Annotated in this window: 109 protein-coding genes, 1 other RNA gene and 1 riboswitch (1 of these 111 cut by a window edge); of the genes, 26 read left to right on the top strand and 84 right to left on the bottom strand. The window is 36.3% G+C overall.

The features are described 5' to 3' along the window. The first annotated feature begins 72 nt into the window (after positions 1 to 72). The 3 genes from AC6UD4_RS03190 to AC6UD4_RS03180 all read left to right on the top strand — a co-directional run bounded on the left by AC6UD4_RS03190 (position 73) and on the right by AC6UD4_RS03180 (position 4,188). On the top strand, positions 73 to 2,886 hold the full coding sequence (locus AC6UD4_RS03190) for a helicase C-terminal domain-containing protein (RefSeq protein WP_500693734.1): 2,814 nt from the start codon (positions 73 to 75) through the stop codon (positions 2,884 to 2,886). A gap of 67 nt (positions 2,887 to 2,953) precedes the next feature. After that, positions 2,954 to 3,457: a cell wall elongation regulator TseB-like domain-containing protein gene (locus AC6UD4_RS03185; protein WP_500693735.1), complete on the top strand. Its 504-nt coding sequence runs from the start codon at positions 2,954 to 2,956 to the stop codon at positions 3,455 to 3,457. A gap of 26 nt (positions 3,458 to 3,483) precedes the next feature. After that, positions 3,484 to 4,188 (top strand): DnaD domain-containing protein, encoded by a 705-nt coding sequence (locus AC6UD4_RS03180; protein ID WP_500693736.1) that lies wholly within the window; start codon positions 3,484 to 3,486, stop codon positions 4,186 to 4,188. Positions 4,189 to 4,329: 141 nt separating this feature from the next. Here the strand turns inward: AC6UD4_RS03180 and AC6UD4_RS03175 are convergent, their stop codons facing one another. Together AC6UD4_RS03175 and recU are read right to left on the bottom strand one after the other, a co-directional pair. Beyond that, positions 4,330 to 6,663, bottom strand: coding sequence for a PBP1A family penicillin-binding protein (locus tag AC6UD4_RS03175; RefSeq protein ID WP_500693737.1), 2,334 nt, complete (start codon positions 6,661 to 6,663; stop codon positions 4,330 to 4,332). A 12-nt stretch (positions 6,664 to 6,675) separates the two neighbouring features. After that, complete coding sequence (gene recU, locus AC6UD4_RS03170; RefSeq protein WP_500693738.1) at positions 6,676 to 7,302, bottom strand: Holliday junction resolvase RecU; 627 nt, start codon at positions 7,300 to 7,302, stop codon at positions 6,676 to 6,678. 107 nt (positions 7,303 to 7,409) lie between these two features. On the opposite strand from recU, the gene AC6UD4_RS03165 reads away from it, so the two are divergent. The 5 genes from AC6UD4_RS03165 to AC6UD4_RS03145 all read left to right on the top strand — a co-directional run bounded on the left by AC6UD4_RS03165 (position 7,410) and on the right by AC6UD4_RS03145 (position 11,187). Then, positions 7,410 to 7,973, top strand: a complete 564-nt coding sequence (locus AC6UD4_RS03165; RefSeq protein WP_500693739.1) for an SLOG family protein — start codon at positions 7,410 to 7,412, stop codon at positions 7,971 to 7,973. A 54-nt stretch (positions 7,974 to 8,027) separates the two neighbouring features. Continuing rightward, positions 8,028 to 8,468: a cell division regulator GpsB gene (gpsB, locus tag AC6UD4_RS03160; RefSeq protein WP_500693740.1), complete on the top strand. Its 441-nt coding sequence runs from the start codon at positions 8,028 to 8,030 to the stop codon at positions 8,466 to 8,468. Positions 8,469 to 8,480: 12 nt separating this feature from the next. Further along, positions 8,481 to 8,857: RNase P RNA component class B (gene rnpB / locus AC6UD4_RS03155), an RNA gene on the top strand. 68 nt (positions 8,858 to 8,925) lie between these two features. Further along, entirely contained in the window at positions 8,926 to 10,074 is a 1,149-nt protein-coding gene (locus AC6UD4_RS03150) for a THUMP domain-containing class I SAM-dependent RNA methyltransferase (RefSeq protein ID WP_500693741.1), read from the top strand. Continuing rightward, a complete protein-coding gene (locus tag AC6UD4_RS03145) occupies positions 10,075 to 11,187 on the top strand; it encodes an NAD(P)/FAD-dependent oxidoreductase (RefSeq protein WP_500693742.1) in 1,113 nt (370 codons plus the stop codon). On the opposite strand, the gene AC6UD4_RS03140 is transcribed toward AC6UD4_RS03145, so the two are convergent. After that, the gene (locus AC6UD4_RS03140; RefSeq protein ID WP_500693743.1) at positions 11,184 to 11,588 is read right to left on the bottom strand and encodes a reverse transcriptase-like protein; all 405 of its coding nucleotides are present in this window, start codon (positions 11,586 to 11,588) and stop codon (positions 11,184 to 11,186) included. The two genes, AC6UD4_RS03145 and AC6UD4_RS03140, sit on opposite strands and share 4 nt — an antisense overlap. 40 nt (positions 11,589 to 11,628) lie before the next feature. Here AC6UD4_RS03140 and AC6UD4_RS03135 point away from each other — a divergent pair, with 40 nt between their 5' ends. From AC6UD4_RS03135 to AC6UD4_RS03105, 7 genes are read left to right on the top strand one after another with little or no spacing between them, the layout of a single operon-like run. Beyond that, a complete protein-coding gene (locus tag AC6UD4_RS03135) occupies positions 11,629 to 12,024 on the top strand; it encodes an EbsA family protein (RefSeq protein WP_500693744.1) in 396 nt (131 codons plus the stop codon). An 11-nt stretch (positions 12,025 to 12,035) separates the two neighbouring features. Continuing rightward, complete coding sequence (locus AC6UD4_RS03130) at positions 12,036 to 13,694, top strand: formate--tetrahydrofolate ligase (RefSeq protein ID WP_500693745.1); 1,659 nt, start codon at positions 12,036 to 12,038, stop codon at positions 13,692 to 13,694. After that, positions 13,669 to 14,172, top strand: coding sequence for a signal peptidase II (lspA, locus tag AC6UD4_RS03125; RefSeq protein ID WP_500693746.1), 504 nt, complete (start codon positions 13,669 to 13,671; stop codon positions 14,170 to 14,172). The genes AC6UD4_RS03130 and lspA overlap by 26 nt, the downstream gene beginning before the upstream one ends. After that, entirely contained in the window at positions 14,162 to 15,079 is a 918-nt protein-coding gene (locus AC6UD4_RS03120) for an RluA family pseudouridine synthase (protein ID WP_500693747.1), read from the top strand. Before lspA ends, AC6UD4_RS03120 begins: the two co-directional genes overlap by 11 nt. A gap of 12 nt (positions 15,080 to 15,091) precedes the next feature. After that, positions 15,092 to 15,628 (top strand): bifunctional pyr operon transcriptional regulator/uracil phosphoribosyltransferase PyrR, encoded by a 537-nt coding sequence (gene pyrR, locus AC6UD4_RS03115; RefSeq protein WP_500693748.1) that lies wholly within the window; start codon positions 15,092 to 15,094, stop codon positions 15,626 to 15,628. Between the two features lie 12 nt (positions 15,629 to 15,640). Then, entirely contained in the window at positions 15,641 to 16,714 is a 1,074-nt protein-coding gene (locus AC6UD4_RS03110) for a carbamoyl phosphate synthase small subunit (protein WP_500693749.1), read from the top strand. 4 nt (positions 16,715 to 16,718) lie between these two features. Then, a complete protein-coding gene (locus AC6UD4_RS03105; RefSeq protein ID WP_500693750.1) occupies positions 16,719 to 19,238 on the top strand; it encodes a carbamoyl phosphate synthase preATP-grasp domain-containing protein in 2,520 nt (839 codons plus the stop codon). Positions 19,239 to 19,250: 12 nt separating this feature from the next. Here AC6UD4_RS03105 and AC6UD4_RS03100 read toward each other — a convergent pair whose 3' ends face one another. After that, positions 19,251 to 20,987, bottom strand: a complete 1,737-nt coding sequence (locus AC6UD4_RS03100; protein ID WP_500693751.1) for an Rqc2 family fibronectin-binding protein — start codon at positions 20,985 to 20,987, stop codon at positions 19,251 to 19,253. A 125-nt stretch (positions 20,988 to 21,112) separates the two neighbouring features. Here AC6UD4_RS03100 and AC6UD4_RS03095 point away from each other — a divergent pair, with 125 nt between their 5' ends. Both AC6UD4_RS03095 and AC6UD4_RS03090 read left to right on the top strand, forming a co-directional pair. Continuing rightward, positions 21,113 to 21,532, top strand: a complete 420-nt coding sequence (locus AC6UD4_RS03095; RefSeq protein ID WP_500693752.1) for a MarR family winged helix-turn-helix transcriptional regulator — start codon at positions 21,113 to 21,115, stop codon at positions 21,530 to 21,532. A 14-nt stretch (positions 21,533 to 21,546) separates the two neighbouring features. Continuing rightward, positions 21,547 to 22,410: a DegV family protein gene (locus tag AC6UD4_RS03090; protein WP_500693753.1), complete on the top strand. Its 864-nt coding sequence runs from the start codon at positions 21,547 to 21,549 to the stop codon at positions 22,408 to 22,410. 309 nt (positions 22,411 to 22,719) lie between these two features. Here the strand turns inward: AC6UD4_RS03090 and AC6UD4_RS03085 are convergent, their stop codons facing one another. The 9 genes from AC6UD4_RS03085 to parE all read right to left on the bottom strand — a co-directional run bounded on the left by AC6UD4_RS03085 (position 22,720) and on the right by parE (position 33,614). After that, positions 22,720 to 23,034 (bottom strand): hypothetical protein, encoded by a 315-nt coding sequence (locus AC6UD4_RS03085; protein WP_500693754.1) that lies wholly within the window; start codon positions 23,032 to 23,034, stop codon positions 22,720 to 22,722. 376 nt (positions 23,035 to 23,410) lie between these two features. Beyond that, positions 23,411 to 24,544: an N-methyl-L-tryptophan oxidase gene (gene solA / locus AC6UD4_RS03080; protein WP_500693755.1), complete on the bottom strand. Its 1,134-nt coding sequence runs from the start codon at positions 24,542 to 24,544 to the stop codon at positions 23,411 to 23,413. Between the two features lie 403 nt (positions 24,545 to 24,947). Beyond that, positions 24,948 to 25,901, bottom strand: a complete 954-nt coding sequence (locus AC6UD4_RS03075) for a Dyp-type peroxidase (protein WP_500693756.1) — start codon at positions 25,899 to 25,901, stop codon at positions 24,948 to 24,950. Positions 25,902 to 26,042: 141 nt separating this feature from the next. Continuing rightward, a complete protein-coding gene (gene msrA / locus AC6UD4_RS03070) occupies positions 26,043 to 26,570 on the bottom strand; it encodes a peptide-methionine (S)-S-oxide reductase MsrA (protein ID WP_500693757.1) in 528 nt (175 codons plus the stop codon). Between the two features lie 30 nt (positions 26,571 to 26,600). Next, complete coding sequence (msrB, locus tag AC6UD4_RS03065; protein ID WP_500693758.1) at positions 26,601 to 27,038, bottom strand: peptide-methionine (R)-S-oxide reductase MsrB; 438 nt, start codon at positions 27,036 to 27,038, stop codon at positions 26,601 to 26,603. A gap of 108 nt (positions 27,039 to 27,146) precedes the next feature. Continuing rightward, positions 27,147 to 28,085 carry a manganese-dependent inorganic pyrophosphatase gene (locus tag AC6UD4_RS03060; protein ID WP_500693759.1) on the bottom strand — a complete coding sequence of 313 codons (939 nt, stop codon included), beginning with the start codon at positions 28,083 to 28,085 and terminating at the stop codon, positions 27,147 to 27,149. Beyond that, positions 28,078 to 29,109 (bottom strand): LysR family transcriptional regulator, encoded by a 1,032-nt coding sequence (locus AC6UD4_RS03055; RefSeq protein ID WP_500693760.1) that lies wholly within the window; start codon positions 29,107 to 29,109, stop codon positions 28,078 to 28,080. The genes AC6UD4_RS03060 and AC6UD4_RS03055 overlap by 8 nt, the downstream gene beginning before the upstream one ends. 65 nt (positions 29,110 to 29,174) lie before the next feature. Continuing rightward, positions 29,175 to 31,637 carry a DNA topoisomerase IV subunit A gene (parC, locus tag AC6UD4_RS03050; RefSeq protein ID WP_500693761.1) on the bottom strand — a complete coding sequence of 821 codons (2,463 nt, stop codon included), beginning with the start codon at positions 31,635 to 31,637 and terminating at the stop codon, positions 29,175 to 29,177. Between the two features lie 15 nt (positions 31,638 to 31,652). Further along, on the bottom strand, positions 31,653 to 33,614 hold the full coding sequence (gene parE, locus AC6UD4_RS03045; protein ID WP_500693762.1) for a DNA topoisomerase IV subunit B: 1,962 nt from the start codon (positions 33,612 to 33,614) through the stop codon (positions 31,653 to 31,655). 172 nt (positions 33,615 to 33,786) lie between these two features. On the opposite strand from parE, the gene plsY reads away from it, so the two are divergent. After that, on the top strand, positions 33,787 to 34,434 hold the full coding sequence (plsY, locus tag AC6UD4_RS03040; protein ID WP_500693763.1) for a glycerol-3-phosphate 1-O-acyltransferase PlsY: 648 nt from the start codon (positions 33,787 to 33,789) through the stop codon (positions 34,432 to 34,434). Between the two features lie 41 nt (positions 34,435 to 34,475). On the opposite strand, the gene AC6UD4_RS03035 is transcribed toward plsY, so the two are convergent. The 13 genes from AC6UD4_RS03035 to AC6UD4_RS02975 all read right to left on the bottom strand — a co-directional run bounded on the left by AC6UD4_RS03035 (position 34,476) and on the right by AC6UD4_RS02975 (position 48,087). After that, positions 34,476 to 35,360, bottom strand: coding sequence for an aldose 1-epimerase family protein (locus AC6UD4_RS03035; RefSeq protein ID WP_500693764.1), 885 nt, complete (start codon positions 35,358 to 35,360; stop codon positions 34,476 to 34,478). Between the two features lie 46 nt (positions 35,361 to 35,406). Beyond that, on the bottom strand, positions 35,407 to 36,861 hold the full coding sequence (hslU, locus tag AC6UD4_RS03030) for an ATP-dependent protease ATPase subunit HslU (RefSeq protein WP_500693765.1): 1,455 nt from the start codon (positions 36,859 to 36,861) through the stop codon (positions 35,407 to 35,409). A gap of 16 nt (positions 36,862 to 36,877) precedes the next feature. Continuing rightward, complete coding sequence (gene hslV, locus AC6UD4_RS03025; RefSeq protein ID WP_500695638.1) at positions 36,878 to 37,420, bottom strand: HslVU peptidase proteolytic subunit; 543 nt, start codon at positions 37,418 to 37,420, stop codon at positions 36,878 to 36,880. Positions 37,421 to 37,440: 20 nt separating this feature from the next. Beyond that, complete coding sequence (xerC, locus tag AC6UD4_RS03020; RefSeq protein ID WP_500693767.1) at positions 37,441 to 38,367, bottom strand: tyrosine recombinase XerC; 927 nt, start codon at positions 38,365 to 38,367, stop codon at positions 37,441 to 37,443. 76 nt (positions 38,368 to 38,443) lie between these two features. Continuing rightward, entirely contained in the window at positions 38,444 to 40,573 is a 2,130-nt protein-coding gene (gene topA / locus AC6UD4_RS03015) for a type I DNA topoisomerase (protein ID WP_500693768.1), read from the bottom strand. An 89-nt stretch (positions 40,574 to 40,662) separates the two neighbouring features. Beyond that, positions 40,663 to 41,535, bottom strand: a complete 873-nt coding sequence (gene dprA, locus AC6UD4_RS03010; protein WP_500693769.1) for a DNA-processing protein DprA — start codon at positions 41,533 to 41,535, stop codon at positions 40,663 to 40,665. 38 nt (positions 41,536 to 41,573) lie between these two features. Continuing rightward, positions 41,574 to 42,338: a ribonuclease HII gene (gene rnhB, locus AC6UD4_RS03005; protein ID WP_500693770.1), complete on the bottom strand. Its 765-nt coding sequence runs from the start codon at positions 42,336 to 42,338 to the stop codon at positions 41,574 to 41,576. Further along, a complete protein-coding gene (gene ylqF / locus AC6UD4_RS03000; protein ID WP_500693771.1) occupies positions 42,328 to 43,203 on the bottom strand; it encodes a ribosome biogenesis GTPase YlqF in 876 nt (291 codons plus the stop codon). The genes rnhB and ylqF overlap by 11 nt, the downstream gene beginning before the upstream one ends. Before the next feature lie 17 nt (positions 43,204 to 43,220). Beyond that, positions 43,221 to 43,442, bottom strand: a complete 222-nt coding sequence (locus AC6UD4_RS02995; protein WP_500693772.1) for a YozE family protein — start codon at positions 43,440 to 43,442, stop codon at positions 43,221 to 43,223. Positions 43,443 to 43,453: 11 nt separating this feature from the next. Further along, a complete protein-coding gene (locus AC6UD4_RS02990) occupies positions 43,454 to 43,948 on the bottom strand; it encodes a dihydrofolate reductase (protein WP_500693773.1) in 495 nt (164 codons plus the stop codon). Positions 43,949 to 43,957: 9 nt separating this feature from the next. Continuing rightward, entirely contained in the window at positions 43,958 to 44,908 is a 951-nt protein-coding gene (locus AC6UD4_RS02985) for a thymidylate synthase (protein ID WP_500693774.1), read from the bottom strand. A 30-nt stretch (positions 44,909 to 44,938) separates the two neighbouring features. Then, positions 44,939 to 46,858 (bottom strand): ABC-F family ATP-binding cassette domain-containing protein, encoded by a 1,920-nt coding sequence (locus AC6UD4_RS02980; protein WP_500693775.1) that lies wholly within the window; start codon positions 46,856 to 46,858, stop codon positions 44,939 to 44,941. A 20-nt stretch (positions 46,859 to 46,878) separates the two neighbouring features. Continuing rightward, a complete protein-coding gene (locus tag AC6UD4_RS02975) occupies positions 46,879 to 48,087 on the bottom strand; it encodes a CCA tRNA nucleotidyltransferase (RefSeq protein WP_500693776.1) in 1,209 nt (402 codons plus the stop codon). 114 nt (positions 48,088 to 48,201) lie between these two features. Between AC6UD4_RS02975 and AC6UD4_RS02970 the strand changes: the two genes are divergently transcribed. Continuing rightward, complete coding sequence (locus AC6UD4_RS02970) at positions 48,202 to 49,020, top strand: site-specific integrase (protein ID WP_500693777.1); 819 nt, start codon at positions 48,202 to 48,204, stop codon at positions 49,018 to 49,020. Positions 49,021 to 49,058: 38 nt separating this feature from the next. Here AC6UD4_RS02970 and AC6UD4_RS02965 read toward each other — a convergent pair whose 3' ends face one another. The 17 genes from AC6UD4_RS02965 to dnaE all read right to left on the bottom strand — a co-directional run bounded on the left by AC6UD4_RS02965 (position 49,059) and on the right by dnaE (position 67,724). After that, complete coding sequence (locus AC6UD4_RS02965; RefSeq protein WP_500693778.1) at positions 49,059 to 50,324, bottom strand: tetratricopeptide repeat protein; 1,266 nt, start codon at positions 50,322 to 50,324, stop codon at positions 49,059 to 49,061. A 68-nt stretch (positions 50,325 to 50,392) separates the two neighbouring features. Beyond that, the gene (gene hbs, locus AC6UD4_RS02960; protein WP_010021419.1) at positions 50,393 to 50,668 is read right to left on the bottom strand and encodes a non-specific DNA-binding protein Hbs; all 276 of its coding nucleotides are present in this window, start codon (positions 50,666 to 50,668) and stop codon (positions 50,393 to 50,395) included. Positions 50,669 to 50,877: 209 nt separating this feature from the next. Then, positions 50,878 to 52,185 (bottom strand): ribosome biogenesis GTPase Der, encoded by a 1,308-nt coding sequence (der, locus tag AC6UD4_RS02955; protein WP_500693779.1) that lies wholly within the window; start codon positions 52,183 to 52,185, stop codon positions 50,878 to 50,880. A gap of 66 nt (positions 52,186 to 52,251) precedes the next feature. Beyond that, entirely contained in the window at positions 52,252 to 53,472 is a 1,221-nt protein-coding gene (gene rpsA / locus AC6UD4_RS02950; protein ID WP_500693780.1) for a 30S ribosomal protein S1, read from the bottom strand. Positions 53,473 to 53,536: 64 nt separating this feature from the next. Then, on the bottom strand, positions 53,537 to 54,238 hold the full coding sequence (cmk, locus tag AC6UD4_RS02945; RefSeq protein ID WP_500693781.1) for a (d)CMP kinase: 702 nt from the start codon (positions 54,236 to 54,238) through the stop codon (positions 53,537 to 53,539). Between the two features lie 30 nt (positions 54,239 to 54,268). Then, complete coding sequence (locus tag AC6UD4_RS02940) at positions 54,269 to 54,931, bottom strand: LysM peptidoglycan-binding domain-containing protein (RefSeq protein ID WP_500693782.1); 663 nt, start codon at positions 54,929 to 54,931, stop codon at positions 54,269 to 54,271. Positions 54,932 to 54,989: 58 nt separating this feature from the next. Next, on the bottom strand, positions 54,990 to 56,417 hold the full coding sequence (locus tag AC6UD4_RS02935) for a RecQ family ATP-dependent DNA helicase (RefSeq protein WP_500693783.1): 1,428 nt from the start codon (positions 56,415 to 56,417) through the stop codon (positions 54,990 to 54,992). After that, positions 56,395 to 57,477: a helix-turn-helix domain-containing protein gene (locus AC6UD4_RS02930; RefSeq protein WP_500693784.1), complete on the bottom strand. Its 1,083-nt coding sequence runs from the start codon at positions 57,475 to 57,477 to the stop codon at positions 56,395 to 56,397. Before AC6UD4_RS02930 ends, AC6UD4_RS02935 begins: the two co-directional genes overlap by 23 nt. Further along, on the bottom strand, positions 57,474 to 58,106 hold the full coding sequence (locus AC6UD4_RS02925) for an ECF transporter S component (protein ID WP_500693785.1): 633 nt from the start codon (positions 58,104 to 58,106) through the stop codon (positions 57,474 to 57,476). The genes AC6UD4_RS02930 and AC6UD4_RS02925 overlap by 4 nt, the downstream gene beginning before the upstream one ends. A gap of 6 nt (positions 58,107 to 58,112) precedes the next feature. Continuing rightward, a riboswitch (FMN riboswitch) is annotated at positions 58,113 to 58,233 on the bottom strand. A 6-nt stretch (positions 58,234 to 58,239) separates the two neighbouring features. Next, complete coding sequence (locus tag AC6UD4_RS02920; protein ID WP_500693786.1) at positions 58,240 to 58,965, bottom strand: pseudouridine synthase; 726 nt, start codon at positions 58,963 to 58,965, stop codon at positions 58,240 to 58,242. Further along, positions 58,958 to 59,530: an SMC-Scp complex subunit ScpB gene (scpB, locus tag AC6UD4_RS02915; protein ID WP_500709628.1), complete on the bottom strand. Its 573-nt coding sequence runs from the start codon at positions 59,528 to 59,530 to the stop codon at positions 58,958 to 58,960. The genes AC6UD4_RS02920 and scpB overlap by 8 nt, the downstream gene beginning before the upstream one ends. Next, positions 59,530 to 60,252 (bottom strand): segregation and condensation protein A, encoded by a 723-nt coding sequence (locus tag AC6UD4_RS02910; RefSeq protein ID WP_500693788.1) that lies wholly within the window; start codon positions 60,250 to 60,252, stop codon positions 59,530 to 59,532. Before AC6UD4_RS02910 ends, scpB begins: the two co-directional genes overlap by 1 nt. Further along, positions 60,221 to 60,601, bottom strand: coding sequence for a riboflavin biosynthesis protein RibT (locus tag AC6UD4_RS02905; RefSeq protein WP_500693789.1), 381 nt, complete (start codon positions 60,599 to 60,601; stop codon positions 60,221 to 60,223). Before AC6UD4_RS02905 ends, AC6UD4_RS02910 begins: the two co-directional genes overlap by 32 nt. A 42-nt stretch (positions 60,602 to 60,643) precedes the next feature. Continuing rightward, positions 60,644 to 61,531: a site-specific tyrosine recombinase XerD gene (gene xerD / locus AC6UD4_RS02900; RefSeq protein ID WP_500693790.1), complete on the bottom strand. Its 888-nt coding sequence runs from the start codon at positions 61,529 to 61,531 to the stop codon at positions 60,644 to 60,646. A gap of 6 nt (positions 61,532 to 61,537) precedes the next feature. After that, complete coding sequence (locus tag AC6UD4_RS02895; RefSeq protein WP_500693791.1) at positions 61,538 to 62,407, bottom strand: CvfB family protein; 870 nt, start codon at positions 62,405 to 62,407, stop codon at positions 61,538 to 61,540. Positions 62,408 to 62,497: 90 nt separating this feature from the next. Continuing rightward, on the bottom strand, positions 62,498 to 64,258 hold the full coding sequence (gene pyk, locus AC6UD4_RS02890; RefSeq protein WP_500693792.1) for a pyruvate kinase: 1,761 nt from the start codon (positions 64,256 to 64,258) through the stop codon (positions 62,498 to 62,500). Positions 64,259 to 64,373: 115 nt separating this feature from the next. Next, the gene (gene dnaE / locus AC6UD4_RS02885) at positions 64,374 to 67,724 is read right to left on the bottom strand and encodes a DNA polymerase III subunit alpha (protein WP_500693793.1); all 3,351 of its coding nucleotides are present in this window, start codon (positions 67,722 to 67,724) and stop codon (positions 64,374 to 64,376) included. A gap of 125 nt (positions 67,725 to 67,849) precedes the next feature. Between dnaE and AC6UD4_RS02880 the strand changes: the two genes are divergently transcribed. Then, on the top strand, positions 67,850 to 68,026 hold the full coding sequence (locus AC6UD4_RS02880; RefSeq protein ID WP_500693794.1) for a YjzD family protein: 177 nt from the start codon (positions 67,850 to 67,852) through the stop codon (positions 68,024 to 68,026). A 45-nt stretch (positions 68,027 to 68,071) separates the two neighbouring features. Here the strand turns inward: AC6UD4_RS02880 and pepT are convergent, their stop codons facing one another. The 14 genes from pepT to rpsU all read right to left on the bottom strand — a co-directional run bounded on the left by pepT (position 68,072) and on the right by rpsU (position 81,720). Next, the gene (gene pepT, locus AC6UD4_RS02875) at positions 68,072 to 69,310 is read right to left on the bottom strand and encodes a peptidase T (protein ID WP_500693795.1); all 1,239 of its coding nucleotides are present in this window, start codon (positions 69,308 to 69,310) and stop codon (positions 68,072 to 68,074) included. Positions 69,311 to 69,321: 11 nt separating this feature from the next. Beyond that, on the bottom strand, positions 69,322 to 70,134 hold the full coding sequence (locus AC6UD4_RS02870; RefSeq protein ID WP_500693796.1) for a Nif3-like dinuclear metal center hexameric protein: 813 nt from the start codon (positions 70,132 to 70,134) through the stop codon (positions 69,322 to 69,324). After that, positions 70,121 to 70,825, bottom strand: coding sequence for a tRNA (adenine(22)-N(1))-methyltransferase (locus AC6UD4_RS02865; RefSeq protein WP_500693797.1), 705 nt, complete (start codon positions 70,823 to 70,825; stop codon positions 70,121 to 70,123). Before AC6UD4_RS02865 ends, AC6UD4_RS02870 begins: the two co-directional genes overlap by 14 nt. Before the next feature lie 57 nt (positions 70,826 to 70,882). After that, positions 70,883 to 72,148 carry an RNA polymerase sigma factor RpoD gene (gene rpoD / locus AC6UD4_RS02860; protein ID WP_500693798.1) on the bottom strand — a complete coding sequence of 422 codons (1,266 nt, stop codon included), beginning with the start codon at positions 72,146 to 72,148 and terminating at the stop codon, positions 70,883 to 70,885. Positions 72,149 to 72,174: 26 nt separating this feature from the next. Then, positions 72,175 to 73,995, bottom strand: coding sequence for a DNA primase (gene dnaG / locus AC6UD4_RS02855; protein ID WP_500693799.1), 1,821 nt, complete (start codon positions 73,993 to 73,995; stop codon positions 72,175 to 72,177). A 45-nt stretch (positions 73,996 to 74,040) separates the two neighbouring features. Beyond that, on the bottom strand, positions 74,041 to 76,119 hold the full coding sequence (glyS, locus tag AC6UD4_RS02850) for a glycine--tRNA ligase subunit beta (RefSeq protein WP_500709627.1): 2,079 nt from the start codon (positions 76,117 to 76,119) through the stop codon (positions 74,041 to 74,043). Beyond that, on the bottom strand, positions 76,120 to 77,088 hold the full coding sequence (gene glyQ / locus AC6UD4_RS02845; protein WP_500693801.1) for a glycine--tRNA ligase subunit alpha: 969 nt from the start codon (positions 77,086 to 77,088) through the stop codon (positions 76,120 to 76,122). Between the two features lie 280 nt (positions 77,089 to 77,368). Then, complete coding sequence (gene recO, locus AC6UD4_RS02840; RefSeq protein ID WP_500693802.1) at positions 77,369 to 78,142, bottom strand: DNA repair protein RecO; 774 nt, start codon at positions 78,140 to 78,142, stop codon at positions 77,369 to 77,371. A gap of 8 nt (positions 78,143 to 78,150) precedes the next feature. After that, positions 78,151 to 79,059, bottom strand: a complete 909-nt coding sequence (gene era / locus AC6UD4_RS02835; RefSeq protein WP_500693803.1) for a GTPase Era — start codon at positions 79,057 to 79,059, stop codon at positions 78,151 to 78,153. A gap of 10 nt (positions 79,060 to 79,069) precedes the next feature. Next, positions 79,070 to 79,465, bottom strand: coding sequence for a diacylglycerol kinase family protein (locus tag AC6UD4_RS02830; RefSeq protein ID WP_500693804.1), 396 nt, complete (start codon positions 79,463 to 79,465; stop codon positions 79,070 to 79,072). After that, positions 79,449 to 79,931: an rRNA maturation RNase YbeY gene (gene ybeY / locus AC6UD4_RS02825; RefSeq protein ID WP_500693805.1), complete on the bottom strand. Its 483-nt coding sequence runs from the start codon at positions 79,929 to 79,931 to the stop codon at positions 79,449 to 79,451. The genes AC6UD4_RS02830 and ybeY overlap by 17 nt, the downstream gene beginning before the upstream one ends. Before the next feature lie 2 nt (positions 79,932 to 79,933). Beyond that, positions 79,934 to 80,908 carry a PhoH family protein gene (locus AC6UD4_RS02820; RefSeq protein ID WP_500693806.1) on the bottom strand — a complete coding sequence of 325 codons (975 nt, stop codon included), beginning with the start codon at positions 80,906 to 80,908 and terminating at the stop codon, positions 79,934 to 79,936. Between the two features lie 116 nt (positions 80,909 to 81,024). Next, entirely contained in the window at positions 81,025 to 81,468 is a 444-nt protein-coding gene (locus AC6UD4_RS02815) for a GatB/YqeY domain-containing protein (protein ID WP_500693807.1), read from the bottom strand. A 54-nt stretch (positions 81,469 to 81,522) separates the two neighbouring features. Continuing rightward, complete coding sequence (gene rpsU / locus AC6UD4_RS02810) at positions 81,523 to 81,720, bottom strand: 30S ribosomal protein S21 (RefSeq protein ID WP_039142968.1); 198 nt, start codon at positions 81,718 to 81,720, stop codon at positions 81,523 to 81,525. A gap of 142 nt (positions 81,721 to 81,862) precedes the next feature. On the opposite strand from rpsU, the gene AC6UD4_RS02805 reads away from it, so the two are divergent. Then, on the top strand, positions 81,863 to 82,681 hold the full coding sequence (locus AC6UD4_RS02805) for a pyruvate, water dikinase regulatory protein (RefSeq protein WP_500693808.1): 819 nt from the start codon (positions 81,863 to 81,865) through the stop codon (positions 82,679 to 82,681). Here the strand turns inward: AC6UD4_RS02805 and AC6UD4_RS02800 are convergent. From AC6UD4_RS02800 to aspS, 6 genes are all read right to left on the bottom strand, one after another. Further along, the gene (locus AC6UD4_RS02800) at positions 82,662 to 83,597 is read right to left on the bottom strand and encodes a deoxyribonuclease IV (protein ID WP_500693809.1); all 936 of its coding nucleotides are present in this window, start codon (positions 83,595 to 83,597) and stop codon (positions 82,662 to 82,664) included. The genes AC6UD4_RS02805 and AC6UD4_RS02800 overlap by 20 nt on opposite strands. After that, the gene (locus AC6UD4_RS02795) at positions 83,590 to 84,813 is read right to left on the bottom strand and encodes a CDP-glycerol glycerophosphotransferase family protein (protein ID WP_500693810.1); all 1,224 of its coding nucleotides are present in this window, start codon (positions 84,811 to 84,813) and stop codon (positions 83,590 to 83,592) included. The genes AC6UD4_RS02800 and AC6UD4_RS02795 overlap by 8 nt, the downstream gene beginning before the upstream one ends. An 11-nt stretch (positions 84,814 to 84,824) precedes the next feature. Further along, positions 84,825 to 85,634: an ABC transporter permease gene (locus AC6UD4_RS02790; RefSeq protein WP_500693811.1), complete on the bottom strand. Its 810-nt coding sequence runs from the start codon at positions 85,632 to 85,634 to the stop codon at positions 84,825 to 84,827. 27 nt (positions 85,635 to 85,661) lie between these two features. Next, positions 85,662 to 86,729, bottom strand: a complete 1,068-nt coding sequence (locus AC6UD4_RS02785) for a CDP-glycerol glycerophosphotransferase family protein (RefSeq protein ID WP_500693812.1) — start codon at positions 86,727 to 86,729, stop codon at positions 85,662 to 85,664. 157 nt (positions 86,730 to 86,886) lie between these two features. Then, on the bottom strand, positions 86,887 to 87,765 hold the full coding sequence (locus tag AC6UD4_RS02780; RefSeq protein WP_500693813.1) for a YitT family protein: 879 nt from the start codon (positions 87,763 to 87,765) through the stop codon (positions 86,887 to 86,889). Positions 87,766 to 87,866: 101 nt separating this feature from the next. Next, positions 87,867 to 89,645: an aspartate--tRNA ligase gene (gene aspS / locus AC6UD4_RS02775; RefSeq protein ID WP_500693814.1), complete on the bottom strand. Its 1,779-nt coding sequence runs from the start codon at positions 89,643 to 89,645 to the stop codon at positions 87,867 to 87,869. A 348-nt stretch (positions 89,646 to 89,993) separates the two neighbouring features. On the opposite strand from aspS, the gene AC6UD4_RS02770 reads away from it, so the two are divergent. Both AC6UD4_RS02770 and AC6UD4_RS02765 read left to right on the top strand, forming a co-directional pair. Further along, the gene (locus tag AC6UD4_RS02770) at positions 89,994 to 90,845 is read left to right on the top strand and encodes an N-acetylmuramoyl-L-alanine amidase family protein (protein WP_500693815.1); all 852 of its coding nucleotides are present in this window, start codon (positions 89,994 to 89,996) and stop codon (positions 90,843 to 90,845) included. A 13-nt stretch (positions 90,846 to 90,858) separates the two neighbouring features. Continuing rightward, a complete protein-coding gene (locus AC6UD4_RS02765; RefSeq protein WP_500693816.1) occupies positions 90,859 to 91,707 on the top strand; it encodes a fructosamine kinase family protein in 849 nt (282 codons plus the stop codon). Here the strand turns inward: AC6UD4_RS02765 and AC6UD4_RS02760 are convergent. The 10 genes from AC6UD4_RS02760 to AC6UD4_RS02715 form a co-directional block, all read right to left on the bottom strand. After that, on the bottom strand, positions 91,696 to 92,328 hold the full coding sequence (locus tag AC6UD4_RS02760; RefSeq protein ID WP_500693817.1) for an HAD-IA family hydrolase: 633 nt from the start codon (positions 92,326 to 92,328) through the stop codon (positions 91,696 to 91,698). The two genes, AC6UD4_RS02765 and AC6UD4_RS02760, sit on opposite strands and share 12 nt — an antisense overlap. A 1-nt stretch (position 92,329) precedes the next feature. After that, positions 92,330 to 92,785 carry a D-aminoacyl-tRNA deacylase gene (gene dtd / locus AC6UD4_RS02755; protein WP_500693818.1) on the bottom strand — a complete coding sequence of 152 codons (456 nt, stop codon included), beginning with the start codon at positions 92,783 to 92,785 and terminating at the stop codon, positions 92,330 to 92,332. Positions 92,786 to 92,791: 6 nt separating this feature from the next. Further along, the gene (locus tag AC6UD4_RS02750; RefSeq protein WP_500693819.1) at positions 92,792 to 95,017 is read right to left on the bottom strand and encodes a RelA/SpoT family protein; all 2,226 of its coding nucleotides are present in this window, start codon (positions 95,015 to 95,017) and stop codon (positions 92,792 to 92,794) included. Between the two features lie 6 nt (positions 95,018 to 95,023). Continuing rightward, positions 95,024 to 95,767: an RsmE family RNA methyltransferase gene (locus tag AC6UD4_RS02745; RefSeq protein WP_500693820.1), complete on the bottom strand. Its 744-nt coding sequence runs from the start codon at positions 95,765 to 95,767 to the stop codon at positions 95,024 to 95,026. Next, positions 95,768 to 96,724 (bottom strand): 50S ribosomal protein L11 methyltransferase, encoded by a 957-nt coding sequence (gene prmA / locus AC6UD4_RS02740; RefSeq protein WP_500693821.1) that lies wholly within the window; start codon positions 96,722 to 96,724, stop codon positions 95,768 to 95,770. 36 nt (positions 96,725 to 96,760) lie between these two features. After that, complete coding sequence (locus tag AC6UD4_RS02735; RefSeq protein ID WP_500693822.1) at positions 96,761 to 97,084, bottom strand: hypothetical protein; 324 nt, start codon at positions 97,082 to 97,084, stop codon at positions 96,761 to 96,763. 152 nt (positions 97,085 to 97,236) lie between these two features. Beyond that, a complete protein-coding gene (locus AC6UD4_RS02730; RefSeq protein ID WP_500693823.1) occupies positions 97,237 to 97,623 on the bottom strand; it encodes a VOC family protein in 387 nt (128 codons plus the stop codon). Positions 97,624 to 97,720: 97 nt separating this feature from the next. Then, complete coding sequence (locus AC6UD4_RS02725) at positions 97,721 to 98,083, bottom strand: hypothetical protein (RefSeq protein WP_500693824.1); 363 nt, start codon at positions 98,081 to 98,083, stop codon at positions 97,721 to 97,723. 20 nt (positions 98,084 to 98,103) lie between these two features. Next, on the bottom strand, positions 98,104 to 98,418 hold the full coding sequence (locus AC6UD4_RS02720) for an acetyl-CoA carboxylase (protein WP_500693825.1): 315 nt from the start codon (positions 98,416 to 98,418) through the stop codon (positions 98,104 to 98,106). After that, positions 98,411 to 99,709 (bottom strand): Y-family DNA polymerase, encoded by a 1,299-nt coding sequence (locus AC6UD4_RS02715; RefSeq protein ID WP_500693826.1) that lies wholly within the window; start codon positions 99,707 to 99,709, stop codon positions 98,411 to 98,413. The genes AC6UD4_RS02720 and AC6UD4_RS02715 overlap by 8 nt, the downstream gene beginning before the upstream one ends. 129 nt (positions 99,710 to 99,838) lie before the next feature. Here AC6UD4_RS02715 and AC6UD4_RS02710 point away from each other — a divergent pair, with 129 nt between their 5' ends. Together AC6UD4_RS02710 and AC6UD4_RS02705 are read left to right on the top strand one after the other, a co-directional pair. Then, on the top strand, positions 99,839 to 100,288 hold the full coding sequence (locus AC6UD4_RS02710) for a sunset domain-containing protein (protein WP_500693827.1): 450 nt from the start codon (positions 99,839 to 99,841) through the stop codon (positions 100,286 to 100,288). After that, positions 100,285 to 101,067, top strand: a complete 783-nt coding sequence (locus AC6UD4_RS02705) for a DNA/RNA non-specific endonuclease (protein ID WP_500693828.1) — start codon at positions 100,285 to 100,287, stop codon at positions 101,065 to 101,067. The genes AC6UD4_RS02710 and AC6UD4_RS02705 overlap by 4 nt, the downstream gene beginning before the upstream one ends. 45 nt (positions 101,068 to 101,112) lie before the next feature. Here AC6UD4_RS02705 and pnuC read toward each other — a convergent pair whose 3' ends face one another. Continuing rightward, positions 101,113 to 101,877, bottom strand: a complete 765-nt coding sequence (pnuC, locus tag AC6UD4_RS02700; RefSeq protein WP_500693829.1) for a nicotinamide riboside transporter PnuC — start codon at positions 101,875 to 101,877, stop codon at positions 101,113 to 101,115. Between the two features lie 294 nt (positions 101,878 to 102,171). Here pnuC and AC6UD4_RS02695 point away from each other — a divergent pair, with 294 nt between their 5' ends. After that, positions 102,172 to 102,441, top strand: coding sequence for a hypothetical protein (locus tag AC6UD4_RS02695; RefSeq protein ID WP_500693830.1), 270 nt, complete (start codon positions 102,172 to 102,174; stop codon positions 102,439 to 102,441). An 812-nt stretch (positions 102,442 to 103,253) separates the two neighbouring features. Here AC6UD4_RS02695 and AC6UD4_RS02690 read toward each other — a convergent pair. From AC6UD4_RS02690 to infB, 10 genes are all read right to left on the bottom strand, one after another. Further along, positions 103,254 to 103,697, bottom strand: coding sequence for a GNAT family N-acetyltransferase (locus tag AC6UD4_RS02690; protein ID WP_500709626.1), 444 nt, complete (start codon positions 103,695 to 103,697; stop codon positions 103,254 to 103,256). A 71-nt stretch (positions 103,698 to 103,768) separates the two neighbouring features. Further along, the gene (gene lepA, locus AC6UD4_RS02685) at positions 103,769 to 105,607 is read right to left on the bottom strand and encodes a translation elongation factor 4 (protein WP_500693832.1); all 1,839 of its coding nucleotides are present in this window, start codon (positions 105,605 to 105,607) and stop codon (positions 103,769 to 103,771) included. A 115-nt stretch (positions 105,608 to 105,722) separates the two neighbouring features. Continuing rightward, on the bottom strand, positions 105,723 to 106,868 hold the full coding sequence (dnaJ, locus tag AC6UD4_RS02680) for a molecular chaperone DnaJ (RefSeq protein ID WP_500693833.1): 1,146 nt from the start codon (positions 106,866 to 106,868) through the stop codon (positions 105,723 to 105,725). A 97-nt stretch (positions 106,869 to 106,965) separates the two neighbouring features. Beyond that, on the bottom strand, positions 106,966 to 108,825 hold the full coding sequence (dnaK, locus tag AC6UD4_RS02675; protein ID WP_500693834.1) for a molecular chaperone DnaK: 1,860 nt from the start codon (positions 108,823 to 108,825) through the stop codon (positions 106,966 to 106,968). A 39-nt stretch (positions 108,826 to 108,864) separates the two neighbouring features. Next, the gene (gene grpE, locus AC6UD4_RS02670; protein ID WP_500693961.1) at positions 108,865 to 109,446 is read right to left on the bottom strand and encodes a nucleotide exchange factor GrpE; all 582 of its coding nucleotides are present in this window, start codon (positions 109,444 to 109,446) and stop codon (positions 108,865 to 108,867) included. Continuing rightward, positions 109,443 to 110,486, bottom strand: coding sequence for a heat-inducible transcriptional repressor HrcA (gene hrcA / locus AC6UD4_RS02665; RefSeq protein WP_500693835.1), 1,044 nt, complete (start codon positions 110,484 to 110,486; stop codon positions 109,443 to 109,445). The genes grpE and hrcA overlap by 4 nt, the downstream gene beginning before the upstream one ends. Positions 110,487 to 110,576: 90 nt before the next feature. Next, on the bottom strand, positions 110,577 to 111,527 hold the full coding sequence (ribF, locus tag AC6UD4_RS02660) for a riboflavin biosynthesis protein RibF (RefSeq protein ID WP_500693836.1): 951 nt from the start codon (positions 111,525 to 111,527) through the stop codon (positions 110,577 to 110,579). 8 nt (positions 111,528 to 111,535) lie between these two features. Then, a complete protein-coding gene (truB, locus tag AC6UD4_RS02655) occupies positions 111,536 to 112,447 on the bottom strand; it encodes a tRNA pseudouridine(55) synthase TruB (RefSeq protein WP_500693837.1) in 912 nt (303 codons plus the stop codon). A 62-nt stretch (positions 112,448 to 112,509) separates the two neighbouring features. Next, positions 112,510 to 112,863: a 30S ribosome-binding factor RbfA gene (gene rbfA / locus AC6UD4_RS02650; RefSeq protein ID WP_500693838.1), complete on the bottom strand. Its 354-nt coding sequence runs from the start codon at positions 112,861 to 112,863 to the stop codon at positions 112,510 to 112,512. 21 nt (positions 112,864 to 112,884) lie between these two features. Continuing rightward, positions 112,885 to 115,343: the 3' portion of a translation initiation factor IF-2 gene (gene infB, locus AC6UD4_RS02645; RefSeq protein ID WP_500693839.1), read on the bottom strand. 55 nt of this gene lie beyond the right edge of the window; the window shows 2,459 of its 2,514 coding nt (coding positions 56-2,514); its start codon lies off the right edge, out of view; its stop codon occupies positions 112,885 to 112,887.

Genomic DNA, 115,343 nt, shown 5'->3' with positions numbered 1-115,343 from the left:
TTGGTTTATATAAATATTAAGATAAATGTAGTAATATTGTAGTGGAATTAGTTTTAAAGGTAGGTGAGACAGGTGCCCAAGAATACAAAATATGCAGTCGTTGACATGGAGACAACTGGAACGGATGTCTCTAATGGTGACCAAATTATTCAATTTAGTTGTACTTTTGTTCAAGGTGGTCAAGTGGTCGATTCCTACTCAACATATGTTAATAATGGTGAAGCGATTCCTAAAGATATCACCCACTTAACTGGCATTAACGCCCAGACAATTAAAGGAGCACCAACGTTTGATCAGGTTGCTCCCCATATTTATAAGATACTGAGTGGTACTGTCTTCGTTGCCCATAACGTTAATTTTGACTTTCCGTTTTTAAATGCGGAATTAGAAAGAGTGGGTTATCCTGAGTTAGATATTAAAGCCATTGATACGGTCACGTTGAGTCAAATCTTTTTTCCGGAATTAACGGGATATCGATTAAAGGACTTAAGTCATCATTTTGGGATTTCACACACCCATCCGCATTCCTCTAAAAGTGATGCTGACGCAACTGCTCATTTACTGTTAACAATCATGAAGAAGATTGAAAAATTACCCTTAGTGACAATTCAGTCTATTCTTAAGGTTCATCCGGATCTCCCTAGAGATACGGTTCAATTTATTGAAGATCGTGAAGAGATTAAGCGGGAACATTTAAAGAATTTGAATTCGCAATATGTGGTTGTAAATGGGATTGCGCTAAAAAACCAAGTACCATCCTATTCAATCTCAGAGCACAATTTGATAAAGTATCCTAGGACTAAGAAGCAGAAAGAACGCCAATTTATGGGTAAGTTAAATTGGCGAAGTTCACAAAGTAAAATGATGAACTTAATTTATAATAATTATCATGATAAAGAAAAACCCACCTATAATTTATTAATTGAAGCACCAACCGGGAGTGGGAAAACCCTGGGATACCTGGTTCCAATGGCTTATTTGGTTAATGAAGGTGAACAGCTGGTGGTCAGTACTTCTACCAATGGACTTCAGGAACAGTTGTATTCTACAATTAAGAGTCAACTAGAACCGTTACTTAATACTAGTTTTGATGTTGCCATGTTAAAGGGTGTCAATCATTATATTAATCTAGAACGGTTTAGCAAAACACTTCAATTTCACGATAAATCTAAACAGTCACAATTCATGAAAGCACGAATCTTGGTCTGGCTAACTGAGACAAGCACGGGTGATCTTGACGAATTAAATCTTCCCAATGAAGTTCCATTTATTGATCAAATTAATTATCAAAATTCTCATGTGGAGACGGATAAGAAGAACTCTTTTCTAGATGTTGACTTCTTACTCGCTCAATTGAAGAGGGTGGAACGTGCTGATATTGTTATCGTTAACCATAATTATCTTTTTGAGAATAGTCGTCAATTAAGTAATTACATGACTTCAAAGCCATACTTAGTGGTTGACGAAGCTCATAAGCTTGCTGACGTTGCGTTTTCATCGCAAGAAAAAGTCATTAAATTCAATACTTTAAAGAAAAATATTGGAAGGGTTAAGAATGATTTATTTCAAACCCACGGATTAAATTTAAATGAAATCTTTTCTGACGATATTGATGAGTTAAATCGACTTAATGGGTTAGATTCCCAGCTAGATGCTATTTTTGATACAAATCAGTTGATTTTACAGGATTTTAGGGTAAAATTCATGAAACCTGTTACTACTAGGCGTTCTGAGTCTTCGATTAGTGCAAAAGAACTACTTCAATTTGTGAAAGACCATCAGGATCAAATAAACCATTTGACTCATATTAACGTAAAATTAGAAGAATTTATAAATACTTTCAAAAAGTTAGTTAAGAAGGAAAAGAACCGTTGGACGATTTCTGATCGAGCTTTGATTGAGAAGTTTGAACGTCATTTACTTACAATTACTGATTACATTGATAGTGTTAACGTGGACCAAGTTAGGCAAAGGGTTAGTGAGCGATCCTCTTTTTACTGGATCTATTATACAGAGGATCTAGATCCTAATCATGTCATCCTCATGACTGGCGATTTTGCTTCCAAAAATAAGTTAAAAGAAAATATCTATCACTATTTTAAGCCAGCAATTTTTACCGGTTCGACGTTGTTTACATCAAAAAAGTCACAGTATATTTTTGATCAGCTTGATTTAAGTCGGAGTGATACGAGAATGAAACGGCTAAAATCTTCTTTTGATTATTCCAAGCAAGCTGAAATGATGATTTCTGAAACGACACCGATGCCACCTAGTGTAGATAATGATGAATATATCTCTTATCTGGCTAACTCAATTTGGAAGCTTATCAACGCTAATGCAGTACCAACGCTAGTACTGTTTAACTCATTGGATATTTTGAAAAAAGTGTACGAAAAATTAGATCAGAACAATAACGATAATTTTATGATTCAAGCCGCCGGTGTTTCTGGGAGTCAAGAAAAAATGATCAAAAGATTTGAGTCAACCAAGGATGCAGTTCCAGTAATACTTGGAGCTAATGGTTATTTTGAGGGTGTTGATTTTTCGGATAATTTACTCAAGCAACTCATTATTACCCGGATACCGTTTGAATCTCCCAATAATCCGGTTGTTTCAAGTCGGGCTAAGTTTTTAAAGGAACAAAACAAGAATCCATTTTATAATTTTGACTTACCAGAAGCTATTATCAAAACTAAACAAGGGGTGGGAAGATTGATTAGAAGCTCAACTGATTATGGTATCATTAACTTTTTGGACAGTCGTTTGATTGACAAACGGTATGGTAAGCAAATCATCGATGCGCTTCCCTCTGATTTACCAATTAAAACGGGGTCGATCGCTAAGATTGTTAAAGATGGTCAAGATTTCTTTAATAAGAGGGATTAATTAATTATTAAACAAGGAAAGTTTGCTATAATGATGCATGTAAAAGCTAAATAAAAGAGGAATTTTCATGTACAGAGAACAATTAAAACGAAAAAGGACTCATCGGATTCGATGGATAACTGTTGCGGTGATCGTTCTAATCATTCTGGGTGTTATTATTTTCTTTCATGTTGCTAAAGCACCCCAATTACGAGCTCGTTCTCATGTCACTACGGTAGCAGAAAATAGTGCTGGATTTCATGATATTAATCATTTCTACTCGTCTAATTTAAATAAGACATACTATTCAGTTGGTGGTTATAATAAACAGAATCAGTATGCGTATGCCATCTTACCTAAGAACGGGAAAAGTATGCAGGTAGTTACCCAAAAGAGTGGGATTACACAACAGGAAGCAGAAAAGACGGCTCAAAAAATTGGGAAAGCCTCTAAGATTATTAACACCGGGCTTGGGATTTATCAGGATCAGCCAGCCTGGGTGGTTTCCTATTTAAATCAGAACAATCGAATGAACTACGTCACGGTAAATTATAAGACGGGCAAGATTGTGCAAACTATTAAGAATTTGTAATGATGAATTATTGAAGGAGGAATAAAATGAGTGAAAATTTAAAGCGCTATTTAGAAAGTGGTTCAATTAGCGTTTCTGGTTTTTTATTGCAGCATTTCTCTGAGTTGGGGATGAGCCCAACTGAATTAGTGGTCTTCTTGGAGTTAGTACTAGCTCGTTCTAAAGGGGATTTGTTTCCAAGTGCTACTGAGTTGTCGAAAGCAACTGGTTTAAAAGAAGACGATATTTATAATTTATTACATCAATTAGTTACTAAAAAGATTATCAACATTTCTAGTACGAAGTCTGGGAAGGACGAATATAAGTTTGATCTTTTAAATCATAAAATGGACAAGTTGCTTGATTCTACATCGTTAGTAAACACTAATAATCATGCTCAAAAAGAGCGTAACAAGCAAAGTAATGATATTAAGGAACGAAAAGGATTATTTAAAAAAATTCAAGAAGAATTTGGGCGACCATTATCTTCAATTGAGTTGGAAACGATCAATCAATGGCTTGAACAAGATCATTACTCACCAAAGATTATTGAGTTAGCACTTAAAGAGGCGGTCCTAAGTCAAGTTTATAGTTTGAAGTATATGGATCGAATTCTTTTGAATTGGCAGCATCGCAACATTAAAACCGCTGCACAAGTTCAGGAAGCCAATGAACAGCGACAGAGAAATTTAAACAGTGATCAACCAAGAAAACCAAAACAAAATATTCCGATTTTTAAAATTAATCAATAGTGCGTAGATAAAAAATATCTACGCATTTTTTTGACTAGGGTGATAAAATTTAAATAAAAAGTTAAAAGTTACTTTAACTTAATCAAAAAACAAAAAAGACCCAAACAACAAAAACGGATAGGTCTTAAATGAATATTTAATTTATTGATTTGGAGTAGAAGTACTTGAAGCTTGGCTATTATTAGGAGATGGGGCGCTCTGACTATTATTGTTATTATCGACATGACTTTCAATATTTTGTTTAGCATTGTCAATAACACTACTGGTCTTTTGATTTGCAGAATCATCGTTAGGCTCTTCAACCTTAGAACTAGACCCCGATGACGTCTGACTTGAACTAGAATTATCGTCAGATGATGATGAACTGTTGGATTCTTTTGAACTTGATGAATTTGAGACAACTGAACGATTCTTGGATGCTTGTCCAGATTGACTAGCATTATTAGCTGAAACCGCGGTTCCCATGTGGCCTTCGATATAGTATTCGTTTACGCCATCTCGTTTGGTTTCAATCACATTATCCGGCTTCTGCCAATCAATATTAGGTTTATTAGCAGATGCCTGTGACATTACTTCTTTGTAGTAGGTTTGAGCAATTCGTGTTTGTGGCTCGGAAATATAGTTTCCAGGTTTGAACTGGTGGTCATATCCGGTCCAAATAGAAAGTGAGAAATTCTTCGTGTACCCACTAAACCATGAATCCATTGATGATTGGTCAGGCACTTTCTTAATCCAATCGTCTGGATATTGGGTAGTACCAGTTTTACCGGCTTGATAAAGTCCAGGGATCTTAGCAGCAGTTCCAGAACCATTAGGGGAAGTCATGACGCCTTTGAGCATGTCATTTATCATAAAGGCAGTATCTGGTGACATGGCTCGATGCCCCTTAGGACTGTATTGCTTTTCAGCTCCGTTGACATTAACTACTTTATTGATTAAATATGGTTTGTAATACGTCCCACCATTTGCAAATGCAGCATACGCAGCTGCTTCCTGCTCTGATGAGATATAGGCACCAATTCCGTTTTGTAGTTCAAGTGGTTTATTAAATGTCATTCCTAATCCAGCCAAAAAGTCTTGTGATCGTTGGATTCCAACCTGTTGAAGGGTCCTGATTGCAGGAATATTACGTGATTCAACAAGTGCTTTTCGCATCGTGATGGTACCTTCATGCTTATTGTCAAAGTCTTGAAGTTCTTTATTTGTTCCGGGATACGTGAAGGGCGTGTCTTGAACGGCTTGATAAGTTGGCCATTTTAAGTATTCAATTGCTGGTCCATAGTCCATTAGTGGTTTCATAGTTGATCCACTTGAACGATCGGTTTGAATTGCACGATTTAATCCAAAGGCAATTTTTTGTTTTCTTGATCCAAGCATCGAAACCACTTTACCGTTATTGGAATTTACCATCGTGGCACCAATTTGGAAGTTATTGTTAGGAAATTGAATGGGTGAGTTGGGATCGTTGGCCAGTTTATACATTTGTTTTTGAGTGTCCATATTCAAATTTGTATAAACCTTATTTCCAGCATTTAATTTGTATCCCTTTTTGTCTAGTTCTTGAACAACTTGTTGGATATAGGCATCGGCATACTTCTCATTTTTTGCGTATGGAGACGAATTTGAATTGTGTTGTTTAACCAGACCATCTTGAATACTGGTCTTTTCAGCTTCACTAGCTTGCTCCTTAGAAATCACTTTATTGTTAGCCATTGCTTCTAGAACTTGATTTCTTCGTTCAGTTGCTAACTTAGGATTTGTATAAGGATTATATTGAACAGGAGCTTGAGGTAAACCAGCCAAAAAAGCCGTTTGTGGGAGGTTAATCTTCTTTAATGGTTTATTGAAATAATAATCGGAAGCAGTTTGCATTCCGTAAGCATTATTACCCATGTAAACCTTGTTGATATAAAACTCTAAAATTTGTTGTTTACTATAATCATGGTCGACTTTGACCGCTAACCAGGCTTCTTGAGCCTTGCGTTTTAGCGTTTGGTCCGAGGCCTTAGTCGAAAAGACTGATAATTTGACTAATTGTTGGGTAAGGGTACTGCCACCTTGTAAACCACCTTGGCCACGAAGATTTGAAAAGGCTGCTTCAACAATTCTGGCAGGATCAACCCCATGATCCTTATAAAAATGACGATCTTCAATTGAAATAATCGCATTTTTTAGGTTATCAGGAATCTGATCTTGTTTCACGTAGTCCCGATTTTGGGCACCTAAACGTGAAATTATCTTACCACTTGAATCATATATCGTCGTTGAATTATCACTAGAGAGGGTATTATAAGATATCTTTGGAGCACTAGCTGCATAGTAAGTAAAAAGCCCTGCTCCACAAATAAATATGGCAACGATTACTGCTAAAATCCATAAAATGATTTTTTTCCAAAGTTTCATCTTTTTCCTTCTTGGTCGCTGATGATGCTTAAACCTTTGTACCCTAGAAATATTTTCATCTGAATCAGCCATTAGACTTCTCCTTTACATATTGTTCTTATTATCGATAATTTGATCAACCGCTCTGAGGTATGGAATCAAGGGTTGAAGATGGTACTTAATTTGGTACGCATTCTCCTGAAGCTCTATTTTTGAAATTGACTTTCTTCCGCCCTGATTTTGTCGGTCCCAATAATAGAATAGATTCGGTCCTTCAAGCACAAAAAGTTCATTACTTTTAACAAATTTTATCATTGCAAAGGTGATCCCACCTAATTTGGTGCATTTTTTCATGTGTTCAATTTGATGTTTATGAAAGTTACTAAGAGGAAAAGAAGTGGTACTAGTAGTTTCTTTAGCATCGAAATCAATATATTTGCCCCGATAAATACCATTATAGTCAGTTGTAGAAGCATGCTGGAAATATGCTTCCTTAATAACGGCTGCACTACGTTTGGGGTAATCAACATTTACAATTTGAACTGGAGTAGGTTTTTTATGAACCACTGCAATATCCCTTTCCAAATAATATTTGTTGCTTTCATTTAATTCAGCTTCAAGGGACATCCCCCGATCACCGTACTTAATGGTAGATTTATTTTTTTTAATGATAAGTTTACTTGATTTACTGGTACTTCGATAGGAATTACCGTTAGGATAATGGAAATTCATTGTATAACCTCAATTCATTTATTAAAAATGATCATGTTATCATATACGTAGTATATTATAGCAATTGTAGGTAACTTGGAGAAATAATTATTGAAAGGTGGATAGAAATGAGCCGCGTTTGGGTATCAGGGTACCGGAGTTATGAATTAGGAATCTTTCAAAATGATGATCCTAAGTTAAAAATTATTAAGCAAGCTTTGTTTGATCAACTTTCACAGTTAATTGAAAATGGATGTGACTGGATTATCACCGGCGGACAGCTCGGGATTGAACAATGGACAGCCGATGTTTCTAAGAAACTTCAAAAAAAGTATCCACATGAATTTCAATTAGCAGTAATGTTACCATTTAAAAAATTTGGGTCAAACTGGAATGAAGATAATCAAGCAAAATTAAATCAAGCAGTTTCTAAAGCTGATTTTTCAAATTCAGTAAGTGATCATCCGTATGATTCACCTAAACAACTAAAAAATTATCAACGATTTATGCTCACGCATACAGACCAGTCATTATTAGTGTATGATCCAGAAAATGAAGGTAAAACTAAGTATGACTATCAAGCTATTCACCAGTTTCAAAAAAATCATGCATATCCGATGCAATTGATCGATTTTGATCAGTTACAAGATCTTGCTGATGATTATCAAAGACAGTTAAATGATGACTTTTAGTTTTATTTCTGATAGAATAGAACTATGCGGAAATGATTGGTGAGGTGTGCATTAATGGAAAATATTAATTTTACTCCAAAACAAATTCTACAAAAGGAATTTAAGCAAAAAATGCGGGGTTACGATCCTGCTGAAGTTGATACTTTCTTGGATAGTATCATTAAGGACTATGAGACTTTTCAACGTGAGATTGATCAGTTAGATCAGGAAAATCAAGATCTAAAGTTAAAAGTTGACGAATTATCTCGTCAAGTATCAATGGGATCGAGCACACAAAGTACTCAACGTCCTATCGAACGTTCAAGTGCTCCTCAACGGGCACCAGAAGAAACAACTGCTGAGCCAACTAAACCTGCTGAGGAAGCATCAAAGAATACTGCTTCAAGTCAGCCGGCTCAAGGTCAGAATCCTACTGACATGGATATCTTAAAACGGTTATCCAGCTTAGAGCGTCGTGTATATGGCGAGGATTCAGATAAATCTAATAGGTTTTAAAGACTTGGTGCAGGTCCTGAGTAATCGCGGTCAACAATTGTTGGCTGAGGAAAGTCCACTCTCGCACAAGCTGAGATGCTTGTAGTGTTCGTGCTCGGTGAAAAAATAAGCCGAGGGATCATTGATTTGATTACGGCGAAAGAAAGAACTAAGGCAATTGCTATGCTCTAGTATTTCATAAAGTGCCACAGAAACGACTAATTTGAGAAATCAAATTATTGGAACGCAGTAAACCCCGCGAGCGGGAAACCCAAACTTTGGTAGGGGAGCTTCACACACGGAAATTGAACCAAGTGTGGGGGAAGAACAATTTGTTCTTGAGATAGATGATTACTACTTAACCACTTTTTCCTGAAATTGTGGTTAAGCACAAAACATGGCTTATAGGGGCCTGCACCATTTTTCAGGTTGAGTGGGATCTTCCCACTCTTTTTTTATATAAAAGGGAATGAATAAAATGAAAAAATTTAATTTAATGGCAACTTGTTCTGCTGGTTTAGAAGGCTTAGTAAGAGATGAGTTGCGGGAATTGGGATACGATCCAGAAGTTAAGAACGGAATGGTTCTTTTTACTGGAACGATTACTGACATTATTAAGGCTAATTTATGGTTAAGAACTGCAGACCGAATTAAAATTATTGTGGGTCGTTTTAAAGCGACAACTTTCGACGAGTTGTTTGAGAATACTAAGAGGTTGGATTGGGAAGACCTGATCCCGATGGATGGAAAGTTTCCAGTCGAGGGACGTTCACAAAAATCAGTTCTTCATAGTGTTCCGGACATTCAAGCCATTACTAAAAAAGCAATCGTTGAAAAGATAAGTAAATTTTATCATCGCCGCACCAGATTACCTGAATCAGGGGCACTATATCCACTTGAAGTTCGGGTTAATAAAGACGAAGTTATGGATACACTAGACACTACTGGCTCTAGTTTGTTTAAACGTGGATACCGAGTTGCAAAGGGTGAAGCCCCATTAAAAGAAAATATGGCCGCAGCTCTAATTCTTTTAACAAATTGGCATCCCAAACAAATGCCATTTCTGGATCCAATGTGTGGGTCGGGGACCATCCCAATTGAAGCGGCTTTAATTGCTAGAAATATTGCACCAGGTTATAATCGTGAGTTCGTATTTGAACACTGGGATTGGGTGGATCCAGAACTTGTAAAGAAAGTGCGTGCCGATGCAGATTCAAAAGCTGATTATGACACTGAGTTTGATATCATGGCCTCTGATGTTAATGAACAAATGATTAATTATGCCAAAGTGAACGCTGAGGAAGCTGGTTTACTTCATGACATTCAGTTTAAACAAGTGGCCGTCCAAGACTTTCATACCGATAAACAAGATGGGGTTTTAGTTACTAATCCGCCATATGGTCAAAGAATGGGTAATACTAAAGAAACAGCTCAGCTTTATCATGACATGGGAAAGGTGTTTATTCCTATGAAAACTTGGTCTAAGTATTACTTAACCAGTGATTTAAATTTTGAAAAAGAATATGGCAAAAAAGCCACTAAACGACGTAAATTGTACAATGGACGAATCAGAACGGATTATTTCCAATACTGGGCTGAGCAAACTTTTAACAAGAAGGACAAGTAATTGAAAAGAAAAATTGCGATTATTGGTGGTGGAATAGTTGGTTCCACCATTGCATATTACCTAAGTCAACTTCCAAATGCTGATGAACGAGAGGTAACGATGTTTGACGATAGTTATGGGCAAGCAACCAAAGCAGCTTCAGGAATCATATCACCATGGTTGTCGAAACGTAGAAATAAACAATGGTATAACTTAGCAAAGGCTGGAGCTAAGTTGATTCCTAAAATTGCTGATCAAACTCAAATGAATTCAGCAACTTTTAATAGTAGTGGGACCATCATTACAAGACAAGATAATAACGATTTAGATGACCTCTATGCTTTAGCTAAAAGAAGGGTTCAAACAACTCCTGAGATGGGAAACATAATGAGGTTAGACAAAAAAGAAGTGCAAAATAAAATTCCCATTCTTACGATTACTCACCCAGGAATTTTTGTTTCCGGAGGAAGTCGGATTAATGGGAATCTCTTCTGCAAGTATTTAGTTGCAATCGCCCAAAAACGAAATTTGACTCTTTATAAGGGCAGAGTGATACTTACTAGTGACCATACCATTAGTTTTAAAGATCAACTATTAAGTTTCGATCAAATTGTCATAGCTACCGGTGCTTGGGTAAAAGAAACACTTGCTCCTCTTAACATTAAAGTAAAAGTCAGACCTCAAAAGGGACAACTGGTAGAATTAAAAGTATCTGATATTCCAGCCCATGAGAACATGCCGGTGATGATGCCAGAAGGAGAATATGACTTTATTCCGCTTGGACACGGAAAATTGATTATTGGAGCTACTCACGACGATGAAAAGGGCTTTGATTTAAAAGAGGAACCAAAGGTTAATGATGAATTACTTAATTCAGCCAAAAAATTAATTCCTACCTTGGATTATTCTGATATTATTGGTAGTAGAGTGGGAACGAGAGCTTATACAGATGACTTTGCTCCCTTCTTTGGTTCAGTCCCCAATTACAAAAAATTGTTGATCGGTAGTGGTCTTGGATCGTCGGGTCTAACTACTGGACCAATGATTGGAAAATTATTATCGGATTATATCGTTTTTGGCACTACTAAAGACTGGGATATGTACGAAAAACCAACCTCTAACTACGTTAATTAATTAGAATGAAGAGCTTGAAAAGCTAATTCGTGAGCACCTAGATTTTGAGTGTCTGGAATCCATTTAGTTAACACCATTGCGAAATGATTTTGTAATTTAATGATTTCATCAACGTATTTTTGATAATGTTTAGCGTATTGTTTATTAAGACTGTCGCTTAAAATGGAACTGTCAGTGTAGTACAGGACAGTAATATCACTTGGATGCTTGTTAATACTATTTAAATGATCACAAAGCTCTCTTAGGGCAGTGAGGCATGCTTTGAATTCACCAATATGATTATTCTTTGCTTTACATTGCTTTTTAATTTGAATTTGTTGTTTCTGATGAAGAATTAAAATTCCAATTCCACATTGATTACTTTTAGGTTTAATAGCTGCATCAGAATATAATTTATACATTAATAAATTACTCCATTCGTTTAATAAAGAGGTTTAGACTATGATAACTCAAAAGAGAAAATTTTTGTATCAACCAAATATCACTACTAGTATTATCTGCTGGAGTTGGACGTTTATTATTTTGCTAATTGGGGTGATCATTTGGTTAGAAATAACTCACTTTCAAGAAATTACATTAGGTTTTTTTATTGTTTTTATCCTACTATCATGGATTCAAATTCATTTTAGAAAGTTAATCTTATCAAATAAGACATTAACAGTGCGGAGCGTGTTTCATCCCAAGGGGATTCAAATGAATATTAAGGACATTATTGATATTCATTCCAAAAAATTTCAATTATCTTTCAACTATAAGAATAAAAACTATAATTTTATACTTCCCAACAATTCTATCATCGAATTAAAAGAAGCTTTTAGCACTGAAGTAAAAAAATAGAGGGTGTATGAATGAAAACTGACATTGAAATATCACAGGAAAGTCAATTGGATCCGATTCAAGATATCGCAAGTAAACTTTCGATTCCCAAAAACGAAGTTGATCCATATGGAAAGTACATGGCAAAAATATCAGGTAATACTCGTGATCGACATACTAAAAAGAAACTGATTTTAGTAACTGCTATTAATCCCACTCCGGCTGGAGAAGGGAAATCCACTGTATTAATTGGTCTTGGCGATGCGTTAAATCAACTAAATAAAAAAGTTGCCATTGCTTTGCGGGAACCTTCTATGGGTCCTGTGATGGGAATGAAAGGTGGAGCAGCCGGAGGCGGATTTGCTCAAGTTGAACCAATGGTGAACATTAATCTTAATTTTACGGGAGATATTCATGCTTTAACTTCGGCTAATAATACTTTAGCAGCACTGATCGACAATTCGATTCAACAGGGAAATCCTTTACATTTAGATCCACGTAAAATTCAGTGGCACCGAGCGATGGATGTTAACGATCGTGAACTAAGAAATATGGTGATTGGACTAGGTGGATCTAAGTCCGGCGTTCCTAGAGAAGAGCATTTCGAAATCACAGCTGCAAGTGAATTAATGGCCATTTTGTGTCTATCAACTGATTTAAATGATTTAAAAGAACGTATTAAGAATATTTTAATTGGATACACTTATGATAATGAACCAGTTTTTGTTTCAAATCTGGGGGTTGAAAGTGCTTTAACAATTATTTTAAAAGATGCGATTAATCCTAATCTAGTTCAGACATTAGAACATACCCCAGCGTTTGTTCATGGGGGGCCGTTTGCTAATTTAGCTATGGGGTGTAACAGTGTTCAAGCTACTAATGTGGCTCTTAAAGTTGCTGATTATACGTTAACTGAAGCAGGATTTGGTTCTGATCTAGGTGGTGAGAAATTCATGGATTTGGTATCACCACACTTAAATGCAGATCCGAGTGCAGTCGTTATGGTTGCATCAATTCGTGCTCTAAAATTTAACGGTGGGATTAGTAAAGAAAACTTAGCTATACCAAACGTTAAAGCATTAAAATCTGGAGTAAAAAATCTTGATCATCATATTAAGGCAATGAAATCCTTTAACAAACCAATTATCGTCGCCATTAATCAGTTTACTGATGATTCCCCTGAAGAAATTAAGTGGTTAAGTGATCATTTAAAGAAACAAGATGTTGAATTTGGTATTAGTAAGTCATTTCTTGAGGGTGGTAAGGGTTCAATTGACCTTGCTCGAAAATTAATCAAACTTGTTGATAATAATGCATCCATTAATCGAGTTTACAATGACGAGGATTCCTTGATTGATAAAATTAATAAAGTCGCTAAAAAGATTTATGGAGCAAAGGACGTCATACTTTCTGGGAAAGCCATGAAACAATTAAAGGACATTGAAAGAAATGGATGGGATAAACTACCAATCTGTATTTCTAAAACTCAATATTCTTTATCAGATGACCCCAAAAAATTAGGTGATCCAAGTGGGTTCACTTTGCATATTACTGAATTATTACCGAAATTAGGAGCAGGATACATTGTGGCGATGGCTGGAAAAGTAATCACTATGCCGGGATTGCCTAAGCATCCAGCTGCAGCAGAAATGGATATTGATAAAAATGAAAAAATCACCGGATTATTCTAAAAAACAAATCTTGGCATGGATATGTTTTGCACTAATGTTTTTTATTCTCCTGATTTTTGATCAAATTTCGAAATGGTGGATTCGGATTAACATTCCACTTGGAAAAGAAATTCCATTCGTTCCTGGAGTTATATCATTGACTAATATTAATAACACAGGTGCTGCTTGGAGTTTTCTTGCTGGGAAATCTTTCATTTTTGAATTCATCGCCACTGGAGCTGTTTTGGTTTTTATGATATTTATTTACATCGAAAGATATCATATCGGATACTTGTTTGGTTTAACGTTGATGTTGGTTGGAACGATTGGTAATTTGTTAGATCGGCTGTTTTTAGGAGCAGTTACCGATATGATTCAATTAGATTTTATAAACTTTCCAATTTTTAACGTAGCTGATTCGTGTGTAACGATTGGTGTGATTGTCCTGTTCTTAGTTATTTTATTAGCAAAGCCTGAGAGTGAGAAAAATGCAAAATAGAGAATTTAGAGCTGACAATGAAAACGAGCGACTTGATAAATTGGTTTCGGATCACTATGAAGATTTAAGTCGTAGTCGTGCAAATGAATTGATCAAGGATCATTTAATTTTAGTTAATGGTGATACTAAAAAGCCAAAATACAAATCCCAAAATAATGACCTCATTCAAATTTCTATCCCTGAACCTAAACAAATGAATTTAGTACCAGAAAACATTAAGCTGGATATTATTTATGAAGATGATCAGGTAATTGTGGTCAACAAACCACAAGGTATGGTAGTCCATCCAGCTCCCGGTCATCCTGATCATACGTTAGTTAACGCGCTGTTATATCATACAAAATTATCTTCTATTAATGGAACAGTCAGACCAGGAATTGTTCATCGCATCGATAAGGATACTTCTGGATTGTTGATGGTAGCTAAGACCGATATTGCTCATAGATCATTGTCCAAACAACTAAGGGAGAAAACTAATCGCAGAAAGTATTTAGCGTTGGTTCATGGTAATATTAATGAAGAACGCGGTACCATTGATGCTCCGATTGGTAGATCTTTTAAAGACCGCAAGAAACAGGCAGTAATTCCTGGCGGAAGGAATGCCATCACTCATTTCCACGTTCTTGAACGGTTTGGTGGGAAATATACTTTAGTGGAATGTCAGTTAGAAACCGGAAGAACTCATCAAATTAGAGTCCATATGAAGTATATTGGTCATCCACTCGTTGGCGATCCACTTTATGGACCTAAAAATACTATTAAAGGGAAAGGACAGTTTTTACATGCTGCTGAACTGGGATTTAAACATCCAGTTACACATGAAGAACTCAATTTTAAAGTTCCAGCACCACCAATTTTTCAAAAAACAATCGATCAATTAAGAAAACAGTATTCTGATATCAGTTAAGGAGTGACATTTATGGCAAAAGAGAAAGTTGTAGTTGATGGCATGGCCATGCAACGTGCTTTGACACGAATCACTTATGAAATTATTGAGAAAAATAAAGGTATCAACGACTTAGTTTTAGTTGGTATTAAGACTCGGGGAGTTTATTTGGCAAGAAGAATTGCTAAACGCTTGGAAAAACTTGAAAATGCTAAAATTCCGGTTGTGGAACTAGATGTAACCAAATATCGTGATGACTTAAAGAACCGAAAAACAAAGCCTAATCCAACTAATAATGATGGGGTAGACATTAATAATAAAAATGTAATCCTAGTTGATGATGTGTTATACACTGGTCGGACTGTCCGGGCAGCATTAGGAGCAATCAATGAAATGGGAAGACCGAAGAGAATTGGTTTAGCTGTATTAGTTGATCGTGGTCATCGTGAACTACCAATTCGGGCTGATTTTGTTGGGAAAAATATTCCTAGTTCAAAGGACGAAAAAGTTAATGTCTTGGTTTCAGAAATTGATGATCGTGATTCTGTCGAAATCGTTTCTAACAAGTAAGGGACCTTCATTATGACTAAAAGATATTTAATCCTAAATGATGGCACTTCATTTGTGGGAAAATCGATGGGGGCTGAATCAACCGTAACGGGCGAGATTGTTATGAATACGAATCTTAATGGCTACCAGGAATCAATCACAGATCCAATTTATCACAATCAAATCGTGGCATTCACACAGCCTTCAGTTGGAAATATCGGAATCAATCGAAAAAACTATGAGTCTATTTTGACATCAGCTAAGGGTGTGGTTGTTCATCATAGTGAGGATATTTCAACTAGTTACTTAAAAAATATATCTTTAGATACATTTCTTAAGCAACGTAATATTCCGGGGATAACTGCAATTGATACTCGTTATCTTTTGAAATACATTATGGCACATGATATTTCAAAAGCGAGTCTCGTTGATGTTAATGATGAACATGCATTTGATCAGTTAAATGCAGCCGTTTTAAGTAATCAGCAGATTCAACAGGTTGCCACACCCAAACCTTATTTGGTCCCTGGGAACGGCAAAACCGTTGCGGTACTTGATTTTGGCTTAAAAGAAGGGATTATTCGTCAATTATCTCAAAGGAATTGCAATGTAATTGTGCTTCCCTTTGACACTTCATACCAAGAAATCATTGATCTTGACCCAGAAGGAATTATTTTATCAACAGGTCCTGGATCTCCGCACGAAATTGATGAAAGTGTTTTAAAGACGATTGCTAAATTAGAACAGGCACTTCCAGTTTTTGGTATGGGATTAGGGCATGAATTGTTAGCTATGGCTAATGGAGCCAGTGTTTATCGAATGAGACTTGGACACCATGGAAGCAATCATCCCATTCAAAAAATTATTACTAATCAAATTATTTATGCTAATCAAGCTCAGGATTATGCCGTAGATCCAAATTCTATCGACACATCAAAACTAATTGTGACATACATAGACTTAATCAATGGAACAGTTCAGGGAATTAGGCACCGTGACTATCCAAGTTTCTCAGTTCAATTTTCTCCGGATGGGTCTAGTGGTCCAACTGACAGTATTGACTTATTTGATGAATTTCTAGAAAGTATCACAGCTCATGGGAGATAGCCTAATGAAAGACGATATCAAAAAAATACTAATAATCGGAGCAGGACCGTCTGGAATTGGTCAAGAATGTGAGCTTGATTCCGCTGCATTTCAAGCACTAAAGGTTTGGAAGAAACTTGGGATTACTACTTTTCTTTTGGATAATAATCCATACTCAGTAATATTACAGGAAATGAATCCTGATAATATTTCCATTAAACCTGTTAATACTGAAAATGCTAAACATGTTATTGAAACAGAGAACATTGATGCAGTTACCTCAGTTTTCGGCGGAGTTAATGCACTAAAGGTTATTCAACGCTTAAATAAAAATGGAATATTAAAAGAAAATAATGTAAAAATTATTGGTTTAAATGATGATAATATTGATCTGTTTAACAATGAAAATCGATTGAATCAAAGATTAAAAGAATATGGGATTCCCACCCCTGATTATTATATTGTTGATAATTTTGATGATTTAAGGAATGTAATTGATAAAATTTCATTTCCAATTTCTGTTAGACCGTTAGATCCTAAAGTTCGACAACAACGGTTGATTTTTCAAAACATGGAACAAATAACTAACGATGCTGATACCATCTTTGAGGAGTCAAAGTCTAGTAAATGCCTAATTGAACGGGAAATTGTCGGCTACAAAGAAGTTGGAACGGTTTCACTGCGTGATACAATGGGGACAAAATTGATGGTATCTTCTTTAGAAGATATGAATCCAGTCGGAGTGAACTCAAATGATTCGGTCGTTTATACCCCGGCACAAACTTTAAGTGATACCCAGATTCAAATGATGCGATCAATTTCATTTCAGGTCATGGACGTTTTGGGAATCAAGGGCGTTTGTCATGTACAATTTGCTCTGAATACTGAAACAAATGATTGTTTTGTTCTAAAGGTAAATCCTAGTTTTAACATGAGTACTACCTTAGCAGCGAGATCAACGGGATATCCAATTGCCTTAGTTACCTCACAATTATTATTAAATTATCCAATTACTAAAATTAAGTTACCAGCACGTTTTCATAAATTTACGACGGTGCTTCAACCAATCAGTGATCATATCACGGTAAAAATCCCCATCTGGCCGTTTGAGCAATTACCTGATGCTGATTCACGGCTTGGAACTAAAACCAAATCCATTGGATCAGTAATTGGGGTAGGTCGTAGTTGCGAAGCCGCTTTGTTAAAGGCCATTAGAAGTTCGCAATCGAGTCCAAAAGATGTTTTGCCAAGTTATTCTGAACTTTCCGAAGATGAACTAATTTCACAATTAATTCACCCAACCGATATCCAACTCCCAATTCTATTTGAAGCCCTCTCACGTCATTATAGTATTGAAGATTTACAAGAATTGACCAAAATTGATCAATTTTTCTTTGTGATCATGGCAAATATTGATAAGAGTCGATCGTATATTTTTAAACACCAAAATGACGCTAAAGCTTTCAGGTTAGCTCATGAAATGGGATTTGGTGATGGAATGTTGTCATCCATTTGGCATACAGATATCAATCAACTTCGTCAAAAGGATTCTTATAAAACCTATAAAATGATCGAACCAACGGCTGGAGAATTTCCCGAAAAAATTAATTCCTTTTATGCTAGTTATGAAATTGACAACGAATCTAATCAAATCGGGAATAACACCGCACTAGTAATTGGAAAGGGTAGAAATAAAATTGGCCCCAATATTGCTTCTGATTTCTATACTAGTGAAATATTAATTCAACTTAAAAAGATTGGATTTGACACTGTAATTTTAAATAATAATCCTAATTCTGCTTCCTTAGCGCCAATGATGAGTGACAAGCAGTACATTGAACCAATTCAACTGGGAGAAATTTTAGACGTCATTCAAACTGAGAAACCCCAATACGTCTTTCTGCCGGGTAATCGTCACTTCCTAATTCGTGAACTTAGCAAGTATCATGATTTCAAGTTGGTGGTTTTACCACCAAATCAAAAAGATGCAGTTTGGTATGGATCTCATGTTGATTTTGCGTTTGATTTATTAGTAACGGAGAACAAAATAGTTCCAATTTCAACCGTGGGGTTTAAATCCGGTGATGGAAACGATGACGATATCAGTCTTCAAACAGATTATTATGTTCCTTATGGTAAAGATGTTTTGAATGTGGAAGGGCTAGTTGAACGAGCTAAGGTAGCGGTGAAAAATCAAAGTCTTCATGGACTAGTTCAGGTTCTTTTTTACAGGGATCAAGACAAGATTAAAATTACTGGTGTGAGACCACTTCGAATTACCGAGACCGTTCTTTTAAATATGTCCACTGGAATTAACTGGATTGGGGTGCTGGTCAGGATGGCAACCGGACATTTAAATATTGATAAAATTGTAAATACCGTTCCCAAAATTGATTCTTCAACACACTTTACGGTGATGCAGGCTTCTTTCCCATTTAAGCAACTTGGAGTGTACGATTATCAAAAAGACCGATCACTCGAGTCAGGGGCTAAATTATCAATAGGTCATACTATTAACGAAGCAACCAACAAGTTATTGAAGTAAAAAAACAAGATACTAATTAGTATCTTGTTTTTTACTATTCTCTCTTAAATGTTTAACAATTGCTTCCGTTGGCGTTACGTAAATCGTATTTTGCCCCCGATAGGTAACAAAACCGGGTTTCCCTCCATTGGGCTTTTTTACAGCTTTTACTTTAACGTAATCAACTGGCACGTTAGCAGATGCTCGTGCTTTGGAAAAATAAGCAGCCAGTTCAGCAGCTTGAAGAATTGTCTGTTCAGTTGGATTGAAAGATCTAATTATTACATGAGATCCGTGGATATTTTGGACATGAAGCCAAGTATCACGTTTATCTGCTGTCCGAAGGGTAAGTTGATCATTTTGTAAATTATTTTTACCAACCAAAATTATCTCACCATCATCTGAGACAAACTTTTCAGGTTTGCTAACTTTAGTTTTATGATGTTTACTGTTACCTTTTTTTGGCTTCCTAATGTATCCACCATTTTTTAATTCTGTCTTAATGTCATCTAAATCACGTGGATCCGCGATTTCAATTTGGGATTCAATACTCTCAAAATAATCAATTTCATCCTGACATTCCTGGATTTGCTTAACTACATATTCCTTTGCATTTCGCTTTTTATCGTATTTTTTAAAGTATTTTTGAGCATTTTCAGAAGCTGAAAGGGAAGGATCTAGTGAGATAATGATCTCCTTATTATTATTGTAAAAATTGGGTAGTTTAATCTCTTTAGATCCAACTTTAACTTGATTTAAATAAGTCATTAAAATCTCACCTTTAACCCGTAGGTCATCTGCATGCTCAGATTCTTCTAAGGTCTTTTGTAATTTTTTAAGCTTTTTCCGATTCTTTTTTAATTCATTTTTGGTGATTCGAATTAATTGTGACCCTTGTTCTCGAACTCGCTCACGTTGAACCTTAGTTTGGTAATATTCATCTAACATTTCGCTTAAAGTTTTAAATCTTTTATCCGGCTGAATGCCGTTATACTGAAATGCTGAAAATTGTAATTTTCCCTTCATATCATCTCCAATAATAGGTTCTGGATTTTCGAAATGATTAAAAAATTTCCAATATTTTTGTTTTAAAGTTGATCCAGATACATGAAGGGCACTTGCGAGCGCATAGGACGTATCAGTCCCAAGTCCTTGAAGATATTTACGTAATTGAGTAGCAAATACATCTACATTTGGAAACTCACGATTGATTTTTTCAATTTGTGTAAATTCTTTTTCGTTAACTTGAAATGGATCAATCAGATCTTGTTTTGGGGGTTGAATATATTTAGATCCTGGAAGAATGGTTCGGTATCGATTTTGAGCAGATGAAATTCTTCTAACTGAATCAATTATTGATGAATCTTTAGCTTGAACTAAAATGATGTTACTATGACGTGCCATTACTTCAATGACAAGGACTAATTCCTCAATATCACCTAATTCATTCCTTGTATTAAAATGAATGTGAATAATCCGATCATTGTTTACTTGATGAATTTTGCTAATAAAACTTCCACTTAAATGTTTTCTTAACGTCATTGCAAAGTTAGTTGGAACTTTCGGATTTGTAAAAGGGACGTTTGTAATTTGTACTCGAGCGTATGAGGGATTCGCTGATAATAATAACTGATAATTATTATGATTAGAACGAATAGTTAAAATAATTTCATTAGGGTAGGGCTCGTTTATTTTTGAAACACGTCCGTTTAGTAATTTGTTATTTAATTCATGACTCATTGCATGTGTAAATGATCCGTCAAATGACATATATAACACTCCTTTTTGCTTCATTGTCCAGTATAACTTATATTGTTGAGTGGTAGCACATAAATATTAAATCCGTAATCTTGTATTAGGCAATTAATGGTATAATATTTTACGGAGGAATATCAATGAAAAATAGTTTAACTGCTCTTAGAGTTGTTGGGAAAATGCATCAACAACAGCTCCAAGCTCTTACCAAAAAATCAAATCTTACTATTTCAGAATGGCAATTGTTAATTGCCATTGATGATGGCTATACGACCCAAGAATCGCTTTCTAAGTCAATGAAATTAGATACATCAACTTTATCGCGACAATTGAAACGATTAGTTGTAAAAGAAATGATTCAAAAGAAAGCCATTGGGCAGGATAAACGCCAGTTAATATACAGTATTACTGATAAGGGTAAGAAGGCATGTCATCAAATTAGTAATGACTACGAAGATCTTTCCACACAAATTTTTAATCAGTGGACTGATGAAGAAAAGAATCTTTTAAAGATTCTCCTCAATCGATTAGAAACAAGTATGAAGAAAATCCGTAAATAGGTTAGGTGAAAGAAATGAAGACAGCGATTGTTACTGATAGTACATCGTATTTATCTAAGGAAGATATCAAAAAATATAATGTTCATATTATTCCAATCTCCGTAATCTTCAACGGTAAAAGTTACCGCGAAGGAATTGACATTACAAATAAGGAATTCTACCAAAAGCTTAAAGAGTCACCCAAATTACCGACGACTTCACAGCCGCCAATTGGAGCACTAATTGAAGAATATAATAAATTAGCTGACGATGGTTATGATGCAGTGATTAGTATTCATTTAGCTTCAACCATTTCTGGCATGTATCAAGCAGTTTGTAATGTAGCCAAAATGATGGATAACATCAAAATTTATCCTTTTAATTCTGGAATTACTGTTGATCCAATGGCTGCTTTAGTGAAATATGCAGCTAATTTAGCACAAAATAATGTTCCTCCAGAAGAAATTATTCAAAAACTTAAACTTCTTCGGTCAACCATTGATGAGTTAATTGTTGTCGATGATTTAGATAACCTAGTGAAGGGTGGGCGTTTATCAAATGCAACAGCGTTTGTAGGTGGACTATTAAACATAAAGCCCATTTTAACTTTTGATAACCAAACTGATGAGATCGTAGCATTTGATAAGGTTCGTTCTAAGAAAAAGGCACTTAAACGTGTTGAAGATTTATTTTCTCAAGCAGTATCAAAAGCCAATTATCCAATTGAAGTTGCTGTAATTGATGCCAATAACCCCAAAGAAGCTGATGTTTGGCAGAAATCCATTCAAGAAAAATATCCAAATATGAAAGTTACCCGCGGATATTTTGGTCCTGCAATTGGAACCCATTTAGGTAGCGGAGCTCTTGCATTAGGATGGATCAAAGATATTAATAGATAAAATAAGTTGGAAATTAAAGAACACCAAAAATGGTGTTCTTTTTAATATATATTTATAGAGGGGAAGCACTTAATTATTTATTCTTTTTCTAGTTTACATAATATATATTATACGAAGTAGACTTAATTTTAAGAAAAGACCAATTCATACTCATTTTAGATTATCATCATTTGTATAACTTTGAATTGATTTTGCAACTTCATCATTTGGATTCACAATAATTTGATCTGACTGTAGATTCATCTACTTTTAAAAGTTTTCGCGAGTAATTCTTGATCGTTACTATCGTTTCCAAACGCAATCTAGTTTCTAATAGTTTCTATCGGTTATAATTCTTAATGTACTGAATTTGTTAATATTTTGAGCTGTCAGATCAATATTCTTTTCGCCAAAATGACGTATTTTGTTTAATGAATACTGTATTTTATCAATTAAGTCACTATTTATGTCCAATAAAATGATTTTAACGGCTTTTTTGATTGATGAGATAGCTACATTTTCAGCTAATTGATTTGAGTCTAGTTGCTTAAATATTGGATTTAAAGCGCTTACTTTATCACTGTAATTCCAATTATCATCAATTATGTAATTTAAATCGTATTTTTTAATGATATTTTTAGTCAATTGTATATCACAATTACTAATGGGTTTTATTGAATAAGTATGACCATTTCTTGATACAAGCGCCCCGTTTGCACCTACTAATGTCTTATTTTTAAATGTTGGTACGCTTGAAATTAGATATCTGATTGGCCTGGTTTAATCAAAGATAATTTCATTACGTTTTGCTAGTTGTTTAATTGCATTTACAATTTCTGAATTTATTTCAACACCATTAAAGCTCAACGTTCGGTCAACATCAAAGTCTTATTTAAATAGTTTCTATACTCAATGATACGCTAATAATGAGTGCTTTTAAATAACCTTCATTATTGGCTTGCTTTCAAAAAAATAACAACAGCATTTGTTGTTATTTCATCGATTAAATTTTTGATTATTTTCAGTGGTTAAAACGGTCTAATCTAAATGGTTCTAAGTTATAAGGATTTGATTTTCCAAGAGCTTGATCACTTAATAGTTTACCAAGTACACTGGAAAATTTGAATCCGTGTCCACTTAATCCAGTTACAATTTGAATCTTATTCATGGATGGAATCCGGTCAATAATAAAATCACCGTCAGGAGAAAGATCATACGAACATGTACCACCATGGTCAATACCATCAGTCCCTGTCAAATGATGCTTTAGTAATGGATCGATTTCATCTAAATCTTCAGAATAATCGCCAAAATTGCCCCTTTCTTTTCTATTTTTAATCTTTTGACCACCCTGGTGACGTCCAATTTTAATGGTGCCATTACTTCCTGGGAAACCGTAATACTGAATAGCATTTGCAAGTTCTACCGTAAAAGCTGGGAACCCTTCATTTTCATTTAAACCGTTATCGGCGACGTTAAACCATGCAAATACCTTTCTTGTTGGCGTGATTGGTAAATTTGGCAATAGTTGTTTGACCCAGGTTCCTGCTGATAAAATGACATTTTTGGCATAAAAAGTATGATCTTGTGTTTTAATCTCAACAATTCCATTGTCTTGCTGATCAATCTTTCTAACAAAACTATCAAAGCTTTGGGTAACGCCATTATTTTTAGCACCTTCGATATATGTTTTAATAATTTCCTCTGATTCTAAATACCCTGCACCTGGCTCTAAAATCCCTTCGTATTGATCGTTAAAATTCCAGTTATGCCATTGATCGTGAATTTCAGTTGAAGTATAAGGAACAATATCAATATCGTAGTCATTGGCAGACGCTTTGATATTATTTAAAAATGCTGAATCTTTTGGCCCAACGGTCAGAACGCCAGTTTTATGGAAAAGACGTTTGCCCGTCTGTTTCTGGAGTTTATCCCATAATCTTTGAGCTTCTAGTAGTAGCTGGATATACTTCTCTCCCTCACCATAGGCATGCCGGATAATTCTAGTCTGCCCGTGATGTGATCCTAGTGTATGTGGGGGTTTAGCAATATCCAGCTCTAAAATATTGCTATTATTTTGACTGGCGTAATATCCTGCCGCCGAACCAACTGATCCTGTTCCAATGATTGCTAAATCAAAAATATTATCAGACATATTATGCCTCCGTTGTTTTATTATATTAAAAGAAAATACAAAAAAGCCCTTGAAACTTTTGTTTCAAGAGCTTGGACGAATAAACGCGGTACCACCGAGCCTTGATTGTCAGTTTTCTGCCAATCCTCAGTAACATTGCTAATTATATCTAGAATAAATTAAGCAGTGTATAGCGCTCTAATGGACGCCATCCAAATATGACTTGTAAATAACTTGTCTATATATGCTCCAAGACCATTTTCCTAAATGCCAATATGCAAACATCTCAGCGTCGCTTGCTTTCTGTATCATGGTTGGTTCAGTACTCATCTTTTCTTAGCATTTTCTTTAGACAGTACATTATGCTTAACCAACGTTTTTGTCAATGATAATTAATCAATAATTTTTAAAAATTTACTGATGACTAATTCAAATCCCCATCAGCAATTTTTTCAAGCATTGGTCTTGAAGGGATGAAAAAAGTTTGACCAGTTAATAAGGTTGAGAACGTTAACAAGAAATCATCTTCATCAACCATCTGTTGAAGCATGCCCTTAATAACGTGCCAGTATCGTGAATACGCAATAAAGTAAGTTCCTGTATCATTGTTAGCAGGATCAGAATAAGGAACATTCATCCTGACAATTTTTTGTTCAACTCCGTCAACGGATGTGTTTGAAGTTACATTATGGGCATTTTTAAATTTTTCTTCATCCGGTAATTCTAAGTCAGAAAATTTCTCTCTTCCAATGGCTTTATCTTGAGTAGTAGTATCTAGGTGATTCCAATAGTCCATGTTATGATGCCATTTTTGTGCAAAAGCATATGAACCATTGATAAATTCAGGATCTTCATCACCAATAAGCGCGTATGGAGCAACATCTTCAACTTGTGGAACTTCAGTCCCATCAATGAAACCGATAATAGCTCTTCCCTCTAAATATCTAAAACCATGAGTTTCGTTCACTACTTTAGTAAAATCTCTTAAAAAGAGCATGAATTGAGTAGTAACTTCGTATACAACGGCTTCAGTATTAGCACGAATATGAAGAAAGATGTCTCCTTCAGACGATGGCATCGAATAGTTTGGACCTCTAACACCAGTAAAATCTTCTAATTCTTTAGGTTTATTAGCCTTCGGAAACAAGTAGTCCCAAGCTTTGCTACTAAAGCCAATGGCAACTCTAAGGTTTGCTTCAGGTTCTCTAATTCTCATTGATCTAATAATGGATTGTGAACGATCAGCAAAATCTTGGATTCCTTCTTGAGCCGCTTTTTGATCTTTTCTAGTTAATTCTAAAGTAGCAAATTCAACGTTTTCACCAGTATCTTTCCAAACGTCTTGCGATTTATTTGGTCTTATCTTTTCTTCAGCCATTGTAATACCTCCCAGAATATACTCAGTATTAATATGAGATTAGAATTACTTTATTACTAATCTCATACCTCCTTTTATTTTACTACATATAACTAGTCATGAAAAAAGAATGTCAGATTGGCATTCTTTTTGTTGACTTATTTACTTCTTCCAATGATCATCAATGAACTTTTTCCGTCCACCACTCTCTTCCATTGCATAACGAAGTGGATTCTTCTTATAAAAGTCCTGATGGTAATCCTCAGCCGGATAAAATGGTTGAGCATCTTCAATTTTGGTTACGATTGGTTCATCAAATTCACCGCTATTTTCCAGTTCTTTCTTAGATTCTTCAGCAATTTTGCGTTGTTCAGGACTATTAACGTAAATAACGGGACGATAAGAATCACCACGATCTTGGAATTGTCCCATTGCGTCGGTTGGATCAGTTTGATGCCAATAGATTTCAACTAATTTTTTATATGAAATGATGCTCGGATCAAAAGTAATTTTAACTGCTTCTGTGTGACCGGTAGTACCTGAAGCAACTTGCTCATAAGTTGGATTTGGGACATGACCACCTGTGTATCCAGATACAACGGAAATAATTCCTGGCATCTGATCAAATGGTTGGACCATGCACCAGAAACAACCACCGGCAAAAATTGCTGTTTCTTTTTTATCACTCATTAATAAAGACCTCTATTTCAGTTATTTGTATTATTCAACAAACTTTTTGTATTTGCCATACCCTTCTTCGTCCATCTTATCATAAGGGATGAACTTAAGAGCGGCAGAGTTAATACAGTAACGTAAACCACCCTTGTCTTGCGGTCCATCTGGAAAGACGTGTCCTAGATGGGACTTAGAGTCTGCACCACGAACTTCTTGTCTAATCATACCAAAAGAAGTATCAGTATCATTCTTTAATTCGTCTTCACTAATTGGTTTAGTAAATGATGGCCAGCCACAACCAGCGTCATACTTATCAGCAGAACTAAATAATGGCTTACCATTTACAACATCAACATAGATTCCTTTTTTATAAAAATCATCATATTTGCCAGTAAATGCAGGTTCAGTTCCAGCATTTTGAGTTACGTTGTATTGCTCAGGTGTTAAGCGGTTTCTCAAATCATCTTTATTATTTTCAGCCATAATATAAACCTCCTATTTGTTTCTATATTTAATTTATATCTTATCCAATTAAATAGCAAACAATTTGTTTTAAACCAAAAAATCCACAATTAAGTGGATTTTTTATAACTATTCTTTTTCTAATGCATCAGTTAATGGGGGAACAACTTGCTTTTTTCTAGAAACGACTCCAGGCAAATTCATAATGTCATCATCATTGAATTTGTTATCAAAAGCTTGTTCGACCACGCTCTTTGGTTTCCCAACTACAATTAGTTCTGAATTACTATCAAGAATATTGGTTACAAGCACTAAGAATAAATCATAGCCCTTATCCTTAGATTCGGCCTTCATAGCTTTCTTAATATCATCAGCACGTTTGGTAATATCGTCTAAATCGACAACGTTAATTTGGTCGATCCTGACATTCTTACCACCTAACGTAAATGACTTAGCATCTCCGTCAATAAGCTGTTGATCAGTTTTTGCGTCAACGTTAGTCCCGGCCTTAAGCATTTTAACGCCATAATCTTCGTAATCATCGATTCCGGCAATGTCCGCTAAAGCTTTGAGTGCATCGCGATCAAAATCAGTAGTAGTCGGTGATTTTAACAATAAAGTGTCAGAGATAATAGCTGACAACATTAAACCGGCTAATTTCTTGGGAATTTTAATACCCTCTTCTGAAAACATCTTAGTAATAATTGTACTGCAGCATCCATAAGGTGCAGCACGATAATACAAAGGTGCAGCAGTGTTAAATCCATTAATTCGGTGATGATCAACAACATCAGTTACGGTTAATTGATCAATATCACTTACACTTTGTTGAGGTTCGTTGTGGTCGACTAGCATTACTTTATCAACTTCAGGTTTTGCACGTTCAATCACACGTGGTGCCTTAGTATCAAAGTAATCAAGCACATACTTAGTTTCAGCATTGGGATTGCCTAAAGCGACTGCTTCTACATCATACCCGTCTTGTTTCTTCAAATATGCGAGTGCCATTGCAGCCACAATTGCATCCGTATCCGGTACTTTATGTCCAAAAACTAGTTCTTTACTCATGATTCTCTCTCCTCTTTTTCCATATTTCCAAGAGTCTCTGACGATCTCTAACTTCTATATTAATACTACTTAAGTATACATCTTTAGCCTGCTCATATTCTCCTACAAAACCACTAAATTCGTCAAATAATTTATTTAACCGCGGAATACCATCTTTAGTATCACGATAGACGGCAACGGCTTGAAGAGAAAAATCAGGAATAATATCAGTATAATAAGTATTCTTTCGAGCCATTTTAGTTCGATCACGTGTCATCATAAAGGTCTTCGGTAGAATGGTATTTAACCCAGATGATAAAGCAAATTCTATGATTTGCACTGGTCTTGTAAAACATACTTCCATTTTTGGCATTTCATAGCGCTTGGCGCTGTAAATATTCTTTAAAAATTGATTAAAGTAATAACCATTGGGAAAGCCTACCATTGGCCCAACAACTTTTTTAAGATTGATTTTACTTCCAATTTTACTTTTATCATGATGAACATAGCACAAAGTATCGTGAGTAATCGGTTTAATGGCCATTCCCTTCCAATTATGCAATTTCTCGTTTGGTAGGTACATAATGGCTAAATCAATTCTTCCACTTTCAAGATCAGAGATTAATGTTTGTTGAGTCAACATGTACATTTCAATTCGCAAATCTGGATTCTTTTCATAGAAATATAGGGCAAAATTTTCAAATATTTCATCTTCAATTGCAGAAAGAATTCCAACCTTAATTGTTCCACGGATTGAGCTTGAATATGATTCAATTTCATCAGTAGCATTATCAAGGATTCCATATACTTCCTCGGTAGCATTTTTTAAAGTATAACCCGCATCAGTTAAATGAATTTGTTTACCAACAGAATAAAATAAGTTAGCATGGAGCTTATTTTCTAATTTTTTAATTTGTTGGGATAGTGCAGGCTGTGTAATTCCTAAAATACCCGCAGCTTTTGTATAGTTCAGCGATTCAGATAATTGTAAGAAATATACCAAAGCCTTGGATGAAAATAATGATTCCCTCTTAGATTCTCTCAAAACTAATACCTCGCACTAACATTTATTATTATATTGTGTATATTATCACGAAATCACTATATTTACTATAGCAAATTATCAACTTGAGATTGTTTTAAAGTGTCATGAGCAATCAAAATTGGAGTTCCAATCATCTTCGTATTCATTACGGACGATCCGTTTGACAAACGACCAGATGTTCCGTAGTCACCCAAGACCACTTCGTGTGAAGTTGTGTGATCAGTATAAATTTTAAGCGTTTCATCACTAGAATCAATTTTGATAAAATCAGCTAACAGATTACTTTTGGTTTTAAATTCCTTTAAGACTTTAATTCCTTTTCGTGCGCGGCTAGTCACTGGAATGTCGCTTACTCTCATCTTTTTAAAGTTCCCACTTTGGAAAACAACTCCAATTTCAGACTCATCATTTACAAATTGCATGTCAATGACGTGATCATCATCAGCCAAACTAATTGCCTTCACTCCTGTAGTCCTCGGACCATTCAATGAAACTTCCTGTAAGTCGTATCTAAGTGCCATTCCTTTTTCTGTCATCAATAAGACACTACCAGGATCTTCAACCCGATTGTATGAGACATTGACTACTTTTGATAGCGGTTCCTTCAATTTTTCATACATTGCAGCGCGACTTTTATAGGTACGACTGGGAAGTAATTTACTAAATTCAGTGCGCTTAATATGGCCAGCACTAGTTGTAATTACAAATTCACCATCTTGTTTACTTAGATCAGAGAAGTCATAAACCGCAATGATTTTTTCATTGGCATCAAGCCCATTCATTCTTGAGATATGTTCTCCCGTGTCTTTCCACTTAACGTCTTCGACTTCATAAACACGGCGATAAATCATATTACCCTTGTCAGTGAACATAAACAGCGAATCACGAGTGTTTAATTCATTTAGGTAAACAGCATGGTCATCGTCTTTTAAGCCGTTATCAGTGATCTCAGACGCATTAAATGAGCGAAGACTACTGCGTTTTAGATAACCATCATTACTTACCATTACCATTACATTTTCGTCCGGAAGCGTAACTTCCTCACTAACTTCCAGATTTTGAATTTTGTCTTCAATTTTAGTACGACGTGGATTACGGTAACGTTTTGCGATGTCTCTAAGTTCGCTTCTTAAAACAGAGTCAAGTTCATCCGGACTTGCTAAAATAGTCTCATATTCAGCAATTTTAGCTGCCAAATCAGCGTTTTCTTTTTTTAATTCAGTAACATCTGTATTAGTTAAACGATACAATTGTAAGGCAACAATCGCATCCGCTTGTTTTTCGGAAAAATCGTATTCAGAAATTAAATTATTTCGCGCATCTTGTTTATCTTTACTAGCACGAATGGTTTTAATCACCTGGTCTAGGATTGATAATGCCTTAATCAAACCCAAGACAATGTGTTGTCGTGCATTGGCTTTATCTAAATTAAATTTAGTTCTTTTAGATATAACATCGCGTTGATAATCCAAGTAAGCAACTAAGATTTCTTTTAGAGAAAGCCTTTTTGGTGCCATATTGCTAATAGCAACGACATTAAAATTATACGAAATTTGCAGGTCAGTATTTTTAAACAAGTAATTTAAGATACTAGTACTATCAACGTCCCGCTTTAACTCAATTGCAATCGTCAATCCTTCGCGATCTGATTCGTCTCTTACTTCGGCAATTCCATCGATTTTTTTGTTGATCCTAACTTCGTCAATTTGTTTGACTAATTGAGCCTTATTAACTTCATAAGGAATTTCGGTTATCTTGATCATCTGTTTATTTCCACGTAATGCCTCGATTGAAGTTTTAGAACGGATCATGATGCGTCCCTTACCAGTTTCGTAGGCCTGTTTAATTCCGTCAAGTCCCTGAATGATTCCGCCAGTTGGAAAGTCTGGTCCTTTAACGTACTTCATCAGACTATCAAGTGTGGCATTTGGATGCTTTTGTAGATAAATTAATGCATCAATTACTTCACCGAGATTGTGTGGTGGAATTTCGGTGGCATATCCCGCTGAAATTCCAGTAGCACCATTTACTAGTAAGTTAGGAAATCTAGAAGGAAGAACGACAGGTTCATACTCCGTATCATCAAAGTTTAAAACCCAATCAACGGTATCCTTATCGATATCCCGCAACATTTCATCTGATATTTTACTTAAGCGAGCTTCTGTGTAACGCATGGCTGCTGGAGGGTCACCATCCATTGAACCATTGTTTCCGTGCATCTCAATCAACGGTTCCCGTAGTTTCCAGTCTTGACTCATACGAACCATAGCTTCATAGATTGAACTATCGCCATGAGGATGAAAATTACCCATGACGTTACCAACTGATTTAGCTGCTTTTCTAAATCCTTTAGAAGAAGTATTGCCATCCTTATTCATGGCATACAAAATCCGTCTTTGAACGGGTTTAAGTCCATCACGGACGTCTGGCAATGCTCTCTCTTGAATAATTGATTTAGAATAACGACTAAACCGTTCGTCCATAACTTCTGAAAGAGTTAAATCTTTAATTTTAGATCTATGTGCCATTTCATCACCTCCAAGCTAATTTTTCTCAGTATTATCTAAAATACTTCCGTCTTCTTCGAGATTAAATTGAACGTTATTTTCAATCCATTTTCGACGTGGTTCTACTTTATTACCCATTAAAGTTGATACTTGTCGTTCTGCATCAGCTGCATCATCGATTCGAACTCGAATTAAAGTCCTTTTGGCAGGATCCATCGTAGTTTCCCATAATTGATCCGCGTTCATCTCGCCCAAACCTTTGAAACGCTGTAACGAATATCCTGATTTAAAATCTTTAATGTCTTGATCACGTTCTTCATTGGTCCAAGCATATTCTACTTTGGATCTCTTCCCTTTACCATGTTGCAATTTATAAAGTGGCGGTAACGCAATATATACCTTACCTGCTTCAATCATTGGCCGCATATATTTATAGAAGAAAGTCAAAAGGAGGATCTGAATGTGGGCACCATCATCGTCCGCATCTGTCATGATAATAATTTTGTCATAATTTGATTCCTCGATCTTAAAATCAGTTCCTACACCCGCTCCTACTGTGTAGATAATCGTACTAATTTCCTCATTTTTCATAATATCGGGAAGTTTAGCACGTTCAGTGTTTAGAACCTTCCCACGTAACGGTAAAATTGCTTGATGCTTTCGATCTCGTCCTTGCTTAGCGGAGCCTCCGGCCGAATCTCCTTCAACTAGAAATAATTCGTTTTCACTCGTATCTTTTGACTGAGCTGGGGTCAGTTTCCCAGAAAGGAGTCGTTCTCGTTTCTTTTTCTTTTTACCGTGTCGACTTTCTTCCCGAGCCTTTTTAGCAGCCTCACGCGCTGTGCGCGCATTGGTGGCCTTTTTAATCAAAGTTTTAGCAAAGTCACTATTTTCCATGAGGTAATAAAGTAATTGTTCTGAAACAACACTATCAACAACTGACCTTGCAATCGGGGTTCCCAACTTTTCTTTAGTTTGACCCTCAAATTGGAGCAGTTCTTCAGGTACTTTTAACGCTACGACAGCAGTTAACCCCTCACGAACATCGTTTCCCTCCAGGTTCTTGTCTTTATCTTTTAATAAATCAACTTTTCTAGCGTATTCATTGAAGGACTTGGTCCATGCACTCCTAAAGCCGGCTTCATGACTCCCACCGTCCTTAGTTCTCACATTGTTAACAAATGAAAGCATATTTTCGGTATAGCCGTCATTGTATTGAGCAGCAACTTCAACTTCGATGCCATCTTTTTTACCATCGAAATACATAACTTTTCCAAGGGTACTTTTGCCTTCGTTCAGATAGTCAACAAATTCCTTAATACCATCTTTGAACTGAAATTCATCTTCACGAATCTTTCCGGGTCTTTCATCTTTAAGCGTTATTTTAACGCCCTTCAGCAAAAAGGCAGACTCACGAAGCCGTTCTGCCAAGATATCATAATTATAAGTTGTAGTAGTAAAGATGTCCGGATCAGGTTTAAATGTGACAGTCGTTCCAGTATGTTTATTGGTTTTTCCAATTTTTTTTAGGGTTCCAACAGGATGCCCACCATTTTTAAAATCTTCTTGATAAAGAGTACCATTACGGACAATTTGAACCGTTAAATGAGTTGAAAGTGCATTAACAACACTTGACCCAACTCCGTGCAATCCCCCAGAAGTTTTATATCCTCCTTGGCCAAATTTCCCACCAGCATGAAGAACCGTTAAAATTACTTCAGGAGTTGGTTTTCCAGAAGAATGCATTCCAGTTGGCATACCACGCCCATGATCAACCACTGTGATACTATCATCTTCGTGAATGGTAACGTTGATTTCATCACCATAGCCAGCTAATGCTTCATCGACTGCATTGTCAACAATTTCGTAAACTAAATGGTGCAATCCCTTTGAATCAGTAGAACCTATGTACATACCAGGTCGTTTTCGAACTGCTTCTAAACCATGTAAAACTTGAATTGAAGAGTCATCATACTCTTGCTTTTTTGCCTGTGTCATTAGGAAAGACTCCTTCTTTTAGTCATCGTTTTTAATAATAACCTATTTAAACTTGATTGCAAAGACGTTTTAAAGTTAGCTCATTTTTCCAAACTAAATTTTAAAATCATCTTTTTAATGATAAAATAAACTTTTGGGACTTATATATTACATTAATAATACGGAGGAAGATATGGTTAAATTTATTATTCTCCTAATCTTTGCTTATTTATTGGGATCAATTCCCAACGGAATTTGGATTGGCAAAGTATTTTTTCATATCGACATTAGACGACATGGCTCCAAAAATATTGGCGCTACCAACACTTATCGGGTACTAGGATGGTTTGCAGGAACCATTGTGATGATTCTTGATATTGCTAAGGGCGCCATTGCTACTTGGTTACCAATGCAGTTTGGAATCCATTCATGGTACCCACTCATTTTTGGACTGGCAGCGATCTTAGGCCATACTTATTCAATTTTTGATCATTTTCGTGGTGGTAAGGCAGTCGCAACTAGTGCCGGGATGCTTTGGGCATATAACTTCGTCTTTTTCTGCATTGCGGCCGGAACTTGGATTATCTGTATCTTTGTTACTAGTATGGTAAGTCTTGCTAGTATGCTAGGCTTTACCATTATTGTTATTGCATCATTATTTGAAAATGATCCAGCACTGACAATTCTAGCAATTTGTTTAACAATCTTTACTTTCTATCGCCACCGTAACAACATCATTAAGATTATTCATGGAGATGAAAATCTCGTTCCGTTTGGTCTTTATTACTGGTACTTAAAATACGTAAAGAAATCCATTCCTTCAAAAAAACAGCATAAATAAGGGGGCACTCAACGAGTGTCCCTTATTTAATTTAATCTTATTTAGAAGAAAGTAATATCAAAATTAGCATTTAAGCTTTCGTTTGGGTCAAGTTTACTTATATCGGCCTTATCTTTTAAAAATCCAGTACTGCCTTCCTCATCAGCAATTCCCCACCATGGTTCTAAACACACAAAGGGAGCATTTTTAGGATAAGTTGACCAGATACCAATGTACTTACAGTCGTAAGCAGTCAAAGCGACTCCATGCTCGGTGACATCTGATTGGAGCATAACGGTAGTTTGCTCATTATCAGATATATCAAGCACCTTTGCATCATGAATAAATAGGTTACGATTTAACTGTAGTGGATTGTTCAGCGTTTTTTCAATTGGATGTTTAATATTACTGTATCCATTCTGATCAATTCTAACAGTTTTATAGTCATGCTTTGGAGCAATCGAGACCGAATAATCATCAAATGTTTCTTTCTTAGGAAACAATGGGACGTTGAATCCTGGATGAGCTCCTAATGAGAAATACATTGGATCTGGATTGATATTTTCTACTACCATTTCAACCGCAATGGTGTGTTCATCTAGCTCATAGTGAATAGATAAATTAAAGTTAAAGGGATAAATCTTTCTAGTAGCCGCACTCGAATGCAACATAAAATTGACTTCGGTTTGGTTGTGAGATTCGATCTCAAACTCACTATCTCTAGCAAAACCATGCTGATACATATGATAACTGTTTCCATCGTAAATATAATCATCATCTTGAAGTCGACCAACGATTGGAAACAAGATCGGTGCATGACGCTTCCAGTACTTTTTATTAGCACCCCAAATATATTCAGTACCGCTTTGATCCTTAACCGAAACAATCTCAGCACCTTTTTGATTAATTCGAACCGTTAAGTAATTATTTTTTAGTGTAACTGGCAATTTAATCCCTCCCTTTCTTTATATATTATTTCACAAAATGTAGAAACTATAAAATATATCGTGCTATATTTTCATCAGCCGCAAGATTACCAACTTTGTCTTCAACGTATTGTTGGTTAATCGTAATATCACCCATATGCATATCTGGTCCTTCATACAAAATATCTTCAAGTAATTTTTCTAGAATTGTGTGAAGCCGTCTAGCACCGATATTATCAGTATCATGGTTAACAGAATATGCAATATCAGCAATTTTTTCAATTGCTTCCTTAGTAAAAGTTACTTTAATATTATCCGTCCCAATTAATGCTACATATTGCTTAATTAATGCATCACTCGGTTCAGTTAAAATTTTAACAAAGTCATTCTTACTTAGATCATTTAATTCTACTCGAATTGGGAATCGACCTTGCAGTTCAGGAATTAAATCTGAAGGCTTACTATCAGCAAAAGCACCGGAACCGATAAACAAGATGTGATTGGTATTTATGACTCCATACTTAGTATTTACATTTACACCTTCAACGATTGGTAAAATGTCTCGTTGAACACCTTCTCTTGACACTTCTCCACGAGTTTGTTTGTTTCCACCAGTCAATTTATCAATTTCATCTATAAAAATAATCCCGGTATTTTCGGCACGTTTAATTGCTGAGCCATTCACTTTGGCATCGTCAATTAGTGTTTCTGATTCTTGATTGATTAATGCTTCACGAGCTTCTTTTAACGGAAGGACTCTTTCAACTTGCTTCTTTGGCAGCATACTCTCTAATCCCTGCAAGTTAATTCCCATTTGTTCCATTTTGCTGTTGTCCGCGTTTAGTGCAGTCGCTGGGTCATCAATGGAGATTTTAACTTCATGGTCCTCTAACTCGCCATTTTCAATTTGATTTAAAATTTGATCGGCATCATTTTTAATTTTATTCTTTTCGTCATTATCCATGAAGGGATCTTTTTGAGTTAACCAAGATAGATCTATTGGTTTCCCCTTCTTAAATGCTTTATTAAGTTCTTTAACCGTATCTTCTAATTTTTTATCATTATTTGCGATTGTTTCTGGATCATCTACGTGGTTTTCTTCGCGTGAAATGATCTCAGCCAAGTCCTTATTCGCTTTCTTTTCAGCTTCACGTCTAACGTTTTTAAACTCAATTTTCTTTTCCATTTGAACTGAGCTCTCAACTAAATCACGAACCATTGAATTAACATCTCCACCAACGTATCCAACTTCAGTGAATTTGGTTGCTTCTACTTTGACAAATGGAGCGTCTACAATCTTAGCCAAACGACGTGCAATTTCTGTCTTACCAACTCCAGTGGGACCGATCATCAATAAGTTTTTAGGAGTAATGTCCTCTTGCATCTGTGGGCTTAATTGAAGACGACGGTAACGATTACGCAACGCGATTGCTACAGACTTCTTAGCATCGTCCTGTCCAACAATATAATTATCTAATTGGGAAACAATTTCTTTTGGTGTCATTTGTTCTTCTTTTGTCATTAATTAATACCTCGGTTTATAGTTCTTCAGAAATTACATTGTGATTAGTAAAAATATCAATGTCAGCAGCGATGTTAATAGCAGCTTTGGCAATTTCTTCAGCTGACATTTCAGGCGCCTTATGTTTCATTGCAGTGGCTGCTGCTAATGCAAAATTACCACCAGATCCAATTGCTAAAATATCATCGTCTGGCTCAATTACTTCTCCTGAACCAGATACTAAAAGCAAATTATCATGATCGGCAACAATTAGCATGGCCTCAAGTTTTTGTAACTGTTGATCGCCGCGCCATTCTTGAGCTAATTTTACTGAAGCTCTTTTTAAGTTGCCGCTATATTCTTTCAACTTTTTTTCAAACTTTTCTTCTAGGTTAAATGCATCAGAAACACTTCCAGCAAAACCGACTCCAACTTTCCCATCAAAGATCCGACGGATTTTATGTGCGGTTCCCTTCATGATAACTTTTTCTCCCATAGTAACTTGACCGTCACCAGCTAGTGCAACGTGACCATTATGTCTGATGGCGCAAATTGTGGTAGCTTCAAATTTTACTGTCATAATTAAATTCCCTTCAAAAGTTAGTTTGGATTATCTTCATCAGGACGCTTAAAGAACTTCTGGTAGTTCTTAAGTAGTCCTTCTTTAGTAACATGAGTATAAATTTGGGTTGTAGATAAATCAGAATGACCAAGCAATTCCTGAACAGTTCTAAGATCAGCTCCATTATTCAACATTTGAGTGGCAAATGTATGACGAAGCATGTGAGGATGAATTGAACTATTAAGACCACTTCTTTTCATAATTCCATCTAAAATGTATTCAATACCGCGGCTTGACAGTTTATCACCATGCTGATTGATAAATAAGTAAAGATGGTCTTTATGATATTTACGCATAATTGGCGTTCGGCATTTCTCCATATATCGTAAAATAGCACTTTTAGCATACCTTCCAAATGGCAGATAACGTTCCTTGTTTCCCTTACCTAAAACAAGCATGATTCGATTATCAAAATCAATGTCGTTAATATCAAGATTGGAGCACTCACTGACTCTCATTCCCGTCCCGTATAGAACCTCGAGAATGGCACTGTCACGAGTAGCAATTCGTTTGTCCTGATTACTTGCGGCTGTTTTAAAAAGAATGTCTAATTCTTTTTGATAAAAGAATCTTGGTAAATGCTTATTATGCTTTTTTATGTGAACATATTCAAACGGATTGTCCGAAATTAGTTCATTGTTTAGCAAAAAATTAAAAAAAGACCTTAATGAAGAAATTTTACGAGCGATGGTGCTATTCTCATCTCCTCTATCGTGCAAAGTACCTAAGAAAACTTCAACGTCAAAATTGTCGATATTTTTAAAGCTTTTAGCATTTCCTGACGTCTGTAGAAATACATTAAATTCCTCAAGATCGTCTTCGTAAGCTTTAGCCGTGTCTTTTGAATATTGACGTTCGTTTACAATATATTTTACGAATAGTTCGATTAGTTTTTTGTTTTGCATTAGTTTTTCCTAAGTTAAAGTAACTTTTTACATTTTACCTTATAAATAAAACCGTTCCGAGGAACAGCTATTTTAATTATTTCTGAATGTCTTCTTTATAATCGCCGTTTGGACAAATCACTTGCATGCCACCGCGAACCTTTTTTTCAACCAAGAAATGACCACACTTTGGACAATCTCTTCCAATTGGCTTATCCCATGAAACAAAGTCACATTCAGGATAACGTGAACATCCATAAAACAACCGATTCTTTTTTGTTTTACGTTCAATAACTTGGCCTTTCTTACACTTCGGACAAGTTACACCAATTTCTTTGACAATTGCTTGAGTATTGCGGCAATCAGGAAAGCGTGAACAAGCGTAAAACTTGCCATACTTCCCCATCTTTACGACCATCGGCGCACCACATATCTCACAGTTAAACCCGGCTAATTCATCCTTAATTTGAACATCTTCCATAAGCTGTTCCGCATGATCAACTTCTTTTGAAAATGGTTGATAGAAGTGATCTACAACTTCAACCCATTTTTCTTTAGCTTCTTCGATCTCATCCAATTTTCCTTCGACATCAGCCGTGAAATCAACGTTGACAATGTCAGGAAAGTACTCTTCAATAATTTTATTTACAATCTCACCGAGTTCGGTTGGTTCAAATCGTTTTCCAACTAGTTTAACGTAATAACGTTTTTGAATTGTACCTAATGTTGGCGAATAGGTAGATGGACGTCCCACTCCATTCTCTTCTAAAGTTTTAATCAGATTGGCTTCAGTGTATCGAGCTGGTGGTTGAGTAAAGTGTTGGTCTGGATTATTTTTAGATAATTTAACGGTGTCACCACTATTTAAATCAGGCAAGATATTATCTTTCTCTTTCCCATTTGAATAGACTTTCAAAAAACCTTCAAATTTCATCTTTGAGCCGTTAGCACGATACGTTACACCATTTTGTTCAATGGTTACTGTTTCAGTATCCATAATTGCTGGAGTCATTTGACTAGCTACAAATCGTGACCAAACTAAATTGTAAAGTTTATATTGATCCTTAGTAAGATATTGTTTAATGCTTGCAGGAGTCCGATAAACGGATGTAGGTCGGACTGCTTCGTGCGCATCCTGAGCACCCTCTGGCATTTTCCCCTTAATTGGTTTATTAGCAGAGTATTCTGCCCCATACTTTTCATGAAGAAAGGTAGCTGCCTCATGCTTAGCAATTGATGAGATTCTTGTTGAATCAGTTCTCATATAGGTAATGAGACCCTGGCTTCCTTCTTTGCCAATATTAATTCCCTCATAAAGTTGCTGGGCAGCCATCATTGTTCGTCCAGTCTTAAAATTTAATTTCCGGTTGGCGTCTTGTTGAAGAGTACTGGTTGTGAATGGTGCGTTTGGTTGTCTCCGTCGTTCTTTTTTAGTGACTTTTGTAATATCAAAATCAGCTTTTGGATCAATTTGTTTTAAAACTTTTTGCACATCATCATTATTCGCAAGTTTCGCTTTCTTGCCATTAAGACCGTAGAAACTGGCTTTAAACTTTGAACGACCAGACTTAAATTCAGAATCGATTGTCCAGTATTCTTCGGGCTCAAATTTTCTAATCTGACGTTCCCGATCAATCACTAACCACAATGCCACTGACTGCACCCGTCCGGCACTTAAGCCCTTTTTTACTTTTTTCCAAAGCAGTGGAGAAATTGAATATCCCACTAATCGATCCAAAACCCGACGTGCTTGTTGGGCATCCACGAGATTCATATCAATCGTTCTTGGATGTTTGAAAGCATCCTTAACGGTATCTTTGGTAATTTCGTTAAAGACCACCCGATTTTGATCATTAACGTCAAGATTCAATACGTGAGAAACATGCCAGGCAATTGCCTCACCCTCACGATCAGGGTCAGATGCTAAATAAATCATCTTCGACTTCTTAGCCTCAGACTTTAGCATTTTAATTACGTCACCCTTCCCCCTAATTGAAATGTAATCAGGTTTAAAATCGTCTTCAATGTCCACGCCCATCCTACTCTTAGGGAGATCACGAACGTGTCCTTTACTTGCTACGACCTTATAGGTACTTCCTAGATACTTTTGAATCGTCTTTGCCTTAGCTGGCGATTCGACAATCACTAATTTTTTCTTTCTTGAACTTGCTTTACGTTTTTTTGTTTTAGTTGTTTTCTTTGTCTTTGCTACAGAAGTTGTGGCCATTAAAATTATCCTCGTTATTTTTTCTTCATTAATACATGATAATTTCCGTTTAAATTTCTTCCATATCATATTGCAGTTTTAAAGACCTGTCAAACTAAAGAATCTTCCAAAACATCATTATCACTCAAACAAGGACGTGCTCCAGAAGCAATTAGTTGATTACAACCCTTAGAAAGTGGAGAAGTAATATTACCTGGTATGGCAAGGACATCCCGATTTTCAGACAAAGCCAAACTAGCAGTAATTAAACTTCCTGACCTTTGCTTTGCCTCAACAACAATTAATTTTTCGCAAAGACCAGCAATGATGCGATTTCGTTCCACAAAATGGTATTTTAAGGGTTTACTTCCTAATGGATACTCACTGATAACCAGGTTGGTTCTCATCAAATTATCCTGAAGCTGCGTACATTCAGCGGGATAAAAACGGTCGAGGCCTGTTCCAATCACCGCAATTGTACGGCCATCATGTGCTAAAGCACACTGATGACTTAAACAATCAACTCCCTTAGCCAGACCAGACACAATCGTAAACTTTTTAAGTACTGGACGCGTAATAATATCCTTAATTGCTGCGATTGAATAACTTGTACACTGTCGTGCACCTACCACAGAAATCGAACGTGTTGTAAGCAACGACACATCTCCAACGTAAAAAAGCACAATTGGCGCACAATAAATATCAGCAAGTTGTTCAGGATAACCATCATCAAGAATGGTTATCCAATGACACTTTTGGTTCAAACGAAAAGATCGCTCTAACTCACTACTTAAAAATGAATTCTTAAACTTCGTTGTCTGCAAATGATGACGTTTTAATAGATTGATTAATTCACCTTCAACCTCAGATAAAGACATGTTTTCAACTGAAGTCCCCTTAACCCACCGTGCAAGAATTGCTTCGCCTTTAATCCCAATCCCACGACATAACTTGATTCTAAGCAATAATTTCCGTTTATCCATTTTCTACCTCCTGGTTTGTCTATGGATAAATACGTAAATTAATGATTGATTGTTTTTAATACTGGTGAAAAAGTCTTGCGATGAATTGGGGTCGGGCCAAGTTTATCTAAAGCCCGTAAATGTTCTTTGGTTCCATAACCCGCATTTCGTTCGAATCCATATCCAGGATACTTACGAGCGTATTCATTCATTAAATCGTCTCGAAAAACCTTAGCAAGGATACTAGCAGCAGAAACACTAACTGATTTTGAGTCTCCCTTAATCAACCTAGTCTGCGGAATACTGTCATCAATTGTCATTGCGTCCACAATAATATGACCTGGCTGTGGATCTAACTTACTAATTACGTTTTTCATGGCAATTCTAGTTGCTTCATAAATATTGACTTGATCAATCATCTGACTTGAAACCGCAAAATAGTTGTAAGCAATCGCTTCCTTTTTGATTTTTGGAACTAGTTCTCGTCTTTTTTCATCACTTAATTTTTTGGAATCATTGACGTCAATAAGATCAAAGTCAACTGGTAAAATTGCCGCACCAGCGACTACTGGACCAGCAAGCGGCCCTCTGCCCACTTCATCAACGCCAGCAATATACTTCACCCCGCGTTGCCATATTTCTTTTTCATATTTAAATCTGGTTAAAAAATCACGTTTTTTCTCGGTCTGGGTATTAATTCGCTTCAACGTTCTCTTAATAATTCTTTGAACTCCAATTCGTGGATCATCCCCAAAGCGGACAAAAAGCGGATCACTAACATTATCAACGTTAGCAAACCGCTCAGAAATTTCTCTAATCGTCATTACCATACTCATTTCTTTCCACCAGTTCAAGGGAATCTAACGTAAAACGCCCTAATTTTCCCTTTTGAACATCATTAATAATCCTGACGCTGGCTCGGTCGTAATCGTCTTTCATTCCAATCTTTTCAGTAATTTTAAGTAATAACTCAACATCACTTAAGTTTAAATCGGACGGACCCAAATGATAACGTTTCAAGATCTCGTCGCTATGGTGACTACGAAAAAAATGAAGCGCAAATAAAGCAATATCATCAGGATGATAAATACTCTCCTTAATTGCTCCCGTTAACGCTAATTTATCAGCAATCTCTTGATTTTGAAACTTTGGCCACAATATTCCGGGAGTATCCAATAATTCCATCGTTTTACTGGAGGTTAACCATTGTTGACCCTTAGTTACTCCCGGACGATTGCCAACCGCTGCTGATCTCTTACTAACTAACTGGTTCAACAAAGTTGACTTACCAACGTTCGGAACCCCAACACAGACAGCCTTAATGATATCTTTTTTTAATCCCTTTGCTTGCGATTGTTCTAACTTATCCTTCAGAACTTTCCGAGCAGCAGTCTCAATCTTATTTCTGACCCCACGTGATTTTGAATCGATTGAGATGGCCGATAATCCCGTACTATTAAAGTAATCTAACCATTCTTTAGTCATCTTTGGATCAGCTAAATCAGATTTAGTTAAAATAAACAAGCGTGGTTTACTACCTGATACTCGCTTAATCTCTGGATTAATCGATGAATACGGAATCCTTGCATCAACCAATTCAAAAATAATATCAACAACGTGGACATTTTCCTCAAACTGACGAATAGCTTTCGCCATGTGTCCAGGAAACCATTGTATATTACTTCCCATTTACTGCTCCTTTATCGTTAATCGAGGTAGGCAAGATACTCTTTCCATGCATCATCAAAAATTGTCATGGATGGTAAATAACCAGCATTTTCCTCCAAGTACTTAGAAAGCCTTTCAAAATTATCCTCTTGCTTTGGAAATAATTGATCAAAGAACGCATTATTAGCAAACTCCGCAATCGGATCGGAACTCCCTGGATGTCTTCTAGTCATTAAAAATTCATAAAAACTTTTTCTCAATTTCTTACCTCTTATTTCTTACGCTTAAATATCTCAAAAGTATGCGGATAAACATTATGTTCATCAACTTTTCCAGAAATCTTCTTTTCTAATTCAAATTGAGAATAATCAATATCAATCATTTTAACATCCCCATCAAAATCATGATTGATACTAGTGCGATACAGATAATCAACAAACGGCAACAAATCTTCAAATACAGACGTTCCGCCAACCACAAAAATCATTTCATTAGGGTATCTTTTTGCATACTTCAAAAATTCATCAACCGTTTTAAAGGTCACAACCCCACTCGGAAAATCACTCTGCGGGCGGTGAGTCAAAACCAAATTTTTGCGTCTTGGTAATGGTCTTTTAAAACTATCATACGTGGTTCTACCAGCTAGAATTTGATGATCGATCGTATTACGTTTAAAAAATTGCATGTCATCCGGCAAGTGCCAGGGTAATTTACCATCTTTTCCAATGACATGTCCATTTGATTCTGCCCAAATATAAGCTAACATAATAATCTCCTATACTGCCACTGACGCTTTAATTGGCTTGTCATGGTGATAATCAACCACCTTAATATCATCCATATCATAATCAAAAATACTTTCCTTATCGGGATTTAGCCATAGACGTGGAGCTGGGTGTGGCTTTCTCGTTAACTGCTCTTTGACTTGATCAATGTGATTACTGTAAATATGAGCATCACCCAACGTATGGACAAAGTCACCAGGAATTAATCCGACCTCTTTGGCAATTAAACTAGTAAGTAAAGCATAACTTGCGATATTAAATGGAACTCCTAAAAAAATATCACCACTACGCTGATACAGTTGACAACTTAACTTGCCATCGTTTACGTAAAACTGAAACATTACATGACAAGGTGGAAGAGCCATACTAGGAATATCTTCTGGATTCCAAGCACTCACAATCATTCTTCTGGAATCAGGATTAGTTTTAATGGTACTAATAACATTTTTAATCTGGTCAATCGCCTTACCATTGCTCGTTTTCCAGTTACGCCATTGACTCCCATAAACTAGGCCTAGATCGCCATATTTTTTGGCAAAATCATCGTCATTTAAAACCTGCTCACAAAATATTTTTTTCTGCTTTTGGTATTCTTCATTAAATTCAGGATCACTTTGTGAACGCAAACCAAAATTAGTCATATCGGGTCCATGATATTCGTCAGAATTAATCCATTTTTCAAACGCCCATTCGTCCCAAATATGATTATTATGTTTCAGTAAATAACGAATGTTAGTATCACCCCGCAAAAACCAGAGTAATTCTGACTTAATCAACCGAAAAGGAACTGCCTTAGTGGTTAAAAGCGGAAAGCCATCCTGTAAGTTAAAACGCATTTGATACCCAAACGTACTAATGGTTCCGGTACCAGTTCGATCTGACTTTTTATGACCATTCTCTAAAACGTAACGTTCTAGATTTAAATATGCATCCTCTAACATTTTAATCTCTTCCTTTTTTAATAAAAACAACTACTCATCAACGTACTGGCTCAAATATTCCCATCGGTTCATTAATTGATCCGATTTCTGATTTAATTCATCAAGATTTCGTTGTAACTCTGCTAACTTATCGTAATCCGAACTATTTTCTTGCATCTGTTTTTTTACATCTTTAGTCTGTCGATCTAAAGAATTAATCTTGCCATCGATCTTATCCCACTCAATTCTTTCAGCATACGTTAACTTGGTTTTCGATTTCGTGCTTTTTTTCTCGGAAGTGCTATCTTTAGCTTCATCTAATCGGCTATTGGTTTGGTTCTTACTATCATGATGAACCTGTTTCCTTTGCATTTTCATTTTTTGTAGATAATCAGTAAATTGACCAGTATAACGCTCAATCTTAGCATTCCCATCAAAAATCAATAATCGATCAGCCACTTTATCAAGAAAGTAACGGTCATGAGATACTGTAATCGTTGTTCCATTAAAGTGCTTGATGTAATCCTCTAAAACCGTTAAGGTCCCAATATCGAGATTGTTAGTTGGCTCATCAAGAAGCAGCACGTTTGGTTGCTCCATCAATAATTTCAGTAAATAAAGGCGTCTTTTTTCTCCGCCTGAAAGCTTGCGGATCAAAGTTCCGTGCATAAATTTAGGAAAAAGGAACTGTTCTAATAGATTGGTAACGCTGACCTTATTTCCATCCTTATCAACCACATTTTCACCGATATCAGTTAAATAACTAATAACACGTTTGTCTTCCGGGATTTTCTCCATTTTTTGTGTATAATATGCCATTTTGACGGTTTCACCAATATCAATGGTGCCGGACTGAAGTGGAAGCTTTCCAGCAATTGCATTTAAAAAGCTTGACTTTCCAGCGCCATTTTCACCACTAATTCCGATTCGTTCACCGTTCTGAATTAACATGCTGAAATCTCTTAGAATTGGCTTGTGAGCAATTGTTAAATTAGCGTGTTTAATGTCAATCACTTTTTTACCAAGCCGTTTTTGCCCCATTGTAATATCAACATCTTCATCGATTGGATTGCCCTGATCAACATCAGCTTTTAAATCGTTAAATCGGTTAATGCGTGCTTGTTGCTTAGTGGAACGAGCTTTAGCGCCTTTTTTCATCCACTTTAACTCTTGTTTGTAAAGCCGTTGCTGCTTATGAGAGGCAGCCTCTTGCTCTTCATCAAGTTCAGCTTTCCTCTGGACATAATCTTGATAATTACCGGGATACTTATAAAGTTTACCAAATGATAATTCCCATATTTGATTAGCAATTTGATCCAAAAAATAACGATCATGGGTAACAAATACTAAAGCTCCCTTGTATTTACTCAAAAATCGTTCCAACCAGTCAATCGAGTCAAAATCCAAGTGATTGGTAGGTTCATCTAATAAAAGTAAATCAGGTGACTGAATTAAAACCTGAGCTAATCCAACTCGTTTCTGCTGGCCACCCGACATGCTTCCCACCTTTTGATCTAAATCGGTAATTTTCAGTTGATTAAGGATGTTTTTAACGTCCACTTCCGCCGTCCAGGCATCCTCTTCATTCATTTTTGCTTCTGCATTCTCAAACTTTTTTTCAAAATCTGAATTTTCCGGATGCTTAGAGTAATTTTTAAGTGCATGTTCATAGGATCTGATGATTTTAAAAATCTTTTGATCACCAGCAAAAACAGCGTCAATAACGGTTAGGTTTTCATCTAAATCTGGAACCTGCTTTAGGTATCCAATTGTGTATGACTTAGAAGTGGTAATTGTCCCATTAACATCATGATCAATTCCAGAAATAGTATTTAAAAGGGAGGATTTACCACTTCCATTCGTTCCAATTAATCCAATTCGCTCATGTTCATTGATAATAAAGTCAAGATTTTTAAATAAAGTCTTTTCACCATACGTCTTCGTCAAGTTTTCTGCTTTTAATGTTTGCACAATATCTGCTCCAATTATTTTTAATCATTATTTATTTGCTTCGATGCAGAAAGTAGTGAATCTGAATCATTTTTAATTTGGCCACTTATAACGGAACGTTCCAGTTGATTAAGAACATTTCCTAATAATGGACCTGGTTTAAAACCTCTATCAATCAACATTTTACCGTTAATTTTTAGTTCACTTTTACTTTTAATCGGAAGGCGATCATATTCATTTTCTATTTGGTCAATATTGACTACCTTACCTAAGGTCATGGCTACTTGACATGCGTTATCAAGATTGATGCGACCAACTTTATACGACGTTACTGGATCTAAAACATCACTTACAATCTTGTAAGTTGCTTTAACCGTTAGTTTAACGTTCTCGGTTAACCTATTTGATCCCTTCCAACTCTTCATCAGATGTCCAATCTGTTCACTATTTAATTCGCACTGACATGCAATTAAGGACCAAACCTGAACTTCATTATTAATGTATTCTGAAATGGAACGTGACCCTAACCTAGCTATTTCAGAAACATAATCACCCAAGACGGGAACATACTTAATTAAATTCGTTTGGATCATCTGTTTAAGCCCCCTGCCAGGAGCCATCCCTAGCATCATCTTTACAAATTCCACGTTAATTCGTTCCACAGCAATCTTTTTTAATAGATAACTATGTTTACTAATCGCATTAAAAGTGTTCTTTTCAATTGCAAAATTCAGTTTACTAGCAAAGCGAACAGCACGCATCATTCGTAAAGCATCCTCATTAAAACGTTGTTCTGGATCTCCAACAGCCTTAATTAGATGATTTCTTAAATCATTTAAGCCACCAAACAAGTCAATGATTTCACCATTTTCTTTCATGGCAAGCGCATTGATAGTAAAATCACGACGCTTTAAATCATCTTCAAGTGATCGAACAAAGGTAACTTGATCGGGACGCCGATAATCTTGGTATCCTGATTCAGTCCTAAACGTCGTGATTTCATAAGATCGACCATCGTGCACCACCGTGACGGTTCCGTGTTCAATCCCAGTATCAATTGTCTTCTTGAAAATGGTTTTAATTTCTTCAGGATACGCACTACTTGCGATATCAACGTCATGAATTGGTGCATGCAAAATAGTGTCACGGACTGATCCGCCAACAAAATAAGCTTGAAATCCCGCTTCTTCAATTGTCTGAAGAACCCTTCTAGCATCATCAAATTCACTTGGTAAGTTGTCTATTTTCATGATCCACACACCTTCACTGATTTCATTCTACCAAAATTATCATATAAAAGTTAGGCTTGTGTCTGGTTCTTGTGTTATGATTAAGTTAAAGTAACTTATTACAGGAGACAAATCATGAGTAACAATTATCCATATCAAGATCATTTTGAACGTTATCTAAGAAAAAAAGAACTCTCAAATGTAACCATTCGAGAGTATTCCAAAACCTTATCGGATCTTTTTAATTATTTATCTAATTTTAACGTGGGATACCAAGCGGATCACCGAGTTAGTCAAATCTTTGATCGAGACATCGAGCAATATCTAGATATGATCATTTCTAAGCGTAATAACGGAAACAATACCTATAACAAGGTTTTATCTCAGATCAACGTCTATTTTAAATTCTTATTTAACAACCACCTTAATACCCATCTTCCTACAATTAACATTAAAAGTAAGGAAAAAAACGAACATAATTCATACATTACCAAGTGGATCTATTCTTTACCAACTATCCTCGAAGATCCTGAGGTTCACTACTACACTAGAATGACGCTGTTACTTATCAGTAAGGGATACCAATCTTCAGAGTTTCTCTTACCTGGCTTTTATCATGAATTAAACCACGTTGACTTTTCACCTGAAGAAAAATCCTTTTTATCTAATTTTCAAAAATTTGTTACCCCGCTTCAAATTCGTCATCATTCAAAGGACCTCTTTTTAAAGCAAAGAATCGCTTCCAACTGCCATATTACATCTGCAGGTCTTCACAAATACTTAAAGCCAGATAGTGAATACCTAGCAATGAATCTTAATCCCAAATCACTATACCAAGCATTCGTCGTTAACTACCTCAATCAACATCCAAATGATAGTGACAAAACTCTTGCACAGGATTTAAGAATGGATCCAGCGTCACTAATCTATTATCAAAAATTAGCACAAAAATAAGGATCAGAGTATCAAATCCAACTCTGATCCTTATTTTGTTACTCGTAATCTTCTAAATCCTCAAGCATGTATGCCATTTCATCATCAGTCGGGACAAGTTTCACATAATGTTTTAACAATTTAATGGTTTCCTTAATTTGACCATTCTCTCTGAACAATAAAATCGCCTCACGTAAGAAATCAGGATTATCATCAAAGTACGGAAGAGCTCGCTCATAGTACTTTTGAGCATCATCATACTTTTCAAGATGAGCATAAGACACCGCCAAATTCCAGTAAATTTGTGGATCGGTTTCTTCTTCTTTTACGTATGGGCTCAAAAAATCAACATTTTTTTGATATTCGCCCTGCTTAACGTACAAATTAGATAACTTAATAACTAATTCCATGTTATCCGGATCAACCTGATGTCCCTTATTAAGATACTTCAGGGCTAGATCTTCTTTTGAAAGTTTAGCAGCAACGTCTGCGGCTTTAATGTACATATTGACATTATACTGATCAACGCTCATACCCTCCTGATAAACCTTTAAAGCATTTTCAGGTTCATTCATTTGAATGTATGCTTCCCCTAAGTAAGGATACAGTGAGGCATACTGAGGATCCTCTTCTCGCAACTGCTTGAACATCTCAATCGCTTTAGCGTAGTTCTTCAACTGTAAGTAAGTAAAACCCGTTTCAAATTTGACGTCTGGCGTCATATCAGTGGGCTTAATCTGTTCAAGGTATCCAATAGCCTGTTCAAAATGACCTGCATTAGCGTATGCCACCCCTAACCTTTCAACCAAATTAACTGAAGAAATGTTCAAAACACCTTGTTTAATTATTCCCAAGTATATAGGAATGGCTTTATCAAATTGTCCGGTAGAAAAATACAATTCAGCCAGGGCAAATTTAATTACGTTTTCGTCTGGATCAATTTTTTCAGCTTCAAGTAACTTTTGTTCACTAACGTTATACATTTCCTGAGTTTGATAAAGATCAGCTTCAACCATCAAAGCATTAACATAATTTGGTGAATCAGGTTTAATCTCACTTAAATAATTAAGCGCTTTATCAATCTTGCCTTCAGAAATCAAAATATCCGCAATACTTGTTCTTAACTCGTCTTCCTCAGGATATTTTTTTAAAAGATCTTTATATATATCAATCGATTCGTTTAAAAAACCTAATGAATAAAGTTCTTCTGCTAGCGAATAAATCATATCATCACTATCATTTACCTTGGCTTTTTTGATGTCATCGTTAAATTGACTCATATCACCCTTTTTTAGGGCGTCTAAGGCTTGCTCTGAATAAGTCATTACACATGTCCTCCTACTAATAAAAAAACCAGTACGCATAAGCGCACTGGTTAAACCATTAAATAAAACTATTTAACAGCTTCCTTTAAAGCCTTACCAGGTTTAAAGGCAGGTACTTTACTTGCAGGGATTTGAATTTCTGCACCAGTTTGGGGGTTACGTCCCTTACGAGCGGCACGATTACGTACTTCGAAATTACCAAAACCGATCAATTGTACCTTTTCACCGTGAGTCAACTTGTCTTGGATTGAGTCAAAAACTGCATCCAAAGCTGCGGTGGCATCTTTCTTAGTTAAACCAGTTGCCTTTGCGACATCATTAACTAATTCTGCTTTGTTGGCCATGTGTATTCACCTCCTGAATAGATGTTTTTTATGTAAAAAACACCCAATAAGTTAAAGATTAAGCCAGGGGAAATGATGTACGACTACATCATTTCTAGTCTTAATTTAGCATAAGAATGGTGTCATTGCAACAAATAATGGAAGTATAATTAACATTTACTAAAAAAATTTTAATATAATTATGATTAGAAGGTTGTTACCATTAGTCATTACTTTCGACGCCTTGCTATCAAGTGAATTGGTGTCCCAGCAAAGTCAAAATTTTTTCTAATTTGATTTTCCAAATAACGTTTGTACGAAAAATGAAGTAGTTCTGGATCATTTACAAACAAGACAATCGTTGGCGGTCCAACAGCAACCTGGGTAGCATAGTAAATCCGAAGTCGCTTCCCATTTCTGGTTGGTGTTGGAGTAATTGCGATTGAATCCATGATAACATCATTTAAGGTTGACGACTGGATTCGACGTTGATGGTTTTCGTTAACTCGTTTAATCAAAGATGGTAACTGACTAACATGTTGTTTGGTCGTTGCGGATACAAAAATAATGGGTGCGTAAGCCAAATACTGAAATTGCTCACGAATATCAGCTTCAAATTGTTGTTGCGAGTGATTATCTTTTTTTAAAGCGTCCCATTTATTAACGACAATGATGACACCCTTGCCAGCCTCGTGCGCATATCCAGCAACCCGCTTGTCTTGCTCTCTAATGCCTTCTTCTGCATTGAGAACCATTAATGTCACATCACTTCCATCAATTGCTCTCATAGCTCGCATTACGCTGTATTTCTCGGTCTTTTCATAAACCTTACCACGTTTCCGAATTCCTGCGGTATCAACAATGGTGTACCCTTGACCATCATTTTCAAACTTAGTGTCAATCGCATCGCGAGTGGTACCAGCTACATTTGATACGATTACCCGATTCTCTCCTAAAATAGCATTGACAAGTGATGACTTACCAACATTTGGTCGGCCAATCACACTAAATTTAATACTATCATCGTCAGTTTCGTTAGTATTTTCTGGGAAATTCTTAACAACAGCATCTAATAAATCACCCAAACCAAGTCCGTGAGAGCCAGAAATAGGATATGGGTCACCAAACCCCAAAGCATAGAAATCATAAATGTCTGCCCGACTTTCGGGATTGTCAATTTTATTAACCGCCAATACAACTGGTGTGTCAGACCGATACAATAATTGCGCCACTCGTTCATCAGCGTCAGTCATTCCCTGCTTACCATTTACCATAAATATAATTACATCAGCTTCATCAATCGCAATTTCTGCTTGATCAGTGATTTGTTTAATAAATGGCTCATCAGCAACTTCAATTCCACCAGTGTCGATCAAATTAAAGTTGTGACCAAGCCAACTCCCATGAGCATAAATACGATCTCGGGTCACACCAGGGGTATCTTCAACGATTGAAATTCGTTCACCCGCAATTCGATTAAAAATTGTTGATTTACCAACGTTTGGTCTTCCAACAATTGCTACAGTAGGTTTTGCCATTTTATATCACCTCTTATTTTTGAGAATAAAAAAAATCCTTCATAAACATGAAGGATAATTTTCTAATTACTCATTGTCATCATCATTTAATTCATTTCCAACAATGTCACCTAACGTAAAACCATTCTCTTCTTCAGGAGCATTATTAGTTGAATTATCACTCACATTTTTCTTTGGAGTTTTTTGATCATCTCTAGGGTCTTTTTCGAGAGCTTTCATTGACAATGCTAATCGATGTTCTTCAGGTTGAACGTCAAGGACTTTAACTTTAACGTCTTCGCCAGACTTCACAACATCACTCGGCTTGTCAATATGCTTATGTGAAATTTGTGAAATGTGAACTAATCCTTCAACACCAGGGAAAACTTCAACAAAAGCACCAAAATCAACTAAGCGCTTAACTTTTCCATCAAGAACACTTCCCTTAGGAGCTTTTTCTTCAATGTCACTCCAAGGACCTGGTTGAGTTTGTTTAATTGATAATGAAATACGATTACGATCAGGATCAACTGAAAGAACTTTAACCTTAACCTCTTCGCCAACCTTCAAAACATCACTTGGTTTGTTAACATGCTCATAAGAAATTTCTGAAACGTGAACAAGTCCATCAATCCCACCAAGATCGACAAAGGCACCAAAATTAGTCAAACGAGCAACTTTCCCTTCAACAACATCTCCGGGTTTTAGTGTGCTCATAATTCTATCACGAGCTTCTTTACGTTCTGCTTCAGCAATCGCTCTATGTGATAAAATCAAACGATTCTCTTCAGGAACAACTTCAATAATCTTAACTTCGAGTTCTTGACCTTTAAATTGATTTAAATCATCAACAAAGTGATCAGTAATCATGGAAGCTGGAATAAATCCACGAACTCCGTCAGCATTTACCACTAAACCACCTTTTACCGCACGAGTAACAGTAACTTTGATGGTGTCACCCTTATCAGCTTTTTCCTTGATGTCATCCCAAACCTTGAGAGCCTCAAGTCTTCTGATTGAAAGAAGGTAACTTCCACCTTCCTTATCATCACCAATTCGAGATACAACAACAACCTTAACTTTGTCTCCAACTTTGTAGTTTGAAGTTGGGTTATCTTCCCTTTGTGCAGAAATTTCTTTCCTTGGAATAACTCCTTCAACACCAGCGCCTTCGATTCCCACGACTAATTGCTGGTCATCATCAATGGCCAAAATTTCACCATTAACAACATCACCAACGTTTACCTGCTTAATATTATCGAGAGCGGCTAATAAATCTTTGTTTGCATTAGTATCGTTTTCACTCATCAAACATTTCCTCCTTGCAACAACTCTAATTGCTATTTTATCTTAGTTGGAAATAAAATACCAGTTAATCGGCTTTATTATTTGAAAGTTGTTGAATTTTATTTTCGATTAATTGCGAAATTGCCGCAACCACGTCATCAATCGACATTGAAGTGGTATCAATTTCAAAAGCATCAGATGCTTTTTTTAATGGGGATATCTTTCGATGGGAATCCTTATAATCCCGTTCCTTAATATCTTTTTTAAGTTTATTGAGACTAACCGAAATTCCCTTTGCTTGATCCTCTTTATATCTCCGCTCAGCTCGCTCCGTAACACTGGCAATTAAAAAGACCTTTACATCTGCCTTTGGTAGAACCGTCGTGCCAATGTCTCTACCATCCATAACGATTCCACCATCTTTTGCCAAATCCTGTTGTCTTTTAACTAATTCGAAACGAATTGATCCAAGTGCTGAAACTGCTGAAACATTGCTAGTTACCTGAGGACTGCGAATATCATTTGTAACTTCTTTACCGTCAACAAAGACCTTTTGAACTGGATCACCCGGTTCAAAAGTAATCGTGGTTTTTTTTAAAAGATCAAGAAGGGTCTTCTCATCATTTAAATCTAATCCTAGTCTAATTGCTTTTAACGTAATTGATCGATACATTGCACCGGTATCACAATATATGTAATGAAATTTTTTTGCAACTAGTTTAGCTACCGTGCTTTTACCCGCTGAAGCAGGTCCATCGATTGCAACTTGTAAGCCGTTCTTACCCAAATGTAATCAATCCTTATCATTTATTTGTAATTATTTAACCCTTAAACTTTGTCCTGGATGAATCTGGCTGGATGAACTAAGTCCATTTAATTTTAATAACTGTTGCATACTAATACCCGCATTAGTAGCTACGCGATAAACTCCCTGACCTTTTTGAACCTTAACGTAATCATTACTACCAGCATTATCAGTGCCATTCGTTGTTTGGGCTGGTTTTTGTTGCTGCGAGTTATTAGCAGTAGATGATGAATCACTACTTGGAGTCGTACTACTTTGGTTACTTCCCGTTTCGTTTTGAACGGATGAAGATGAAGCCTCTTCAGATCCAGCATCAGATGAAACAGTATTATCATTTGTAGTATCCTCACTTTGAACACTACCTGAGTTTGCTTTCGGTTTCTTTGATTTCTGATCTTTATTCTTTTTGAGTTTTTCGTGGTGCATCTTACTACTCTGAGTCTTTTCACTGGTACTCCCATTTCCAACCGCACGTTCCTTAGAAAGCCCAAAAACAAGTGCAATAAGGGCAATAATTACAATAACAGAAACCAGCATAATCACGACTAATGAATTACTACGGTGGTGCTTACGGTACTCTGTCCTTGAAAGATTTCCATCTGGATCGGTGTCGTCTGAAAATGAATCATCCCATGGATCATTTTTTTTGTTATCTTTATGTTTGTCGTCCCTCATAAATACATCCCTCCAAAACTTCTATGGCGATTATATCATTTTTTGCGCCTAATTATTATTAAAAAAGTTTGTCCAAAATCTCATACCAAGTACCAATTGAATTGGACTTTTCACTATTAACGTCTTTTAACAAACCAAGACTCATTAAATCAAACTTTTCACTTCCAAAGTCACAACAATCATCAGTGTGGTCATCAAAGTTCACATCAAATAAAGAAAGCAGAAGTTTTCGCCGACAGCCAGTATGATTAATGTACCAGACAACTTGCTTTAAACTTTGATCCTTTTTAAGGGTGACCTCAGAAAAAATCTGTTTGACGTCATCATTACCATACTCATGATTTAAATAGAACTGAAGGAGTCTCTTATTCTGCTCACTCATTTTAGCTTTGGGATTTGAAAAGAAATTATCAATCTGTTGATCATTAGGAATGGACCTAACAATTAAGCTCTGTGCAATTTGTTCATCACCATTAGAGTAAAGTAACACTGCGATACTCTGTTTACCGTCTCTTCCAGCTCTGCCAATTTCTTGAACATAACTTTCCATATCAGTCGGCATATGATAATGGACTACAAATCGGATGTCTGATTTGTCAATCCCCATTCCAAAGGCGCTTGTTGCACAGATGACCTGAAGCTCATTATCCATAAACTGATGCTGAATCCGATACCGATCATCGTTACTAAGACCGGCATGATAAGCTGCCACTTTGATATCAGTTTGTTCTCTAAGTTTCAAAGCAACTTTCGAAGCCTTATCTCGGCTAGAGAAATAAATTATACCGGGATACTTGAGTTTCTCAATTAAATTAAAAAGATAGGCTTGCTTATCTTTTTCACTTGAACTTTTATGAACCGCAAGAAAAATGTTAGGCCGATCCACATTTTCAATTATTTCTTGAACGTCAGTTAACTTCAAATAATTAATGATATCTCTTTGAACTTTTTTTGAAGCAGTTGCCGTTAGCATTAGCGTTTGCGGATGTCCTAACGTACGAATCACCTGTCTTAATGACAGGTAATCAGGACGAAAATCAAGCCCCCACTTAGAGATACAATGTGCTTCATCAATCACCAATAAGCCAATTTTCAATTGCTTAATGCGGTTAAGCACATCAGAATTAGATAATAGTTCTGGCGAAACAAAAATATAACGAAACTGATCAAGATGATTCAATAGCCGGTGTCGCTTCGACCAATCGTTCATTGAATTTAAAGCACACACCCGCTTTTCTCCCATAAAGTTCATCCGACCAACCTGATCTTCCATAAGAGAAATAAGTGGCGAGACAATCACAACCGGCCGCTTAATTAAATACCCATATAACTGGTATATTAATGATTTACCTGCCCCAGTTGGCATGACTGAAAGAACATTTGCGCCATTTAATAGTGCAGAAATGGTCTTATCTTGACCAGGCTTAAAATCACTAAAGCCAAACTTATTTTTTAATATTTGTTTAGCAAGTTTCATCTTGTTCATTATTAATTCCCTGTTTTGTCTGTTTGATTTCAAGTAATCTAAATTGAAAAAAACTAAACTGCTCTAAAACATCAGTTGGTAATTGATGATAGTCCCAGTCATCAACGTCCGTTCCAAGTAGAATACGCCTAACTTTTCTTTCCATTTGAAGGGAAATGAAATTTCGATAAGGAAACTTGTCATAATCAACGTAAATTGCAACTTCCAGAAGATGTTCTAGGACAGTTGACTCTCGTAGATTTCGCAGTTGTTCAACCTTTTTTATATTACCCAATCGTTCATATTCATCAAAAGTCCTTTTAGCACTACCAGAAATTGGATTTTTGAAAAGACCATTAAGTAATGGAACCATTACAAATTGATCACTTTGCTCAACAAAGTTCGCCAATTTTGCATAATTGATAAAATCAGCAATATAACTTTTGACTAACGATTGGTTTAAATTATGTGCAATCTGCTGGATTGTGAATCCATTAGTACTAAATCCAACTAATCCTTGAGCAAATAAATCAGCGTCATTTAGATCGAGTAAGGATAAAAATCGTTTCAACTCTTTCTTTAAATCTGTGCCAACTTGCTTGCGATCAATCAGTCGATAATATTTTTTAATAAAATCTTTATTCACTCCATCAACATTGACTGGATAATAGTGTCTAACGTTATGGACATGCTCTGAGATAATCTGAACAAACAACTGAAATCGTTGCTTAAAACTAACTAAATCAATCCTTTGAAAAGTATGTAATGAAAAAGAAAGATTAGAATCATCAATCATTTTAACTAATTCTTCTCTTTCTTTTTCTCCTTCAGACGTTAATTTAAACTGACCATGTTCAACTTCTTCCAGCAAGTTCGCACTAATCAGAGACTTAACATCTAATTCGTTTTTATTAAAATATCGTCCAACTCCAAGAAGGTCTAAAAGACCATATCTCATCGCCCAGTATAAGGTGGCTACCGTTTTCTTGCCTAACAGTAAGTTTTCAATTAATCGAGCCCTTCGTTTTTGGGTTGCACTAAAAACGAAAAGACCAAGAGCTTCATTTGTATTATTAATCATTTTTGATAAGATCGCTTATTAATCCATTTCTGCATTTGTTTTGCAATAATCACAAAAATCAATCCAATCACAATACCCTTGATTAAGTTAAAGGGAACCACTCCGTAAAGAATCGTTTTGGCAAGCGAAAAATCTAACTTTAAATTTGTTAGTTTCACATACAGTGGAGTACTAATGAACAAATTGGTAATACTCATGACAATTGTTAACGCCAGCGTTTCAACCAAAACAATCAAAAAGTCAATCCAGTGACTTTTAAATAAATATTTTCTCAAAAAGTAAAACACCAAAATCATTGTTAATGAGGCTAAAAGAGAGGTGGTCAACCCAATTAACTCAAGTGGTGAAAAACCCATCACCATCCAGTAAATAAATAGTTTAAGTATCACAGCTTCAATGGCTGCACCCGGTCCCAATAATAACAAACAAATCAAAATTGGAATATCCGAAAAATCCAATTTCAAATAACTCATGTATGGGATGATTGGAAATGAAATCAACATTAACAAAAATGAGATCGCACCAATCACGGCAGTTATAGTAATTCTCTTAATTCGATCGTTTTTAGCTATCATCACAATTCCTCCAATTAAACGTTCTTCAAAGTCAATTAGGGTAAATTGCGCCATAAAAAAACTCATCTTCTTTATACCAGACTTTACTGTCGGCAATGGGATTTCACCATCTCAACCAATTTTCATTGGGTAGTGGGCTGTAACCACCGATTGGGAATTTCACCCGACCTTGAAGACGTTTTATTAATTATTTAGTTAAAGCATACAAATCTCGTATTTCTCTTTTTCGGAGCCTACGAAACTCACCAGGTCGTAAGTTTTCTAAACCAATCCCAGCAAACTCTTCCCGTTTTAATTTTTCAACAGGATGACCAACTGCTTTCAGCATATCTTTAACTTCATGATTCTTACCCTCGTGAATCGTCAAACGTAGCACCGAATTATTCTTTGAATTACCAGCCTTATAAATCACCTCAACTTCCGCGGGTGCACTCTTATACTTGCCATTAATTAAAACACCCTTTCGAATTTTATTCAACTCATTGTGATCGAGTTTCCCAATCACCTTAACTAAGTACGTCTTTTTTATTTCATATTTAGGATGAGTTAACTGGAAATCAAGCGTTCCGTCGTTAGTTAAAATAATTATCCCACTCGTATCATAATCTAATCGTCCAACCGGGTATATTCGTTCAGGAACCTTTTTAAAAAAGTTCAAAACGGTCTTTCGATCCCTTTCATCCCTCACAGAAGAAATTACCCCACGTGGCTTATACAGGGCAAAATATACTAGATCTTCTTTTCTTAACGATGTTCCATCCACCTCAATCTTGTCAGTGGGTTCAACTTTTATCCCTAACTGATTAACTATCTTACCATTAACCTTCACATGTCCAGTACTAATAAGTTCCTCAGACTTTCGTCTCGAAGCCACCCCATCATGCGCCATAACTTTTTGTAATCTTTCACTCATTTCGCTGATCCTCCAATGGTTTCATTTTATCATCAAACATCTGACCATAATCTTTTGGATCCGTTTCTGCGTCTAAAGCTGGTAAATCATTAATGCTTTTAAGGTTAAACGCATTTAAAAAAAGGTCGGTAGTAACATATAGCTTAGGTTTGCCCGGTTCATCAAGCTCACCCTTGATGGTAATTAAATTTTGTGCCAAAAGATTTCTAATTGAAATCAAACTATTTACGCCCCTCACCTCATCAACCTCAACGCGCGTTATTGGCTGTTTATATGCAATAATCGTAAGCGTCTCAAGTGCCGACTGCGTTAACAACTCTTCATCGGATTTAACAAACTTTTGAATTACTTTTGAATAATCCTTTTTAGTTGTCATATGGATAATGTCACCATTTTGTAAAATGCAGATGCCAAATCGATCACTTGAATAACGCTCACTCAACGAAGCAATACAGCTCCGAATGGTGGAATCATTTGCGGAAGTTAATTTTTTCAACCGTTCAATTGTCATTCCAGACTCTCCCGAAACATACAAGAGAGCTTCAATTTCTGCCATTAAATTCATTAATTAGATTTCCTTAATAAGATTTCTCCGTCATTACTGGTTTGCACAACCATAATACGATGATGTTTAACCATTTCCAAAAGTGCCAAAAAATCGGTCACTAATTCTTCTAAAGGAGAATTGGCCTCAAACAACTTGGAAAAATAGATTTCATGACTACTAGCTCCATTTATTCGTCTCATAATTACTTCACTTTGCTCATTAACGCTAAAATTCCATTCTGAAACTTGTTGAACTGGCGGTTTAGAAGTTAACTGATGTCGTTTAATGATCTTATTCCATGCTCGTTCCAGCAAGCTAATTTCAAACTCATTTTCACCAATCGCAATCTCCGACTTATTAAAAGAACGAATCCTAGAATGATAATGATTTCGTTCTACTTCTTTTTTTTGCAACTTTTTCGACGCTTTTTTATACCGATTATATTCAACCAACTGATCAACCAGATCGTCCCGTGGATCATCATCTAATTCATCATCAGTTTCTTTAGCTAACAACATTTTAGATTTAATTCGCATCAAATTAGCCGCCATTACAAAGAAATCACCAGCAATATCAAAATTTAAACGTTTCATTTTATTTAAATATTTAAAATATTGATCAGTAATATCCTTAATGTCAATATCATAAATATCCATCTTTGCTTGTTTGATTAGATGCAGTAAAAGCTCTAGTGGACCATCAAAGTCATTAACGTGAATCTGTAGATTGTCTCTGTTCATGACTTAACTCCCATTTACTAATGACATCTTGCGTATTAAACGTTCCCATGATTTTTTTGTCAGGATATTCATTTTCAACACTATCAAGAATTCGAAATTCATTAAAAATATTGTTAGCATCTGGCGTAAGGGTAATCCTTCTAACAACCACGTTTTTCGGGTTGATTTCAACTCCTACAATTCCAGCCCAATTTCCAAATCGATCCTTCCAAAGAAAAATGTCACGATTGTCAGCATTTCGATACCAATTCATTTCTTCCACAAGATGTTTCGTTTTATCGTTACTTTTAGAAAGTGACAACATCCCCATCACAATCTTTTCATAATCATTTCGATACCTGAATAGCATCGACATCACCTCAATTACTTGCTGTCATTACTCCATCTCATTTTATGCTCTTGGATGATATTTATCATACACCTGACTTAACCGCTCGTGGGAAATATGAGTGTAAATTTGCGTCGTGGAAATATCAGAATGTCCAAGTAATTCCTGCACAGTTCTAAGATCGGCTCCATTTTCTAAAATGTGCGTTGCAAAAGAATGTCGTAATGTATGTGGAGTAACGTTCTTTTTAATGCCAGCTAAACTAACGTAACGTTTAATCTTTTCCCAAATGCTTTGTCGACTAATTCGTCCACCATGCGCATTCAAAAAAACGTACGGAGATGTCCGGTGCTTAAGTAACTGTAATCGACTATCATTTAAATACTTAAATAGCCAATTCTGAGCAACTTCTCCAATTGGAACAATTCGTTCCTTATCTCCCTTTCCAATGGTCTGAATCAGATTCATTTCTAAATGAAGATCGGATAACTTTAAATTAATCAATTCAGATACTCGAAGCCCAGTAGCATACATCACTTCTAAAATGGTTCGATCTCTTACCCCATACTTGGTGTTCACATCCGGCATTTTAAGTAATCGATCAACTTCATTAACGGATAAAACATCGGGTAAGTGCTTGCCCTTTTTAGGAGTATCAATCTTGTTCATGGGGTTCTTTTTAATCACCTTAAATTCCATTAAATATTGAAAAAATTTACGAAGCGTTGATACAAATCGAATGATTGTATTACGAGACTTACCACTATTTTTCATTGTTTCCATGTAATTTAAAATTGCATACTGGTCGACATCTTTAAACGAACTGATGTGATTTTTTTTTAAATCCAACTCAAATTCCCTTAAATCTTGTCGATAACTTTTAATGGTATTGTCAGATAATCCTCTTTCTACTAGTAAATAGTGGAGATAATCTTCAATTTGATCATTCACTTACTTTCATCTCGTTTCAGTTAATTTAATTCCATCTGGGGTTTCGGAAATAACATGAGCCTTTAATAAATGCCCCAGGGCTCGTTTAAACTGAGATTTGCTGATTCCAAAGTAATCCTTAATTACTTGAGGGTCACTTTTATCGTTATAAGGTAATTCATTATTAGGCTTATGCTCAAGAATTGTCTGAATCATCTTGGCGTCCTCACCAATCACTTCATAAGATCGTGGTCTAAGTGATAAATAAAGCGTTTTATTGGGTCGGATTCCAATAATCCTAGCGTTTACTTTCTCTCCTAGTCGTGGTTGTTCTTCCTCTTCTGATTTGTCAATGAACCCTAAATTATAGTGATCCGTTATTACTTGCGTTCCCATCAGTTTAGGGTTAATGACCCAAGCGTTAACATCCCGATTTTTCAATTTTGGATCATTAACTGGCTGAGAAATTGCTTTATATATCTGGGGGTCAGCTAATTTACCCCAGATTCGATTCTTACTATCCTTTTTTAAAGCAATTAAAAGTTGGTCACCAACTTCTGGCCATAATGACTTAATATCCGGCAAATCATCAAGAGAAACAGCAACATCCTTATCTGGTAAACCGATGTCAACAAAGATTCCCAATCCAAATTTAATTCCAACCACTTTTCCCCATGCATAGCTGTCAATTCCAACATCCGGAACGTTTCGCGTGATTTTCATTTGATGCTTTTCATTTTCGTAGACAAATCCTTTAAAATTTCCACCTAATTTAATTGGCTTTTTTAACTCGCCCTTGTTTAAAGAATAGGTAATTCCGTTATTTTGAATGAAATACTCCTTATCGTTTTCATCAGTGACTTTTCCCGTAATTACGGTTCCCAAATCTTCATTCATATTAATTCTCCATCCCAGTGCTTTTAATGAATATTATACCAAATAAAAAAAGCATCCGATAATAATCGGGTGCTTCATTCTTAATAATTATTATTTAGCTTTTGATTGGTTACCAGCGTAAACAACACCGCGACGACCATCAACAGTAACTAATTGACCATCTTTGATGTTTTCAACTGCATCAGTAGCACCAACAATTACTGGAATATTAAGTGATATACCAACGACAGCAGCGTATGAGGTCAAACCACCGTTTTCAACCACGATTGCACTTGACTTCTTCATTGCTGGTAAGTAGTCCTTGTTTGTATCCTTAACAACTAGAACGCCACCATCAACGGCTTTATCGTTAGCTTCCTTAGCATCTTTAGCAACTACTGTCTTGCCAATGACAGTTTCACCACCAACACCTTGACCTTGAGCTAATTTAGTACCAATCAACTTAACACGAATTGTGTTAGTAGTCCCTTGATCACCTAATGGTACACCTGAAGTAATCAAGATCATGTCGCCTTCCTTAGCGAGTCCAGTTTCAACTGACTTTTTAGCAGCCAATTCGAACATTTCATCTGGATTTGATGGTTTATCAACTAAGATGGGTTGAACACCATAGTTAACCGTCAATCCACGACGAACACGATCGTTAAACGTTAAAGCAAGAATATCAGCGTCTGGATGATATTTTGAAATCATTCTTGCAGTGTAACCTGAACCAGTTGCAGCTACAATCGTGTGAATTCCCATATCCTTAGCAATCCGTGCAACTGCTTCACCAAGTGACTCAGTGACGTCACCAGTACCGAACTTAGGACGTGGAGTACCAAATTCAAAGAAGTGTTTGTCAGCTTCGATATCAATCTTGCTCATCATTGCAACTGACTTAACTGGGTAATCACCGTTAGCACTTTCACCTGAAAGCATAGTTGCATCAGTACCATCATAAACAGCATTAGCAACATCAGATACTTCGGCACGAGTAGGTCTTGGTTCTTCTTGCATGGAATCAAGCATTTGAGTAGCAGTGATAACTGGTTTACCTAAATCATTACAGATCTTGATTAAATGTTTTTGAACGGTTGGGACATTTTCTGGTGGAATTTCAACTCCCATGTCACCTCTGGCAACCATCAAACCATCAGATACTTTGATGATTTCGTTAAAGTTGTCGATTCCTTCTTGTGATTCAATCTTAGGAAAAATTTGAACGTCTTCCATATTCTTGCTTTCAAGTAAGGCACGGATATCTAGGACATCTTGTGGCTTTCTAACAAATGAAGCAGAGATATAGTTAATACCATGGTCACATCCGAAAAGGATATCATCAGTATCTTTTTCAGTAATACCAGGTAAGTTAATTGAAACTCCTGGAGCATTAACACCCTTACGTGAGCCCAAGACCCCGTTATTTTGGGCAGTAACCACTAACTCTTTGTTGGCATCATCTTTTTTGTCAATCTTGGTATCCAAAAGACCGTCATCAAACAGAACGTGTCCGCCAACTTTAACGTCGTCATACAAGCCTGGGTAAGAAACAGCAATCTTGTCTTTGGTTCCCTCAAGGTTCCCATCCATTGAAATTCTAAATTGATCACCAGTGTGGTATTCAATCTTTCCGTCTTTTTGTACCGTGGTTCTGATTTCAGCACCCTTAGTATCTAAGACAATTCCAACAACCTTACCAGTTTTCTTTTCCGCTTCTTTCACTTTATTCATACGGTCTAAATGTTCCGCATGGTCTCCGTGTGAAAAATTGAAACGAAAAACGTTTGCTCCTGCTTCAATAAGCTTAGTGATGGTATCAACATCAGTACTTGCAGGACCAAGTGTACTTACGATCTTTGTTCTCTTCATAAGTAAAGCCTCTCCTTTTTGCATGGCACACATCTGCGTACCAAGCCTTATTTGATTTCAAGTGTATTGTATCACTTTTTATAAGGATTGTCGTTAGTTTCACAGGCAAAATTTATCATTGTGTAACAACGTTTCCCACTCCTAAAATGTCGCGTAAATCATGCATTAAATCAGAATTAATGGCCACGTTATATGCTTTATCTAATAGTTGCTTTCGATCATCGGAAGCTCGATAAAGCAAAATTGGTGTTGAACCAGGATATCTTTTTATTATCCGGATTAAATCTTGATAGATTGAATCTCGATCATGATCTAACGCAATCTTTAAATAAAGCTTTTTTTGATGATCAACTTTTTTTAAAGACTGATGAACGACATTAGCAGCTGGTTCAATTGAATTTGCCACTAATTGAAGTCCCCGTTGAACCTCAATGTTTCCAGACACCAAAACCACTATTCCACTTTTTATCCATCCACTAATTTTAGCGTAAAGATTAGGAAAAATGGTCACATCAATATCACCAAACTGATCATTACCATCTATGAAAGCCATAAGTTGCCCTTTTTTCGTTCGGATCGTCTTTACATGAGATACAAACAAAATCATTTTCACGTTTTTACTGGGCTCATGAATATCATTAGTAGTTAAAGCATGCACTTGTTCTTGTAAATCAGTATAGTGACCAACTGGATGCCCGGTTAAATAAGTTCCAAGGTACTCATTTTCCTTGTTTAGTTTCTCCCAATCAGAAAAATCATCAGTTCTTTTAATTTTGGGAGCCAACGCTTGAATTAATTCAATTGAGTTTCCACTTAATTCAGTAGAACTAATAAATTCTGGAATGGCATTAATTAATTCTTTTCGGTTATACCCAAAACCATCAAGCGCCCCTGAATAAGCAAGTGCATTTAAAAGATCAATTTTTCTAAACCTGGGATCGATTCGACTGATTAATTCCTGTAAATCATGAAAATTACCATTTTGTTTTCGTTCTTCCTCAACATTCTTAATAAAATCGGTTCGTAATCCTTTGATGGTACGAAGTCCAAACCTGATTTTACCATCCTGATAAGTATAAACATCTTTACTCTCATTGATATCAGGACGCTCAACTTGAATATCTGATTCTTTGGCTTCTTGAACGTAATTCTTGGTCTTACGTGAATTACCGATCACCGAATTTAGCAACGATGTAAAAAATGGACCAGGAAAATGAACTTTTAAATAGGCCAACTGAAACGCCATTTTGCTATATGCAACTGCGTGAGACTTATTAAATCCATAGTCGGCAAATCGTTCCATATAGTCAAACGTTGTCTTTGAAACGTCTTTAGAATATCCTTTTTTACTAGCGCCATCAATGAACTGGATCTTCATGTTATCCATTTCTTTTTTATGCTTTTTGCTCATCGCACGGCGCAAAATATCAGCTTGTCCCAGTGTAAAACCACCCATTGCCGATGCAAGTTGCATAACTTGTTCCTGATAAACAATAATGCCAAAGGTTGAACCCAAAATGTTTTTAATGGTTTCATTTGGATAGTTAACCGTCTGAGTCCCATTCTTTCTGGCAATAAACATATCAATATTCTTAATGGGACCGGGTCGATACAAAGCATTCACGGCTGCCACCATATCAAAATCATTTGGTTTTAATTTACGTAACACGTTTTGAATCCCAGATGATTCAAATTGAAAAACCCCATTAGTCTTACCAGATTGAAAAAGCTTCAAAGTATCCTGATCATTTAAATTGATGTCAGTTATTTCAAAATTACGATCAACTTTTGAATGAATAATTTCTAAAATGTTAGCCATTGTAGAGAGGTTTCTCAAACCCAAAAAATCAATCTTTAAGAGCCCCACGCTTTCAACATAATACTTGGAGTACTGGGTCATCAACAATCCATCATTTCCGGATTGAAGTGGAGCACGATCAACGATGGGATCTTCACTTAAAATTAAACCAGCAGCGTGAGTGGAAAAATGGCGTGGTAGTCCCTCTAGTTTTTCAGCAATATCAAATAGCAACCGATTGGTTTTACTATCAGCTAATAAATTTCTTAATTTCTGTGATTCTGATTCGGCCTTAGCCAGGGATTCATGAAGCTGATTTGGAATTGCAGATGACCACTTTGCCATTTGAGTTGGAGTCATTCCAAATACCCTGCCAACATCTCGAAGAGCTTGTTTGGCAGCTAACGTTCCAAAAGTCACAATTTGAGCAACATGTTCATTTCCATATTTTTGATGAACATACTGTAAAATATCATCACGCCGATTATCGGGAATATCTAAATCAATATCCGGCATCTGTGCTCGTTCTTCGTTTAAAAATCGTTCAAATAGCAAATTATACTTAATCGGATCCACATCGGTAATTTTTAAAGTGTACGCAACTAATGATCCCGCTGAAGATCCCCGACCAGGTCCAGTTATAATTCCTTGGTGATGAGCAAAATTTAAAACATCCCATACAATCAAGAAATAATCATCAAATCCCATCCGATTAATAACTTTTAGTTCAGAATCTAACCGGTCCTGATACTCACTACGATTAAGATGCGATTGATCCTTCAATCTTTCCTTTAAACCAAGTTCACATAATTGACGTAAATAGTCCTTTGAAGAAAGATTATCTGGAGCTTTAAACGTCGGTAGTTTAGGTTGCTCTTTGGGAATCGCTACGTCAACTTCATCAACCATTTTCTGGTTATTTAAAACCGCTTGATCAAGCCCTAGATTGTGATACTGAGTCTCAATATTATGACGATCCTTCAACCATTTTGTTCCAACCTGGTGCCGTTCTTCCATTGGATTTTTGATCACATCACCAGTTCCAATCGACTTTAAAACTTCATTTGAAAAATAATCATCTGCGTCAAGATATTCAACCGAATTAAGCGCCACTAAATCAACATCAGCTTGGACCCCTAGGTTCTTAAGCTCATTTATAATTATCTTAGTTCGATTTAAGCTAATTCCAACTTTTACTGCATTTGAATCGCTAACGCTCTTTACTTTAGCAATTAAGGTTTTAACCTCGCTCATTCTTCCTACTTCAATTAGTTTATTTAACTCACTATTCTCTGGAAAAATGACAAATAGATGGTGGAGTTTATCCTTGATTTTTTCAATAACATTAGTTTGATCATTACTCATCAAAAGTGATGAAATTTTCATCAAATTCTTGTACCCATCCTGATCTTTAGCAATCAAAATCAATTCGGACTTGTTTTCTTTAAAAAACATCCCGTCCAAAACTGCCGTTAAACCAATAATTGGCTTAATACCCTGCTTTTTTGCCTCATTATAAAAAGCTACCGACCCATACATCACATTCCGATCAGTTAGAGCCACACTTTGATAACCACGCGCACGAGCTTTTTCAATTAACTTAGGAACCGTATTGGTACTTTGAAGCAAACTATACGATGTGATGTTTTGTAACGGATTGTATCCCAAAATTTGTCATCTCCTTTCTTAATTCATATTCATTATAGCAAATGGACCCGATAAATTTTATTCGAAGTTTGTAATTGATTTTTTCTACTGTAGTGATAAACTACTGGTATTGAGAGGTGTTAATTATGAAGACGTTTGCTGCTAACTTAACTGGTGCTTTCTGGGGATTTGTATATGGCGAAATTATTGGTTATATTGGATCGGCCTTGGTTGGCGCACCTTATAATTGGATTCAAGTTGGAGTAATCGGCGCTGTTGTTGCCCTTATTGCCTTCAACGGAATTAAACTAATTAGTCGTTAATTAGAAATAAAAATAACCTGCAGGTTCAACCTGCAGGTTATTTTTTTAGTCTTTTGAAACATCCTCTGAAATCTTAATAATTAAATCGACAGCCTTTTCCATCGTTTGAAGCGACACATATTCAAAGCGGCCATGCATGTTTTCTGGTCCAGCAAATAGGTTGGGAGTTGGAATCCCAAGAAAAGAAATCTTAGAACCATCAGTACCACCACGAACCGGATAAATATTTGGCTTAATGTTAACTTCATTCATGGCATCCTTAGCAATGTTGACGGGTGTCATATCTTTCTTAATGATTTCCGCCATGTTGTAATATTCATCATGCATCTCAAGTTCAACTCTCCCATCACCATATTTATCATTAAACTTATTAACTAAGTTTTGAATGAATTGCTTGCGTTCGTTGAACTTACTCTTATCATGATCACGAATGATGTAATCTAATTTAGCATGATCAGTTACCCCATCAATCGCAAGCAGATAATAAAAGCCCTGACGATCTTTGGTATTTTCCGGTCGTTGGTCCTTTGGTAATTGATTATGAAAATCAATTGCAAGCTGAGAGGCATTTACCATCACACCATAGGCGTCACCAGGATGAACATCAGTTCCGTTGAATTTTATTGTGGCAGACGCCGCATTAAACGTTTCGTACTCTAAGTCTCCAAGTGGACCACCATCAACCGTGTATGCAAAATCAGCACCAAAATCAGTAACGTCAAATTGATCGGCTCCGGTACCAATCTCCTCATCTGGTCCAAACCCAACTACGATATCGCCATGCTTAATTTCGGGATGATCAACTAAGTATTTCATTGCCGTCATAATTTCAGCCACTCCCGCCTTATCGTCAGCTCCTAAGAGAGTTGAACCATCGGTAGTAATTAAAGTTTGACCAGCATACTTTTTAAGGGTTGGGAATACGCTCGGATCCAGCTGGTATTTGCCATCTTTATCAAGTTTAATAATCGATTTTCCATCGTAATTTTTAACTACTTGTGAATTGACGTGTTCTGAATTAAAGTCTGCAGTGTCTATATGAGAGATAAATCCAATCTTAGGAACTTTTTGCTTAACATTACTTGGTAAATCAGCAAAAACATAACCACTTTTTTCATTGGTTCGTACGTTTTCCATTCCAATATCCTTTAATTCATAAGAAAGTTCGTTTAAAAAATCAACTTCTTTAGGATCAGACGGAATTGTGTCAGAATTCGGATTAGATCTCGTATTCACCTTCACATATTTCAAAAAGCGATCCAGTAACTGCTTGCTATCAGCCATAACTATTCCTCCTATATAAACTCAAACGGATCCGTGTTTAGTTGCGATGCAAATACATTGATATCCCAACGATTTTCATCAGACCAGCGCGTAAACATTTCAGCTAACTTATTTTTACATATACTTTCAATATGGTGCCCGAGATCAATCGCAGACAGACCACTTGAAAGCATCTCTTGAGAAGTATGATAATACAAATCGCCAGTAATATAAACTTGAACGCCTTGTTCAATCGCTTGTCGATAGAACTTGCCACCGTCTCCACCTAAGATAGCAATCCGCTTAACACGCTGCTGATCATCATTTGTTACTATTCGTAAACCGCTAATTCCAAACACTTGTTTACATAGTCGACCTAAATCAATGATTTTCATTGATTGTTTCAAGTTGCCAACGCGTCCCATCGAATAATTAGTAGGAAAACCATTAGTATCCAAATGAGGTACCATTCCAACGGTATTTTGAAGACCGATCGCATCTGCTAGCCAGTCATTCATTCCACCATTTGTATTATCCAAGTTCGTATGAGCCGCATAAACGGTAATATTATGTTTCAAAATATTAGCGTACATTTGATTTTGGGGATCAGCTAAATCTAAATTCTTTGCAGGATGAAACATCACGGGATGATGGGCAAAAATAAAATCAACGTTCTTGTTGATCGCTTCATCAACCACTTCAGGTCTAACGTCTAAAGTGGTCATGACGTTTTTAATACTTCGCTTTTTAGAACCAATTTGAAATCCAGTTGGGTCTTTTGGTTCAGCAAGTGAAAGTGGTGCGAATCGTTCAAATCTAGTAATTAAGTCATTAACGGTTGTCATCTAAAATCTCCTCTAATTCTTCGTTAATCTTTTGGATGTGTTGAATTTTTTCAAGAGGTGGATTAGTAGCATTATGCAGATTATCCAAAACAATCTTATTTTTCCGCATCCGATCAGTCCATTTTGCAATAAATGCTTGTTTTTGTTGTTTTAAAAGAATCGGTCCAAACCTTAGTTCCTGATTAGAATACTTAACCGGATTCGTTGATGGAGTTGCCAAGATCATTTCATAAAAATGACCAGCATCAAAAACAATGTTTTCAATATCAATCTTATACTGATTTGTAACTAACCAACTTCTTACTCGAATTTCATCAACGTTTGGTTGCAGAATTAGGGCCGTTTGTTTAGAAAGTTTCTCTTTGCCACGTTCAAGGATCTGAGTGATTAATTCACCACCCATCCCAGCAATCACAATTGCATTCACGTGGTCACTTGATTTAATCACATTAAGTCCATCTCCCAACCGGGTCACCATTTTATCACCTAAGTGTTGTTCTTTCATTTCCGATGTTGCGTTATGCAGTGGTCCAGGAGCAACCTCACCGGCAATCGCAAACTTAATCAAATTCCGTTTTAACAAATAAGCCGGAACATAAGCGTGATCCGAACCGATATCAGCTATTGTTGCCCCATTAGGAACTAAATCAGAAACTGCTTGTAAACGTGGCGATAACTTTTTTGCCGTCATCGTTTCCCTCCTAATCCAATAAAAAAGCAGCGATCCAGTTGGATCTCTGCCACACCTTTAATCTAAGAAATCTTTTAATTGTTTACTGCGTGATGGATGTCTCAGTTTTCTTAATGCTTTAGCTTCAATCTGTCGAATTCGTTCTCTAGTGACACCAAAGACTTTTCCAACCTCTTCTAAGGTTCGAGTTCTTCCATCATCTAACCCGAATCTAAGTCGTAAAACGTTCTCTTCACGGTCAGTTAACGTATCTAGGACACTTTCAAGTTGTTCTTTTAAAAGCTCATAAGCAGCATGATCAGCAGGACTAGTGGCATCTTCATCTTCAATAAAGTCACCTAAGTGGGAGTCATCTTCTTCACCAATTGGAGTTTCAAGTGAAACTGGTTCCTGAGCAATCTTAAGGATCTCTCTAACCTTTGAAGTTGGCATATCCATCTCAGCACCAATCTCAGATGGTAACGGTTCTCTGCCAAGGTCTTGGAGTAATTGACGCTGAATTCGAATCAGTTTATTGATGGTTTCAACCATATGAACGGGAATTCGAATGGTTCGAGCCTGATCCGCAATGGCTCGAGTAATTGCTTGTCTAATCCACCAAGTAGCGTACGTTGAAAACTTAAATCCCTTACGGTAATCAAACTTCTCAACGGCCTTCATTAAACCCATGTTCCCTTCTTGAATCAAATCAAGAAATTGCATGCCACGGCCAACGTAACGCTTGGCAATTGAAACAACTAATCGCAAGTTTGCTTCAGCTAATTCTTGTTTAGCTGTTTCATCACCCTGCTCGATTCTAAGAGCTAATTGTACCTCTTGATCAGCGGTAAGTAATGGAACTCGACCAATTTCCTTTAGGTACATTCTGACCGGATCATTAATTTTAACTCCCTTTGAACTGGAAGCATTTTTTAGTTCTTTTTGAGTAACTTTTTTAGCTGCTTTTAAAGCTCTGGGATCAGGTTCGCCACTTTCATCAACAATACTTATTCCTGAGTCTTCAACCTTTTCCATCAATTCGTTCATTTGTTTTTTATTTAAACTAAATGGAACCTGGAGTTCTTCCTCCAAGACCCCATAGGTGATGTGACCAACCTTCTTGTGCTTCTTTACAACGGCGTCAAAAACCTTCTTATATCCAGTTTTATCAAATTTTTCTTTACTCGTTGTCTTCTTTGCTCTAGTTGCCTTAGTTTTAGTCGTTTTCTTTGCAGTAGTCTTTTTAGTGCTCTTATTTTTAGGAGCACCGCTCTTTTTGGGAGCTGCTTTCGCAGTCTTATTTGTGGAATTTACTTCATTTTTCTTAATGTCTTTTTCTGCCATAAAAATTGCCTCCCATTACTGTATTCTTATTGATACTTCTTTTGCAGGTCCTGGTATTCTTTACCCAATTGGGCAGCCTTATCAGTATCACCAAGTTTAACTGCATCTAACATTTCTTGATACTTTGATTTAAGGGATACCCCACCAGTTAAAGCCTGCTTTATTATTTTAACACAATCGTCAACTTCTTTTTCACTTGGCTCATTAGATAAAGCAGCCATTTCAATATTAGCGAAAGTTGATTGCAAATCAGATTCCTTCAAAAAGTCACTAAATTCAGCAGGAACGTACTCGTCATGCGACTGAAAATAATGTTGTGCAAGTAAATAAATCGTTTGATACCCATCATGAACAAAACTAAAATCAGGATCATCGGTCACCTTTAGCCAAACATCATGATTATTCAACATTCGTGACAAAAGTAAGCGCTCCGCACTTTCAACTTTAGTAATCTTCTTTGGATTTCGATTCAAAACTTCAGGAGATGAGTCAGTCTTCAACCTACGAATTTGTTTTCTTTGCTGTTTATTGATGAAGGTCGAACGAATTTGTTTACATTGAACCGACAAAGCATTGATATCCAAGTCAAACTCATCAGCTAAATGTTTTAAATAAACACTACGTTCAACGGGTTTGTCAATTTTTGCAATCACATTAACAGCTTCATCTACATAATTTAGTTTTTCTTCATCATTACTTAAATCATACTGCGTTTTAAGAAAATGCAATTCAAAGGAAGTTGTGGTTTCTCGAGCACTTTTGATAGCATCTTTAAACTTGTCATTTCCATTTTTTCGTCGATACTCATCAGGATCAACCCCGTTAGGCATTTGAATCACGCCAACTTTAAACTTACCTTCACTACTTAAAAGGCTAATCGCTCGCTTAGTAGCCTTCTGTCCAGGTTCATCGCCATCATAACAAACGTATATCTGATTCGTTAACTGATTGAACTGATAAATTTGTTCGTTCGTCAAACTCGTTCCCATTGAAGCAACGCCGTTTTTAACCCCGGCCTGAAAAGCAGAAATAACGTCCATAAAACCCTCAAACAGAATTAAATTTTGCTCATTTCGAATACTAGACTTGGCAAGATCGAGATTATAAATAATCCTTCGTTTATTAAAGATGCTAGTTTCAGGACTATTTAAATATTTTGGAAGATCAGGATCTCGATGTAAGATTCTACCGGAAAATCCAATGGTCTTAGAATTAGGATCCCTGATAGGATACATGATCCGATTCGAAAATCGATCATTCAATTCACCACTCGAATTTTCAACAAACAATCCCGATTTTCGTAAAAGTTGAAAATCAGTTTTTTTGTTCTTAAAGAACGGTTTTAAGAGTCTTTGGCTAGGGGCAAATCCTAAGTTAAAAGTTTCAATCATTTCATCCGTTATTTTTCGTTCATGCAGATATTTTAATGCGGGAACTCCAAGCTCAGTGTTAACCAATACATGATGATAGAGTTTACTGGCTTCCTCATGAAGATTAATGAGGCTGTTCTTTTCTGAATTTACTGGATATTTACTATTATCATTTTGAACTGAGTCAGGAAGAGCAATTCCCTCATCTTCTGCCACAGCAATAACAGCTTCTGGAAAGGAAATTCCTTGCAAATCCATGAGGAATTTAAAAACATTTCCACCGCGTCCACAACTAAAACAATGAAAAATCTGTTTACTTTCTGACACAGAAAAGGATGGTGTTCTTTCCTCATGGAACGGACACAAACCGAATAAATTATTTCCTGACTTCTTTAGATTGACATACTTACTAACAACGTCAGTAATGTTGGTCTTACTTAAGACATCATCAATTACCGTTTCAGGAACTTTTGCCATGAGATCACCATCCTTTCTCGGAAATCTATTCTAATATTAATTTTTTTATTTAACAATTATTTCGTCGACATCAGCAAAGTGATCAATCATTCTTGCTAAATTAGTCAATTCTGCCAGACGATTATTGCGAACTTTCGTGTCGTCTGCCATTACCATGATTTTATCAAAATACTCATCAATGAGTGGCTTTAAAGAAGTTAATTCATTAAAAACTTGGTTAGCATTCAATTCATTAAAGTTTGGGCTGATAAGTTTGATTTTATCATTAAGGACTTTCTCTGAATCATTTTCAAACAACTTTTCATCAACTTTAACACTACCAGCTGGAAAATGACCTTTTTGAGCAATCCGAACCACTCGTGTCAGTGCCTCAATTGATTTTTTAAAATTAGGATCATCTTTATGATCATTTAATGTCATTGCGGTTTCAACGTTAAAGTAAATATCACTGTCAGTTGATCCCACCGCCGCATCAATTAGATCATAGCGAATATCTTTCGACTTGAGTTGTCGTTTAATTCTTTCTTTAATAAACGCAACCACGTCAGAAACAATCTTAGTTTGATCTACTTTTGGTAAGACCGCTTTAGCTTTCTCTTCAGCAATCACTTGATTCATTAATGGCATAAGTGGTACTCGCCACTTTTCACTAACAACAATTCTAACAATTCCAGCTGCCTGCCTTCTTAATGCATACGGATCATTTGAACCACTAGGAATCATATCTGCAGCAAAGAAGGTCATCACACTGTCAAGTTTATCTGCCACTGACAAAACAGCACCTACTTTAGTTTTGGGAAGTTCCCCGTCGGATGAAATGGGAAGATAATGTTCACGAATTGCAGTAGCAACTTCCGGATCTTCACCCGCAAGCAATGCGTATTTTTCACCCATTACTCCTTGTAATTCAGCAAACTCTCCAACCATCCCGGTAACTAAATCAAATTTATAAATTTCTGAGGCACGTTGTAAGTGTTTTAATTGAGTTTCATCTAATCCAACATTTTTCCCAATTATCTGGGAAATAACTTGAACGCGCTGCATCTTATCGTATTCAGAAGAAATCTTATCGTGAAAGCTAACTGTTTTGAGCTTATTAACATAATCGTCAATTGATTGCTGTTGATCCTCATTATAGAAGAAATCAGCATCATCAAGTCTAGCAGTCAAAACTTTCTCGTTTCCGGCAACTACGTTATCAAGATGATTCTCATCACCATTTCTAACGGAGACAAAATAAGGTAAAAGATTACCATCCTGATCTTCAACGTAGAAGAATCGTTGGTGGTTTCTCATTGAAGTAATCAATACTTCACGTGGAATTTTTAAGAAACGGTCGTCAAATTTTCCAGCAAAACTAGTTGGCCATTCCACTAAATTATTAACCTCTTCAAGAAGATCATTATCAATATTGACCTTCCAATTGTTCTTTTTCGCAATTGCTTCAATCTGTTTACGAATTAAATCTTTTCGCTTGTTAGCATCGGCAATCACGTGTTGGCTGGTTAAAGCTTCTTCATAATCATCGGCATTTTTTAACTCGACGTCTTTTCCAAGAAAGCGGTGTCCCCAGGTGGTCCGTCCAGAATGAACATCAACAATCTGCATTGGGATCACTTCATCGTCCAGTAAAGCCACAATCCATTTAATGGGGCGAATAAATTCAAACTTGTTGGTTCCCCACTTCATTAACGTTGGAAAAGTCATTGATTTTACAACATCATTAAGACCACTTAATACTTCTTGAACTGGTTTTCCCGCTACGTGTTTTTCAACAAAAGCATACTTAGTTCCCTTAACATCCTTAAAGACGATATCATCAGGCGTTAATCCTTGTCCTTTAGTAAAACCAATTGCCGCCTTACTCCAATTGCCATCTTTGTCCTTTGCAATCTTTTCGGCCGGACCTCGAACCTCTTTATCAACATCTGGTTGTTTGTTAACTAAGCCAGTAATTTGAATTGCCAGTCTTCTAGGAGTAGAGAACTTTTTAATTTGGTCATAAGAAATTCTTTGATCTTTTAAATACTGAGCCGCTTTTTCTGCCAATTGATTAACACTTGGCGTCACGACATGAGCGGGCATTTCTTCTAATCCAATCTCCAACAAAAATGTCTTAGCCATCTACTTATCCCCCTTGCCATCATGATGCTTTTTGTTTTTCTTCTTACTATTTTTTGAATCATCTTTTAAAAGCTCTTGTCGTTTTTGCTCATCCTTAATAAGTGGAAAACCACGCTTTTTACGCTCAGCAACAAATGCTTTGGCGATCGCGTGTGCCATTTTTCGAATTCGTGAAAGGTAACCAGCACGTTCAGTGACAGATACGGCTCCTCTTGCATCTAGTAGGTTAAAAGTATGACTACATTTCAAAATATAATCATAGGCTGGATGAACTAAGCCAAGTGATATTAATCGTTTAGCCTCTTTTTCGTAAGCATCAAACATTTGGTGCAACATTTTTTGGTCTGATTCTTCAAAACTATACTTAGAATGCTCATATTCGGGTTCTTTAAAAATATCACCGTACTTAACTCCGTTACCCCATTCCAGGTCAAAAACATTGTTGACGTCTTGAATGTACGAAGAAAGCCGTTCCAATCCATAGGTGATTTCAACCGCAACTGGATCCATAGTTAATCCACCGACAACCTGAAAATAAGTAAACTGAGTTACTTCCATGCCATCGAGCCATACTTCCCATCCAACACCGGCACATCCCATTGATGGATTTTCCCAGTTATCCTCAACAAACCGAATATCATGTTCAAGTGGATTAATTCCTAGTTGTTCAAGCGAATTAATGTACAATTCTTGGATGTTGTCCGGAGATGGCTTCATTAATACCTGAAACTGATGATGCTGATAAAGCCGATTAGGATTTTCTCCATACCTACCATCAGCTGGACGTCTTGATGGTTCAACGTAACAAACATTCCATGGCTCTGGTCCAATCGCACGCAAAAAAGTGTACGGACTCATTGTTCCCGCACCTTTCTCAGTATCATATGATTGCATCCGCATGCAACCAAGCGAACTCCAATATGACTCTAGAGTACTGATAATATCTTGGACTGATAGTTTTTCTGTCATTAACTTCTCCTCCTAATCAATAAGCAAATAAAAAAACCTATGCAAAAGTACAATGACTTTCACATAGGGACGATTTATTCGCGGTTCCACCCTACTTCTGAACTTAATCAGCAACTCGAGATTAAATGGCTCCGAAAGTGCCAATTTATACCCACATTAACCATTTCCCACTAACATGGTTTCACTGAAATGTGATAAGCATAAAACTTCCTTCATCAACACCAATTATTTAACTACTATAATTATAAAATTATCACACAAAACAGTCAACGGTTAACCATCAATTAAGGTTGATTTTCCAATTGTTCATCTGATCTAAAAATTTTTTACTCTTTAAATTTAGTCCAACAGAACTATCGTAAATTTTATCAATCACACTGCGAATTTTCTTTTTAGTTTTGCTATTAACCTGAATGTTACCGATTTTTTTCAGGTCAATCGCAGAAAACAAGCGAAGATAGTAAATTGTTTTTTGGTCGAGATGCATTCGATGAGGATCAAGATGAAAATGATCCTCACAAATAATTCCTCCATACTCTTCTGAATAATCAAACTTTTTATTGGTTTGATGACAAATAACACAGGATTTAAATTCAGGTGCTACCCCAAAAGCAGGAAGAAGTTGAATCTCAATGATATTGGTAATTACTTCAGCATCAAAACCACTGTTAATCATATTTAAAGCATAGTATAAACGATTAAACCAATCGTTTATCTTAACTCCCTCAGGAAATGCCGCATCCACTAACGTCATAATGTAAGTAGCATATGCATCTAAATAAATATCATTTGCAATCTGTTCAAAATGCTTAACCTCATTACCACTACTAATGTACGACAATCCTTCTGATTTGAGCGTGCCCTCGTACGTACCAAAGCTAAATGGCAAAATATCACCTGCCATTTTAAAGTTCGCTTTATTGGCTCCTCTAATAAAAAACATTTTGAGCCCAGCTTCTGCCGTCAAAAATTTCACCAACATATCGTGCTCGCGATAGTTCTTACGATACAATAAAATTCCATGAAAAGTTTGACTCCTTGGATTTACTGACAAAATATCACCTAGTAACTATCTTTTCGGTATCCTAATTGTCTTAAAGCTGATTCTTTTTCACGCCAACTTGGTTGAATTTTTACCCACAATTCAAGATAAACTTTGCTTCCAAGTAGAGTTTCAATCTCTTTTCTGGCCAATGTCCCAATCTTTTTCAGCATTCCACCATTCTTCCCAATCAAGATCCCGCGTTGGCCCTTTCGTTCAACAATAATATTAGCGTCAATATGAACGTTTCCATTATCTTGGGTCTTCATTTTTTCAACTTCAACTGCAACAGAATGTGGAATTTCTTGCCTCGTTAGTTCTAAAACTTTTTCGCGAATTAATTCGGAAACGATGAAACGTTCGGGATGATCGGTAATTTCATCGTCAGGATAATACTGCGGTCCTTCTGGCAACTTAGAAACCAACGTAGTCAGTAATTCATCAACATTGTTCCCTTGAAGAGCAGAAATAGGAAACACATCAGCCCATTTATAAGCTCGTTTGTACGTGTCCATGATTGGTAATAAACTGTTCGGATTGACTTCATCAATCTTATTGATAACTAAGTAAACCGGACAATCCACTTTTTTTAATTGATCGATGATGTAATTATCACCAGCACCACGAGTTTCAGTAGCACTAACCATAAAAAGGACTGCATCGACCTCCTTTAAAGAAGAGAGAGCAGCGTCGTCCATATAATCATCCAACTTGTTTTTTGGTTTATGAATTCCGGGAGTATCAATGAAAACAATTTGTGCATCATCAGTGGTATAAATTCCCTGAATTTTGTTACGAGTGGTTTGTGCCTTGTCAGACATAATCGCAACCTTTTGCCCAATCACTCGATTTAAAAAGGTTGATTTCCCAACATTTGGACGTCCTACAATTGCTACAAATCCTGACTTATACTGTGCCTTTTCTGCCATATTTTCCCCTTTAGCTCATTAAATCAATAATTTTTGGAACGAAAACAATTAAACCTACAATGATCGCAAAAATTGCCGTTAAAACAACGCCACCAGCCGCAACGTCTTTAATTACCTTAACTCGTTCGTCGTAATGATGGTCCGCCATAAAATCCATGATCCTCTCAACAACGGTGTTAAGAATCTCACCCACAAGAACTAAAATAATTGCGGTAAACAGCCACATAAATTGTTCCAAACTAATTTTCAAAAGAAAACCAATTATTAGGGTAATAATGGCACTAGTTATATCAAACTTAAAGTTTCGTTCATGAACAAAAACCCATTTAATGCCATCAAACGCATGTCCAAAAGCCTGAAATATATTTTTATTTTTCCCAGTCTGTTTATTATTTTGTGAGTCCATAAGAGTCCATAATCTTTCTTTGAAGTGGGAACATGATGGCTTCATCCTCAGGCTTCATATGGTCATAACCATTTAGATGCAAAAATCCATGTACAACTAAAAAACCAAGTTCTCGATCATTTGAATGATTTAAAAAATCAGCCTGTTCAGCAACTTTATCAACACACACAAAAATATCCCCAATATTTTCAGGAATATCTTTTTTCATTTCATCATTCATGATTACGGGAAAATCATCATCACTCTGATCTTCAATCGCAAAACTAATCACATCAGTGGCCCGATCTACACCACGGTAGTCCCGGTTAATTTCCTTGATGCGATCATTGTTGACCAAAGTAACCGACATTTCGGTATTATTTTTTAAATCAATATACTTAGCGGCATAATTTAGAATATCTCTAATCAAATCAATTTTTTTGGGGTCGACCCCATCCTTAGTTTGATCATATATTTCCAGATCCATATCTATTCCCCATTATCATTTTTTTCGTAGGCATTAATGATTTTAGCCACAACTGGATGTCTAACGACATCATCAGCACTAAAGTTTACAAAATTAATATCATCAATATTTCTCAGGATTTTAGGAGCGGTGACTAATCCACTCCGGATCCTTCCGTTTAAATCAATTTGAGAAATATCACCATTAACAATCATTTTAGAACCAAAACCCAACCGGGTTAGAAACATTTTCATCTGAGCATTAGTAGTGTTTTGAGCTTCGTCTAAAATAACAAAAGAATTATCGAGGGTCCGACCACGCATATAAGCTAATGGCGCAATTTCGATAACGCCACGATCCATTAGTCTTTCAGTGTGATCAGATCCAAGTGTCGAATTCAGTGCATCGTACAGTGGTCGTAAATATGGATCAACTTTTTCTTTTAGGTCGCCAGGTAAAAAGCCTAAACTCTCACCCGCTTCAACAGCTGGTCTGGTTAAAACAATCTTATCAACGTCACCCTTTTTTAAAGCGGCAACTGCCATTACAACTGCTAGATAAGTCTTTCCCGTCCCAGCAGGTCCGATTCCAAAGGTGACATCATTATGCTTGATGGACTGAACGTACTGGCGCTGCCCAAAATTCTTAACTCGAACTGGCTTCCCCTTATTATCCTTTAAAAGGACTTGATTATATAATTCTGGGAGAAAACCTAGAGTTCCTTTCTCAGCCATCTTCATTGCCGAAACAAAATCACTACCATTCAAAGTGATCCCAGAATGAACAAGTTCAAGCATTCCATTCAAAATATCAATGGTATTTTGAACCGCTTTCTGAGTGTCACCTTCAACCGTAATCTTACCACCAGAATGGCGAATAGAAGTTTCCATCCCCTGTTCTAGAATATCTAAAAAGGCATCTTGAGCTCCAAATAAAGCTGATTCATCATTTGGATTCTTTAACGTTAATTCTTTTTTAAATTCAAAATTATCTGTCAATCAAACAAGTTCCTTTCATATCAACTCAACTTTTACTTAAAATACTAGCATATAATTTGCCACTTACAAAGTAAAAGAACAAAAAGAACCCATTGACCATTCAATGAGTTCCCTTCTTAACTAAGCGCTTTATTAACAAGTTTATTAACAGTGTTACCATCGGCTTGTCCTTTAACTTTACCCATGACAGCACCCATTACCTTGCCAAAATCGCTCTTGTTTGACGCACCAAGTTGCTTAACCGTTTCATTAACAATTTTTTCAAGATCAGCTTCTGACATTTGCTTTGGGGCATAATTTTCAAGAATCTTTAGCTCATCTTCTTGCTGCTTCACCAAATCATCCCTGCCACCGTCTTTAAACTCGGCAATCGAATCTTTGTGTTGTTTAACTTCTCGATTAACAACAGCTGCTCCTTCACTATCAGAAAGATCATGACCTAATTTAATCTTTTCATTCATTAAGTTCGACTTAAGCATTCTGACAATTGTCAGCTTAGTCTTATCATGATTCTTCATTGCATCTTTTAGATCATTATTTAATTCATTTGATAAAGTCATATTGGACCTCTTTTCGTCAATATAAAAAACGCTCCTGATCAGGGGCGTTTAATATTAGAAGCTGCGACGCTTCTTTTTCTTATTGTTACGTTTACGAGCTGCTTCTGATTTTAATTTACGTTTTACGCTAGGTTTTTCGTAAAATTCACGTTTACGGAATTCCTGAAGGGTACCGCTTTTTGAAACCGTGCGCTTAAAGCGTCGAAGAGCATCATCAAGAGATTCGTTTTTACGAACGACAGTTTTTGACATGATAAAATCCCTCCCTCCGAGCTTAAATGATACCGTCTGTAATCCTTAACGGTCAATATTAATTATACATTATGGCACGGAGCCCGTCAACGAGTCTGAACAAGAAATATGATAAAATGTTAACAAAGTAGGAGGTAATATTATGGCAACTAATTTTAATGCATTTATCATTTCTGATTCAAGTGGTGCCACGGCAACTTCGATCGCCCGAACCGCTGCTTCACAATTTCCAGAAGCAAACGCTAATTTTAAACGATACCCATTTACTCAAACGCAATCCATGCTCGATGGAATACTCAAACTTGCTAAAAAACAGGACGCCATCATTTTTCACACTTTAGTTGATCCGGGCCTGAGTAAAATGGTATCTCAATTTGCACTAGAAAATAACCTGTATAGTTTTGACTGCATTCAAAAACCCATTCAAATCATTTCTAAAAAACTCCATGAATCGGCTGCAGAAGTACCTGGCCTAGTTCACAACTTAAATGAAGACTACTTCAAACGGATCTCAGCAATCGAATTTGCGGTAGCTAATGATGACGGAAAACGACCTAATGACCTCAAAAAAGCTGATATCGTTCTCTTAGGAATATCAAGAACATCTAAAACGCCATTATCGCTATACCTTGCCAATCAAAACTTCTTGGTAGCAAACGTCCCAATCGGTCCTACCATCCAATTACCAGAAGAGGTTTATCAGATCGACCACAATAAAATATTTGGTTTAACCAATTCAGTTACCAATCTAAAAAAGATTCGGCAAGAACGGATGATTGCTTATGGGTTAGACCCAAACACTCCATACTCGGACTCAAATCAAATAAAAAAAGAGCTTGACTATGCCAAGCAACTTTATCGAAAACTAAATTGTCTTCAAATTAACGTGTATAACAAGTCAATTGAAGAAACAGCTACCATCATAACTCAAAGTCTTAATATTAACGAACAAGATCATTAATCTTTTTAGCTTGATAATCTTCTTTAATATCCTCAATCATATCAGGATTAAACTTCTGTTCTTTTAACATTTTAATTTCATATTGATGAGGATTAATTTTAACATCCCCAATCTTAACAACCGGCGTCTCTAAAATCTTAGGAACTTGATCAAACTTGGGATACCGGGCTACATAATTTAAAGCATCAAATCCAATGGTCCCGAAACCAATGTTAGTATGACGGTCTTTATGGGATCCCATTGGATTTTTAGAATCATTTAAATGAATCACTTTGATTCGATTAATACCAATAACTTGATCGAACTCTTCCATAACCCCATCAAAATCATTTTTAATGTCATAACCAGCGTCGCTAGTATGACAGGTATCAAAGGTAACCGATAACTTATCATTCAAATTAACACCGTCAATAATCTCAGCAAGTTGTTCAAAAGTCGACCCGATTTCAGTCCCTTTTCCTGCCATTGTTTCAAGTGCAATTTGAATCTTTTGTTCTGGGGTGATTACTTCATTTAACCCTTTAATGATCTGCTTAATTCCGGCTTCAACGCCAGCACCAACATGTGCACCGGGATGCAAAACAATTTGATCAGCTCCCATTGCTTCAGATCGATCAATCTCTTGTTTAAGAAAATCAACCGCAAAGTGGAAACTTTGTGGCTTTTTTGTGTTACCTAAGTTAATGATGTAAGGTGCATGAACTACCACCTCACGTAAATCATGATCAGCCATGTAGTCGTGTGCTTGATCAATTTTAAGATTTGCAATCGGGGTCCTTTTTGAGCTCTGAGGAGCACCAGTGTATAACATAAAGACATTCTCACCATCGCGTTCGGCTTCTTTTGCGGATCCTAACATCATCTCTGGCTTTTTCATTGCAACATGTGAACCAATCAAAAATTCATCATTACTCATGTTTATCCCCCATTACTTTAACAACTTGATTAGAAGCATCTCCATGCTCCCAACTACAAAACTTACTATAAAATTTCTTCATTTTTTGATGATACCCAGCAAACTTACCATTTTCATTAAAATTAGACAACTCTTCATAAAAAGAATTTTGATTTTGAACAATTGGACCAGGAGCATCGCTTAGAAAATCAAAATAAAATCCACGTAGTTCATCCTTATAATGCTTTAAGTCGTAAGTATAAAACAACATTGGCCGTTTTAGATTGGCATAATCAAACATTACTGAAGAATAGTCAGTAATGAGTAAATCTGAAATTAAGTATAACTCATTAATATCACGATCAGCTTCAATGTAAACTCGCTTTTCATACCCAGAAATATCAATTTGGTCCTTGACTAAGTAATGCGGACGAATAATTAAAGTAGTGCCACTAGATACATGCTTAAAGAAACCTTTTAAAGAAAATGGTAACTCAAAGTTATAACTGCCCTTCTTTTGATAATCATCATCACGCCAAGTTGGTGCATACAAAATAACTTTAGAAGTCGAGTCACCAATAATTTTTTCTTTTAATTTTTTAATCTCAACTGAAGTATTTTTATGATATAAGACATCGTTTCTGGGATAACCAATTCGTAACGGAATATTTCTAAAATCAAAGGCGTGATCAAAGATTCGTTCTGAATACTGATTAGGCATAATTAAATAGTCCCACCGCTTGGCTTCTTTGACAAAATCATTATGGTATTGATTAGTGGAAATACCTGGAATCGCAACGTGTTTGATATCAATTCCTAATTTTTTTAACGGGGTTCCATGCCATGTTTGGATATAGGTGGTCCGCTTATTCTTTTTCCACCACTTCGGAAATCGGGAATTAAAAACCCAAAAGTCTGCCCTAGCAATGTGCCAAACCCACCTTGGAAAAAAACGCCGTAAAATCTTTATGTTGGGATACTTTTCGTGTAATTGTTTGTATTTGGAAGCTTTGACACCAAAATAGGCCTTTTTAGCATCATGAGGATGTTGCTTCACCCACGCAAGGTAAATGGCGGCTGGATTGTCGTTTATATCCCTACCATTAAAACTTTCAAACATTACTTCATTTTTTTTAGTTGGTAAACAAATAAACCCATCGTTTAAAACGATGAGCCCAGTGCGAATAGTCAACTTAATCCCATTAATTAACTTGTTTTTAATTTGTTTTCCATTCATGTTATTTTTACCTATACTAAATCAACAAAATGCGATCTAAATTTAAAGTGAAGATGAGATCCAATTAAAAAGAAAAATAACGTCATCAACCAAAAAATCACGGTTAACAGTGGCTTCTCCCAAAACCAGCTACTCGATAACATTGAATCCCGGAATCCTTGAACAATGTAAAAAAACGGATTCAACTCCAAAATTCTGATTAAAAATGGTGGGAATGACGCAGACGATTCAAAGTTAAATAGAACTCCTGAAATGTAGAATAGCATTCTCATAAACGATTGCAACATGACATGATAATCTCGGACCAAGACGGTAATGGTCGAATTAAAAATGCCAAAAGCAATTAACCAAGCAATCATGGCAATAAAGTAATAAATCCACTGGAACCAGAACAAACTCGGTCGAACTCCATAAAGATAACCAATTACAATTGAAAACGCCAACATTGTCCAAAAAGAACTCAAGTTACTGACTAACTTAATCGAAGGTAAAATGCTAATTGGAAACTTCATCTTTGAAACTAACCCAGCTCGTTGGTAAATACTCTTAGAAGCGTCTAGTGTAACTCGGTTCATAAAAAACCAAGGAGTAATCCCAATGACCATCCATGGGAGATAACTGCCGTTGTGTCCAGTACTACCTTTTAACCCCACACCAAAGACTAACCAGTAAATTGCAATTTGAATCAGCGGATAAAGATACTCCCAGACTAAGCCCAAATAATGACTTTGATACGTAGCCTTATCTTCATACTTTGAAATTCGAAAAATAATGCCCAAATTTTCAAATTGTTCCTTAAGTAAAGCCCAAACTTCCTTCAAGCTCAGCACTCTCCCTTTTCTGTTTATCTAATTATTTTGTAAAACATACTTTTTAATAACCCGTTCGGTTGCATACCCATCATTATAAGTGTTCCAGTGTTTATTAAAATTAGTAAAATCAATTTTTTGATTATCCACAATGGCTTTATTCAACTGATCAACCTTAGTGATTGGTTTAGATGGTAACCACTGTAAGAAATCCTTTTGAATTCCTGGGTCTTTTTCGTATTGTTCTAAATCAAACATAAAGAAAATCATTGATCGTGCTTGTGGCAATAAACTAAAATCAAAGGCAACTGAAGAATAGTCCGTTACGAGTGTGTCACAAACTGAAAGTAAATCAGACGTTGAAAGTTGATTATAAAAACGAATATTTTCGTTTGAAAACTTTCTAATACGTGCTTCCTGATCCCTGAGTAAGGGATGAAGTTTAACTACTGTAATCGCATTTGGATCGGCGGTCAATGCTTCGCCAATACTTTTTGGAGGTTCAAACTCTAAGCCATCCCGATATGTTGGAGCATACAAAATGACCCTTTTACCCTTTAATTCTGGAGCAACCTGATAAACACGATGTCTGGCAACTCTTCTCCAGCGTTCCTTAAACAATCGATCCGAACGTGGATAGCCTAAATATTTCATTTTACTAGGAACTTCATGATAACTGCGTTCAAAGATCTTTCCCATCGCTTTTGAAGCTACCACAAAGTCATCAAAATGATTGTACACACTTTGAAATCTAAGTCTATCGAAAAACGATCTTTTCTTGGTCGTGGGATCTTCCCATCCAAAACATTTAATGGCACCATCAGCATGCCACAATTGAACAATTCTCATCTTACTCTTTGGTCGTACTAAACCAGCCAAAAATGGGAAGTAATTATCACAGAACAAAACTCGAGCTGACATTAATTGAGGAACGGTAAATAACGCAAATTTAGCGTTTTCATTAAAGGGAATCGTCTTGATTCCAAATGCACTCAAATCAGTTGCTGCAGCTTCAATTTCGGGTTCGTATAATACGACTAATTCTTGTCCAATGGGCGTGTTAGTGGCAATTTGTTTAATCAACCTAAGGTTATTATCGAAACTCATAACATAATATATATTTTTCTTTGGTCGAAAATAAAAAATTGCGGAAACTATTTTAATTAACCATGTATACATGACTTTCACTTAAACCACCATTTTCAATAATTACAATGAGACATTATATCATAAAGAAAAAACCGGGACACTCTAACTTAATAAGCTATTTTCGCTTCTTTTCATAGAAATTCCCTAGTACCTTATCAACATCCACAACCACTCCAAATGAATCTGGATCAGATTCATTTAAAGCCGCTTCAAATTCGGTCATTTCATATCGTGAAATTGAGGTGAACAAAACCGACTTTTTTTTATGGTTATAGGCTCCCTCAGCATTATGAATAATCGTAATACCTCTCCTAAGGTGATTTTGAATACTATCAACCACCGTCTTAGGACGATCAGTAACTACCATTACTTGCACGATTTGTTGCCTTGTATATGCCAGATCCATCGCTTTCGCGTTAACTAGGACTCCAATTGCTGAATAAAAGGCATAGGGCCAACCATAAAAGAATCCCGCTGATAAGATGATAAAAGTATTGAATATCAAATTAATTGTCCCAATTGATTTACCGGTTTTACGTTGGATAACAATTCCTAAGATATCTAACCCACCAGTAGAAATCCCATTTTTAAGCGACAGACCCACTCCAAATCCGTTAATGGCACCACCAAAGATAGCACAAATCAATGGATCCGTTGTCAGAGTCAGTGGCCGTAATATTTTGATCATAACACTGGCAACCACAACGGAAACGAACGTAAACATGGTAAACTGATGACCAATTTGTTTCCAAGACAAAATAAACATTGGAATGTTCAGTAAGAAAAGTCCCAAAGCAGCTGAAATTGTAAATGGAAAATACCGTTCTGTAAGAGTATCCAATAGTTGTGCAAAACCGGTAACTCCTGAAGAATAAATGTGTCCGGGAGTCCAAAAGAAATTCATCGCAATTGAAACCATGATTCCGTACACGAAGGCGGTCGAGAACTTAGATATGTACTGATGTCGCTTTAAAATTTTTTGTACGTCGTCCATTTAAGTAGCCCCTGATCATTTAGAAATTCATAACTAGTATACCATTCCAAAATTTAAAAAAAATAAAAAGTTGTGGGGTTACCACAACTTTTAGCTAATATTTAATTATCCCTTTTATCAACTGAAATGCCTAATTCATCTAACTGTTTGTCAGAAACAGGTGTAGGAGCACCAGTCAATGGTTCAACTGCCTTTGAATTCTTAGGGAAGGCAATTACATCTCGAATATTACCACGATGTGCTAATAACCTAGCAAAACGATCTAATCCAATTGCCAAACCACCATGTGGTGGAAAACCATAATCCAATGCTCTAAGGAAATACCCAAATTGATTCTCCGCACTTTCCTTAGTAAATCCGAGGGCTTTAAACATCTTTTCTTGAAGATCACGGGTATGAATACGAATTGATCCTCCACCAAGCTCCAGTCCATTCAGAATAATATCATAACTTTGAGCATGCGCTTTGTGGGGATCTTCTCCATCATTTAGGTAATGTTCGTCACCTACATTTGGCATCGTAAATGGATGGTGAGCAGCAACCCAACGCCCAGCACCCTCATCATATTCAAATAGTGGCCAATCAACAATCCAAAGGAAATTATACTTGTCTTCTGGAATCATATTTAACTCATTGGCAATGGCAACCCGGAGATATCCTAAAGTATCAGCCACTACCTTACTCCGATCAGCAGCAAATAATAACAAGTCACCGTCTTTTGCCCCAGTGGCTTTTTTAATTTTACTTACCATTTCTGGATCTTTGAAGAATTTAGCGATTGGGCCAGAGAATCCATCATCAGTGACTTTCATCCATGCAAGTCCCTTAGCGCCAAAACGCTTTACGTATTCACCGTACTTATCAATATCTTTTCTTGAGAAGTTTGCTGCACCACCAGGAACAGCAATGGCTTTAACCTGACCACCATCTTTAATTGCTGAATCAAATACCTTAAAGTCGGACTCAGTAACTACGTCCGAAAGATCCTTTAATTCCATCCCAAAGCGAGTATCCGGTTGATCTGTACCAAATCGGTCCATTGATTCCTGCCAAGTAATCCTCTCAAAGGGCAAATTAACATCAACGTCAACCGTATCTTTCATGACTTTTTTAATTAATCCTTCTGTGATTTCCTGAATTTCTTCAGCAGAAAGAAATGAAGTCTCCATATCAATCTGGGTAAATTCTGGTTGACGATCACCCCGTAAGTCTTCATCTCTGAAGCACCGTGCAATTTGATAATAGCGATCAAATCCAGCTCCCATTAGTAATTGTTTAAACTGCTGCGGAGATTGAGGTAATGCATAAAATGATCCCGGATATACTCTTGATGGGACTAGGTAGTCTCTTGCTCCCTCTGGAGTTGAAACCGTTAGATCTGGGGTTTCAATATCGATAAATCCATTTTCGTCAAAATACTTGTGAGTAGACTGTAAGATCCGATTCCGGATCAATAATCCCTTTTGCATCACTGGACGTCTAAGATCAAGATAACGATACTTTAATCTTAAGTCATCAGACGCATTGATATCATTTTTGATTTCAAATGGGGTTTGCTTGGAGGTGCTTAAAACCTTAGCGTCAGAAACATCAACTTCAACTTTTCCGGTATGGATATCCGGATTAATTTCTTTTTCTGCTCTAGCAACCACTCTTCCTTTAATCTGGATAACATACTCATTTTTAACTGATTCGGCTACTTTAAAGGCTTCTTTGCCATTTTTTTCATTAAAAACCAACTGAACGATCCCAGCACGATCACGTAAGTCAATAAAAATAAGACTTCCCAAGTTACGCTTTTTAGCAACCCATCCATCTAAGACTACTTCTTGATCTAAATAATCCTCGTTAACGTTTCCAGCATACGTTGTTCGCTTCATGTACTAATCTTCCTCTCATTTAGTTGAGTCAAAAGCATAAAAAAAGCGCACCATGTAATCACAAGGGCGCAATTAGCACGGTACCACCTTTTTTAGTTTCTTTTGTTTATTCATTTTACCTCGATGCGTCTTTACCATTTATAGGACACGCCCTCTCAGCATTTGGACGTTCTCTTCAGACCACTAAACGGTTACTATTCATCGTCAACAGCATTTTAAATCACTTTAAGACTAATAAAACCCACATAAATTGTCAAGATTCTAGTGAATATTTTTATTATATGCTTAAACAAAAAGTCAAAAAGTTATACTATTATGAGTAATCGTATCATTAATGAGGTCGAAAAGATGAATATAAATTTATACATAAAAAATAAACGCGGTTTTTACACTACTTTGATAATTGTTGGCGCAACCTTGATCATTCTTTTAGTTATGTTAATAAAAAATAATGTCAGTATTGGCTTTAATAACCTAAACATAAAATCCGGCCCAGGGATTGAATATCGTACTGTCAAAACCGTTAATCAAGGAACTAGACTTCAAATTCTAAGTGAAAAAGACAACTGGTACAGAGTTGTATATCAAAACCAAAAGATTGGTTGGGTCCCCACTTGGTTAGTCAATAACCGTAAGCTTAATAAAGCCACTAAACTATCGGAAACCACCATCGTCTTAGACCCTGGTCATGGAGGAAGTGACTCGGGTGCACTATCAACCAGCGGGCAAAAAGAAAAAAACTACACCCTTAAACTAGCCCAACAAGTCGCAAATAAGCTGCGTAATCGTGGTGCGCATGTTATCATGACAAGGGATTCAGATAAGACGGTTAGTCTATACAAACGACCCGATTTTTCAACTGATAATCATGCCAATTTCTTCGTGAGTTTCCATTTTGATTCATCCAGTACCGATAATACCGCAAGTGGATTTACCAGCTACTACTATCATTCAGGAAAATCAAAACAACTGGCATCTGACATCAATTCCAATATGGATGATGTTCCCCTTAATAATCGTGGTGTCCAAGTTGGTAACTATTTAGTGATTAGGGATGTCTCAATCCCATCGGTTTTACTCGAAATGGGATACATTAATAATGACCATGACTTTAGTAAGATTAAAAATGCTAGTTACCAAAATCTCGTTGCAAATGATGTAACCAATGGAATCAATAATTATGTAAACAAGACTTATTAGAAGGGAGTTTACTATGAAAAAATTAAATCAAGATTGGATTACTCAATTACCATTAAAGAACGTTGAATCGTTAACTCCGGTTTCAGGCGGAGACATCAATGACTCATATCAAGTTAAAACTCCAGATAAAACTTATTTTATGAAGGTCCAGCCTAATCGTGGAAAAGTATTCTTCGATCATGAAGTTGAAGGAATTCACTTGTTATCGAAAGCGGCCAACGTCCCAACGGTAGTAGCATCTGGTGAAATTGATGGTGACGGCTTTTTAATCCTGGATTGGATTGACGTTGGTTCTGGAAACCAATACGATCTTGGCAAAATGGTCGCAAACGTTCATAAAATTCATAACGATCAGTTTGGATTAGACCAAAACTTTGATGCTGGAAAAATACCAAAAAATAACACCTGGCAAGACACTTGGCAAAAATTCTACGTCGAACAACGAATTGATCCGTTGGTAAAAATAGCAAAAGAAAAGGGCCGCTGGAATGATTCCAGAGACCAACATTATCAAGTTATGAGACAACAAATTATTGACTACTACACAAAACATCCCAGTACCCCAAGCTTGCTTCATGGAGACCTCTGGTCTGGGAATGCTATTTTTACAGCTAATCATGAGCCCATGTTGATTGATCCAGACGTCTACTTTGGCGACCGTGAGTATGACCTTGGTGTAACAACCGTCTTTGGTGGATTTAACCGCGATTTCTACCGCGGTTACAATGACACCTATCCAATTGAACCGGGTTTTGAAAACCGGGTCGGTTGGTACCGCTTCTATTACTCACTAATGCACGTTGTATTATTTGGGGAAACATTTGGGCCCTTATTAGACGGCGTGCTAAGTTCATTTAATTAAACTTAACATATCGTTAAAATCATGAACTACGTAATCTGGGTCTCCTGGTTCAACAATTACGTAGTCAGGATCGAAAAGGATGGTTTTAATTCCGGCATTATGACCAGCATCAACATCTAAACGTCGATCACCAATCATAAAAGTATCAGAGCGATCTAAATTCATCTTTTCAATTAAATAATTCAAAGACTCTGGATCAGGTTTCCTTTTAAAAGACTGTTTGCTGGTAACAAAACCAGTAAACAGTCTTTTTAAGTCAAAATGATCAAGTAGAATTAATGCTTGGTCATCTCTATGAGTTAAAAGTCCGTTCTTTCCATCCGTTTTTAAAACTTTTAACAAAACAGATTGAACCCCTTTAAATGGCTTTGCTAACATAACTTCATCAACTTCAAACTTTTTATAGTCTTTTAGAAATTGATCTTGATTAAGATTAATTTCAGCGCAATATTTGGTCTCAGCCGAGCCCAATGAATGAACTCGCATATCTTCGTAGATTGACTCAGGATCAAAGTTAACATCACTCACTCCATTCTCAGCTAACGCCTTACAAAACGAAGTCACCATATACGGGTAAGTATTAAAAAGTGTCCCATCAAAATCCCAAACTGCATTTGTCATGTTAAATCTTTCCTTTTTTCTGATAATTCAAAATAAACGTGGCAGGACCATGGTTCTCTAAATCAACGTTCATATCGGCACCAAACACGCCAGTTTCAACTTTCAGTCCGATTTTTCTAAGTGCGTCATTAAACTTTTCGTAAATGAGTTTAGCGTGCTCAGGATTACCAGCTCCAGTGAAAGTTGGACGATTTCCCTTTTTGGTGTCAGCAAGCAATGTAAATTGCGAAACAGAAAGAATTGAGCCGTTAACTTGCTGGATGTTTAAATTCATCTTGCCATTCTCATCTTCAAAAATCCTTAGATGAGCAACCTTATGAACAAGATGATCAATTTCATCTTGTCCATCGGAATCTGTAACCCCAACTAAGATCATATATCCGTTGCCGATTTTCCCGTTTATTTTACCATCAATACTTACGCTTGCATGGTTAACTCGTTGAATCACTAATTTCAATCTTTTTCATCCTTCCGTTCGTTTAACCTCATAAACATCAGGAACAGCACTCACACTATCAATTATGCGATTTAGCTGTTGAATATTTCTTACGCCCACAGAGACCCGGATAGAAACAAGGTCCTCGTGAATGACCTTTCCTTCAACTGAATTCAAATTCTTAGTAGCAGAATTAACTCGTTTTAAGATATCGTTTAAAAGACCACTTCGGTTGTATCCCTGAATCTCTAAATCACTACTATAAGTAATAACGTTATTATCAATTTTACGCCAACTAAGATTAATAATTCGATTATTACCATTCTTTGCTTGAATTAAGTTGGAACAATTACTTCTATGAACTGAGATACCATTTCCCATTGTGATATATCCCTCAATGTCATCTCCTGGAACCGGATCACAACAACGACTGATATGAACTAATAGGTTGTCAACGCCTTGAATCTTGATGTTATCTTCTGGTTTCTTTCCTTGTTCTGCGTCCTCACTCTCATGTGAGATGGTTTTATGACCCTCTAATACATCACGCTCGGCATCTTTTTGTCTTTTTTTCTCAATTTCATCTTTTTCGGGTTCCAGTAAACGATTAACAACTCCGTTAGGTTGAATGTCACCAAATCCAATGGCTGCATATAAATTATCGATACTTGTATAATGCATTTCATTGATAACACGGGATAAATTATCATCAGTTAAAATGGTAGCCGGATCAAATCCAGAATCGACAATTTCTTTTTCAAGTATTTCTTTTCCAGAATTAATGTCATCATCATGACTACTCCGTTTGAAAAATTGCTTAATCTTATGCTTAGCACGACGCGTTTTAACCATGTCCATCCAGTTCTTGCCAGGGCCGTCGGAACTACTTGAAGTGATAATATCAACAATATCACCATTCTTAATTTCATAATCTAGTGGAACTAATTTGCCATTAACTCGTGCCCCTGTCGTTGAATTACCAACATCAGTATGAATTGAGTACGCCATATCAATCGGAATTGACCCCTTGGGTAATTCAATAACATCACCTGATGGAGTAAAGGCATAAACTCGGTCGCTAAATAAATCCCCTTGTACACTATCCATGAAATCAGAGGCGTCCTCTGATTCTTCTTGAATTTCAATGATCTTTTTAAAAAGATTGAGTTGAACATTGTTTTTATTACTTTTAACTTCGTCCTTTTGCCCTTCTTTATAAGCCCAGTGAGCAGCAACACCATACTCAGCAATTCGATGCATTTCTTCAGTTCGAATTTGAATTTCAAGCGGTTTACCTTCAGGACCAACAACTGTAGTATGCAACGATTGATACATATTAGGTTTGGGCATTGCAATGTAATCTTTAAACCGATCTGGAAACGGTTTCCATTCAGTGTGGATCGCACCTAAAACTGCATAACAATCCTTTACTGATTTCACAATCACCCGAACAGCCAGTAGATCATAGATTTCTTTAAAATCTTTATGTTTGTCATGCATCTTCCGATAAATGGAGTAGATATGTTTAGGTCTTCCATATACCTCTCCTTTGATTCCCAGTCCTTTTATCGCTTGTTGCACCTTTTTTACAGCGTTATCAACATAGGCCACTCGCTCATTCCGCTTGGAATTCATCAAATCAACAATTTGATAGTAATCATCAGGCTTTAAGTAACGCAAAGAAAGATCTTCTAATTCCCACTTAATCGTTCCAATTCCGAGCCGATCGGCTAAAGGGGCATAGATATCTAAAGTTTCTTGAGCAATTCGCTTTTGCTTATCTGGGCGAAGAGCATCTAACGTTTCCATGTTATGCAATCGATCCGCTAATTTAACAATCATTACTCGAATGTCTTTGCACATTGCTAGTAATAGTTTCCGGTGATTTTCAGCAAGTTGTTCTTTACTCGATTTATACTTAATCTTACTAAGCTTTGAAACTCCATCAACGATTAATGAAACGTGTTTACCAAAAAGTTCAGTAACATCTTCAATCGTTGCACCGGTATCTTCAACCACATCATGAAGAAAACCAGCCGTGATCGTTTCTGCATCCATATGAAGATCAGTTAAAATGCCTGCCACCTCAACAGGATGATTAATATAAGGCTGCCCAGAAGCACGTTCTTGCCCCTCATGAGCAATTTTGGCAAATTTATATGCTTTTTTTATCATTTGAACATCACTATCATCAAGATACTCAGAAGCATCACGAAAGATTTCTTGTGGTGTCCATTCTTTAATTTTCGACATTATATCCTACTCACCTTGTTTTAATTCTAATATAGTTGAAACGGCTGATAAAAAATATAAAGGCGCTGATTCAGTTCGCAAAATCCTCGGCCCCAATCCGACGGGAACAAAACCATCTTGCTTTAATTGTTCGATTTCTTTAAGTGAAATTCCACCTTCAGGTCCAAAAAAAGCGGTCAAGCTTTTGCCAGGCTTCATTTCCGACACACATTCATACAATTTACTGTTTTCACCCTGTTTAGCCGATTCCTCATAGGCCACAACTTTTTGATCACTACTAAGTTTTTTTACCTTAGTTATTGAATCGGTGTACTTCACCATTGGAATAACATTTCGGTGAGATTGTTCGGCAGCACTTTGAGCGATTTTTTGAAGTCTCTTAATCTTCTTCGGTGCCTTATTCCCCCATTTAGCAATTGACCACTCAGTAGGCACAAAAATAATCTCACTGACCCCCATTTCGGTTGCCTTTTGCGTGATGAGGTCGGCTTTGCTCGCCTTCGGGATTCCACAAATAATCGTTACTTTAACCGGAAGTTCAGTATTTTGACTAGTTACATCAACAATCTTAATTGTTGAGGCCGTTTCATCAACTAATTCCCCAATATAAATAATGTTTTGACTAGATACAAACTCCGCCTTGGTTCCAGCTTTTGCTCTCATAACCCCAACAAAATGATGTGTCACATCGTTTGGAAGTTTAACAATTTGACCCACTTTTAGTGGCTTATCTAAAAAGTAGTGTTGCAATTAATTAACCTCACTATCTTTCTTTGCAATTACTGATCGCCAATCATCCATACTTAAAACTTGATCAACCTTAAAATGATGTTTTTTTAGCGCGTCAATCACTAGCTCTAATTTATCGGCAATAATACCAGAAGTAATGAACACGCCACCTTCATTTAAACATTGTTCTGCTTGCGGGATTAACGGAATGATAATCTCAGCTAAAATATTAGCTACCACAATATCTGCTTTTTCATCGATTCCATTTAACAAATTATTAACACTAACGTTGATTCCCTTCATCCCAGAATTTAATTCAATGTTTTTTTCAGCTGATTTAACGGCCACCTTATCGACATCATAAGCATTTATATTGCCAGCACCAAGTTTCCTCGCTGCAATACATAGCACTCCAGATCCAGTTCCAACGTCAAACACTCTTTCGTTTCCTCTAATAACAATCTCAAGTGCTTGCATGGCAAGTTTAGTAGTAGGATGGGTACCAGTTCCAAACGCCATTCCGGGGTCTAATTTTACCATCAACTCATCAGAGCTTTTGACATCATAGTCTTCCCAACTTGGGACAACGGTTAAAAATCGTGTCACCCGTTCTGGATGATAATACTTTTCCCAGGATGTCGCCCAATCCTCATCTTTTACATCATGAACATTTATCACATTTTTACCAGGATTCAAACCGAACCGCGTTAAATCAGCAACTTTTTCATGAATCTTTTTTACGGTCGCATCTACCTCAATATCATCCTGAAAATAAGCACTTACTTTAGCGTTAACTAGATCGTTATCAGCTTTAGAATCTCCCAATTCATACTGATCCCAATTAGATTCTCGTTTTAAAACCTCATAATCATTTCTATCATTAATCTGAACTCCATTTGCTCCAAAGTCCATTAAAATATTAGCGACCGCATCAACTGCTTCGTGACTGGTTTCAACTGAAATCTCGACTAAGTTCATTGTTATCCCTCATTCTTTTTATAAAAAAAGCACCCGTTAATTGGATGCATTATTTTTATTGTCCTCAATTTTTTTAAGCTTCTGCTCATGTTGTTTCAAATGACCATCCAAATACTTAAGCAATCCTCGTTCTGTCTTAAAAATCCGAGGATGCTTTTGTTTATGCAATCGAAGATCAATTTCCTTAATTCTTTGTCGTCCTGTCCATCCATGGCCATAACGAATAATGAGCCGATTATTTAAATTATCTTTACCGAAGCGAAATACATAGACGTTATCTGGAGTAATTAACGGTCTGATATATGTTTTTTTGTAATGATATCCTTGATCGCGCAAAAATCTTTTAGTTTGATCTAACATATTCATCCTCCTCTCATATTTTTAATAAAACTCGTTCTTAAAACCTTTAGTCTATATCATAATGGAGATATATTTAATTGGCAAGCATCTAACTTCCAGCAAACAAAAAGACGTGTATCGCCACGTCTTAATATAAACATTCAAACTATAAACTAAACAATTTGACAGAATTCAATTTTTTCGTGGTTAGGCCCATAAATGTTAAAGAAACGGATTCCCTTATCCCAGAATGGACGAGTATCAATTTCATCTTCCTGAACATCTAAGCCCATTTTCTTAGCTTCTTTAAACGCTGCGTCAGCATCAGTAGTGTTTAATGAGATATGGTTAATAGCGCCATCTTTATCAGCAACTGGATCGCCCTCCCATGTCTCAATCATTAAATTGCCATACTTCATAAAAGCACAACGATTTCCTTGATACATGAATTGACCAGCTTTATCAAAACCTAACTTCTTATAAAAATCAATCGTTTCATCTAAATCTTTTGCTGGAATACCAACATGTTGGATGCCGGTAAAGTAATTACTAAGTGCCATAATAATTCTCCTTATGATATATTTTTCACCATATGTGAAATCTCTAACAACTACATTGTAAGACATTAATGATAAATAATAAAGCCATCATCCTAGTTTATTTTATTAATTTAGCACTCACAATTTCATTCCATTTAAGAATTTGGTCTCCCACAATTACTAAGTTCTTATAATACCCTTTCATCCTACCGATAATTTGTTCCACTTTTAGTTCGTTTTTGTCATAATAAGCATACTGTAGTTCCACTCTCAGTCGACTGACAAACGATTTTTGCAGAATTTCATCAATTTTTGAGTGATCCATCTGATCATCTAATTTTCTGGTTTGCTCATTATCCTTTTCTTTCTTTATTTGATTTAGTTTACTGGTATGATCTGATAAAAAATAACCCTGCCATTTTTTAATCCCACGATCATGATAATCAAACTTAAAAAAATCATGTACAGCTTCTTCGTTCATAACGTTCTCCTAACTTTAAGTTAATCTTGAATTTTCTTCTGTGAATCAGGCCAAACCATGTCATCAAAATTACGATAATAAATGGTTAACAGGTTATATTCAGTTACATAGTTAACTACCTTTTCTAAAAGTTCCAAGTCGTAATCAGAAATAACATAGATTGGTTGCGATCGCTCCTGTTGATACTTCTTCTTAGAACTCAAAAACCAATCGTACTCTTTATCAAAAGTGTTATTAACAATCATCATCCAGTAGCGGGTCTTAGGAATTCGCAAAAATAGATGATTAATATGGGATAAAACTTGATTCCCAATAAAAATCACATCATTACTCATAAGAATTGCCTCCATTGTGTCCGCCAACCAAATTAGATCTTGAAATTGCGGTAGCACCGACACACAAACTATTGGCATTTAATAAAGCCGTGTTACCAAACCGTTTTCGAATTTGATCACCGGTTTTATTTAACACATTTTGTTTAATCATATTTTGATTATCCTTAAATAGGTTTAATTGTTCCCCAACCTTATTTGAGAGATGACTGTAGTCAACTCCAATATTTCGCACAACTTCACCGTGCCAGTTCCTTTCAAACAATTCAATTAAATAACGACCAAGGTAATGATCATCATCTGTTGGTTCAACTTTCATTGACTGAGAAAAACCATTGCTACCAGTAAGCTGTTTTATTGAAAAAGAAAAGCCAATCCATAACGTCACACATCCGGCTTGCAGTCCATGATTACGAATTCGTGAAGCAACTTGACTCGCAATTTCTCTAATAACAACTTCAATCTCATCCCGCTTAACGTAATCACGTGGAAGTACCTGAGAATTACTGTAACTTTTTTCTTTAGTATGCAGGGGTTGTCTCAAGTTACTTCGATCAATTCCCCATGCAGTGGCAAATAGCTGTAATCCAATGACTCCCATTTTTTCTTTCAACAGATACGGGTTAGCATGCGCCAATTCATATATATTATTAATATGAAGTCGCTTTAGATGGACTTTGGTTCTTTTTCCAATTCCCCAAACATCCGTTAGTCTATTGATATTCCAAATCTTATCAGGAACATCTTCGTAATGAATCTCACCAATCAGGTCGTAATCATGCTTTGCATAAACGTCTAACGCTAGCTTAGCTTGAACGGGATTGTCACCAATCCCAACCGTTGTATACAGTCCTAAACGGCTTCTGACCTCCTCTTGAATTTTAAGAGCCACTTCCCTCAAACTACTACCAAACAATCTCCAAGTATGAGTCATATCCAATAATGACTCGTCAATTGAGTATGGCAAAATGTCATGTTCATCAGTAAATTCAGCAAAAATATCATTAATTTGTAGATTCTTTTTAATGTATAAGTTCATTCGTGGAGGAACAATCAACAACCTTTCATCGTCAGGAAGATCACGCTGACGACTAACGTTGCTAATCCCAAATAACTTTTTTGCCATAGGAGAAGCTGCCAGTATTAATCCGCCATTTGTATTAGCTTGTTCCGACATAACCACCAAAATCGAACGAAGTGGATTAAGTCCACGTTTAACACTCTCACAACTTGCATAAAAAGACTTGTTATCAATGAAAAAGTAAACACCATGAGGTTCATCATCATAATTCAAAATATCACCTACCCGAACATCTGTTCGTATTAAATATTACTATCTTTCATTTGCTTTGTAAATATAATTTTTTGCTTTTATTTTTTATGATATTCTAATTATATTAAGTAGAAACGGAGCATAATAACCATGCATCGAATCAAGAAAGCAATAATATTAATCGGCTGTACCACATTACTATTCACTACTCCGGCAGTAATTCTGTCTGCTTCAAAATCTAGTAGATCAGAATTAATTTCCCAGAAAAAAGCACTCATTGAACAGAATCAACAACTATCAAAACAAATCAATCATACGGAAAATGATCTAAACAGTAGATATGTATCGATTAATCCAGTCTCAAATGTCAAAACAAACGACTCCGATACCTTAAAAACAAAACCTACACCAAATCATCAAGATCAAAGTAATAGCAATGACATCAATACTTCAAACGCTCAGCGAATCGTTGGAAATAAAAATTCACACATTTATCATGTCCCCGGCCAAACGGGTTACAAAATTAACAGCCAAAACGTCATCTACTTTAATTCGGAGGCAGACGCACAAGCAGCTGGATATCGGAGGGCTAAACGATGAAAAAGTTCCTGCTATTTCCAATCATGGTATTATCCTTATTACTTGCTGGATGTTCACAACAAACCAATTCAAAAGAACATAAAAGCCCCCATGATAATGAAAGTACCCAGCAACTTGAAAAAAGCATTAATCAACTTCAAGGGCAAGTTGATACTAAAAGATCAAAGCTTAAAAAACTTCAATACCAATTGAAGCATGCACCAGATTTAAAATTAAGTGACTTAAATTACGACGGAAATCAAGAAGTAGAAGTTGATCACAATAATCCTAATTTTTCTACTAAAGAATTGCGTAATGAACGCCCCTGGTTACGATTTAGTAACCTTGATCATCTTAACCGAGCCACCGATGCTAACGGTATGTTAAACGTTAAAACAATGCCCACTAAGAAACGTGAACCACTTACCTTTAATCCCACTGGATGGCACAATAAACACACCAACAGTGGTTGGTTATATAACCGAAGTCATCTGATTGGTTACCAACTATGTGGTGAAAACAATAATCCCAAAAACTTAATAACTGGGACAGGGACGTTAAATTCCCCATTAATGCTTTATCATGAGGATGATATTGCTACTTATCTAAAAGAAAATCCAAATAACTACGTTAGATATCAGGTCACTCCGATTTATCGAAATAATGAATTACTTAGTCGTGGTGTCCAAATGAGAGCCCAATCAGTCGGAAGTAATCAAATTCACTTTAACGTGTACATTTTTAACGTCGAGCCAGGATACAATATTAATTATCAAACTGGATACAGTACCAAATCATAAAAAAAGGACAGTGACCATCTAGTCACTGTCCTTTCAATTTAAATATTAATGATTGGTTGGTTTCGTATGAAACCATGCAATGTTTTTGTCAAAGAAGCTTAACAAGTCATTACATAAGTACAAAATGTAAGTTAAGAATAACGTCCAATTGGCACCACCCTGATATGCAGTAATGCCCCACAGAATAATCGAGAAAATCCCCTGGGCAAGCCAGAAATAATAAGTATCCCGAAACCTTAAAGTCGTAAGTAAAGCACCAGTAATTCCAATTGTGGCCGCAAAACTATCTACAAAAGGACGAGGGCTGTCACTGTATCCATGCTCCCAAGCATATAAAGCTCCTAGTACAACAACAAAGAAAAGAGCTGTCAACCCCCAATTCATAAACGTTTTTTTAAGGTTACCCTTAACAGTCAATTTCTTAATATGTTCATCAACATTAGTAGCCCAACTAGGAATTAACAAGACCGGAATATCCAAAAGTACAATGTATGTAGTTTGGAGAATAATATCATTGTAATTCTTAGCAGTGAATGCAACATAGATATAAATTAAAGCACTAATCAAACCAAAAATTCCATTTAATGGTTTCGTATTAGTAATTGAAATGGTAGTAGTAAATCCGAGCATCCCCGCTAACATCGTCATAATCGCAATAAACGAAAGTGGTTGTGTGACAGTTGATCCAGCAATGACTCCCAAACCAAATAGGAGCAACAAATAGCTTTTAAAGCTCCAACCTTTCATCTGATTGACATACCAATTAGGCTTTAATATGTCATAAGCCGCAATGTTGTTTTTCTCTGACATAAATAATCATCCCTTCGACAAATTTGAATTCACTTTTCATCATTACACACTTATAATCTCTAAACAAATTTGCTAACAACCCTAACTTTTATAAATTGGCCCAACATTGGTCCATAAAAAAATTTTTTTATTTTTATAGCTTCATTTTTTATTCGATCATAAGAGAGAAATTGATAAAAAAATTCAAAGTGTGACAAATTAAGATAAATGTATCATTTATAAAATATAAAAGATATTGTAAATGCAAACAAAAAATATGTATAATGAATAATGAAGTATAAAGGAGGAAATAACATGCTAGTAAATATCCCATTTGCAATCAAAGCCGATGGAGTTCATGATCTTAAGAAAGTTACCGTAAAAATGCCATCTGGTGAAAAAGTAGAATTAGACGCCGTCACCCTTGACGATATTGATCGTGATCATGAACATCTTTTAACCATTACAAAAGACGCTAAACATGAATTGGGAGCTCCTGGTGAAAGTATTTCCTTTGATGAATTCGGTGAAAAGAACTCATTCCCATCAAATAATACGGTGGTGTTCATGGCAATTCCAAAATAAAAAGAAGTACTACCTAACAGATAGTACTTCTTTGGTAAATAAGCATCATAATTATGAGAATTCCCTGGTAAAATTTCGTAAAGTGTGATTAAATATAGAGTGTAGATTAGAGAGGTAATAAATTTCTGTCACATTCTCAACATTCACATCAGCTAAGGCTTTCCACTCCTACTGCTTATTAGTCTTAGACACGTGTGCTCTTTTATTTCATAGATCTTTACTTATTAGATTGTTACTTCTCATAACTATGCTACAGTTCTTGAACCTCTCTAATCGTAGAAAGCACTCTATTTGAGTGCTTTTTTTGTACATTCAAATCCCCTGGCGTGAATTCTTTAATCTTTACCTTACTTTTATAGTATATTATATTAGCTGTTACTAATCAAGTATATAAGTAAAAAATATCAAAATATACTCCTTATAAGAGAACACAAAGACTAATCATAAAGCAATTTTTATCTTATAAAAAATTTTTCTAAGAAATTTTTACAATTATATTGTTTCCCATATCACATATCTTAACACCCATGACAACGGGATTAATAGTGCCAATTCATAATTAAAAACAAAGAACCCTTTCGTTTGATAGTTGGAAAAGTTAGTCATATCACTTCATTAGTGTACTCAATCCAATTGTGTAATCCATAACATTAACTAATGATTTTCATAATCATAATACCGGCATTTCATGAAATTTATTAACAATTAACGGAAAGAATAATATCATTTAAACTAAAAAACCACTATTCTATAATAGTGGTTTTTAGTACTAAATAAAATAATAAATTTTAATTTTTAAAATATCATAATTATTATTTAAAAAGCGGTTCGTGGGCCATATTTACATGTTCAACATTTCCCTCCATGAAAACTTCTCCTTCTGGTCGAAAACCAAATGAAGCATATAAATTTTCAACGTATTTTTGTGCCTCAATAATAATCTCTTTATGAGGATATTTTTCTTTAATAACCCTCATCACTCTTCGAACTAATTTTGTTCCCAAATGTTTCCCACGTTGTTCAGCAGAAACAGCAATTCTTCCAAAAGTTATATAGTAATCTTGTTTATATATTCGACCATAAGCAATAACATGATTTTGATCGTTAAGCAAAAAAACATGCCATGCCTTCTTGTCATTATCATCAATATCCTGCAAAGTAATCTTTTGTTCTACTACAAACACCTCGCATCTCAGTTGATAAATATCAAACAATTCGTTCAAAGTTAATTGATCAAATGACTTTACCATCCACATATATTCACTTCCAATCATCAAATTTAACTTATTATAACCCATAATTGTTAGTATCAAAAAAGCGGCAAATACTATTTGTCGCTTTTTTGGTCTTCATCAGTTTGTAAGACAGCCATGAAGGCTTCTTGGGGAATATCAACCTTTCCAACCGCTTTCATCCGCTTTTTCCCACGTTTTTGCTTCTCAAGTAACTTCGCTCTTCGATCAGGATCACCAGTATGAATTCTAGACGTCACATCTTTTCGATAAGCTTTAATATTAGTCCTAGCAATAATGGTCGCACCAATTGCTGCTTGAATTGGAATTTCAAAATTTTGCCTTGGGATAATACTCTTGAGTTTTTTAACAATTTCACGACTTCGGCCAGCAGCAAACTGTTTATGGGAAATAAAACTTAAAGCATCGACCTTATCACCGTTCAATAGAATATCCACTTTAACTAGATCACTTTGTCGATACTCAGATAATTCATAGTCAAGTGATGCATAACCATGCGTACTTGATTTTAATTTGTCGAAAAAATTAAAAATAATTTCCGATAATGGCATTTGATAAATGACATTCACTCTGGCATCGTCTAGATACTCCATCGTGACAAACTGACCACGTCGATCTTGACACATTTCCATCACAGCACCAACATAATCGTTTGGCACCATGATACTAGCCTTAACAAATGGTTCCTTAATATCCTTAATTGCTGATACATCTGGCATTTCAGATGGATTTTCAACTTCAAGTGTACTTCCATCATTTAAATCCACATGATAAGTTACTGATGGAGCCGTAGTAATTAAATCCAGCCCAAACTCACGTTCCAGACGTTCCTGAACCACGTCCATGTGAAGTAATCCAAGGAACCCACAACGAAATCCAAAGCCCAGTGCTTCAGACGATTCCGGCTCAAATTCAAGTGAAGCATCGTTTAATTTAAGTTTTTCAAGTGCTTCCCTTAAATCACCAAACTTCGCATTATCAGTTGGATACAATCCAGCATAAACCATGGGAATCATTTCACGGTATCCTGGTAGGGCTTTATCAGTTGGATTGTTTGCGTCAGTAACTGTATCGCCAACTCGCGTTTTAGTGATATCTTTAATGCTGGCAGTAATGTATCCCACATCCCCAGCCATTAAGTACTTTCGTTGAAGTGGCTTCGGCGAGTTAACACCAACTTCTGTGACTTCATATTCACTTCCACTGTTCATCAAACGAATTTGATCCCCAGGTTTTACGACACCATCGTACAAACGAACACTCAACACTACGCCCCGATAATCATCGTAAACTGAATCAAAAACCAACGCCTTGAGCGGACCCTCAATATTTCCCTTTGGAGCAGGAATCTTTTTAACAATTTCCTCTAATAAGTTCTCAACCCCGAGTCCAGTCTTGGCACTAATCTCAACCGCATCAGAGGTATCCAATCCAATCACATCTTCAATCTCTTTTTTAGTTTTCTCGGGCTCTGCTGAAGGCAAATCAATTTTATTAATGACAGGAATAATTTCAAGGTCATCATCCAAAGCCAAATAAACGTTAGCTAAGGTTTGCGCTTGGACTCCCTGAGTGGCATCAACAACCAGTAAGGCACCCTCACAAGCAGCCAGACTCCTAGAAACTTCATAAGAAAAATCTACGTGTCCGGGAGTATCAATCAAATGAAATACATAATCAATCCCATCCTTACCATGATAAGTTAACTCAACCGCATTTAACTTGATGGTAATTCCACGTTCCCGTTCCAAATCCATATTATCCAAAATTTGATCTTGCATGTCCCTTTTAGAAACTGTGTCAGTCAACTCCAAAATTCGGTCGGCTAAAGTTGACTTACCGTGATCAATATGAGCAACAATAGCAAAATTCCTCGTCCGGCGTTGCTTTTCCTTCATTTTTTTATAATCCACGATATTTTCCTACTTTCATTATTAATTCGTCCAAGTCGTTACTATTATTATAACAACCCGATATATGTATAACAAACAAATAAAGGAGCGGTCTTTAAACCGCTCCTTTATTTGTTTATTTAAAAGCATCTTTCATTTTATCAAAGAAATTTTTGCCTTCTTCAACATTAGTATCACCACTAGCTTCAGCTAAGGCTTGTAAAGCAACTTTTTGTTTAGAGTTAAGTTTCTTTGGCGTCTGAACCTTAACTTTTACCATTTCGTCACCATTACCATTTCCATGAAGTTTAGGCGCACCTTTCCCTCTTAAACGGAAGACCGTCCCAGTCTGGGTGCCTGCAGGAATTTTCAAATCAACGTCACCATGAACGGTTTTAACTTTAATTTCTCCACCTAAACCAGCAGTGGCAAATGAAATTGGTTGATCAAAGTAGATAGTAGATCCGTCTCTTCTAAAGTACTTGCTTTGAAGAACTCTAAAGATCACGTACAAGTCACCATAAGGACCGCCATTTTCACCGGCATCACCTTGACCCTGCATGTGCATTTGCTGTCCCTCTTCGACACCAGCAGGGACCGTAACTTCAAGAGAATGTTGTTTCTCAACTTTTCCAGTACCACCGCAGGTTGGGCACTTCTCTTTAATTACTTTTCCAGTGCCGCCACAAACTGGACATGGTTCCTGGGTCTGCATCTGACCGAGCGGGGTATTAACCGTTTTAGTAACATAACCGCTTCCATGACAGTTAGAACAAGTCTCTGGTTTAGTCCCAGGCTTAGCCCCAGTGCCATGGCAGGTCGGACAAGTTTCTTCACGATTATACTTAATGGTCTTTTTAGTCCCAAAAACAGCTTCATCAAATGTAAGTGTCATCTGATATTGCAAATCTCGTCCACGACGCGGTGCAGTTGGGTCAGCTTGACGACGTCTTCCGCCACCACCAAAAATATCATTGAAAATATCAGAAAAGTCACCAAATCCGGCACCTTGTCCGCCTGCACCAGCACCGGCTCCGCCACCAAAGCCTCCAAATCCTTGGGGACCATCAGCTGAACCATACTGGTCATAATTGGCTCGTTTCTTTTTGTCACCTAAAACTTCATATGCTTCGGTTATTTCCTTAAACTTTGCCTCTGCATCTGGAGCTTTATTAATATCTGGATGGTATTTTTTTGATAATTTTCGATAGGCATGCTTAATGTCATCTTCACTGGCGCTTTTGTCCACGCCTAATACTTTGTAATAATCTTTATTAGCCATTAGTTCGCCTCCAAGCTCAAATAATACAACAAAAAGCCAAAGCCCATCAAACTGACTTTAGCTTTTCATCAATTGTTAATAGCCTCAATTGCCACAATTATTTGTTGTCATCATCATGGACTTCATGGTAGTCACCATTAACAGTATTATCATCATTTCCATTAGATGATCCACCGTTAGCATTATTTCCACCTTGTTGTCCTTGATCAGCTTGGCCTTGGTTTTGTTGATACAATTTAACCGCTAATGCTTGAACTTTTTCGTTCAAAGCATCCTTTTTAGTCTTCATTGCATCAGTATCGCCATCTTCTTTAGCTTTTTTGAGTTCGTCTTCTGCATCCTGAGCGGCTTTAATCTCATCATCTGAAACTTTGCCTTTAACATCTTTCAATGTCTTATCAGTCTGGAAGATCAATTGATCAACTTCATTATCTAGATCAACCTTGTTCTTCTTTTCCTTGTCGGCATCTTCATTTGCTTCGGCTTCTTTCATCATCTTATCGATTTCGTCATCTGATAGACCATTGGAATCTTTGATGGTGATTTTTTGTTGTTTTCCAGTACCCTTATCTTTAGCAGAAACATTTACAATTCCGTTTTTATCGATATCAAAGGTAACTTCGATTTGGGGAACACCTCTTGGTGCTGCAGGAATATCAGTTAATTGGAATCGACCTAATGATTTATCATCAGCAGCCATTGGACGTTCACCTTGCAAAACATGAATGTCAACGGCCGTTTGATTATCAGCAGCAGTTGAGAAAGTCTGTGACTTGGAAGTTGGGATGGTTGTATTTCTATCGATTAACTTAGTGAATACACCACCCATCGTTTCAATACCAAGTGATAGTGGAGTAACATCAAGTAAAACAACATCCTTAACGTCACCAGTAATTACTCCACCCTGAATAGCTGCACCTAAAGCAACAGCTTCATCGGGGTTGATTGAATGACTTGGTTCTTTACCAGTCCACTTTTGAACTTCCTCTTGAACAGCAGGAATTCTAGTTGAACCACCATTAAGAATTACTTGGTCAATATCACTAGCTGAAAGTCCAGCATCCTTCAAAGCATTGTCTAAAGGAGCCTTAGTCTTTTCAACTAAGTCAGAAGTTAATTCGTTAAACTTAGCACGTGTAAGCGTGGTTTGTAAATGAAGCGGACCATTTTCACCAGAAGAAATGAATGGAAGTGAGATTTCAGTTTGAGTTACACCTGACAAGTCTTTCTTAGCTTTTTCAGCAGCGTCTTTCAAACGTTGTAAAGCCATCTTATCTTTCGAAAGGTCAACCCCATTTTCCTTCTTGAAGTTATCGATTAACCAGTCCATGATTCTCTTATCAAAGTCATCCCCACCTAAGTGAGTATCACCATTAGTTGAAAGAACTTGGAAGACTCCGTCACCTAATTCAAGGACGGAAACATCAAAAGTACCTCCACCTAAATCATAAACCAAGATTTTTTCATCTTTATCTTTTTTGTCTAAACCATATGCAAGTGAAGCAGCAGTAGGTTCGTTAATAATTCTCTTAACATCAAGCCCAGCAATTTTACCAGCGTCTTTAGTAGCTTGACGTTGTGCATCATTAAAGTAAGCAGGAACGGTAATAACAGCTTCACTAACAGTGTCACCAATGTAATCTTCCGCATAGCCTTTAATGTATTGAAGAATCATAGCTGAAATTTGTTGTGGAGTATATTCTTTTCCGTTTGCCTTTACTTTGTAACCTTGCTCACCCATGTGACTCTTAATTGATACAACAGTATCTGGGTTAGTAATTTCTTGACGCTTAGCAACTTCACCAACTTGAATCTCGCCATCTTTAAAAGCAACTACTGATGGGGTCGTTCTTGATCCCTCTGGGTTGGTAATGATTTTTGGTTCATTACCTTCCATAACGGCTGCAGCTGAATTAGTTGTTCCTAAATCAATTCCAATAACTTTATTACTTGCCATAACTTAAACCTTCTTTTTATATATTTAATAACTATTTAATTACTGTGCCACTACTACCATTGCTGGTCTTAAGACCCGATCAGCAATTTTATAACCGTTTTGAAGTACCGATACTACGGTTCCCTTTGGATGTTCATCACTTGGAGCAACCGTTTGAACAGCTTGATGAAAACTAGGATCAAATTCCACTCCATTAGCATTAATTTCCGAAATATCATTATCCTTCAGAGCTTTTTCAAGATGTTGTTGGACCATTTCGATCCCTTTTTTGAGTTGCTTACCGTTTTCGTCAGAAACGTCAACGTCAAGAGCTCTTTTTAAATCATCCATCACAGGCACAACGTCTTTAGCAAGATCTTGTGCCCCATACTTTGCTAAATCAGCACGCTCTTTTTTGTTTCGATTTTGAATGTTCTGAATCTCAGCTTCTGCTCGTAAGTAGTTGTCTTGAACTGAATCTAGTTGTTGATTTAGTTCATCAATCTTTTTTGCAGAATCATCTTTCTCGTCTGTTTTGACTTCTTGCTCTGACTTACTCGATTCATCAACATTTTCCGTTTTATCATCTAAATCTTTACTTTGCTTTTCCTTATCGCTCGCCATTTTGAACCTCCTTTTTATTTATCATAATTATCATAGTATCCATTGATTCGTTTCTGAAGTTCATCTTTAAACGCATCAACTAGACCCAAAACCTTAGGATAAGACATTCTGGTAGGGCCAATTACGGCAATCCTACCAACACCATGAATCCCAACATCATAAGTTCCAGAGATAATACTATAATTTTTCAATAAATCATTTCGTAGCTCAGAACCAATCATAACTGAAATGGGTTTGGATTCATTATCTAAAATTTTTGCCATATTCGAGTTATTTCCAAACATTGAATAAAGTGGCTTAATATTTTTTAGATCGTTCTTATCATCCATTGTATCCAATAAATTCATTCTTCCACTAACAAAGAAATGGTCTTTAAGCGATTTATTAATGACGTATTCAAAGGCTCCAACAAAGTTTTCTGAAGAAGTTAAATAGTGTCTAATTTCGTCAGGAATTGTACTTTTAAGTGCCTCTAAAACTTCCGGAATTGTCTTACCAAAAAGCTTGTCATTAACTAAATTAGTTACTTGAAGTAACTTATCTTCATCAATTTGGTGATTAGTTATAAAGGGCTGACTTTCAACTTGCCCATCATTCATCACCATGATTGCCATCACTTGGTGATCGGCTAACTTAATTAGTTGAAAATGTTGTAAAGTTTCGGTATTAGTCTGTTCTGGACTCAAAGTCATCGCGGTATAATCGGTCAAGCTGGACAAAATATCAGCAGATTGTTTAACAATATCATCAATTTGTTGAAATGTTCCTCCCAGAGCATTATGAATCAAACTTTTTTCTTCATTGCCAACCAGTACAGGATTAACCAAATTATCAATGTAATATCGATATCCTTCATTTGAAGGAACTCTTCCAGACGAAGTATGAACTTTTTGAATCAAATTTTGACCACTTAAAACTGCCATCTCATTACGAATGGTAGCCGAACTAACATTCATTGGGAGTTGATCAGCCAAGCGTTTTGATCCAATTGGAACACCATTGTTAGTATAGTCATCAACAATGTACTTTAGAATCATATCTTGTCTCTTTGTGAGCATTCTTACCACCTCTTTTAGCACTCTTTATTATCAAGTGCTAACGTACATTTATACCTTACCAAAGGTATTAAAGAACGTCAAGAAATAAGTTTACTGGTGAGAATTAATGTATTTCTTAAAATAAGATCGGGTGTTACTTTCATCAATTTTTAATTGATCAACCAACGGTTTCCGCCCCTGATATTTGACCTCGTCTCTCATTTTCGATAACCATCTAACTCTGACGTGATTACCATAGATATTTTGATCGAAATCCAAAATATTAATTTCTAAAGTAACTGGATTATCATTTCCAAACGTCTCATTTTTGCCAATTGATGCCATCGCTTTGTACCACGTACCATTAACTTCAAGCTGGACCACATACACCCCAAGTTTGGGCAACTGCTGTTTTGCCGAATACTCAACGTTAGCAGTGGGAAAGCCTAATTCACGACCACGAGCAAATCCATGAACAACCACTCCGTCATTTTCGAATTCATATCCCAAAAGATCGTTAACCGTCCGGATGTGTCCCTGTTCAAGATTTCGACGAATCCTAGTAGAACTAACCTTCTTGTCGTCCATTTCATCAGCGGCCACACTGACTACATCAAATCGCTCCCTGGCATATTGAGGGAGCTCCTTCATGCCCGCATTTTGTTCTCCATAAGTATGATCAAATCCTGCTACAACTGTATCAGCATTCAATCCAATTAAATAATTATCAACGAATTCTTGGGGATTTTGATTTTGAAAAGCAAAGTTGTAGTTGATGACATAGACCACATCAACTCCCAGTTGTTCAAATAAATGTAATTTACGGTTAAGCGGAGTTAAATAACGTTTTTCATTTCCATCCAACTTTTTGTACACTAACGACGGGTGATGATCATAAGTTAAAATTGCCAAAGGAAGTTTTTTTTGTTCAGCAATTTGTTTAGCTTGTTTGATCACTTTTTGATGTCCCAGGTGAACTCCATCAAAAAAACCCATGGCAATGACTTGGGGACGATTTTTTTCGTTCTTATCAAGTGGGTATGATAAATAATTGACTTCCATAATTTCCTCTAATCTAAATCAAACATTTTTTTGGGCTTATAATTATTTTCCTGTTCATTTCTATAATACAAAGCTCGATCAATATTATTATACTTTAAAACTATCACTTCATCTTGACAAGCGATCTCATCAATACTTAAAAAACCGCCATTTTGAACACGATTCCACTGCTCTTTATTAATCACAATAGTCTTAAAATCTTTAAGAGCATGTGAAATTGGAAAAACAACTTTATTGATTTGATTAGAATTCATGGCTTCTTTAATATTTTTAAAAGTTACTGTATCGCAAAGATTAAATCCACCACTTTTAGTCCGAGTTAAACTTGACATCACAGCTGGAATTCCAACTTTTTTCCCAAAATCAGTTGCCAAAGTTCTGATATAAGTTCCCTTTCCACACTTCACCTCAAAATTAAAGGTTTGGGTGTGAGTATCACGATTGTAGGAACTCGCATTGATACGAACAAATTGACTAACGTTAATTTGTCTTTTAGGACGATCAACTTTCATACCAGCACGTGCGTACTCATATAACCTTCTTCCATTCACTTTAACAGCGGAAAACATGGGAGGAATCTGGGTCGAAATCCCCAAAAATGATTTCAAGACTTCGTCAATTTCTTGATCTGTGATTGGCTGAAAATCAAAATTAGTATCAATAATTTCACCATCTAAATCCTCGGTAGTAGTGGAAAAGCCTAACGTAATTGACCCACTATAAACCTTCCCTGATTGCATTAAATAATCAACTACTTTAGTGGCATGGCCCAAACAAATCGGTAAAACTCCATCTACATTAGGATCAAGTGTGCCACTATGGCCCACTCTTTTTTGTCCAATAATGTGTCGAATCTTACTCACACAATCAAAGCTCGTCATTCCCCTAGGCTTATACAAAGGGATAATTCCAGTGACCAATTCACTCACTCCTCTACCATATACGCAAAAAAGACCGGAAATAAATATTTCCAGTCAATTTTTTACTTATTTTTTTTATTTAAATTATCAATCAAACGATCAATCTTACTTCCGTATTGAATGGATCCATCCCGTTCAAAATGAATCTCTGGAGTAACGTAGATACTTAACCGATGACCTAACTCGCCTCGAATTAAACCAGTTGCTTTATCCAAGCCCTTTTGAACCTTTTCTTGTTCAGACTTCTTGTCAGATAAACTACTGTAATAAATCGTAGCTTGTTGCAAATCACCAGTAACTTCAACACCAGTAATAGTTACTCCTTGAACTCGTGGGTCACGAACACGCTTAAGTAAAATATCGTCGACTTCTTTTTGAATTTCCTGCTGTAGTCTTCCAACACGATATTGTGCCATGACAATCACTCCTTACGGTATCTACTTAGGTTGGACTTCTTTCATGTGGTATGCTTCGACTTTATCTCCAACTTTAATGTCATTATAGTTTTCAATCGTTAAACCACACTCAAAGCCTTGTTTAACCTCTTTAACATCATCTTTAAAACGCTTTAGACTACCAAGCTCTCCATCATAAATCACAACATTATCTCTAATCAGACGAACTTTGCTATCACTTTTTACGTACCCATCAAGAACCATTCCACCAGCAATCGTTCCAACTTTAGAAGCTTTATAAATTTGTCTTACTTCAATATTACCAGTAACTTCTTCTTCATAAGTTGGATCAAGCATGCCTTTCATTGCAGCTTCCACGTCATCAATGGCGTTATAGATAACTTGATAAAGACGAATATCAACCTTATCAGTTTCAGATTGAGCTTTAGCTTGCGGAGTAGGACGGACATTAAAACCAATGATGATGGCATTACTTGCTTCAGCAAGTGCAACATCACTTTCGTTCACCGCACCAACAGAGGCATGAATAACGTTAACCTTAACTCCCTCAACATCGATTTTTTTGAGGCTTCCAGCTAAGGCTTCCACTGATCCTTGTACATCAGCTTTAATAATTACGTTAACCTGTTTCATATCTTCTTGTTTCATTGAATCAAACAAGTTATCAAGAGTAACACGGTTATTTTGCTTCCGTTCTTCGATTTGGGCTTCTTTAGCTCGTTCTTCTCCAGCAGCACGAGCAGTCTTTTCGTCATTAAAGACAACAAAACGATCACCGGCTTCAGGAACATCATTTAACCCCGTAATTTCAACTGGAGTTGATGGTTTAGCATTCTTGATTTCTTTCCCGTTCTCATTAGTCATGGTTCGAACTCGACCAAAAGTGTCACCAACAACGATTGGATCCCCAACGTGCAAAGTTCCTTGTTGAACCAAAAGGGTAGCAACAGGACCCTTACCCTTATCCAATCTTGCTTCAACGACTGAGCCAGCTCCATTTTGTTTTGGATTAGCCTTAAGTTCAAGCACATCGGACTGAAGTAAGATCATATTTAACAATTCATCAACATTAGTTCCATTTTTAGCAGAAATATCAACAAAAATCGTATCTCCACCAAAATCTTCAGGAACCAATCCATAGTTCATCAATTGCTCTTTAACATGTTGTGGATTGGCATTCGGCTTATCAATTTTATTAACTGCAACAATAATTGGAGTTCCCGCTGCTTTAGCATGATCAATTGCTTCGACAGTCTGTGGCATAACACCATCATCAGCTGCCACTACCAAAACAGTCACATCGGTAATGTCAGCACCACGAGCTCTCATAGCAGTAAAAGCAGCATGTCCTGGAGTATCAAGGAAGGTAATGGTCTTATCGCCATGTTTTAACTGATAAGCACCGATAGCTTGAGTAATTCCACCGGCTTCACCTGCTGTAATGTGTGAATGACGAAGATAATCTAGTAACGTGGTTTTACCATGATCAACGTGTCCCATGATGGTAACAACGGGTGGACGGCTTTCTTGGTAATCGGTGTTATGCTCTTCTTCATTAAAGAACTTGTCAATATCTGATACATTAACATTTTCTTTTTCTTTAGCTTCGATCCCATAATCGGTGGCAAGAAGTTCAATGGCATCCTTATCCAAGGATTGATTCTGATTAACCATCATTCCCAGCATAAATAATTTTTTAACAATCTCTGCTGGTTCCCGATGCAGTAACTTACCAAGATCCTGCGCATTCATACCATCCTGATAGATTAAAACTTTAGGTAATGGACGACTCTTACGGGTTGGCGCCGCATTCTTTTTGTGATTCTGACGAATTCGTTGATTCTTAGAATACATATTATAACGATTATCGCGACGCTTATTACGCTTCTTGCCCTTTTTATTTTTGTTGCGGTTCAAACTACCACCAAATTTTCCACTTCCGTTATTATGTGGCTTAGAAGTATTATTAACCGGCTTCTTACTTGTATTATTTGCAGTTGTAGAACGATTACTATTCGCATGGGTCACATTTTGACTATTATTCGTGTGCGAATGTTGACTATTTTGATGATTGTTGTGATTAAAATGATTACTTGAATTCTGATTCCGGTGCTGACCGTTAGTATGAACACCATTGCTATGAGCATTTTCTGGACGCTGATTACTTGTTTGCCCATTATTTTGATGTTTATTTACTTGTTTATGTTCAGAATTACTTGGTCGATGTTGATTGTTAGAATGATTGCTTCTACCAAAATGATTGTTATTCTGACCATTTTCATGTTCTGAAGTATTGTGACCATTACTCCCGTTATGGGAGTCAGCAGTCTTTTTTGCTGGAGCATGCCGTTGTTCACTTCCACTGGCCGCTTTCTGACTATTCTTAAGCGCGCCTCGGACGGTCTTCTCCTGATTTGAATCAAGCGATGACATATGGTTTTTAACCGTAAAACCATTTGACTTAGCAGTGTCAATCACAC

Source organism: Fructilactobacillus sp. X3R5C2 (genome assembly GCF_059901175.1).
This window is presented reverse-complemented; position numbering and strand designations above follow the sequence as displayed.

Coding starts and splice junctions, on each gene's coding strand:
- dnaK (WP_500693834.1), bottom strand. CDS start 108,825: ATGGCAAGTAATAAAGTTATTGGAATTGATTTAGGAACAACTAATTCA.
- xerC (WP_500693767.1), bottom strand. CDS start 38,367: ATGCAAAACAAAAAACTAATCGAACTATTCGTAAAATATATTGTAAAC.
- AC6UD4_RS02800 (WP_500693809.1), bottom strand. CDS start 83,597: ATGAGTAATGATGAATTTTTGATTGGTTCACATGTTGCAATGAAAAAG.
- AC6UD4_RS02830 (WP_500693804.1), bottom strand. CDS start 79,465: ATGGACTCACAAAATAATAAACAGACTGGGAAAAATAAAAATATATTT.
- AC6UD4_RS03090 (WP_500693753.1), top strand. CDS start 21,547: ATGAAGACAGCGATTGTTACTGATAGTACATCGTATTTATCTAAGGAA.
- dprA (WP_500693769.1), bottom strand. CDS start 41,535: ATGGATAAACGGAAATTATTGCTTAGAATCAAGTTATGTCGTGGGATT.
- AC6UD4_RS03060 (WP_500693759.1), bottom strand. CDS start 28,085: ATGAGTAAAGAACTAGTTTTTGGACATAAAGTACCGGATACGGATGCA.
- pnuC (WP_500693829.1), bottom strand. CDS start 101,877: ATGTCAGAGAAAAACAACATTGCGGCTTATGACATATTAAAGCCTAAT.
- lspA (WP_500693746.1), top strand. CDS start 13,669: ATGAAAAAATCACCGGATTATTCTAAAAAACAAATCTTGGCATGGATA.
- AC6UD4_RS02705 (WP_500693828.1), top strand. CDS start 100,285: ATGAAAAAGTTCCTGCTATTTCCAATCATGGTATTATCCTTATTACTT.
- AC6UD4_RS02725 (WP_500693824.1), bottom strand. CDS start 98,083: ATGAACGAAGAAGCTGTACATGATTTTTTTAAGTTTGATTATCATGAT.
- AC6UD4_RS02785 (WP_500693812.1), bottom strand. CDS start 86,729: ATGAGTTTCGATAATAACCTTAGGTTGATTAAACAAATTGCCACTAAC.
- dnaG (WP_500693799.1), bottom strand. CDS start 73,995: ATGGCAAAAGTTCCTGAAACGGTAATTGATGATGTCTTAAGTAAGACC.
- AC6UD4_RS03075 (WP_500693756.1), bottom strand. CDS start 25,901: ATGGCTGAAGAAAAGATAAGACCAAATAAATCGCAAGACGTTTGGAAA.
- AC6UD4_RS02930 (WP_500693784.1), bottom strand. CDS start 57,477: ATGATTAATAATACAAATGAAGCTCTTGGTCTTTTCGTTTTTAGTGCA.
- pyk (WP_500693792.1), bottom strand. CDS start 64,258: ATGAAGAGAACAAAGATCGTAAGTACACTTGGTCCTGCAAGTACTGAT.
- AC6UD4_RS02935 (WP_500693783.1), bottom strand. CDS start 56,417: ATGAACAAGATGAAACTTGCTAAACAAATATTAAAAAATAAGTTTGGC.
- AC6UD4_RS02720 (WP_500693825.1), bottom strand. CDS start 98,418: ATGAGTAATGATGTGATTTTTATTGGGAATCAAGTTTTATCCCATATT.
- AC6UD4_RS02880 (WP_500693794.1), top strand. CDS start 67,850: ATGAAGACGTTTGCTGCTAACTTAACTGGTGCTTTCTGGGGATTTGTA.
- AC6UD4_RS02905 (WP_500693789.1), bottom strand. CDS start 60,601: ATGCTATTCAGGTATCGAAATGATTATGAAAAGATTGTGATGGGGATG.
- AC6UD4_RS03140 (WP_500693743.1), bottom strand. CDS start 11,588: ATGTATAAATTATATTCTGATGCAGCTATTAAACCTAAAAGTAATCAA.
- AC6UD4_RS02805 (WP_500693808.1), top strand. CDS start 81,863: ATGGCAACTAATTTTAATGCATTTATCATTTCTGATTCAAGTGGTGCC.
- AC6UD4_RS02975 (WP_500693776.1), bottom strand. CDS start 48,087: ATGAAAATAGACAACTTACCAAGTGAATTTGATGATGCTAGAAGGGTT.
- prmA (WP_500693821.1), bottom strand. CDS start 96,724: ATGAACTTAGTCGAGATTTCAGTTGAAACCAGTCACGAAGCAGTTGAT.
- AC6UD4_RS03185 (WP_500693735.1), top strand. CDS start 2,954: ATGTACAGAGAACAATTAAAACGAAAAAGGACTCATCGGATTCGATGG.
- AC6UD4_RS02770 (WP_500693815.1), top strand. CDS start 89,994: ATGAATATAAATTTATACATAAAAAATAAACGCGGTTTTTACACTACT.
- AC6UD4_RS02695 (WP_500693830.1), top strand. CDS start 102,172: ATGCTAGTAAATATCCCATTTGCAATCAAAGCCGATGGAGTTCATGAT.
- msrB (WP_500693758.1), bottom strand. CDS start 27,038: ATGGCTGAAAATAATAAAGATGATTTGAGAAACCGCTTAACACCTGAG.
- AC6UD4_RS02865 (WP_500693797.1), bottom strand. CDS start 70,825: ATGACGGCAAAAAAGTTATCGCCACGTTTACAAGCAGTTTCTGATTTA.
- pepT (WP_500693795.1), bottom strand. CDS start 69,310: ATGGCTGATAGCAAGCAGTTACTGGATCGCTTTTTGAAATATGTGAAG.
- rpsU (WP_039142968.1), bottom strand. CDS start 81,720: ATGTCAAAAACTGTCGTTCGTAAAAACGAATCTCTTGATGATGCTCTT.
- AC6UD4_RS02925 (WP_500693785.1), bottom strand. CDS start 58,106: ATGGCGCAATTTACCCTAATTGACTTTGAAGAACGTTTAATTGGAGGA.
- ybeY (WP_500693805.1), bottom strand. CDS start 79,931: ATGGATCTGGAAATATATGATCAAACTAAGGATGGGGTCGACCCCAAA.
- AC6UD4_RS02970 (WP_500693777.1), top strand. CDS start 48,202: ATGAGTAACAATTATCCATATCAAGATCATTTTGAACGTTATCTAAGA.
- AC6UD4_RS02690 (WP_500709626.1), bottom strand. CDS start 103,697: ATGTGGATGGTAAAGTCATTTGATCAATTAACTTTGAACGAATTGTTT.
- der (WP_500693779.1), bottom strand. CDS start 52,185: ATGGCAAAACCTACTGTAGCAATTGTTGGAAGACCAAACGTTGGTAAA.
- solA (WP_500693755.1), bottom strand. CDS start 24,544: ATGTCTGATAATATTTTTGATTTAGCAATCATTGGAACAGGATCAGTT.
- AC6UD4_RS02780 (WP_500693813.1), bottom strand. CDS start 87,765: ATGGACGACGTACAAAAAATTTTAAAGCGACATCAGTACATATCTAAG.
- AC6UD4_RS03165 (WP_500693739.1), top strand. CDS start 7,410: ATGAGCCGCGTTTGGGTATCAGGGTACCGGAGTTATGAATTAGGAATC.
- hslV (WP_500695638.1), bottom strand. CDS start 37,420: ATGACAGTAAAATTTGAAGCTACCACAATTTGCGCCATCAGACATAAT.
- AC6UD4_RS03110 (WP_500693749.1), top strand. CDS start 15,641: ATGACTAAAAGATATTTAATCCTAAATGATGGCACTTCATTTGTGGGA.
- rpsA (WP_500693780.1), bottom strand. CDS start 53,472: ATGAGTGAAAACGATACTAATGCAAACAAAGATTTATTAGCCGCTCTC.
- AC6UD4_RS02965 (WP_500693778.1), bottom strand. CDS start 50,324: ATGACTTATTCAGAGCAAGCCTTAGACGCCCTAAAAAAGGGTGATATG.
- AC6UD4_RS03130 (WP_500693745.1), top strand. CDS start 12,036: ATGAAAACTGACATTGAAATATCACAGGAAAGTCAATTGGATCCGATT.
- ribF (WP_500693836.1), bottom strand. CDS start 111,527: ATGGAAGTCAATTATTTATCATACCCACTTGATAAGAACGAAAAAAAT.
- ylqF (WP_500693771.1), bottom strand. CDS start 43,203: ATGGGAAGTAATATACAATGGTTTCCTGGACACATGGCGAAAGCTATT.
- AC6UD4_RS02750 (WP_500693819.1), bottom strand. CDS start 95,017: ATGTCGAAAATTAAAGAATGGACACCACAAGAAATCTTTCGTGATGCT.
- AC6UD4_RS03120 (WP_500693747.1), top strand. CDS start 14,162: ATGCAAAATAGAGAATTTAGAGCTGACAATGAAAACGAGCGACTTGAT.
- AC6UD4_RS02910 (WP_500693788.1), bottom strand. CDS start 60,252: ATGAACAGAGACAATCTACAGATTCACGTTAATGACTTTGATGGTCCA.
- AC6UD4_RS02735 (WP_500693822.1), bottom strand. CDS start 97,084: ATGTTAGATCAAACTAAAAGATTTTTGCGCGATCAAGGATATCATTAC.
- AC6UD4_RS02990 (WP_500693773.1), bottom strand. CDS start 43,948: ATGTTAGCTTATATTTGGGCAGAATCAAATGGACATGTCATTGGAAAA.
- AC6UD4_RS02895 (WP_500693791.1), bottom strand. CDS start 62,407: ATGAATGAAGATTTGGGAACCGTAATTACGGGAAAAGTCACTGATGAA.
- AC6UD4_RS02985 (WP_500693774.1), bottom strand. CDS start 44,908: ATGTTAGAGGATGCATATTTAAATCTAGAACGTTACGTTTTAGAGAAT.
- hrcA (WP_500693835.1), bottom strand. CDS start 110,486: ATGCTCACAAAGAGACAAGATATGATTCTAAAGTACATTGTTGATGAC.
- AC6UD4_RS02760 (WP_500693817.1), bottom strand. CDS start 92,328: ATGACAAATGCAGTTTGGGATTTTGATGGGACACTTTTTAATACTTAC.
- parE (WP_500693762.1), bottom strand. CDS start 33,614: ATGACACAGGCAAAAAAGCAAGAGTATGATGACTCTTCAATTCAAGTT.
- gpsB (WP_500693740.1), top strand. CDS start 8,028: ATGGAAAATATTAATTTTACTCCAAAACAAATTCTACAAAAGGAATTT.
- scpB (WP_500709628.1), bottom strand. CDS start 59,530: ATGAATTTAATGGCAGAAATTGAAGCTCTCTTGTATGTTTCGGGAGAG.
- recU (WP_500693738.1), bottom strand. CDS start 7,302: ATGAATTTCCATTATCCTAACGGTAATTCCTATCGAAGTACCAGTAAA.
- AC6UD4_RS03100 (WP_500693751.1), bottom strand. CDS start 20,987: ATGTCATTTGACGGATCATTTACACATGCAATGAGTCATGAATTAAAT.
- AC6UD4_RS02710 (WP_500693827.1), top strand. CDS start 99,839: ATGCATCGAATCAAGAAAGCAATAATATTAATCGGCTGTACCACATTA.
- AC6UD4_RS02795 (WP_500693810.1), bottom strand. CDS start 84,813: ATGAATGGAAAACAAATTAAAAACAAGTTAATTAATGGGATTAAGTTG.
- dnaJ (WP_500693833.1), bottom strand. CDS start 106,868: ATGGCTAATAAAGATTATTACAAAGTATTAGGCGTGGACAAAAGCGCC.
- AC6UD4_RS02940 (WP_500693782.1), bottom strand. CDS start 54,931: ATGAGGGACGACAAACATAAAGATAACAAAAAAAATGATCCATGGGAT.
- AC6UD4_RS03095 (WP_500693752.1), top strand. CDS start 21,113: ATGAAAAATAGTTTAACTGCTCTTAGAGTTGTTGGGAAAATGCATCAA.
- AC6UD4_RS02920 (WP_500693786.1), bottom strand. CDS start 58,965: ATGAGTGAAAGATTACAAAAAGTTATGGCGCATGATGGGGTGGCTTCG.
- AC6UD4_RS03135 (WP_500693744.1), top strand. CDS start 11,629: ATGATAACTCAAAAGAGAAAATTTTTGTATCAACCAAATATCACTACT.
- topA (WP_500693768.1), bottom strand. CDS start 40,573: ATGGCCACAACTTCTGTAGCAAAGACAAAGAAAACAACTAAAACAAAA.
- aspS (WP_500693814.1), bottom strand. CDS start 89,645: ATGAAGCGAACAACGTATGCTGGAAACGTTAACGAGGATTATTTAGAT.
- era (WP_500693803.1), bottom strand. CDS start 79,059: ATGGCAGAAAAGGCACAGTATAAGTCAGGATTTGTAGCAATTGTAGGA.
- AC6UD4_RS03180 (WP_500693736.1), top strand. CDS start 3,484: ATGAGTGAAAATTTAAAGCGCTATTTAGAAAGTGGTTCAATTAGCGTT.
- glyQ (WP_500693801.1), bottom strand. CDS start 77,088: ATGACAGAAAAACTATCAGTCCAAGATATTATCAGTACTCTAGAGTCA.
- hslU (WP_500693765.1), bottom strand. CDS start 36,861: ATGACAAAAGAAGAACAAATGACACCAAAAGAAATTGTTTCCCAATTA.
- AC6UD4_RS02815 (WP_500693807.1), bottom strand. CDS start 81,468: ATGACTTTATCAAATGAATTAAATAATGATCTAAAAGATGCAATGAAG.
- AC6UD4_RS03105 (WP_500693750.1), top strand. CDS start 16,719: ATGAAAGACGATATCAAAAAAATACTAATAATCGGAGCAGGACCGTCT.
- AC6UD4_RS02870 (WP_500693796.1), bottom strand. CDS start 70,134: ATGACAACCGTTAATGACTTAATTACTAGATTTGAACGATTCGCACCA.
- rbfA (WP_500693838.1), bottom strand. CDS start 112,863: ATGGCACAATATCGTGTTGGAAGACTACAGCAGGAAATTCAAAAAGAA.
- AC6UD4_RS03175 (WP_500693737.1), bottom strand. CDS start 6,663: ATGGCTGATTCAGATGAAAATATTTCTAGGGTACAAAGGTTTAAGCAT.
- AC6UD4_RS02730 (WP_500693823.1), bottom strand. CDS start 97,623: ATGGCACTTAGTAATTACTTTACCGGCATCCAACATGTTGGTATTCCA.
- glyS (WP_500709627.1), bottom strand. CDS start 76,119: ATGGCTAAGACATTTTTGTTGGAGATTGGATTAGAAGAAATGCCCGCT.
- AC6UD4_RS03150 (WP_500693741.1), top strand. CDS start 8,926: ATGAAAAAATTTAATTTAATGGCAACTTGTTCTGCTGGTTTAGAAGGC.
- msrA (WP_500693757.1), bottom strand. CDS start 26,570: ATGAGTGATAAAAAAGAAACAGCAATTTTTGCCGGTGGTTGTTTCTGG.
- rnhB (WP_500693770.1), bottom strand. CDS start 42,338: ATGACGATTAGAGAAATTTCTGAGCGGTTTGCTAACGTTGATAATGTT.
- AC6UD4_RS02765 (WP_500693816.1), top strand. CDS start 90,859: ATGAAAAAATTAAATCAAGATTGGATTACTCAATTACCATTAAAGAAC.
- hbs (WP_010021419.1), bottom strand. CDS start 50,668: ATGGCCAACAAAGCAGAATTAGTTAATGATGTCGCAAAGGCAACTGGT.
- rpoD (WP_500693798.1), bottom strand. CDS start 72,148: ATGGCAGAAAAAGACATTAAGAAAAATGAAGTAAATTCCACAAATAAG.
- plsY (WP_500693763.1), top strand. CDS start 33,787: ATGGTTAAATTTATTATTCTCCTAATCTTTGCTTATTTATTGGGATCA.
- parC (WP_500693761.1), bottom strand. CDS start 31,637: ATGGCACATAGATCTAAAATTAAAGATTTAACTCTTTCAGAAGTTATG.
- pyrR (WP_500693748.1), top strand. CDS start 15,092: ATGGCAAAAGAGAAAGTTGTAGTTGATGGCATGGCCATGCAACGTGCT.